General features: G+C 34.4%; 118 protein-coding genes and 18 pseudogenes (2 of these 136 running past the window's edge). 98 read left to right on the plus strand and 38 right to left on the minus strand.

Annotated elements, in window-relative coordinates:
• On the plus strand, positions 1–637 hold the end of the coding sequence (gene tnpC, locus AC3WVZ_RS02800) for an IS66 family transposase (protein ID WP_233935200.1). Its footprint begins 767 nt before the window's first position; 637 of the gene's 1,404 nt are visible here — the last part of the coding sequence; its start codon lies off the left edge, out of view; the stop codon is at positions 635–637.
• Between the two features lie 117 nt (positions 638–754).
• Positions 755–2,163: pseudogene (locus AC3WVZ_RS02805) on the plus strand (glucosaminidase domain-containing protein); the annotation flags it as partial.
• Between the two features lie 46 nt (positions 2,164–2,209).
• Here the strand turns inward: AC3WVZ_RS02805 and AC3WVZ_RS02810 are convergent.
• The gene (locus AC3WVZ_RS02810) at positions 2,210–3,604 is read right to left on the minus strand and encodes an O-antigen ligase family protein (protein ID WP_100654967.1); all 1,395 of its coding nucleotides are present in this window, start codon (positions 3,602–3,604) and stop codon (positions 2,210–2,212) included.
• 323 nt (positions 3,605–3,927) lie between these two features.
• Between AC3WVZ_RS02810 and AC3WVZ_RS02815 the strand changes: the two genes are divergently transcribed.
• From AC3WVZ_RS02815 to AC3WVZ_RS02825, 3 genes are all read left to right on the plus strand, one after another.
• A complete protein-coding gene (locus AC3WVZ_RS02815) occupies positions 3,928–4,716 on the plus strand; it encodes an enoyl-CoA hydratase (RefSeq protein ID WP_000406892.1) in 789 nt (262 codons plus the stop codon).
• Between the two features lie 109 nt (positions 4,717–4,825).
• Positions 4,826–5,143, plus strand: a complete 318-nt coding sequence (locus tag AC3WVZ_RS02820) for a YjcN family protein (RefSeq protein WP_000738198.1) — start codon at positions 4,826–4,828, stop codon at positions 5,141–5,143.
• Positions 5,144–5,160: 17 nt separating this feature from the next.
• A complete protein-coding gene (locus AC3WVZ_RS02825) occupies positions 5,161–5,487 on the plus strand; it encodes a nucleoside triphosphate pyrophosphohydrolase (RefSeq protein WP_001277350.1) in 327 nt (108 codons plus the stop codon).
• Between the two features lie 21 nt (positions 5,488–5,508).
• Here the strand turns inward: AC3WVZ_RS02825 and AC3WVZ_RS02830 are convergent, their stop codons facing one another.
• Positions 5,509–5,688, minus strand: coding sequence for a hypothetical protein (locus AC3WVZ_RS02830; protein WP_233935987.1), 180 nt, complete (start codon positions 5,686–5,688; stop codon positions 5,509–5,511).
• Positions 5,689–5,814: 126 nt separating this feature from the next.
• Here AC3WVZ_RS02830 and AC3WVZ_RS02835 point away from each other — a divergent pair, with 126 nt between their 5' ends.
• From AC3WVZ_RS02835 to AC3WVZ_RS02845, 3 genes are all read left to right on the plus strand, one after another.
• Positions 5,815–6,864 carry a M42 family metallopeptidase gene (locus tag AC3WVZ_RS02835; protein WP_233935988.1) on the plus strand — a complete coding sequence of 350 codons (1,050 nt, stop codon included), beginning with the start codon at positions 5,815–5,817 and terminating at the stop codon, positions 6,862–6,864.
• A gap of 391 nt (positions 6,865–7,255) precedes the next feature.
• Positions 7,256–8,848 carry an N-acetylmuramoyl-L-alanine amidase gene (locus AC3WVZ_RS02840; protein WP_233935990.1) on the plus strand — a complete coding sequence of 531 codons (1,593 nt, stop codon included), beginning with the start codon at positions 7,256–7,258 and terminating at the stop codon, positions 8,846–8,848.
• A gap of 153 nt (positions 8,849–9,001) precedes the next feature.
• Positions 9,002–9,955, plus strand: coding sequence for a TRM11 family SAM-dependent methyltransferase (locus AC3WVZ_RS02845; RefSeq protein WP_001059321.1), 954 nt, complete (start codon positions 9,002–9,004; stop codon positions 9,953–9,955).
• Between the two features lie 105 nt (positions 9,956–10,060).
• Here the strand turns inward: AC3WVZ_RS02845 and AC3WVZ_RS02850 are convergent, their stop codons facing one another.
• Positions 10,061–10,336, minus strand: coding sequence for a YflJ family protein (locus AC3WVZ_RS02850; RefSeq protein WP_113732248.1), 276 nt, complete (start codon positions 10,334–10,336; stop codon positions 10,061–10,063).
• A gap of 105 nt (positions 10,337–10,441) precedes the next feature.
• Here AC3WVZ_RS02850 and AC3WVZ_RS02855 point away from each other — a divergent pair, with 105 nt between their 5' ends.
• The 11 genes from AC3WVZ_RS02855 to AC3WVZ_RS02905 all read left to right on the plus strand — a co-directional run bounded on the left by AC3WVZ_RS02855 (position 10,442) and on the right by AC3WVZ_RS02905 (position 21,682).
• Positions 10,442–11,446 (plus strand): proline racemase family protein, encoded by a 1,005-nt coding sequence (locus AC3WVZ_RS02855; protein WP_000868679.1) that lies wholly within the window; start codon positions 10,442–10,444, stop codon positions 11,444–11,446.
• Between the two features lie 19 nt (positions 11,447–11,465).
• A complete protein-coding gene (locus AC3WVZ_RS02860; RefSeq protein ID WP_233935991.1) occupies positions 11,466–12,443 on the plus strand; it encodes an ornithine cyclodeaminase family protein in 978 nt (325 codons plus the stop codon).
• Positions 12,444–12,804: 361 nt separating this feature from the next.
• Positions 12,805–14,391, plus strand: coding sequence for an ABC transporter substrate-binding protein (locus AC3WVZ_RS02865; RefSeq protein WP_016125551.1), 1,587 nt, complete (start codon positions 12,805–12,807; stop codon positions 14,389–14,391).
• Positions 14,392–14,446: 55 nt separating this feature from the next.
• Positions 14,447–15,397, plus strand: a complete 951-nt coding sequence (locus tag AC3WVZ_RS02870) for an ABC transporter permease (RefSeq protein ID WP_000278778.1) — start codon at positions 14,447–14,449, stop codon at positions 15,395–15,397.
• 6 nt (positions 15,398–15,403) lie between these two features.
• Positions 15,404–16,255 (plus strand): ABC transporter permease, encoded by an 852-nt coding sequence (locus AC3WVZ_RS02875; RefSeq protein ID WP_001065285.1) that lies wholly within the window; start codon positions 15,404–15,406, stop codon positions 16,253–16,255.
• 26 nt (positions 16,256–16,281) lie between these two features.
• A complete protein-coding gene (locus AC3WVZ_RS02880) occupies positions 16,282–17,274 on the plus strand; it encodes an ABC transporter ATP-binding protein (protein WP_017674477.1) in 993 nt (330 codons plus the stop codon).
• A complete protein-coding gene (locus tag AC3WVZ_RS02885) occupies positions 17,267–18,238 on the plus strand; it encodes an ABC transporter ATP-binding protein (RefSeq protein WP_233935993.1) in 972 nt (323 codons plus the stop codon). Before AC3WVZ_RS02880 ends, AC3WVZ_RS02885 begins: the two co-directional genes overlap by 8 nt.
• Before the next feature lie 602 nt (positions 18,239–18,840).
• Positions 18,841–19,461 carry a DsbA family protein gene (locus AC3WVZ_RS02890; protein WP_000448622.1) on the plus strand — a complete coding sequence of 207 codons (621 nt, stop codon included), beginning with the start codon at positions 18,841–18,843 and terminating at the stop codon, positions 19,459–19,461.
• A 326-nt stretch (positions 19,462–19,787) separates the two neighbouring features.
• On the plus strand, positions 19,788–20,609 hold the full coding sequence (locus AC3WVZ_RS02895) for an MBL fold metallo-hydrolase (protein WP_063220033.1): 822 nt from the start codon (positions 19,788–19,790) through the stop codon (positions 20,607–20,609).
• Between the two features lie 4 nt (positions 20,610–20,613).
• Positions 20,614–21,006, plus strand: a complete 393-nt coding sequence (locus tag AC3WVZ_RS02900; protein WP_001046359.1) for a nuclear transport factor 2 family protein — start codon at positions 20,614–20,616, stop codon at positions 21,004–21,006.
• Between the two features lie 151 nt (positions 21,007–21,157).
• Positions 21,158–21,682, plus strand: coding sequence for a nuclear transport factor 2 family protein (locus tag AC3WVZ_RS02905; protein WP_000764206.1), 525 nt, complete (start codon positions 21,158–21,160; stop codon positions 21,680–21,682).
• A gap of 419 nt (positions 21,683–22,101) precedes the next feature.
• On the opposite strand, the gene AC3WVZ_RS02910 is transcribed toward AC3WVZ_RS02905, so the two are convergent.
• Complete coding sequence (locus AC3WVZ_RS02910; protein WP_063220032.1) at positions 22,102–22,386, minus strand: hypothetical protein; 285 nt, start codon at positions 22,384–22,386, stop codon at positions 22,102–22,104.
• Positions 22,386–23,480 (minus strand): response regulator aspartate phosphatase, encoded by a 1,095-nt coding sequence (locus AC3WVZ_RS02915; RefSeq protein ID WP_001265863.1) that lies wholly within the window; start codon positions 23,478–23,480, stop codon positions 22,386–22,388. Before AC3WVZ_RS02915 ends, AC3WVZ_RS02910 begins: the two co-directional genes overlap by 1 nt.
• 204 nt (positions 23,481–23,684) lie before the next feature.
• Between AC3WVZ_RS02915 and AC3WVZ_RS02920 the strand changes: the two are divergent.
• The 7 genes and pseudogenes from AC3WVZ_RS02920 to AC3WVZ_RS02950 form a co-directional block, all read left to right on the plus strand.
• Positions 23,685–23,911, plus strand: a pseudogene (locus tag AC3WVZ_RS02920) (hypothetical protein); the annotation flags it as partial.
• Between the two features lie 255 nt (positions 23,912–24,166).
• Positions 24,167–24,493: pseudogene (locus AC3WVZ_RS02925) on the plus strand (DUF5065 family protein); the annotation flags it as partial.
• A 90-nt stretch (positions 24,494–24,583) separates the two neighbouring features.
• A complete protein-coding gene (locus AC3WVZ_RS02930; protein WP_100910607.1) occupies positions 24,584–25,291 on the plus strand; it encodes an IS6 family transposase in 708 nt (235 codons plus the stop codon).
• 54 nt (positions 25,292–25,345) lie between these two features.
• Positions 25,346–26,461: pseudogene (locus AC3WVZ_RS02935) on the plus strand (LXG domain-containing protein); the annotation flags it as partial.
• A gap of 1 nt (position 26,462) precedes the next feature.
• A complete protein-coding gene (locus tag AC3WVZ_RS02940; RefSeq protein ID WP_001147556.1) occupies positions 26,463–26,654 on the plus strand; it encodes a hypothetical protein in 192 nt (63 codons plus the stop codon).
• Between the two features lie 30 nt (positions 26,655–26,684).
• Positions 26,685–26,873, plus strand: coding sequence for a hypothetical protein (locus AC3WVZ_RS02945; protein WP_001037837.1), 189 nt, complete (start codon positions 26,685–26,687; stop codon positions 26,871–26,873).
• Positions 26,874–27,122 carry a DUF4176 domain-containing protein gene (locus AC3WVZ_RS02950; protein WP_000771612.1) on the plus strand — a complete coding sequence of 83 codons (249 nt, stop codon included), beginning with the start codon at positions 26,874–26,876 and terminating at the stop codon, positions 27,120–27,122.
• A gap of 18 nt (positions 27,123–27,140) precedes the next feature.
• Here the strand turns inward: AC3WVZ_RS02950 and AC3WVZ_RS02955 are convergent.
• A pseudogene (locus tag AC3WVZ_RS02955) lies at positions 27,141–27,404 on the minus strand (tyrosine-type recombinase/integrase); the annotation flags it as partial.
• Positions 27,405–27,531: 127 nt separating this feature from the next.
• Here AC3WVZ_RS02955 and AC3WVZ_RS02960 point away from each other — a divergent pair.
• Positions 27,532–28,200: a hypothetical protein gene (locus tag AC3WVZ_RS02960; protein ID WP_000742398.1), complete on the plus strand. Its 669-nt coding sequence runs from the start codon at positions 27,532–27,534 to the stop codon at positions 28,198–28,200.
• A 269-nt stretch (positions 28,201–28,469) separates the two neighbouring features.
• Here AC3WVZ_RS02960 and tnpC (AC3WVZ_RS02965) read toward each other — a convergent pair whose 3' ends face one another.
• Positions 28,470–29,873, minus strand: coding sequence for an IS66 family transposase (tnpC, locus tag AC3WVZ_RS02965; RefSeq protein ID WP_100910632.1), 1,404 nt, complete (start codon positions 29,871–29,873; stop codon positions 28,470–28,472).
• Positions 29,874–29,924: 51 nt separating this feature from the next.
• Here tnpC (AC3WVZ_RS02965) and AC3WVZ_RS02970 point away from each other — a divergent pair, with 51 nt between their 5' ends.
• The 20 genes and pseudogenes from AC3WVZ_RS02970 to AC3WVZ_RS03065 all read left to right on the plus strand — a co-directional run bounded on the left by AC3WVZ_RS02970 (position 29,925) and on the right by AC3WVZ_RS03065 (position 39,442).
• The gene (locus AC3WVZ_RS02970) at positions 29,925–30,224 is read left to right on the plus strand and encodes a DUF4176 domain-containing protein (protein WP_233935995.1); all 300 of its coding nucleotides are present in this window, start codon (positions 29,925–29,927) and stop codon (positions 30,222–30,224) included.
• 10 nt (positions 30,225–30,234) lie between these two features.
• Positions 30,235–30,415, plus strand: a pseudogene (locus AC3WVZ_RS02975) (ornithine cyclodeaminase family protein); the annotation flags it as partial.
• 135 nt (positions 30,416–30,550) lie between these two features.
• On the plus strand, positions 30,551–30,859 hold the full coding sequence (locus AC3WVZ_RS02980) for a hypothetical protein (protein ID WP_233935996.1): 309 nt from the start codon (positions 30,551–30,553) through the stop codon (positions 30,857–30,859).
• Between the two features lies 1 nt (position 30,860).
• Complete coding sequence (locus tag AC3WVZ_RS02985) at positions 30,861–31,079, plus strand: hypothetical protein (RefSeq protein WP_000856858.1); 219 nt, start codon at positions 30,861–30,863, stop codon at positions 31,077–31,079.
• Positions 31,080–31,354: 275 nt separating this feature from the next.
• Complete coding sequence (locus tag AC3WVZ_RS02990) at positions 31,355–31,618, plus strand: hypothetical protein (protein ID WP_065211937.1); 264 nt, start codon at positions 31,355–31,357, stop codon at positions 31,616–31,618.
• A 14-nt stretch (positions 31,619–31,632) separates the two neighbouring features.
• Entirely contained in the window at positions 31,633–31,773 is a 141-nt protein-coding gene (locus AC3WVZ_RS02995) for a hypothetical protein (protein WP_170953359.1), read from the plus strand.
• Position 31,774: 1 nt separating this feature from the next.
• Positions 31,775–32,038, plus strand: coding sequence for a DUF4176 domain-containing protein (locus AC3WVZ_RS03000; RefSeq protein WP_001988756.1), 264 nt, complete (start codon positions 31,775–31,777; stop codon positions 32,036–32,038).
• An 80-nt stretch (positions 32,039–32,118) separates the two neighbouring features.
• Complete coding sequence (locus tag AC3WVZ_RS03005) at positions 32,119–32,556, plus strand: hypothetical protein (protein ID WP_233935997.1); 438 nt, start codon at positions 32,119–32,121, stop codon at positions 32,554–32,556.
• A gap of 151 nt (positions 32,557–32,707) precedes the next feature.
• Positions 32,708–32,875 (plus strand): hypothetical protein, encoded by a 168-nt coding sequence (locus AC3WVZ_RS03010; protein WP_000490949.1) that lies wholly within the window; start codon positions 32,708–32,710, stop codon positions 32,873–32,875.
• Positions 32,876–33,076: 201 nt separating this feature from the next.
• Complete coding sequence (locus tag AC3WVZ_RS03015) at positions 33,077–33,649, plus strand: imm11 family protein (RefSeq protein WP_000707085.1); 573 nt, start codon at positions 33,077–33,079, stop codon at positions 33,647–33,649.
• 140 nt (positions 33,650–33,789) lie between these two features.
• Positions 33,790–34,242 carry a YrhA family protein gene (locus AC3WVZ_RS03020; protein WP_065211936.1) on the plus strand — a complete coding sequence of 151 codons (453 nt, stop codon included), beginning with the start codon at positions 33,790–33,792 and terminating at the stop codon, positions 34,240–34,242.
• Positions 34,243–34,262: 20 nt separating this feature from the next.
• A pseudogene (locus tag AC3WVZ_RS03025) lies at positions 34,263–34,701 on the plus strand (SMI1/KNR4 family protein).
• A gap of 426 nt (positions 34,702–35,127) precedes the next feature.
• Positions 35,128–35,217: pseudogene (locus tag AC3WVZ_RS03030) on the plus strand (HNH/endonuclease VII fold putative polymorphic toxin); the annotation flags it as partial.
• Between the two features lie 11 nt (positions 35,218–35,228).
• The gene (locus AC3WVZ_RS03035) at positions 35,229–35,615 is read left to right on the plus strand and encodes an immunity 50 family protein (RefSeq protein WP_065211935.1); all 387 of its coding nucleotides are present in this window, start codon (positions 35,229–35,231) and stop codon (positions 35,613–35,615) included.
• A gap of 511 nt (positions 35,616–36,126) precedes the next feature.
• Complete coding sequence (locus AC3WVZ_RS03040; protein WP_167316766.1) at positions 36,127–36,798, plus strand: hypothetical protein; 672 nt, start codon at positions 36,127–36,129, stop codon at positions 36,796–36,798.
• Positions 36,799–37,151: 353 nt separating this feature from the next.
• Entirely contained in the window at positions 37,152–37,802 is a 651-nt protein-coding gene (locus AC3WVZ_RS03045; protein WP_233935999.1) for a Yip1 family protein, read from the plus strand.
• A gap of 33 nt (positions 37,803–37,835) precedes the next feature.
• Positions 37,836–37,949, plus strand: a pseudogene (locus AC3WVZ_RS03050) (EndoU domain-containing protein); the annotation flags it as partial.
• Between the two features lie 33 nt (positions 37,950–37,982).
• The gene (locus tag AC3WVZ_RS03055) at positions 37,983–38,336 is read left to right on the plus strand and encodes a type II toxin-antitoxin system toxin (protein ID WP_233936000.1); all 354 of its coding nucleotides are present in this window, start codon (positions 37,983–37,985) and stop codon (positions 38,334–38,336) included.
• A 440-nt stretch (positions 38,337–38,776) separates the two neighbouring features.
• A complete protein-coding gene (locus AC3WVZ_RS03060) occupies positions 38,777–38,953 on the plus strand; it encodes a hypothetical protein (RefSeq protein WP_016125567.1) in 177 nt (58 codons plus the stop codon).
• 18 nt (positions 38,954–38,971) lie between these two features.
• Positions 38,972–39,442, plus strand: coding sequence for an SMI1/KNR4 family protein (locus AC3WVZ_RS03065; RefSeq protein WP_016125568.1), 471 nt, complete (start codon positions 38,972–38,974; stop codon positions 39,440–39,442).
• A 150-nt stretch (positions 39,443–39,592) separates the two neighbouring features.
• Here the strand turns inward: AC3WVZ_RS03065 and AC3WVZ_RS03070 are convergent.
• Both AC3WVZ_RS03070 and AC3WVZ_RS03075 read right to left on the minus strand, forming a co-directional pair.
• A pseudogene (locus AC3WVZ_RS03070) lies at positions 39,593–39,735 on the minus strand (tyrosine-type recombinase/integrase); the annotation flags it as partial.
• Positions 39,736–39,819: 84 nt separating this feature from the next.
• On the minus strand, positions 39,820–41,142 hold the full coding sequence (locus tag AC3WVZ_RS03075; RefSeq protein ID WP_000079861.1) for an MFS transporter: 1,323 nt from the start codon (positions 41,140–41,142) through the stop codon (positions 39,820–39,822).
• Positions 41,143–41,367: 225 nt separating this feature from the next.
• Here AC3WVZ_RS03075 and AC3WVZ_RS03080 point away from each other — a divergent pair, with 225 nt between their 5' ends.
• The 4 genes from AC3WVZ_RS03080 to AC3WVZ_RS03095 all read left to right on the plus strand — a co-directional run bounded on the left by AC3WVZ_RS03080 (position 41,368) and on the right by AC3WVZ_RS03095 (position 46,006).
• Positions 41,368–42,957 carry an ATP-binding protein gene (locus AC3WVZ_RS03080; RefSeq protein ID WP_233936002.1) on the plus strand — a complete coding sequence of 530 codons (1,590 nt, stop codon included), beginning with the start codon at positions 41,368–41,370 and terminating at the stop codon, positions 42,955–42,957.
• Between the two features lie 19 nt (positions 42,958–42,976).
• Positions 42,977–43,654, plus strand: coding sequence for a response regulator (locus AC3WVZ_RS03085; RefSeq protein WP_078404672.1), 678 nt, complete (start codon positions 42,977–42,979; stop codon positions 43,652–43,654).
• Positions 43,651–44,577, plus strand: a complete 927-nt coding sequence (locus tag AC3WVZ_RS03090; protein WP_233936004.1) for a tripartite tricarboxylate transporter substrate binding protein — start codon at positions 43,651–43,653, stop codon at positions 44,575–44,577. Before AC3WVZ_RS03085 ends, AC3WVZ_RS03090 begins: the two co-directional genes overlap by 4 nt.
• Positions 44,578–44,800: 223 nt before the next feature.
• A complete protein-coding gene (locus AC3WVZ_RS03095) occupies positions 44,801–46,006 on the plus strand; it encodes a TerD family protein (protein WP_233936550.1) in 1,206 nt (401 codons plus the stop codon).
• 119 nt (positions 46,007–46,125) lie between these two features.
• Here the strand turns inward: AC3WVZ_RS03095 and AC3WVZ_RS03100 are convergent, their stop codons facing one another.
• On the minus strand, positions 46,126–47,517 hold the full coding sequence (locus tag AC3WVZ_RS03100; RefSeq protein ID WP_205172503.1) for a Sau3AI family type II restriction endonuclease: 1,392 nt from the start codon (positions 47,515–47,517) through the stop codon (positions 46,126–46,128).
• Between the two features lie 340 nt (positions 47,518–47,857).
• Here AC3WVZ_RS03100 and dcm point away from each other — a divergent pair, with 340 nt between their 5' ends.
• The 3 genes from dcm to AC3WVZ_RS03115 all read left to right on the plus strand — a co-directional run bounded on the left by dcm (position 47,858) and on the right by AC3WVZ_RS03115 (position 52,450).
• The gene (dcm, locus tag AC3WVZ_RS03105; protein ID WP_233936005.1) at positions 47,858–49,141 is read left to right on the plus strand and encodes a DNA (cytosine-5-)-methyltransferase; all 1,284 of its coding nucleotides are present in this window, start codon (positions 47,858–47,860) and stop codon (positions 49,139–49,141) included.
• A 258-nt stretch (positions 49,142–49,399) separates the two neighbouring features.
• Positions 49,400–51,040 (plus strand): LlaJI family restriction endonuclease, encoded by a 1,641-nt coding sequence (locus tag AC3WVZ_RS03110; protein ID WP_233936006.1) that lies wholly within the window; start codon positions 49,400–49,402, stop codon positions 51,038–51,040.
• 18 nt (positions 51,041–51,058) lie between these two features.
• Entirely contained in the window at positions 51,059–52,450 is a 1,392-nt protein-coding gene (locus AC3WVZ_RS03115; protein ID WP_233936007.1) for a DUF4357 domain-containing protein, read from the plus strand.
• Between the two features lie 233 nt (positions 52,451–52,683).
• On the opposite strand, the gene AC3WVZ_RS03120 is transcribed toward AC3WVZ_RS03115, so the two are convergent.
• Positions 52,684–53,022 (minus strand): hypothetical protein, encoded by a 339-nt coding sequence (locus AC3WVZ_RS03120; RefSeq protein WP_233936008.1) that lies wholly within the window; start codon positions 53,020–53,022, stop codon positions 52,684–52,686.
• Positions 53,023–53,191: 169 nt separating this feature from the next.
• On the opposite strand from AC3WVZ_RS03120, the pseudogene AC3WVZ_RS03125 reads away from it, so the two are divergent.
• Together AC3WVZ_RS03125 and AC3WVZ_RS03130 are read left to right on the plus strand one after the other, a co-directional pair.
• Positions 53,192–53,344, plus strand: a pseudogene (locus AC3WVZ_RS03125) (PD-(D/E)XK nuclease family protein); the annotation flags it as partial.
• A 152-nt stretch (positions 53,345–53,496) separates the two neighbouring features.
• Positions 53,497–54,851 (plus strand): IS3 family transposase gene (locus tag AC3WVZ_RS03130; RefSeq protein WP_233936009.1). Its coding sequence is split into 2 segments (ribosomal slippage): positions 53,497–53,950 and positions 53,950–54,851, totalling 1,356 coding nucleotides; the frame shifts between segments, so codons are not numbered across the junction.
• 545 nt (positions 54,852–55,396) lie between these two features.
• Here AC3WVZ_RS03130 and AC3WVZ_RS03135 read toward each other — a convergent pair.
• The 5 genes and pseudogenes from AC3WVZ_RS03135 to AC3WVZ_RS03155 all read right to left on the minus strand — a co-directional run bounded on the left by AC3WVZ_RS03135 (position 55,397) and on the right by AC3WVZ_RS03155 (position 60,429).
• A complete protein-coding gene (locus AC3WVZ_RS03135) occupies positions 55,397–56,257 on the minus strand; it encodes a hypothetical protein (protein WP_233936010.1) in 861 nt (286 codons plus the stop codon).
• Positions 56,254–57,345 (minus strand): DUF3696 domain-containing protein, encoded by a 1,092-nt coding sequence (locus AC3WVZ_RS03140; RefSeq protein ID WP_233936011.1) that lies wholly within the window; start codon positions 57,343–57,345, stop codon positions 56,254–56,256. Before AC3WVZ_RS03140 ends, AC3WVZ_RS03135 begins: the two co-directional genes overlap by 4 nt.
• Complete coding sequence (locus tag AC3WVZ_RS03145; RefSeq protein WP_233936012.1) at positions 57,335–58,528, minus strand: DUF262 domain-containing protein; 1,194 nt, start codon at positions 58,526–58,528, stop codon at positions 57,335–57,337. Before AC3WVZ_RS03145 ends, AC3WVZ_RS03140 begins: the two co-directional genes overlap by 11 nt.
• 460 nt (positions 58,529–58,988) lie before the next feature.
• Positions 58,989–59,558, minus strand: a pseudogene (locus AC3WVZ_RS03150) (Cthe_2314 family HEPN domain-containing protein); the annotation flags it as partial.
• Between the two features lie 244 nt (positions 59,559–59,802).
• Positions 59,803–60,429 carry an HNH endonuclease gene (locus AC3WVZ_RS03155; protein WP_233936014.1) on the minus strand — a complete coding sequence of 209 codons (627 nt, stop codon included), beginning with the start codon at positions 60,427–60,429 and terminating at the stop codon, positions 59,803–59,805.
• 314 nt (positions 60,430–60,743) lie between these two features.
• On the opposite strand from AC3WVZ_RS03155, the pseudogene AC3WVZ_RS03160 reads away from it, so the two are divergent.
• The 3 genes and pseudogenes from AC3WVZ_RS03160 (at position 60,744) to AC3WVZ_RS03170 (ending at position 63,092) form a co-directional block, all read left to right on the plus strand.
• Positions 60,744–61,597, plus strand: a pseudogene (locus tag AC3WVZ_RS03160) (DnaD domain-containing protein).
• A complete protein-coding gene (gene dnaB, locus AC3WVZ_RS03165) occupies positions 61,594–62,880 on the plus strand; it encodes a replicative DNA helicase (RefSeq protein ID WP_205173280.1) in 1,287 nt (428 codons plus the stop codon). Before AC3WVZ_RS03160 ends, dnaB begins: the two are co-directional and overlap by 4 nt.
• Before the next feature lie 44 nt (positions 62,881–62,924).
• Positions 62,925–63,092, plus strand: a complete 168-nt coding sequence (locus AC3WVZ_RS03170) for a hypothetical protein (RefSeq protein WP_000169783.1) — start codon at positions 62,925–62,927, stop codon at positions 63,090–63,092.
• Positions 63,093–63,231: 139 nt separating this feature from the next.
• On the opposite strand, the gene AC3WVZ_RS03175 is transcribed toward AC3WVZ_RS03170, so the two are convergent.
• A complete protein-coding gene (locus AC3WVZ_RS03175) occupies positions 63,232–64,017 on the minus strand; it encodes a TrmB family transcriptional regulator (RefSeq protein WP_059304084.1) in 786 nt (261 codons plus the stop codon).
• Between the two features lie 109 nt (positions 64,018–64,126).
• Here AC3WVZ_RS03175 and AC3WVZ_RS03180 point away from each other — a divergent pair, with 109 nt between their 5' ends.
• Together AC3WVZ_RS03180 and AC3WVZ_RS03185 are read left to right on the plus strand one after the other, a co-directional pair.
• On the plus strand, positions 64,127–64,894 hold the full coding sequence (locus AC3WVZ_RS03180; RefSeq protein ID WP_063220117.1) for a TSUP family transporter: 768 nt from the start codon (positions 64,127–64,129) through the stop codon (positions 64,892–64,894).
• 293 nt (positions 64,895–65,187) lie between these two features.
• Positions 65,188–65,340 (plus strand): hypothetical protein, encoded by a 153-nt coding sequence (locus tag AC3WVZ_RS03185; RefSeq protein WP_000394757.1) that lies wholly within the window; start codon positions 65,188–65,190, stop codon positions 65,338–65,340.
• 296 nt (positions 65,341–65,636) lie between these two features.
• Here the strand turns inward: AC3WVZ_RS03185 and AC3WVZ_RS03190 are convergent, their stop codons facing one another.
• On the minus strand, positions 65,637–66,212 hold the full coding sequence (locus AC3WVZ_RS03190; protein WP_063220116.1) for a TetR/AcrR family transcriptional regulator: 576 nt from the start codon (positions 66,210–66,212) through the stop codon (positions 65,637–65,639).
• Between the two features lie 142 nt (positions 66,213–66,354).
• On the opposite strand from AC3WVZ_RS03190, the gene AC3WVZ_RS03195 reads away from it, so the two are divergent.
• Together AC3WVZ_RS03195 and AC3WVZ_RS03200 are read left to right on the plus strand one after the other, a co-directional pair.
• A complete protein-coding gene (locus tag AC3WVZ_RS03195) occupies positions 66,355–67,830 on the plus strand; it encodes an MDR family MFS transporter (RefSeq protein ID WP_063220115.1) in 1,476 nt (491 codons plus the stop codon).
• Between the two features lie 349 nt (positions 67,831–68,179).
• Positions 68,180–68,740 carry a PRK06770 family protein gene (locus AC3WVZ_RS03200; protein WP_063220114.1) on the plus strand — a complete coding sequence of 187 codons (561 nt, stop codon included), beginning with the start codon at positions 68,180–68,182 and terminating at the stop codon, positions 68,738–68,740.
• 92 nt (positions 68,741–68,832) lie between these two features.
• On the opposite strand, the gene AC3WVZ_RS03205 is transcribed toward AC3WVZ_RS03200, so the two are convergent.
• Complete coding sequence (locus AC3WVZ_RS03205) at positions 68,833–68,967, minus strand: hypothetical protein (RefSeq protein WP_001198456.1); 135 nt, start codon at positions 68,965–68,967, stop codon at positions 68,833–68,835.
• Positions 68,968–69,181: 214 nt separating this feature from the next.
• On the opposite strand from AC3WVZ_RS03205, the gene AC3WVZ_RS03210 reads away from it, so the two are divergent.
• The 7 genes and pseudogenes from AC3WVZ_RS03210 to AC3WVZ_RS03240 all read left to right on the plus strand — a co-directional run bounded on the left by AC3WVZ_RS03210 (position 69,182) and on the right by AC3WVZ_RS03240 (position 73,203).
• Positions 69,182–69,289, plus strand: a complete 108-nt coding sequence (locus AC3WVZ_RS03210; protein WP_000540375.1) for a YjcZ family sporulation protein — start codon at positions 69,182–69,184, stop codon at positions 69,287–69,289.
• A gap of 138 nt (positions 69,290–69,427) precedes the next feature.
• Positions 69,428–70,797: pseudogene (locus tag AC3WVZ_RS03215) on the plus strand (IS1182-like element ISBth7 family transposase); the annotation flags it as partial.
• A gap of 217 nt (positions 70,798–71,014) precedes the next feature.
• The gene (locus AC3WVZ_RS03220; RefSeq protein WP_063220113.1) at positions 71,015–71,560 is read left to right on the plus strand and encodes a GNAT family N-acetyltransferase; all 546 of its coding nucleotides are present in this window, start codon (positions 71,015–71,017) and stop codon (positions 71,558–71,560) included.
• Positions 71,561–71,655: 95 nt separating this feature from the next.
• A pseudogene (locus tag AC3WVZ_RS03225) lies at positions 71,656–71,987 on the plus strand (hypothetical protein); the annotation flags it as partial.
• 46 nt (positions 71,988–72,033) lie between these two features.
• Positions 72,034–72,357: a hypothetical protein gene (locus tag AC3WVZ_RS03230; RefSeq protein ID WP_000351757.1), complete on the plus strand. Its 324-nt coding sequence runs from the start codon at positions 72,034–72,036 to the stop codon at positions 72,355–72,357.
• Positions 72,358–72,635: 278 nt separating this feature from the next.
• A pseudogene (locus AC3WVZ_RS03235) lies at positions 72,636–72,833 on the plus strand (GNAT family N-acetyltransferase); the annotation flags it as partial.
• Complete coding sequence (locus AC3WVZ_RS03240; protein WP_233936015.1) at positions 72,817–73,203, plus strand: hypothetical protein; 387 nt, start codon at positions 72,817–72,819, stop codon at positions 73,201–73,203. The pseudogene AC3WVZ_RS03235 and the gene AC3WVZ_RS03240, both read left to right, overlap by 17 nt.
• Positions 73,204–73,282: 79 nt before the next feature.
• Here the strand turns inward: AC3WVZ_RS03240 and AC3WVZ_RS03245 are convergent, their stop codons facing one another.
• Together AC3WVZ_RS03245 and AC3WVZ_RS03250 are read right to left on the minus strand one after the other, a co-directional pair.
• The gene (locus AC3WVZ_RS03245) at positions 73,283–74,665 is read right to left on the minus strand and encodes an alpha/beta hydrolase (RefSeq protein ID WP_233936016.1); all 1,383 of its coding nucleotides are present in this window, start codon (positions 74,663–74,665) and stop codon (positions 73,283–73,285) included.
• A gap of 761 nt (positions 74,666–75,426) precedes the next feature.
• Entirely contained in the window at positions 75,427–75,552 is a 126-nt protein-coding gene (locus AC3WVZ_RS03250) for a YjcZ family sporulation protein (RefSeq protein WP_000540377.1), read from the minus strand.
• Positions 75,553–75,749: 197 nt separating this feature from the next.
• Between AC3WVZ_RS03250 and AC3WVZ_RS03255 the strand changes: the two genes are divergently transcribed.
• Complete coding sequence (locus tag AC3WVZ_RS03255) at positions 75,750–76,007, plus strand: hypothetical protein (protein WP_000013700.1); 258 nt, start codon at positions 75,750–75,752, stop codon at positions 76,005–76,007.
• Positions 76,008–76,110: 103 nt separating this feature from the next.
• Here the strand turns inward: AC3WVZ_RS03255 and AC3WVZ_RS03260 are convergent, their stop codons facing one another.
• A complete protein-coding gene (locus AC3WVZ_RS03260; protein ID WP_065211911.1) occupies positions 76,111–76,650 on the minus strand; it encodes a DUF4352 domain-containing protein in 540 nt (179 codons plus the stop codon).
• Between the two features lie 419 nt (positions 76,651–77,069).
• On the opposite strand from AC3WVZ_RS03260, the gene AC3WVZ_RS03265 reads away from it, so the two are divergent.
• Complete coding sequence (locus AC3WVZ_RS03265) at positions 77,070–77,654, plus strand: CGNR zinc finger domain-containing protein (protein ID WP_001158435.1); 585 nt, start codon at positions 77,070–77,072, stop codon at positions 77,652–77,654.
• Between the two features lie 119 nt (positions 77,655–77,773).
• On the opposite strand, the pseudogene AC3WVZ_RS03270 reads toward AC3WVZ_RS03265, so the two are convergent.
• Positions 77,774–79,143, minus strand: a pseudogene (locus AC3WVZ_RS03270) (IS1182-like element ISBth7 family transposase); the annotation flags it as partial.
• Positions 79,144–79,358: 215 nt separating this feature from the next.
• On the opposite strand from AC3WVZ_RS03270, the gene AC3WVZ_RS03275 reads away from it, so the two are divergent.
• A complete protein-coding gene (locus AC3WVZ_RS03275) occupies positions 79,359–79,913 on the plus strand; it encodes an HPP family protein (RefSeq protein WP_000368844.1) in 555 nt (184 codons plus the stop codon).
• A gap of 178 nt (positions 79,914–80,091) precedes the next feature.
• On the opposite strand, the gene AC3WVZ_RS03280 is transcribed toward AC3WVZ_RS03275, so the two are convergent.
• Entirely contained in the window at positions 80,092–80,358 is a 267-nt protein-coding gene (locus tag AC3WVZ_RS03280) for a YmzC family protein (protein WP_000400965.1), read from the minus strand.
• A gap of 440 nt (positions 80,359–80,798) precedes the next feature.
• Here AC3WVZ_RS03280 and AC3WVZ_RS03285 point away from each other — a divergent pair, with 440 nt between their 5' ends.
• The 4 genes from AC3WVZ_RS03285 to AC3WVZ_RS03300 all read left to right on the plus strand — a co-directional run bounded on the left by AC3WVZ_RS03285 (position 80,799) and on the right by AC3WVZ_RS03300 (position 83,193).
• A complete protein-coding gene (locus AC3WVZ_RS03285) occupies positions 80,799–81,257 on the plus strand; it encodes a MarR family winged helix-turn-helix transcriptional regulator (protein WP_000198939.1) in 459 nt (152 codons plus the stop codon).
• Between the two features lie 43 nt (positions 81,258–81,300).
• Positions 81,301–81,834, plus strand: a complete 534-nt coding sequence (pssA, locus tag AC3WVZ_RS03290; RefSeq protein ID WP_000008335.1) for a CDP-diacylglycerol--serine O-phosphatidyltransferase — start codon at positions 81,301–81,303, stop codon at positions 81,832–81,834.
• Positions 81,835–81,873: 39 nt separating this feature from the next.
• Complete coding sequence (locus tag AC3WVZ_RS03295; protein ID WP_233936017.1) at positions 81,874–82,245, plus strand: ATP synthase subunit I; 372 nt, start codon at positions 81,874–81,876, stop codon at positions 82,243–82,245.
• A gap of 312 nt (positions 82,246–82,557) precedes the next feature.
• Positions 82,558–83,193, plus strand: coding sequence for a VanZ family protein (locus AC3WVZ_RS03300; RefSeq protein WP_000556724.1), 636 nt, complete (start codon positions 82,558–82,560; stop codon positions 83,191–83,193).
• Positions 83,194–83,292: 99 nt separating this feature from the next.
• On the opposite strand, the gene dhaQ is transcribed toward AC3WVZ_RS03300, so the two are convergent.
• Together dhaQ and dhaS are read right to left on the minus strand one after the other, a co-directional pair.
• A complete protein-coding gene (gene dhaQ / locus AC3WVZ_RS03305; RefSeq protein WP_233936018.1) occupies positions 83,293–84,291 on the minus strand; it encodes a DhaKLM operon coactivator DhaQ in 999 nt (332 codons plus the stop codon).
• 19 nt (positions 84,292–84,310) lie between these two features.
• Positions 84,311–84,877, minus strand: a complete 567-nt coding sequence (dhaS, locus tag AC3WVZ_RS03310; RefSeq protein ID WP_000204220.1) for a dihydroxyacetone kinase transcriptional activator DhaS — start codon at positions 84,875–84,877, stop codon at positions 84,311–84,313.
• Between the two features lie 178 nt (positions 84,878–85,055).
• On the opposite strand from dhaS, the gene dhaK reads away from it, so the two are divergent.
• Complete coding sequence (gene dhaK / locus AC3WVZ_RS03315; protein ID WP_000720737.1) at positions 85,056–86,807, plus strand: dihydroxyacetone kinase subunit DhaK; 1,752 nt, start codon at positions 85,056–85,058, stop codon at positions 86,805–86,807.
• Between the two features lie 229 nt (positions 86,808–87,036).
• On the plus strand, positions 87,037–87,387 hold the full coding sequence (locus AC3WVZ_RS03320; RefSeq protein ID WP_000946193.1) for an SH3 domain-containing protein: 351 nt from the start codon (positions 87,037–87,039) through the stop codon (positions 87,385–87,387).
• A 192-nt stretch (positions 87,388–87,579) separates the two neighbouring features.
• Here AC3WVZ_RS03320 and AC3WVZ_RS03325 read toward each other — a convergent pair whose 3' ends face one another.
• A complete protein-coding gene (locus tag AC3WVZ_RS03325) occupies positions 87,580–88,131 on the minus strand; it encodes a DUF4352 domain-containing protein (RefSeq protein ID WP_001228902.1) in 552 nt (183 codons plus the stop codon).
• Between the two features lie 292 nt (positions 88,132–88,423).
• Between AC3WVZ_RS03325 and AC3WVZ_RS03330 the strand changes: the two genes are divergently transcribed.
• Complete coding sequence (locus AC3WVZ_RS03330) at positions 88,424–88,813, plus strand: hypothetical protein (RefSeq protein WP_000940664.1); 390 nt, start codon at positions 88,424–88,426, stop codon at positions 88,811–88,813.
• A 76-nt stretch (positions 88,814–88,889) separates the two neighbouring features.
• On the plus strand, positions 88,890–89,009 hold the full coding sequence (locus tag AC3WVZ_RS03335) for a DAK2 domain-containing protein (RefSeq protein WP_071740898.1): 120 nt from the start codon (positions 88,890–88,892) through the stop codon (positions 89,007–89,009).
• A gap of 380 nt (positions 89,010–89,389) precedes the next feature.
• Here AC3WVZ_RS03335 and AC3WVZ_RS03340 read toward each other — a convergent pair whose 3' ends face one another.
• Entirely contained in the window at positions 89,390–90,283 is an 894-nt protein-coding gene (locus tag AC3WVZ_RS03340) for a helix-turn-helix domain-containing protein (RefSeq protein ID WP_000395468.1), read from the minus strand.
• 368 nt (positions 90,284–90,651) lie between these two features.
• On the opposite strand from AC3WVZ_RS03340, the gene AC3WVZ_RS03345 reads away from it, so the two are divergent.
• From AC3WVZ_RS03345 to AC3WVZ_RS03355, 3 genes are all read left to right on the plus strand, one after another.
• Positions 90,652–90,933 carry an LCI fold-containing protein gene (locus AC3WVZ_RS03345; RefSeq protein ID WP_233936019.1) on the plus strand — a complete coding sequence of 94 codons (282 nt, stop codon included), beginning with the start codon at positions 90,652–90,654 and terminating at the stop codon, positions 90,931–90,933.
• A gap of 1,129 nt (positions 90,934–92,062) precedes the next feature.
• Positions 92,063–93,796, plus strand: coding sequence for an S-layer homology domain-containing protein (locus tag AC3WVZ_RS03350; RefSeq protein WP_233936020.1), 1,734 nt, complete (start codon positions 92,063–92,065; stop codon positions 93,794–93,796).
• 151 nt (positions 93,797–93,947) lie between these two features.
• Positions 93,948–94,565, plus strand: a complete 618-nt coding sequence (locus AC3WVZ_RS03355) for a DUF6241 domain-containing protein (RefSeq protein ID WP_001080424.1) — start codon at positions 93,948–93,950, stop codon at positions 94,563–94,565.
• Positions 94,566–95,201: 636 nt separating this feature from the next.
• On the opposite strand, the gene AC3WVZ_RS03360 is transcribed toward AC3WVZ_RS03355, so the two are convergent.
• Complete coding sequence (locus tag AC3WVZ_RS03360; protein ID WP_000650420.1) at positions 95,202–96,179, minus strand: DUF4179 domain-containing protein; 978 nt, start codon at positions 96,177–96,179, stop codon at positions 95,202–95,204.
• Between the two features lie 3 nt (positions 96,180–96,182).
• Entirely contained in the window at positions 96,183–96,713 is a 531-nt protein-coding gene (locus AC3WVZ_RS03365; RefSeq protein ID WP_000955512.1) for an RNA polymerase sigma factor SigX, read from the minus strand.
• Between the two features lie 494 nt (positions 96,714–97,207).
• Here AC3WVZ_RS03365 and AC3WVZ_RS03370 point away from each other — a divergent pair, with 494 nt between their 5' ends.
• A complete protein-coding gene (locus AC3WVZ_RS03370; RefSeq protein WP_016125601.1) occupies positions 97,208–98,116 on the plus strand; it encodes an alpha/beta fold hydrolase in 909 nt (302 codons plus the stop codon).
• A 331-nt stretch (positions 98,117–98,447) separates the two neighbouring features.
• Here the strand turns inward: AC3WVZ_RS03370 and AC3WVZ_RS03375 are convergent, their stop codons facing one another.
• Positions 98,448–98,687: a DUF2798 domain-containing protein gene (locus AC3WVZ_RS03375; RefSeq protein WP_000700223.1), complete on the minus strand. Its 240-nt coding sequence runs from the start codon at positions 98,685–98,687 to the stop codon at positions 98,448–98,450.
• Between the two features lie 414 nt (positions 98,688–99,101).
• A pseudogene (locus AC3WVZ_RS03380) lies at positions 99,102–99,450 on the minus strand (IS4 family transposase); the annotation flags it as partial.
• A 96-nt stretch (positions 99,451–99,546) separates the two neighbouring features.
• On the opposite strand from AC3WVZ_RS03380, the gene AC3WVZ_RS03385 reads away from it, so the two are divergent.
• Both AC3WVZ_RS03385 and AC3WVZ_RS03390 read left to right on the plus strand, forming a co-directional pair.
• Positions 99,547–100,119, plus strand: a complete 573-nt coding sequence (locus tag AC3WVZ_RS03385) for a histidine phosphatase family protein (RefSeq protein ID WP_016125602.1) — start codon at positions 99,547–99,549, stop codon at positions 100,117–100,119.
• A 188-nt stretch (positions 100,120–100,307) separates the two neighbouring features.
• On the plus strand, positions 100,308–100,691 hold the full coding sequence (locus AC3WVZ_RS03390; RefSeq protein ID WP_016125603.1) for a hypothetical protein: 384 nt from the start codon (positions 100,308–100,310) through the stop codon (positions 100,689–100,691).
• A gap of 316 nt (positions 100,692–101,007) precedes the next feature.
• Here AC3WVZ_RS03390 and AC3WVZ_RS03395 read toward each other — a convergent pair whose 3' ends face one another.
• Both AC3WVZ_RS03395 and tnpC (AC3WVZ_RS03400) read right to left on the minus strand, forming a co-directional pair.
• A complete protein-coding gene (locus AC3WVZ_RS03395; protein WP_000505670.1) occupies positions 101,008–101,115 on the minus strand; it encodes a YjcZ family sporulation protein in 108 nt (35 codons plus the stop codon).
• 379 nt (positions 101,116–101,494) lie between these two features.
• Positions 101,495–102,898, minus strand: a complete 1,404-nt coding sequence (gene tnpC / locus AC3WVZ_RS03400; protein WP_233935200.1) for an IS66 family transposase — start codon at positions 102,896–102,898, stop codon at positions 101,495–101,497.
• Between the two features lie 125 nt (positions 102,899–103,023).
• On the opposite strand from tnpC (AC3WVZ_RS03400), the gene AC3WVZ_RS03405 reads away from it, so the two are divergent.
• The 6 genes from AC3WVZ_RS03405 to AC3WVZ_RS03430 all read left to right on the plus strand — a co-directional run bounded on the left by AC3WVZ_RS03405 (position 103,024) and on the right by AC3WVZ_RS03430 (position 105,983).
• A protein-coding gene (locus tag AC3WVZ_RS03405) for an IS5 family transposase (protein WP_425594293.1) occupies positions 103,024–103,796 on the plus strand; the annotation gives its coding sequence in 2 pieces (ribosomal slippage) (positions 103,024–103,354 and positions 103,354–103,796; 774 coding nt in all).
• Positions 103,797–104,010: 214 nt separating this feature from the next.
• Complete coding sequence (locus AC3WVZ_RS03410; protein ID WP_001004571.1) at positions 104,011–104,151, plus strand: hypothetical protein; 141 nt, start codon at positions 104,011–104,013, stop codon at positions 104,149–104,151.
• Between the two features lie 36 nt (positions 104,152–104,187).
• The gene (locus tag AC3WVZ_RS03415) at positions 104,188–104,700 is read left to right on the plus strand and encodes a general stress protein (protein ID WP_233936021.1); all 513 of its coding nucleotides are present in this window, start codon (positions 104,188–104,190) and stop codon (positions 104,698–104,700) included.
• A 139-nt stretch (positions 104,701–104,839) separates the two neighbouring features.
• Positions 104,840–105,043 (plus strand): DUF4028 family protein, encoded by a 204-nt coding sequence (locus AC3WVZ_RS03420; RefSeq protein ID WP_031312203.1) that lies wholly within the window; start codon positions 104,840–104,842, stop codon positions 105,041–105,043.
• Positions 105,044–105,185: 142 nt separating this feature from the next.
• A complete protein-coding gene (locus tag AC3WVZ_RS03425; protein ID WP_000637511.1) occupies positions 105,186–105,497 on the plus strand; it encodes a YbjQ family protein in 312 nt (103 codons plus the stop codon).
• 339 nt (positions 105,498–105,836) lie between these two features.
• Positions 105,837–105,983, plus strand: coding sequence for a hypothetical protein (locus tag AC3WVZ_RS03430; protein ID WP_492310903.1), 147 nt, complete (start codon positions 105,837–105,839; stop codon positions 105,981–105,983).
• A gap of 95 nt (positions 105,984–106,078) precedes the next feature.
• Here the strand turns inward: AC3WVZ_RS03430 and AC3WVZ_RS03435 are convergent, their stop codons facing one another.
• Positions 106,079–106,384, minus strand: coding sequence for a hypothetical protein (locus AC3WVZ_RS03435; RefSeq protein WP_063535809.1), 306 nt, complete (start codon positions 106,382–106,384; stop codon positions 106,079–106,081).
• A gap of 91 nt (positions 106,385–106,475) precedes the next feature.
• Entirely contained in the window at positions 106,476–107,468 is a 993-nt protein-coding gene (locus tag AC3WVZ_RS03440) for a zinc-dependent alcohol dehydrogenase family protein (RefSeq protein WP_074555666.1), read from the minus strand.
• A gap of 175 nt (positions 107,469–107,643) precedes the next feature.
• Between AC3WVZ_RS03440 and bsh the strand changes: the two genes are divergently transcribed.
• Positions 107,644–108,630 carry a choloylglycine hydrolase gene (gene bsh / locus AC3WVZ_RS03445; protein ID WP_000337598.1) on the plus strand — a complete coding sequence of 329 codons (987 nt, stop codon included), beginning with the start codon at positions 107,644–107,646 and terminating at the stop codon, positions 108,628–108,630.
• Between the two features lie 121 nt (positions 108,631–108,751).
• Here bsh and AC3WVZ_RS03450 read toward each other — a convergent pair whose 3' ends face one another.
• Positions 108,752–108,892, minus strand: coding sequence for a YflJ family protein (locus AC3WVZ_RS03450; protein WP_000273537.1), 141 nt, complete (start codon positions 108,890–108,892; stop codon positions 108,752–108,754).
• A 154-nt stretch (positions 108,893–109,046) separates the two neighbouring features.
• On the opposite strand from AC3WVZ_RS03450, the gene AC3WVZ_RS03455 reads away from it, so the two are divergent.
• Positions 109,047–109,409, plus strand: a complete 363-nt coding sequence (locus AC3WVZ_RS03455; RefSeq protein WP_000582785.1) for a hypothetical protein — start codon at positions 109,047–109,049, stop codon at positions 109,407–109,409.
• A 27-nt stretch (positions 109,410–109,436) separates the two neighbouring features.
• On the opposite strand, the gene AC3WVZ_RS03460 is transcribed toward AC3WVZ_RS03455, so the two are convergent.
• Positions 109,437–109,622 (minus strand): YhzD family protein, encoded by a 186-nt coding sequence (locus AC3WVZ_RS03460; protein ID WP_000539552.1) that lies wholly within the window; start codon positions 109,620–109,622, stop codon positions 109,437–109,439.
• Between the two features lie 208 nt (positions 109,623–109,830).
• Here AC3WVZ_RS03460 and AC3WVZ_RS03465 point away from each other — a divergent pair, with 208 nt between their 5' ends.
• The 3 genes in view from AC3WVZ_RS03465 to yhaM are tightly spaced (at most 41 nt apart) and all read left to right on the plus strand, a layout consistent with a single transcriptional unit that may run on beyond the window.
• Entirely contained in the window at positions 109,831–111,072 is a 1,242-nt protein-coding gene (locus AC3WVZ_RS03465; RefSeq protein ID WP_233936023.1) for a metallophosphoesterase family protein, read from the plus strand.
• Complete coding sequence (locus tag AC3WVZ_RS03470) at positions 111,069–113,993, plus strand: ATP-binding protein (protein WP_233936024.1); 2,925 nt, start codon at positions 111,069–111,071, stop codon at positions 113,991–113,993. Before AC3WVZ_RS03465 ends, AC3WVZ_RS03470 begins: the two co-directional genes overlap by 4 nt.
• A 41-nt stretch (positions 113,994–114,034) precedes the next feature.
• Positions 114,035–114,788 carry the 5' portion of a 3'-5' exoribonuclease YhaM gene (gene yhaM, locus AC3WVZ_RS03475; protein WP_000726636.1) on the plus strand. 203 nt of this gene lie beyond the right edge of the window, so the window shows 754 of its 957 coding nt (coding positions 1–754); the start codon lies at positions 114,035–114,037; the stop codon falls past the right edge of the window.

Raw genomic sequence — 114,788 nt, forward strand, 5'->3', positions numbered from 1 at the left:
TATTCATCAAAAACGTGGAAAAGAAGCAATGGATGCTGGAGAAATCTTGCCATCTTTTTCTGGAATTGCGATGCATGATGGTTGGAAATCGTATGATGCGTATACAGATTGTCGTCACGTTTTATGTAATGCCCATCTCTTACGAGATTTACAAGGAATTATAGATAGTACTGGAGAACAATGGGCACAACAGATGCAGAAATTTCTAACGCAAGCGTTGACGATGAAAAAGCAATCCGAAGGTACCATGCCAAAAGCGACGCAAAAGAATCTGTTTATTATGTATCAATCCATATTGAAAGAACAACAGATTCTTTCCACGAAACAAAAGAAGAAAGGAAAGCAGACGCCTTCTCAAAATTTATGGAATCGCTTCGTCAAGTATTCTGACAGAATTCTAGGGTTTTTAGAACATCCAGCCATTCCATTTGATAACAATCAAGCAGAACGGGATATTCGGATGACGAAAGTAAAACAGAAAGTGTCTGGGACTTTCCGAAGTAAGAAAGGCGCAGAATCTTTTTGTCAGATACGAAGCTTTATGAGTACCATGAAAAAACAAAAACAATCGGTCTTACAAGCGATAAACCAAGTCATAGAAACTAGAACGGTTCCTTGGAATAACACGACTTCATAAGAGAATTTCTCTATTTGGCATAGATTCTTTCTCTGATTGGAGTATTTTCTTTTCATGTTTTCGAATCGGAAACATGTATTTGGCCTGTTTTTTTATTTGAAGAAGCTGAGTAGTTACGATAGTATTAACTATAAAGAGCATGTGCAAGTTATGGTGCTACTCAAATTATTAAAGGGTATCCAGAAGATAATACATTTAGACCACATTTATCAGCTACAAGAGGGATGGCTTCAGCTATGTTGGATCGCATGCTTCAGACGATTGAAAAAAACGGAAATAGCAATCCTGTAGAAACTAAGAAATATGTCGTGACAAATGTAAGAGAAAACGGAACAGAGCAAGAAGTAGAGCGCTATAATACGTATAAAGAAGCGGTTACCGCTGCTCAAAATAAAGGTATGAATGCGGTAAAATACGAGAACGAATTTTTATGGATTAAAGATGGTTTTGCAAGTGCGAAAAGAATAACTGGGCAAAACATCATTAATATTTATGATGAGAATTTAGCAACAGTATATACGTATATTCAGTATGGAACAGAATTGAAAGTGTTAGAAGTTGGCGAAGAGCGTGTGAAAGTTCAACTTTCTGGTTTGACAGGTTATGTGAAGAAGAATGAAATCACTTTAATTCCTACAAATGAAATGAAACAGTCGTCTTATTATGTGAAATCAGATGGATATTTATACCATAAATATTATACATATAATACAAGTTCACCTGGATATACAGAATTTAGATATGGTGTGGCACCTTCTTTCATGAAGCAAGGACAGCAAATGTATAGTGTAGATGGAAAGACATTCGGAGACGAAACTTTCTATCAATATTTCAATTATTTATCATTACGTTCGAAAACAGATTATACAGCTGAACAACTAGATAGTTATGTGAAATCGATTAAGCCAGACTCTCCATTAATTGGTTTAGGAAAGAAATTTAAAGAAGTAGAAAGCAAGTATAATGTAAATGCATTATTCTTATATTCATTAGCAATTCATGAAAGTTATTATGGAACAAGCGCTCTTGCAAAAGACAAAAATAATTTATTTGGTTTAAAAGCAACAGACGATAGCCCATATGGTAACGGGGAAGCATTTAATTCAAAAGAAGATTGTATTGAACACGCAGCAAAATTATACATGAATGAAGGATATTTAAATCCAGGACATTGGCGTTATACAGCAACATATACAGGTGATAAAGCTGCTGGTTTAAATGCGAAATATGCATCTGATGCGAACTGGGGTAAAAAAGTAGCGGGGCATATGAACCGTTTTGATTCTTATTTAGGTAAAAAAGAATACAACAAGTACAAACTTGCACGTGTGATGAATAACGTGGAAGTGAAAAAGAATCCTAGTATATCAAATGAGCGACTGTATCGTTTAAATACAAATGTAGTTGTCACAGTTACTGGTGAAGAAATAATAAATGGAAAAGCGTGGGTTAAAGTTATTTCAGATAATCCTACTGTAACAGAAGCGTATATTGCAAAAGAAAGCTTAGAATACGTAAAACATTAATTAAATAAAAAAGAAGGTGCTACTAATATTTCGTAGCACCTTCTTTCTATTCAATTTCAAAATCAACAATGATATAAGCGAGTATAACAACGAAGAAAATGCTAACGGCTGGCGCTGTTAATACGTGGCCAGACATAAAGCCAATGCCAAGTGATAGAATGAGTGTGCTCGCTAATAGCATATACTTTACGGTCATGATTTTCTTAAAGTTTGTGATCATGCGGATGAATAATGTAATACCAAAGTATAGAAGTGGTATTAAGTAAATAAGGAAACCGACAATTCCAAATGCGAAAAATAGGTCATGGAAGTCCATTTCAATTAATTTAATTTTATCTGTGTAGTTACCAGCGTAACCCATTCCGAATAGTTTTTGTGAAAGCGGTGCGTCTTTATAGTACTGTTTGTATGTTTTTAAGAATTTGTCGCGATCGCTGTAAATTAAACTTTTTACTTCAGAATCTGTAAGTTCACCTTTTGCATGTTTTTTTGCATCTTCTGGATCTTCTTTAATTACTTTTCCTTCTTTTCGATCTTTCTCTTCTTGTACTGATTTTTTGTATTCGTATATTTGCATGTGAATGCCCATATTTTTTGCGATAGGAGTATGTGGTGTAAGAGCAATTAAACCTCCTAGTATAACAGCGGCAACAACGGTATTTACAATATGTGTGAATCCTTTTCCTTCTTTTTTACGATTTATCATATATTCAATGAATGAGAAGAAAAGTGCTACGCCTAATGTAATAACAATTGCGCCATATCCGACTTTCGTTCCGACCATAATACTTGCATACATCGCAAGTATTGTTGGAATCCAGTAATATATTTTTGAGAAAGAAGTTGTTTTATGAATCGAATATAAGACAATGATTGGGAACATAATGGCGAAAAGAGAACTTAAATCATTTCCAGCGAAGAACCAACCTCTTGAACCGATTTTTGAGTGAGGATAGCTTGGGAAATCCGTTCCAGTTTGCATTGCGACAATCATTGTGATGCTTAAAATTAAAGTTGCATATAAGAAATATGTAATGATTTTATGAAATACATACTCTTTATTTTTTAGCTCTTTAAAGGCGATAATATATCCAAACAGTAGCACAATTGGATATACGCTCTTTAAGATAAATTTAACTTCTTCTCCAAATGAAATTGGAGATTTAACCATCATATTATTTACAAGACCGATTGCGAGTGCGATTCCGAGTAAACATAAATAGAGGATGTACTTTTTCGCATCTTGTTGTTTGTGATGAAGAAGTAGGTATCCTAATGCAAGAAGCATAAAGGCGAAACGGACTACAACTCCAACTGTTGCGCTCATGTGTAGTATATAGATTGAAAAAGATGTTAATAAATCTAAAATTGGTTGAAACACAATGAATAGCAATAGGAAATGTGGGAAGTAGTTATCCGTTTGTTTCAACTTATTAACCATATGTTCCTCCAGTTCTTCATTCCTTTATTACAACACCCAAAAGATGGGTATAAAGCCTTTTTTACATAGTAAGGCGAATGAATTTCAATATTTGTTTTTTTATCAAACTTAAGAATACACCATTTCATTGTAATGGTAAATAGATGAAAAGCATGGATAAACCGACTTTAATTTCTATATTTTTCAACGGAATTGTATGTTTTATACGGTATATGTACAAATTGCGAGATTATTAGACAGAAAATTGAGAAAAAAGAAGGATTTTTCAGTGGTTTTCTATAATTATATAAGTATAATCTTTATGGAGAAAAGAGGGGTATATAATGGAAATAACAAGTAAAACAGAATCTGTCGTTGTGAAATATGAAGGCCACGTTGCAACGGTTATGGTCAATCGCCCAGAGGTGTTAAATGCGTTGGATGAGCCGACCTTAAAAGAGTTATTACAAAAGTTGAAAGAAGTAGCGGAAAGTTCTGCGCATATCGTTGTGTTATGCGGGAACGGCCGTGGTTTTTCTGCGGGTGGGGATATTAAATCGATGCTTTCAAGTAATGATGAAAGTAAGTTTGATGGTATTATGAATACCATTTCTGAAGTTGTCGTGACATTATATACGATGCCAAAGCTTGTTATTAGTGCAATTCATGGACCAACTGCAGGTCTTGGATTAAGTATTGCGTTAACAGCTGATTATGTAATGGCGGATATATCATCTGTTATTGCAATGAACTTTATTGGAATCGCTTTAATTCCAGATGGAGGCGGTCATTTCTTCCTTCAAAAGCGTGTCGGTGAAAATATGACGAAGCAAATTATTTGGGAAGGTAAGAAATTATCAGCGACAGAAGCGCTTGATATCGGCTTAATTGATGAAGTAATCGGCGAAGATTTCCAAACGGCTGTGAAGCAGAAGATTAATGAATGGTCACAAAAGCCGATTAAAGCAATGATTCAAACGAAGCAAATTTTATGTGAAGTAAATCGTTCTAATTTAGAGCAAACATTGCAATTAGAAAAGCGTGGTCAATATGCAATGAGACAAACAGCGGATCATAAAGAAGGTATTGCTGCGTTTTTAGAGAAACGTTTACCAGCATTTAAAGGGGAATAAAGTTTGTCCATTCCTCACTGATTATTAGCTCGTTAATTCGGGATAAAGGGGAGAAAGTGCTAACACATTTTAGTATAATTGTGTTAGCACTTTTTTTTAGGAGTAATACATGAAGAAAATGATCGGTGTTATCACTATTATTTTGCTTACATATTCTGCTTTGCATAGTACACCATCTTTGGCAGTTCGGACTGCGTTATTTTTTGAGGGACATCCAAGTGTTGCATTTTCTGACGGGGTGACGAAAGAAAAAGATGTGAAAAAAGAAGCGATTCCAGATGAGTATCAAACTCTATATGGTAAGGACGAAGACTTAGAGCACTATTTCTTTCCACATGTAAGAGCACATGGATCAGGAATTGATATGTTAAGTGCATGCGTGAAGAAAAAATGGTTTTTCTATAAAGCAGAGCTCGGATGTTATTAAATATAGGAGGATGAATGATGTCAGCATATAACAAGTTAGTAAGAGATCGTGTTCCAGAGAAGATTTTAATGTCTGGAAAAACATATACAGCACAAAAATTAACAGGTCAAGCCTACATACAAGCTTTAGCGAAAATTGGAACGGAAGAAATTCGTGAATTTGCTTCTATGAAAGAACGCGAACATGCACTAGATTCTCTTGCAGATGCGCTAGAGGTTATCATTTCATTAGCACGTGCAGAAGGTGCATCGATTGAAGATGTGGAACGCCTTCGTAAGCAAAAAGAGATAGAGCGCGGTGGATTTGAAAGAGGGATTTATTTATTAGACGTTTCAGAAGAATAGTTTTATAGGAAAAGCATAGCGTTAATGAGTAACGCTATGCTTTTTTGTTGCAATGAAGCTAATAATGAAGAAGATAGCTGTTAATATCCAGCCGATTGTAATAGAAGAAGTAGTATGAATGGCATAAGAGATTTGTAAACAAAATAATGATGCTAAAAACCAAATGAGTGCAATGTGTATATATTTTTTTGATATATTCATATTTCAGGACTCCTTTTGTATACTAAAAAGAATTTTACTACAATTTAGAAAATTAAACTATATAAGTAGAGGTTTTCTGGTGAATTTTGTATACTGAATAGTAGAGAAAATGAGGAGGAAACGACAATGGCACATCATGCGAAAGAAACGATGGAACTGATTAAGGAGCTTGTCTCTATTCCGAGTCCGTCTGGAAATACAGCAAAAATTATTAATTTCATTGAAAACTATGTCAGTGAGTGGAACGTAGAAACGAAACGTAATAATAAGGGAGCTCTTATTTTAACGGTAAAAGGGAAGAATGATGCGCAACACCGCTTATTAACGGCACACGTTGATACGTTAGGTGCGATGGTGAAAGAAATTAAGCCTGATGGTCGCCTGAGTCTTTCTATGATTGGTGGATTTCGCTGGAACTCTGTAGAAGGGGAATATTGCGAAATTGAAACAGCAAGTGGCAAGACATATACAGGAACGATTTTAATGCATCAAACATCTGTACATGTATATAAAGATGCAGGTGAAGCAAAACGCGATGAGAAAAATATTGAAGTTCGTATTGATGAGCGCGTATTTTCAGCTGATGAAGTACGCGAATTAGGAATTGAAGTAGGAGACTTCGTTTCATTTGATCCGCGTGTTCAAATTACAGAGAGTGGATACATAAAATCCCGTCATTTAGATGACAAAGTAAGTGTTGCGATTTTATTAAAATTAATTAAAAGATTACAAGATGAAAACGTAACATTACCATATACGACGCATTTCTTAATTTCTAATAATGAAGAGATTGGATACGGTGGTAATTCTAACATTCCTGAAGAAACTGTTGAATACTTAGCAGTTGATATGGGAGCGTTAGGTGATGGACAAGCATCTGATGAATATACAGTATCTATTTGTGCAAAAGACTCTAGCGGCCCGTATCATTACGCACTGCGTAAACATTTAGTAGAGCTTGCGAAAACGAATCATATTGAATATAAAGTAGATATTTATCCATACTACGGATCTGATGCATCAGCTGCGATTCGCGCGGGATTTGATGTGAAACATGCTTTAATTGGAGCGGGTATTGATTCTTCTCACGCATTTGAACGTACACATGAAAGTTCTATTGCGCATACAGAAGCATTAGTGTATGCATATGTAATGTCTAATTTAATTGAAGAATAATTTCATAGATAATAGAGAGCTGATTAAAGATATTATTTTTAATCAGCTTTTTATTTGGCGAAGCGATTAGGAGACATGTTCTAATCGCTTTTTTATCCCGCTATTTGCCGAGTAGTAAGACCCCTACCTCAAAATTCAGCGAAAGCAAAAAAGTTAGATGGGGACCGGGCTGCCCGTAAAAGCCCGATTGGTGAGGGCTGATTAAAGTTTTTTTATATACATTCATTATAAGTTATATATATGCGATTTTTGTTATAAGGCCGGAAACGTATTTACTATAGATATATAATGTTATACACTATGAAAGGAATTAATTAATAGTTAATATTTTTTAGTTAGCTTGATTAAAAAAATGTATGAATATGAAGTTTTGAGAGGAGATTTATTTTTCATGAAGTACAAAGCAATAGCCGCAGGTTTATTAGCAGCAAATTTACTAGCACATCCAATTAGTAGTTTAGCAGAAACGAAGAAATTTCCTGATGTTTCAGATAGTGCGTGGTCGAAAGACGCAATTTATTATTTAGTAGAGAGAAATGTAATTAACGGTATGCCAGATGGTAACTTTATGCCATACGGAAATTTAACACGTGCCCAGGCAGCAAAGATTATCGCAACAGCAATTGGTGCTAAAGTAGATCCAAATGCAAAGCCGTCTTATAATGATGCAAAAAATAGTTGGGCAGCTTCATTTATTGCAGCCATGGAAAAAGAGAATATTATTAAAGGGCGAGAACCAGGAGTATTTGATCCTGAAGGAAAAGTAACTCGTGCTGAAATGGCAGCTATGCTTGTAAGAGCATATAATCTGAAAAGCAAAGTAACAGGACCAGTTCCTACAAAATTCGCTGATTTAGAGAATCATTGGGGTAAAGAAGAAGTTAATATTTTAGTAGAATTAAAACTTTCTTTAGGTACAGAGAATGGCTGGAAACCGAATGATTCTATTACGCGTGAACAAGCAGCTCAGCTTACTGCGCAAACAGATAAATTTAGCAAGAATAGTGATCGTCCAGTAGAAACAAAGAAAATGTACATAGATAGAAAATTCATTACATATCACGCACCATCATTAAGTTCTGGGATTAGTGCGAATCAGCATAATCCACAAACGGTAGAAATTAAAGAAGAACGAGATGGATGGATCAAAATTGCAACAAGTAACGGTGATAAATGGACACCTTTAGTAGAGAAAACAGAAGTTATTAATGAAGGATTCACTACTTATGCAGAAGCTTCTTCTTCGTCAAAAGTAATGGGAACACATAACGCACAGCAAGTAACTGTTATTGAAGAGAACGGCAGCTGGATTCGTATCCGCATGGGCGCTGGTTTCCAATGGGTTAATAAAAATCAATTAAATCCAGTGAAGCAAGGGAATTTCTTAGAAGGAAAAGCGATTATCATTGATCCAGGTCATGGTGGAGTTGATCCAGGGCATTCTGGTGTGAAAATGGATGAAAGTGCTATTGTATTAGATACATCTTTACGTGTACAAAAACTATTTGAACAAAAGACACCATTTACTGTTTTATTAACACGTAATGATGATACGCGTCCGGGAAATACTCCTGGTGAATCTTTGAAAAAACGTGTAGAATTTGCACAAGAAAATAAAGGTGATATTTCCGTAAGTATTCATGCAAACGGGTTTAATGAACAAGTAGAAGGAACAGAAACGTTCTACTACAGATCGGCAACAAATCCAAACTCAGAAGAAAGCCGTGTACTAGCAGAAAAAGTACAAAAACGTTTAGTACAAGCACTTCAATCAAATGATAGAGGTGTAAAGACAGAAAACTTCTATGTAGTGAAATACAATACAATGCCTGCTATTTTAGCTGAACTAGGTTTCATCGATGCTAAAGGTGAAGGTGAAAAACTAGCTACTGAAGAATGGAGACAACGTGCAGCGGAAGCGATTTATCAAGGCATTTTAGATTACTATGAAGAAATGGGTAACAACGTGTCTTCTTTCCGTTAATAAATAATAAGAGATTGCCATTGGCAGTCTCTTTTATTTATTAACGTTTCTCTTTATTTCCGGCATATGATATCATTTAATTTTATATACAAAAGAAAAGTATTTGAGTAATTGTAATCATAACAATTTTAAACGATAGAGGATGATAATAGATTGAATAATCATAGTAAAACACCTGCCTGTATATATACGTATGCATTTCGTGAGGAGGAGCGTGCTTTATGTTACTTGGAAATGCGCTCGTTCTTTGGAATGGAGTCCCACGTTAATATTTTAAAAAGTGATGTCAAGATTGACCCGAGTAGAAGTGCGTTTATGAAAGAGCGCGTTGAGGTTATGTATGAAGGGGACGACTTAGAAAGCATTTTAAAACAAGTGGAACAAATTGATTTGGCGGGAGCGACATTTAAAGTTATCTTCGTTAAAATCAATGACCTCGTTGGGGAGAATAAAATTGAATATGGAGAAAGACGTCTTATTGAACGAGACCTTGGCATGCATATTGAAGGAGAAGCGGATGTTCGTAATCCAGAGCGTGTATTCGGGATTGTTCCTCTTGGAGGACGCTGGTACTTCGGGCACTATGTAGAAAGCGAACCAGTTTGGTATCATCACATAAAAAAACCGCATAGTTATTCGACATCTCTTAGCACACGTGTTGCGAGATCAGTTGCAAATATCGCTGTACCAAATCCAGAAGGAGTACGAGCAATTGACCCGTGCTGCGGTATTGGAACAGTAGTAGTAGAAGCACTTTCTATGGGGATTAATATCGTTGGTAGAGATATAAATCCACTTGTAGTTCTTGGAACAAGAAAAAACATCGCACATTTCGGATTTGAAGGAACAGTAACAAAAGGACCAATCGAGGAAATTACTGAGAACTACGACGTTGCCATTATCGATATGCCGTACGACCTATTTACGCATGCCACACCAGAAGACCAGCTCTCCATTCTTTCAAGTGCGCGCCGCATCGCTAAAAAGGTAGTCGTTGTAACGATGGAGACAATGGACGACATGATCCATGAAGCAGGGTTTGAAATTACAGATCGCTGTATTACCAGAAAAGGATCATTTACTAGACAAATTCTTGTTTGTGAATAAGAAAGGAAGGTCACCCGTTTGGGTGACCTTTTTAGTGTAGTTTGATGTGTGATTGATTGGCAGTTTGTAGGCGGCGATAAGTTGATATTGTGATAGGAGAATCTATTACTGTTCTTTTAATTTCTCTTGTTGTGCGATTAATAAATTGCGTAATACGTGTCCGCGGTAACTTTCTAATTTTCGTCCTTCATGATAGCGTACGCCTAATTTTTTTAGTTCAGCTACGTACCAGCCCTTTGTTCCGTAGTACATTGGATCACTTCCTTTTTGCTTTTGAACAGTATATGTTGGGGAGCGAAGTAACTTTACATTGAAAATAATAAGACTGGTTGTATCAAGGGGGCCCCCATAACATAGACTCTGGACAGTGTATAAAAAAATAGACAGTAGTGTATGTTTTTCTAAAAATGCATACAAATTTATACCCTATGCGTTGGCATGATATTTGCAATGAAAAGAGTATCAACGTATAGGGGAGAGATCGAAATGAAGGTTAGTAAAATATATACAACGATTGATGCACACGTAGCTGGGGAGCCGCTTCGAATTATTACGGGCGGAGTGCCAGAAATAAAAGGAGAAACGCAGCTGGAAAGACGCGCCTACTGCATGGAACATTTGGATTACCTTCGTGAAATTCTGATGTATGAACCGAGAGGGCATCACGGAATGTACGGTTGTATCATTACACCGCCAGCAAGTGCCCACGCTGATTTTGGTGTTTTATTTATGCACAATGAAGGATGGAGTACGATGTGTGGTCATGGCATTATCGCTGTTATTACAGTTGGAATTGAAACAGGCATGTTGGAAGTAAAGGGTGAAAAACAAAAGTTCATTATTGATAGCCCAGCCGGAGAAGTTATTGCGTATGCAAAATATAACGGGAGTGAAGTAGAATCTGTATCATTTGAAAATGTTCCTTCATTTGTATACAAAAAAGACGTTCCTATTAAAATAGATAACTATGAATTTCAAGTAGATATCGCGTTTGGAGGAGCATTTTACGCTGTTGTAGACTGTAAAGAATTTGGTTTGAAAGTTGATTTCAAAGATTTATCTGCTATTCAAATGTGGGGCGGTAAAATTAAACATTATATAGAGAGCAAAATGGAAGTGAAACATCCACTTGAAGAAGGATTGAAAGGAATATACGGCGTTATCTTTTCAGATGAACCGAAAGACAAAGGTGCTACGCTACGAAATGTAACGATTTTTGCTGATGGGCAAGTAGACCGTTCTCCTTGCGGTACAGGAACTTCAGCGAGAATCGCAACTCTTTTTGAAAAAGCTACCTTGCAAAAAGGAGAAGTATTCATCCATGAATGCATTACTGATGGGAAATTCCAGGGAGAAGTATTATCCGTAACCGCAGTAGATACATATGAAGCTGTCGTTCCGAAAGTAACGGGGAATGCCTTTATTACAGGATTTCATCAGTTCGTTGTAGATCCGAGAGATGATTTGAATCGAGGATTTTTGTTAGGATAAGAGGAGGGGGTGGAAAGATATGCTTGTCATAAGCGCGAACGAACAAAGAAACTTAGTAAATATGAATGAAGTTATTGAATACGCGGCGCTTGCTTTAAAAGAATTTTCCGCAGAAAGAACGATTACACCAATAAGAGGCTCATTACCATTTGCGAACGAGCAAAATACGGCATTAATTATGCCTTCAGTAGCGGAAGGACTTGAGGCACTTGGAGTAAAAATAGTAACGGTAGCCCCGCAAAATAAACAGATAGGAAAGAAAACGATCAATGGGATTGTGATGCTATCAGACTTTCAAACGGGAGAACCGCTCGCACTTCTAGAAGGATCGTACTTAACGATGATCCGAACGGGCGCCTTATCAGGAGTAGCGACAAAATATTTAGCTCGTCATAACGCAAAAACTTTATGCATTATCGGCACGGGTGAACAAGCGAAAGGAATTGCCGAAGCAATATTTGCGGTTAGAGATATCGAAAAAGTCATCTTATACAATCGCACAGAAGAAAAAGCGTATGCATTTGCGCAATATATACAAGAGAAATTTGGTAAACCTGCTTACGTTTACAAGGATCCAAATGAAGCAGTACGTGAAGCAGACATCATCGTCACAACTACGAACGCAACCACACCAGTCTTCTCAGAAATCTTGCAAAAAGGCGTCCACGTAAACGCCGTCGGCTCATTCAGACCGAGCATGCAAGAACTACCCTCACATGCCATAGCTAAAGCAAACAAAGTAGTAGTCGAATCAAAAGAAGCAGCACTAGACGAAACAGGAGACCTTCAAGTTCCGATAAAAGAAGGTCTATTCAAAGCAAACGCCATTCACGCTGAACTTGGTCAAATTATAAGCGGAGAAAAAGCTGGGCGCGAAAATGATGAAGAGATTACTATTTTCAAATCAGTTGGTTTGGCGGTAGTAGATATTATCGTTGCGAAGTATTTGTATGAGAGAGCGTTGGAGCAAGGGGTAGGGAATAAGATTGAGTTTTGAGACTGCCTTTTGGTGGTCTTTTTTTCAATTCATCAAATGTCATGATAACCTCCTAAATGTGTTTTTTGTCTTTAATCCCATTCTACATTTTCGATCATATAAAACAATCATTTTAGAGGGATTTTCTGTAAGTTGATAGTTTTTTACCTCATTTTATGAGGCTACTTATTCGTGGTCTTTTTATTTTCTCCTCCGCATAAATATAGTTTATCGCAAGAATGCATTAATAGATTACAAACTTTCTACCTTTGCGAAAAAGTTTGACAATACATACGGGTAGTGGTAATTTAAAACCTATAAGAAAACTCGGTATTAATTCCGAGTTTTCTTATAGGTGTAAATAGTCGAGAGGGGTCGAAATATGAAGAAGAAGTTGTTTGTATTACCATTTGTCCTACTATTATTTATTGCATTAGCTGCTTGTTCAGGGGAAAAAGATTCGAAGCAAGCGGGCACTAGTAAATCAGGGACTCCGAAAGATGGAGGAACGTTAACGATTGGTGTTAGCGATAATCCAGATACGATGAATCCGCTTTATGCGAATGATCGTGTGTCATTAACTGTGCAGCAAGCTTTATATGCGCCGCTATATCATATGGAAAACGGTAAGAAAAAGTTTGTTCTTGCTGAGAGCTTTACGCCTTCAGAAGATCAATTAACGTGGACATTGAAATTAAAAGATAATTTGAAATGGCATGATGGTAAGAAAATTACATCAGACGATATAGCATTTACATTCCAATCTATTTTGGATGAGAAGCAAAATAGCTCAAGTCGTGAAAACTTTATTTTTAAAGGAAAGCCGCTTGAGGTGAAAAAGGTAGATGAGTTAACAACTCAATTCGTTTTACCACAAGTAAGCGCATCTTTCGAAGGTGTGATGAATGATTTCTTCCCAATTCCGAAACATGTATTTGAAGGGGAAGCAGATTTAGCGAAGAGTAAGAAAAACTTACAGCCTGTAGGTTCAGGACCGTTTAAGTTTAAAGAGTATAAATCAGATGAGTACGTTGCATTAGATCGATTTGATGATTATGTAGGTGGGAAAGCTAAATTAGACTCTATCGTATACCGCGTTGTAAAAGACCGTAATACAGCAAATGTTTCACTGCAAAATGGTCAAATCAACATGAAGATGATTGAGCCACAAGACTTTAAGAAATTAGATAGCACTGGGAACTTCTCAATGGTGACATTCCCTGAAGGTAGATTATTCTACTTATCTTATAACATGAATACGGAGCTTATGAAGAAAAAAGAAGTGCGCCAAGCAATTGCACATGCGTTAGATAAGAAAGAAATGATTAACTCAGCATTCGTTTCAGGTGAATTTGCAGAACCAGCAAATTCAATCTTAACGCCAGACGCTATGTATTATGCGAAAGATATTAAAGACTATAAGTATGATAAAAAAGAAGCGAAAGATTTATTAGCAAAAGCTGGCGTGAAAGATAAAGAAAAAGTACGTGTGATGTATGTAACGAATAATAAAATTATGGAAAGCTTAGCGCTTTATACACAACAAAAATTAAAAGAAGTTGGCTTAGAAGTTGAACTAAATGCATTAGATGCTAGTGCAGCAAGTGAAAAAGGCTTAGATAAAGAGAATAAAGAATATGACATTACATTTGGTGGTTACATAATGGGACCTGAGCCAGATTCATATAAGAGCTTATTCTTAAGTAATGCTGAATACAATTATGCACGATATAAAAACGCTGATTTCGATAAGTTATGGGAAGAAGCTGCAGTTGAAACAGATAAAACAAAACGCGCAGAGCTATACCATAAAATTCAAGAGACAGCTAGAGAAGACGTACCTTATCTACCAATCGCGTATCCGAAAGCAGTTATTGCAGTAGATAAAAAGTTTGATGGATTAAAAGAAGCGAAAGCAATTCCTGTCACAATGTTTGAAGATCTATCTAAGATTTATGAAGTGAAATAAGAAACAATAAAGAAGCTGGTGGAAATCAGCTTCTTTAGCTTGAGGGGGGAAGTTTGTGTATAAAGTAATTGCGAAGAGGCTTTTAAATGCAATTCCGCTTTTATTTGTTATTTCTATTATTTCTTTTCTATTAATAAAGCTAGCGCCGGGGGATCCCGTTCGAAACTTTGTAACGCCAAACATGAGTCCAATTGATGTGGAGCGTATTCGCAAAAGTTTAGGACTAGATCAACCAATTTACGTGCAGTATTTTTTATGGTTAAAAAACATTTTAACAGGAAATTTTGGTTACTCACTTCAAAATCATCGTCCTGTTTTGGAACTTATCACAGAAAGATTACCTGCAACAATTGGGTTAATGGGATCATCTTTACTCGTCTCATTCGTAATCGCAATACCACTTGGACTATTTACAGGTGTGAAAAAGAATTCATTCTTTGACCGCATTGTAAACTTTATTTCATACGTTGGTATTTCTATGCCGGTTTTCTGGTTTGCACTACTATTAGTCTACTTATTCTCTTTAAAATTGAACCTACTTCCGAGTATGGGTATGCGCACCGTAGGTAAAGACTCTGTCTGGGATATTGTGCAACACGGCATTTTACCTTGCATGGTGCTTGCGTTCCAAAACGTATCTGTTTATATGAGATATATTCGTTCAAGTACGATTCAGCAATTAGAAGAAGAATATGTACAAATTCAATATGCGTATGGTGCTTCAAAGAAAACAGTGTTATTTAATCACGTACTTCGAAATGTATTAATACCGATCATTACAATTTTCGGATTATCGATTCCAAGTTTAGTAGGCGGAGCGTTCATTACGGAAACAGTATTTTCATGGCCGGGTCTTGGTTCACTGGGGGTAAATGCTATTTTTAGATTTGATTATCCGATTATCATGGCAATTACATTACTATCATCATTCATGTTAATTCTCGGTAACTTAATTGCTGATATTTTATATGGCGTAGTAGATCCGCGCATTCGAATGAGGGGGTGATTTGGAATGAATAATAGGAGATTTCAAACGATAAAACATAGCTTTACGAAAAATAAGTTTGTTGCAATGGGAGTTATTATACTTGCGGTTTTAACGGTCGCATCAATTTTCGCATTCGTATCGCCGTACGATCCTAGCAAAATGTCGATTCCAGATCGCTTACAAGAACCGAGTATGAGTCATCCTTTCGGAACGGATGATTACGGAAGGGATTACTTAACGAGAGCGTTATATGGCGGACGAGTTTCGCTTGCGGTCGGTTTCCTTGCGATGGTTGTTTCTATTACAATCGGTACTGCAGTTGGAACAATTAGCGGGTATTTTGGCGGAAAGTTAGACAACTTTTTAATGCGAGTTGTTGAAGTGCTTATGTCAATTCCATCATTCTTTTTAATGCTACTATTAAATGCGTATTTAAAACCAGGAATTACGACGCTAGTTCTTATTATCGGATTACTAACATGGATGGACACCGCCCGTATTGTAAGGGCAGAAACGTTATCTGTAAAAGAGCGTGAGTACGTTTTATACGCAAAAGTATCAGGACAAAAGTCACTTATGATTATTGTAAGACATATCATTCCTAACATTTTATCAACCATTATTATCGCCGCGACATTAACGATTGCGACATCAATTTTAATGGAATCATCACTTAGTTTCCTAGGTTTAGGCATTAGAGAACCAGATTCTTCTTGGGGCAGCATGCTAAACAATGCGCAAGGATATATTGGTGAAGCTTGGTATTTAACGCTCTTCCCAGGATTTCTTATCCTTTTAACGGTACTTAGTTTTAACGTAATTGGTGAAGCATTGAAGAAAGCTTTCGCACCAAAAGGAGCCGGACATGAAAACTAAAGTGTTAAGTGAAAGGAGTGAGAAGCGTGTCTGAAAAACTACTAGAAGTGAAAAATTTAAAGACTTCTTTTTTCATAGAAAGTGGCGAAGTTGAAGCGGTTCGCGGCGTTACATTTCGCTTAAATAAAGGAGAAGTAGTCGGTATCGTTGGGGAATCTGGAAGCGGAAAGAGTGTAATGGCGAAGTCTGTTATGTCTCTCGTTATGTCACCAGGAAAAGTGAAAGAAGGGGAAATCCTTTTTCATAATGAAAACATACTTTCTAAATCTGAAAAAGAATTACGTTCTATTAGAGGAAATCAAATTTCACTTATCTCTCAAGACCCAATGTCAGCGCTGAATCCGGTCGTGAAAATTGGGAAACAAATGATGGAAGTAATTATACGTCATCAAAAAGTGAAAAAGAAAGAAGCAGAGCAAATCGCGATTAACTTGTTAAAACAAGTCGGCCTTTCGTCGCCAGAAGAAAGGGTAAAACAATATCCGCATGAACTAAGCGGTGGTATGAAGCAGCGAGTTATGATCGCAATGGCGATGTCTTGCAACCCTGACCTTCTTATTGCGGACGAGCCGACGACTGCACTTGATGTAACGATACAAGCACAAATACTAGATTTAATGAAAAACTTAAAGAACGAAACGAATATGGCGTTACTTCTTATTACGCATGACTTAGGAATCGTCGCGCAAAACTGTACGCGCGTTATCGTTATGTACGGCGGGCTTATTATGGAAGAAGGACCTGTACTTGATATTTTCCAATCGCCGAATCATCCATATACGAAAGGGCTATTAAACTCTTTGCCAAAAATAGCGAACGGCGTAAAAGAAAGACTCGCTCCTATTCAAGGTGTAACGCCAAACTTATTAAACCCGCCACAAGGTTGCCCATTCGCAGAGCGTTGCCCGCATGCGATGGACATTTGTGAAAAAGAACGTCCGCCATATTTTGAAATTGGAGACGGAAGGCGTTCCATGTGCTGGTTAAATGATAGGGCGGTAGGTGATTCCCATGCATGAAGAAAACTTAATTGAAGTTCGGAACTTAAAAAAGTATTTTCCTATTAAAAAAGGACTATTCGGTAGAAAAACAGAGCAATTAAAAGCAGTCGATGACTTAAGCTTCACTATTAAAAAGGGTGAAACATTCGGGTTAGTAGGAGAATCTGGCTGCGGAAAATCAACGACAGGAAGAAGTATCATTCGCTTACACGATGTCACTTCAGGTAACGTTTTATTTGACGGAAAAGATATCGCAAGTTTAAAGGAAAGTGAACTAAAAGAATATCGAAAAAGAATGCAAATCATTTTCCAAGATCCATACGCATCATTAAACCCGGCAATGAACGTATTCCAAATTATTAGTGAGCCAATGAACATTCATGGATCTTATGAAAAAGAAGAACAAAAAGAAATCATATTAGACCTGCTCAAAAAGGTAGGCTTAAAAGAAGAACATTTATATCGCTACCCGCACGAATTTAGCGGGGGCCAGCGCCAGCGCATTAGCATCGCGCGCGCACTATCTGTAAAACCAGACTTTATCCTATGTGACGAACCAATCTCAGCACTAGATGTCTCAGTCCAAGCGCAAGTCGTAAACATGCTGCAAGACATTCAAGAAGAAGCAGGAGTCACATACTTATTCATCGCACATGACCTATCGATGGTAAGGCACATATCAGACCGCATCGGAGTCATGTACTTAGGAAACATAGTAGAAATTGCCGACAGCGAAGACTTATACACAAAACCGGCACATCCATACACACAAGCACTACTCTCATCTATGCCAGAACTAGATCCAACAAACACTGGCAAAGAAAGAATCATCCTAGAGGGAGAAGTACCAAGCCCACTCAACTCACCATCCGGCTGCAAATTTAGAACGCGCTGCAAATTCGCCACTGAAAAATGCGCACAGGAAGTACCGAAGATGGTTGAGATTGCGAAAGGGCATGAAGTGGCTTGTCATTTGTTTTAGAGGGAGAGCACTAGGGGGACCTGGTGCTTTTTTCTTTTGCGTTGGGGTGTGGGATTGGTTGTTAGTTTAGGAGATAACGCGCTCGAAATTTGTCGGTAAATCGATATGTTGTGTCGAAACGTTGATATATTCGGAGTTACGATCGATATAATCGAATAATCGTTGATATATTTTTTTAAAGAGTGGGATTGGTTGTAGATTAATGTAGAAATTTAATGTTTTCGAAAAAAAGAATTGACTTCTATATTAGTTGTAACTAAAATAGTTACATAAAGATGTAATCAATTTAGTTACAACTAATATCTGCTAAAAATATGATTTATATATTTAATTAAGGATGGTGGTCCATACGTTGCCACCCGATGTAGAAAGTTACTAACACATTCAAATCAATGCATATTCTAAGCTTTAGTATTTTCTGTTACGGGGCAATAAGGTGCAATGTTATCTTTTGTAAAAAACCTTGGTGGATCTTTCTTTGGAAATATTAGTTTTGGGGAAATATAGTAAGGTATCTAAAAAAGAACAAGGTATAAAAAGATGTACTTATATAAACCAAAAATTTAGTTGAGCTGGATAATAAAAAAAGGTAGGAGATTTAAATGGAGACGAAACAAGATAACCTTATTTACGTATGGGATGCATATTGTGGATGGTGCTATGGTTTTTCAGAAAGTATTAAAGGATTTTACAAAAACCACACTGAAGTGCCATTAACGGTTTTATGTGGAGGGTTATTTTTAGATAATTTACCAATGAAAAACTTTTCATATATAGAAGAAGGAAATAAAAGAATTAATCAACTTACAGGTGCTGAATTTGGTCCTTCCTATCAAAAATTGGTGGAGGAAGGGACTTTTAAAATGAATTCGAAAGATGCTGCAATTGGTTTTTCAGCTTTACGCTCATTAGCGCCAGACCGTTTATTAGAATTCACTTCGGCTATGCAAAAAGCGTTTTATTATGAGGGCCAAAGTCTGAGTGATCCAGAAACATATCGCAAAATTGCAATCGAGCATGGTTTGGACCCTGAACAAGTATTAGAACGTTTAAACGCTCAAGAAACAATAATAGATGTCCAAAATGATTTCAATAAAGTTCGACAGCTTGGTGTTAATAGCTATCCTTCCTTACTTTTACAAAAGGATAATCAAATTATTCCTATTGGTGGTGGCGTAATGACGCCGGATAAAATTGAAGCGCGTTTTAAAAATTTATATTAAGAAAATTTAGGATATAGTAGCAAACATGTTATCTTAAGCCACCTGACATTTATCTCCGGAATATTCGCCAGTACTATTACACTTTCAGATAAATGGGAGTGGGAGATTTTATCCCGCTTTAACGGGCAGTAAGACCCCCACCTCAAAATTCAGTGGAAGCAAAGAAGTTAGGTGGGGGATCAACTGTCCGTAAAAGTCCGATTGGTGTGGGCTAATAATCAGTGGGGGATGAACAAAACCCCCACTGATTAAAGTTTCACTTTATCGGAACAAGATAAAAATATGATAATTAGTTAATAACTTTAACAAAAGGAGAATAACATACTATGTTTACAACAATCGATACAAATCAAAAAGATGTGAAATTAACGGTGTTTAGTTCGGACGAAAAAAGCTTTATGGTCACAGCAACATTAGTTGAGAAAGCAGGACATGCATTTTTAATAAACTCAAAATTTACTCAGTCTGATTCGAAAGAAATTGTTGAGTATCTGAAAAAAAATAACTTATCTTTAGATAAAATCTTTATTATTCATGGGGATCCAGACTACTACTTTGGATTAGAGAGCATTAAAGCCGTTTACCCAGAAGCTATAGCGTATGCAACAGAGTCTACTGTTGAACATATCGTTCATTCTGTCTTAGGGAAATTAAAAGTTTGGAAAGACGCCCTTGGAGAAAATGCACCAAGTAACGTGGTATTACCTCAAGTATTTAAAGAAAAAGTGATTGATTTTCAGGGGTTAACATTTGAACTAGTAGGCTTAGATCATTACAGAACTAGCCTATTTAATAAAGAACTAAAAGTATTAATTGGTGGTATCGATGTATTTAACGAAATACATGTATTCTTAGCGGATACTAGCTCAAAAGCGGCTATGGAGGCATGGATTGAGAACTTGAAAGTATTACAAGCATTACATGCTGACATAATTGTACCAAGCCATGGATCAATCGAAAAATCTCTAAATAATCAAGCACTTACTGCGACAATGGATTATCTAAGAACGGCGGTTCAAGCTTCTGAGGAAAGTGGAACTTCAAAAGATTTTGTGGCAAAACTTGAAGCAGCATATCCAGACTATGCAAATAAAGGTGTATTAGAATTAAGTGCAAAAGTTGTAACAAAAGAAATGCCTTGGGGTTAATGATATGAATAAATATCAAAAACTATTACATGAAACGTATGTGTTAACTGGCGAAGGGAAATTGGATGCGTTCAAAACATATTTAAGTGAAAATGTATCTTGGACAGAAGCTGCTGGGTTTCCATATGCAGGTACTTATATAGGTCCAGATGAAGTAGTGAAAAACGTACATGAACGTCTTGGCACAGAATGGGATGACTATAGCGCTAAAGATGAAATTTATGCTTTTAATAACAATACTGTTATCGTGTATGGAAAATATAGTGGGACATATAAAGCTACAGGGAAATCGTTCATAGCAGATTTTTGTCACCTTTATAAGTTTGATGAGAACGATAAGGTTAAGAAGTTTATTCAAATTGTGGACAGTGCAACTGTTAATGAGGTATTAAGTTAGAATGAATCGTTTTTAATATGCCTTGTATAGGGGGAGGTTAGGATAAATGAAATTTCTAACATTACCCCTGACATTACATTTTGGGGAAGGTTTCTCCTTCTTCAAGCTTTTTATAGAAGAAAACTTATTTAAGTAGAAGAGGTAGGTATATATGAAATTAGAGAAAAGTTTAATCATAACAATTATTTCTGTATTTATTTTAGGAGTAGTTTCGACTTTGGTATATCAAGCTTCCGCTGGTAATAACAAAGGGAACTCAATTAAGAGCGAAAATGTCGCTTCTGCATCAAAAGAAGTAAAAGAAAATGAAAAGAATAAAAAGATGGTAGTTGATTTCTATAATGAAGTTTTTAACAAACATAATATCGATATTATCCCTAAATATGTTAGCGAAGATTATAAGCAACATAATCCTTTTGTTGCTGATGGACGAAAAGCCTTCATGGATTTCTTTAAGGAGGATTTTGTTAAAAATCCTAATTCCTCTGCAGAGATTAAACGTGTAGTAGCTGAAGGGGATACAGTTGCTCTTCATGTACATTCTCGTACTAATTCTCAAGATAAGGGAGTTGCTATAGTGGATATATTTCGTATCAAGGATGGAAAGATTGTCGAACACTGGGATGTAATTCAAGAGATTCCAAGTGAAGCAGCTAATGATAATACGATGTTTTAGATAGAAGATATATTTAATAATTGTTTAATTGATAGTGCTTTGTAGAATTTAGATAAGTAAAGGAGATGTCCTAGTACCATGCCTGGGACATCTCCTTTTTGTTTTAACGATATTTAATTTATTGTTATTTGTATTTTTTATGTACTACTATTCAAGTACATATCATTTCAGGCGGTTTTCTTTTATCCCGCATTAACGGGCAGTAAGATCCCCACCTCAAAATTCAGCGAAAGCAAAGAAATTAGGTGGGGGCGGGCTGCCCGTAAAAGCCCAATTGGTGAGGGCAAAGTTTCACTTTATGCTTCTATACCTTTTCCCTCTTCTACACTAGCAAAAGCAAATCAGATAAAAATGTAGAGCTTAAGTAACTAAAATAAAGAAAAAGCCATACAAGTAGTATGACTTTCTTTGCGGAACAATTAAGCTTGTGGTGTAGGCGGTCTTCCATGATCGTAAGTAGGTGCACCAGTATCACCATCAGCTATACCCAAAGGCTCCCCGTGTGTGTAAGATGAAGACCACCCTTCTCCATGTGTATATTCTGGAGAAGTACCGATATGCCCATTACTAAATGCTAAATCAGGTCTTTGTGGTGCAGGTGTGTCACCTTTGTTTAATGCCGAAAATTCTAAGTTGTTACTTATACCAAAAGTCATAATTCCAGCTAACGTTAAACCTGCTATTGTTAATCCAAACTTTTTCATTACTTTAACGCCCCTTTAGCTAATAGTTTTTTCTTTGCTTCATTACTCATATAAAAATATTTACTAGCCTTCACATGATGTTCCTCTGCATAAAATTTATTCGCTAATCGTTCTGCATATTCTTCAATGCAATCCCATAACTCTTCTTTTTTAAAGTATGAAACTCCTGCTAATACAACAGCTTCTAATTCTGTAGTGTTAGACGTGTTGTTCAATTTTTCTAAGATTTTAAAGCGATATTGATATTCTTTATTTGCTAATTCATTGCAAATGTTTAAGCCCTTTTCGATGAGTTGAGATGCTACTGCCGTTTCGCCTAATTTTAAATTTTCATCTGCTTGTAAATATAGGGCTTTAAAGTGATTTGGTATATTTTCTGTAACCTCTGATAAGTGACGAATTGCTAAAGAGGATAGATTTTGATTTGCATATAATAGTCCGATGTTATTTCTAACACGTAGTAACAATGTTCTTTCATTTTTACTTTTTAGAATATCTATGGCAGTGTTAAAACTTTCTTCGGCTTGTTCAAATTGCCTTAAATCTATACAAGCTAATCCAAAAACATTGTCACATAATGCTACATTAATTTTATAGCCTGTGTGTTTAGAGAAAATATCTTTAGCTATTCGTATGTAATCAATAGCTAAAAGCGGTTTATAGATTTGATAATAAAATGAAGCTAAACGGTAATTAAATTCAGCTTCTTCTACTTCATTCATTGCGTACATTAAAAGTTTTTTCGCCTTCTCAAAATATTCTTTTGCTTCATTATAGTCTGCAAGAATTGTGCTGTGAATAGCTTTGAAGAAGTGATAATAATAGGATAAAAAACTACTATCAGGTATATCAAAGGAGTTAATTTCATTAAAGCTATCTTTTGTAATGTTAAGTCCATCGGTTAGTACTTTATATCTAAAGTCTAATAATGAATAGTATAATAATAAATTTTTATCTTCTTTTATACTGGAAAGCTTATCTTCAACTTCTTGTTTTAAGTTTGTTGCTTGTACATTTTGATGTTGTAGTATAGCTTGATACCAGTCATTAAATAATTTTGAAATCTGTTCATTCCCCTTCACTGGAACACGCATATAATCCCTTCCTTTTCTGAATAGTCTTACATTAAATAATAGCAAGTATAGAATATAATGGAAATTGAAATTTGTTATTTCTCAACATTTGTTTAACAATTTTATTTTCAATTATATAAATAATCGTATTCATTCTAACTGTTTAGTAAATTCAAATATTTGGTACAGTGAAATAATTCTACACGGTACAATTTTTTTATAAATGCTATGAATGCCGTTAAAGAAAAAACAAAGAAAGACTTCCAAGATGATTACATGACACAGAATTACGTAGCAGATGAACCATCTAAGGTATTTGATTATATAAATGGTATTGAACTCAAATCTCAGGAAGAACTAAACGTTATGAAGAAAGTGATCAACGACTTCCCTAATGACTTCATGACTACTGAATATGTTTATAACAGATAAAAGCTATGAACAAGCAGTAATAAGATATTATGCTTTTCATTTTTTCGCAAACAAAATATGGATAAATACGTTAAAACAATATTCGGATGGGAGTCCAATACATATTATTAAAATTAAAGTGGTTCAAGTCGGAGAAAGGCCCCTTTTGGTGTCTTTCTTTTGTATTTATAACTTTTTTTAGAAAATATTTGAAATATTATACAGTGAATTATATTATTATGTGTGTATGATTTCTGGTTTTAAAAATTACAAAAATTAATAGGGGGGAAACAATAATGAAGTTAGGAAAATTAGCATTAATTGGGGTGTTAACTTTTAGCGGTTTTACTGCAATAGAAATGAGTAAGCCTACCTCACAAGCAGCTGCAGCTTACTCAGATCCACTTAATGATGATTGGGGATTTAAAACCATTGTGGATTTACAAAATTCAGAGGAAAGTACATATCAACCAGATTGGAAGATTGGGAATTTAATAACTGGTGATACATTTTACTTAGCACAGCACTTTGGTAGAGAACATTTTGGTGCGCAAATGAAAATTTTTAAAATCCACACAAATGGTACCCTAGAACGATTCCAAACAATAGAACCAGAATTTATGGTTCTGGTGCAAAAAAGCGAAATGATTTGAAAATGCTCTTTCAAACTTGGCAATACTGGTGCTATTACTAAAAAAAGGTGTGTGATCAGTATGGAAAAAGAAAATATATTCAAATGGAAACAGTATCAGCCTGATATCATTGTATTAACCGTACGTTGGTACCTGCGGTACAACTTAAGTCTTCGTGATTTAGTGGAAATGATGGAGGAAAGAGGATTATTCTTAGTACATACAACAATTATGCGATGGGTGCATCAATATGGACCAGAATTAAATGAGCGTATTCGAAAACATTTGAAACCAACCAATGATTCTTGGCGTGTGGATGAAACATACATCAAAATCAAAGGAGAGAAAATGTACTTATATCGCGCGATTGATTCTGAAGGAAACACGATTGATTTTTATTTAAGTCGTAAAAGAGATGCGAAGGCTGCCAAACGTTTTCTAAAGAAAGCCTTGGCTTCTGTTCATGCCACAAAACCTCGTTCGATAACTGCTGATGGCGATAAAGCCTATCCTGTTGCAGTACGTGAACTAAAGGAAGAAAAGTGTATACCACACGGTATACCACTTCGTGTAAAAAAATACTTAAACAATATCATTGAGCAAGATCATCGGTTTATCAAAAAACGGATTCGGAATATGCTAGGATTGAAATCATTCCCTACAGCTATAAAAATGATTACTGGAATAGAAGCTATGCATATGATCAAAAAAGGACAAACTCTCCAAGGGGAGAAGTCTGTCCAAAAGCAGATATATCTTATCAATGAACTCTTTGGTTTAACAGCATAAAGTTCCATTCCGTTAGGAATCTTCTATTCTTTTTTCACATTCCACTATTGTTGCACCAGAACCCCTTTGGCACAAGGAATCATTTATTTGTGTGAAGAATTAATCCGTCAGAATGATGCTTTTCCAAGTCAATTTCAATCACAAGTCGCTTCCACAGATGTAATTGAACAAGAGATATTAGAACAAATTCGGGAAATTGACCGAATGAAAACAAGTATGGAAGCTGTCAATCAGGCTATGCCAATGCCGGGTATGGATGCCATGGTAAATCTTTTTATTGTTATGAGGCAAAAACTGCAAGAAAAGCTGGATCATTTGTATCAATTCAATCAGAACTCTAGTAATAATTATAGTACAGCACTTCAATTAGCAACTAGTATTGCTGCAGGTCTTGCGGAAGTTCAAAGTGGGAAGGGATTTAGTGTTGTCAGCGGTACATTTAGTACGCAAGTATTGAACATGGGATGGACAACATCTATTCAAAAAATTACAGAAAAGAGAACTCATGAAGCTGATAAAATAGCACAGGCAGGAACTAAAAAAGATGATAAGGATAACATTAAATATTTTACAGGTAAAGCAGAATGGAAAGATGGAGATCGTGTTGGAGGAGTTTTAGAAGGTTCTGTGATTGATGGTAAGGAGCCTCTTGGTAATAACAGCGAGTGGAACATGAAAGCTTTATCTGGAAAAATAGATGTAAATGTGCCTTTTTCTTTTGATGCTGCTAAAGATGATTTAATGGCTGGAAATATTATTGGAGCAAAAATAGAGGGATCTGCTTTAGAAAACTCCTTTAAAATAAAAAAAATAAAGGTTCCAATTACTACTTTTATTGGGCCCATTGGACCTATTAGGTTTACTCCGCAAGAGTTAACCATTACTCAAAAGTTTGGCGAAGCAAACTTTACAACAGGTGTGGATCAATATACATTAAAAATTGCATCGGAACTTACTGCTAACAAATATGAAGCAGAGTTAAATCTTTTTCATATCCCAGATTTCGTTCCATTTATAGGAGACCATGATGTAATAGCAAAAGGGGAATTAGGATTAGGTACATTCGGTTATAAAGTAAAGCTTGGAGCTGAAACCGGGGGATACTTCGGGGAAGAGTTTGGCCTTGGAGGATTTATCAAATTTGAAAAACCAAAGAAAGAGGAAAGCTGATATGCAAGCATTTAAAGTTGGAAAATTAGTCACATTCGTTGCAATTATAATACTTCTTGTAGTTGCTATTTTATCTCCTTACAGTTTATTTAAAAAGATTTATTTTATTATTGGGGTTCTTATTATTGGTGCAATTTCACTTGGTGCAAATAAATTTTTTGAACTGGTACACAGTAAATTTAACAAGAAATGATATTACCTATGTGATAGGGGAATTCAAAATATGAATAAATTGTTAAGGATTCTTACCATTGTTGGGGTACTTATTCCCCTTGTAGTAATATGGAATTTACCTGAAGCTTCTTCAAAAGAAAAAATCCTTTTTACAGTCATTCAATTATCTATTGGATTTGCTTTTATAATTATTTTAGAATTTATATTCAGATATAAAAAGAAAAAGGAGAGCAAATAAATGAAACTATTACCTATTGGCTCAGTTGTTAAACTAGAAGGTGTAGAACCAATCATTATGATTATCGGAAGAATGGTTATTTCAGCAGATAAACGTGATTTTGACTATGTAGGTGTTCCTTATCCAGTTGGTTATTTAGGTGATGAAAAAGTATTATGCTTTAATTGCGATAAGATTGTAGAAGAATTACACAGAGGTTACATGACTGAAAATGAATTGATATTACGTGAGAAATTGTTGGAAATATAGTTTTTTATTACAATTGAATTAAATACAAAATGTATTTAGTACATTATCTTTCTCTTCTTTATTGATTCCGATATAAGTCAATGTGATTTGCGGTGTACTGTGATTAAGTATTTCTTGCAACATAGCAACATCTTTTGTTTGTTTATAGAACCAATAGCCGAAGGTTTTGCGCATGGTGTGGGTCCCAATAGATTCTACACTGGCAAAATCTCCGGCTTTTTGCAATTTTCGATAAGCCTAGATCTTATTAATGGATTGATCTTCTTTTCGAGAAGGGAATAATATTTCAAAGAAGGTGTAAAATGGGATGCTGATTTAGATGGTGATGGTGAAGATGATAGTATTAAGGATATGGTGAAAACGAGCGCGAAAAAAACTTGGTCAACAGTAGCAGGGTGGTTTAATTAACATGAAAAAAAATACAGATTTTAATAAAAAAGTTTTTGAATATTATATGGCTCTTTATGCTGTAAATGATATAAGATCGACTATAATTACTCTTGTGATTGGGATAGCAGATATATTTGTGCTTTTACCTGCTTTTGCGAATCCTGTTCAACCGATATATATGTACATAATAGTTCCACCAGTTGCTTTTTTAAATGTATGGGCAATATGGATTGTTATAAATCCTAGGAAGCGGCAATTACAATACACTCTATTTCGTGGGGTATTTGGCATCGTATGTTCAGTAGGATTATTAGTTATAACCCAAAAGTTTGCATATGGAATGTTAGGATTACAAACTCCCATCTATTTTATTTTTTCGGTTGGTTTGTATATTTTTGCTTTGAATTATTATTATAAAAATCATATTAAAAAACTTCAGGAACCAATCAAAAAATCAAAATCATCGAAAAAAAACTCTGGTTTCGGAGTAGTGGCGTTTATAGGATTGGGTCAACTCGTTGCTAATATCAGTCTTGGTTTTGCAACACAAAAGATGGTAGCAATTGTATTAATGTGTGTATACTCCATGCTTTCGTTTATTTTGTTTCATTTCATTATGGAACTCCATAGGTACTATTATTTAAGGAAGCATATAGAAGATGGGGGTAGAACACATGAAACCTTTTAAAGAGTCTGTATTGAATATTAAGTATATAATCGCAGTTCTCTTATAGTCAGTAAAGACTACGGAAAAGAAAAGGGAGAAGCAACATCATGAATATAGAATTACATTTAGATAAAGGAAGGATGGGGAGTTATGCCATTTTCTAAAGAAAAGTTGTAACTACTCAGCTTCTTCAAATAAAAAAACAGGCCAAATACATGTTTCCGATTCGAAAACATGAAAAGAAAATACTCCAATCAGAGAAAGAATCTATGCCAAATAGAGAAATTCTCTTATGAAGTCGTGTTATTCCAAGGAACCGTTCTAGTTTCTATGACTTGGTTTATCGCTTGTAAGACCGATTGTTTTTGTTTTTTCATGGTACTCATAAAGCTTCGTATCTGACAAAAAGATTCTGCGCCTTTCTTACTTCGGAAAGTCCCAGACACTTTCTGTTTTACTTTCGTCATCCGAATATCCCGTTCTGCTTGATTGTTATCAAATGGAATGGCTGGATGTTCTAAAAACGCTAGAATTCTGTCAGAATACTTGACGAAGCGATTCCATAAATTTTGAGAAGGCGTCTGCTTTCCTTTCTTCTTTTGTTTCGTGGAAAGAATCTGTTGTTCTTTCAATATGGATTGATACATAATAAACAGATTCTTTTGCGTCGCTTTTGGCATGGTACCTTCGGATTGCTTTTTCATCGTCAACGCTTGCGTTAGAAATTTCTGCATCTGTTGTGCCCATTGTTCTCCAGTACTATCTATAATTCCTTGTAAATCTCGTAAGAGATGGGCATTACATAAAACGTGACGACAATCTGTATACGCATCATACGATTTCCAACCATCATGCATCGCAATTCCAGAAAAAGATGGCAAGATTTCTCCAGCATCCATTGCTTCTTTTCCACGTTTTTGATGAATATGTTGCAATGTCACCTCCGGTGTACTGGCAGTATGTAACCATTGTGTTTTGTTTTCTACACGCATACCAGTTTCATCAAAATGGACAACAGGAGACTGCAGAATCTTTTCCTTTACTTCTTTTATGAATGGCTGCAATTGAGAAGCGAAAGCCTGTGTATGATTTACCAGGGTTCCTTCGCTTATAGAATGTCCAAAACAATCCTGAAAGAATTCTTTTGTTCGCTTCAAAGAAATGCATTGATAATGCGTTAAATAGGGAATCAGTCTTTTTATATTTGGACCATATTGAACAGGACGAGATACTGTCGAAGGAAATTGGGCTTCTTGGATAGAATGGCAATGTGGGCATTCTTTCTGTTCTACTTTATGTTCTGTCACTTCGATCTGAATAGGTGGTAAGTCATACACTTGGCGAATGCGATACCCTTTTACAGGCTCGTGGTTCAAGGAAGTATGACAACAAGTACAATATGTAGGAGAATGTGTAATCGTATGATCTGGAGTCGCTGTCAAACCAAGAGTATGTCCCTTGTGGCCCAACTGGCCACCCGTTTGACGATGAGACGGTTTGCGCAAACTTTTTGTAACGGGCTTACCCAAACCATCTGTAGAAGGTGGCTTATGACTATTTTTGGAGTTTTTTTTTGAAGCATTTTCTAGTTCTTGTATACGTTTTTCTAACTTAGAAAATGTTTCTTCAAATAAAGAAATAACAGCTTCAGGTCCTTTTTTATATGTATCTAAAATAATTTTTCGATCGACCATAAGATTCACCTCCCCTGTTTGATATACTCAGTATTTACAAATGGGAGGCATATGAAACTAGTAAAATTTAAAAAAGACACCGAAAGGTGGCTGAGTAGTTACGAAAAGTTTTTACCAAATGGTTCTATTGTTCTATTAAAAGGTGGGACGAAGAAAATTGTGATTTATGGAAGAAAACAAAAACTTATGGTTAAAGAACCTGTGATGTATGATTATATTGGCTGTTTTTATCCAGAAGGATACATTAATCCTGAGTATACATTTGTATTTAATCATGAGGATATCGAAGAAATTATATTTGTAGGTTTTATAGATGAGGAAGAAGAGACATTTGTAGGATTGCTTAATTGAATATGATCTAGAAACAGATGATCTTCAAATTCCGATAAAACTAGTAATCTCCACGCCGAACTTGAACAAATCTTAAGCGGTGGAAAAACTGACGCGAAAATGATGAAGAGATTACTATTTTCAAATCAGTTGGTTTGGCAGTAGTAGATATTATCGCTGCGAAGTATTTGTATGAGAAAGCGGTGGAGTGAGGGATGGTGAATAGGATTGAGTTTTGAGACTGCCTTTTGGTGGTCTTTTTTGCATAAAATCTTGTAAAGCAAGTAAAAGTAGAATATTCAATAGAAAGATAAAGTGTTTAAAAGTTCGGAATAATATATTACAATGTGTTTGGTGAAATTAACCAATATATATTTTGCTCATTAGAAGTTATAGCAGGTATTGACGATTACTCCTTAAAAGCAGCATCGGAAGCTTCTACACTTAAGTATGAAGTAGAAGTAAGTATGCTACATTTTCCAGATTTGTTTCCAATTATTGGAGATACAGACCTGAAAATTAAAGGTGATTTGGGATTGGGCGCAATAGGTTTGAAAGGTAGCGTTGGAAAAGAAACTGGTATAACAGTTCCTGTTTTAGAGGGGGTTACTGTGGGAAGTAGTTTTAAATTTGAAAAACATGAGGAGAAAAAATGATATGAAAACACCATCGTATAAACCATTATATATTTTAGTTTATGTCGTAATATCCGTATCTATTATAGGGTTAATGATTACTCCATTCAACAATTGGTGGGAAAAATTATTAGGAACTATCGTTCTCATCATTTTGGGAGCAGGTTTAATATGTTTTTTAAAATTCGGACGGTGGGCGCAAGAGAAATTTTATGATAAATTTACAAAAAAACGGGATTAATATAAGACTGGAGTAATTAAGGTATGCGTACAATAAATAGAATTCTGAATTTTACTGTATGTATTATGTTTATGTTGTTAATTGGGCTTCTTCTACTATACGGTTAGAAGATAAACTTTTACTTATAGGTTTGCTGCTAATTTGCAATGTTATTGCATACTTTACAGTAGAGTATATCTATAAACGTATAGACAATAAGAAAAAACAGTAGATTTATAATTCGAAAAATTCATTTAATATTTAGGGGGTAAAAGTATCAATGAAACTATTACCAAATGGTTAGTTTTACAGTAGCTCAAGCTGGAATAGAACAAGAGGATATTGTTTTTGGAGCTGAAGCTACTCTGGTAAAATATGAGAGTGCTATAAAAATTCCTATTCCATTTATGGATAAAAAGTTACAAACTGGGGGATCAGCATCGCTTGGAATACTCGGGGGATCTTTTGAAGCTGGAAAAAATGGATTCAAATTCCATGCACCATTTGGTCCTGATGGAGGTTTATGGGGATTTGGTTTAGAAGTTAATGTTAAGGAATAAAGGAGATAAGTAGTATGAATAAAAAAGTGAAACAATTTAAATATTTTATGATTATATTAGCTTGTATTGCAATTTTTGGTACAATTGGTACTTGTTTGTTGTTTTCTATCACTTATTTCCTTATAAAAAAGGCTATTTTAAGAAGGGGAAACTAAGATGGTACAAAATTTAGAGTTAGAACTACTTCCAATAGGTTCGGTTGTGAAATTTAAAACATGGGAGCAACCTTTGATGATATATGGTAGAAAACAGGAAGATTCAAAAACTAAGGAAACTTGGGATTATGTGGCTTGTTATTATCCTATTGGAAATGTTTCAACTGAATATAATATGTTTTTTAACCATGAATACATATCAGAAGTTATTTTTACTGGTTACATAAATGAGGATGAAATTAAGTTGCGTGAAGATTCGAAATAATAATTCAGAATTTATAACTATAATAAAAATATATATCTTAATGGATATAATTTTTTATTATAGTTATTTTTATAAGTTTAATGGTGAAAATTTTATTGGGAGTAGAAGGGGTAATGATAGTGAAAATTTTTGAAAATACAATTTTATTTGTTTTGTGTGTAGTAATTCTTAGTGGTTGTTTTACAAGAGAGGGAACTATTGTGGGTGGTAAAGTTCATGGTTCTTCAGATAGTGTATCAGGTAGTATATCTGGAGATTATAGAAAATTTACTGGATCTGCAACTCAAGATAGGAAAGTTAAAAAAGGTGAGAATTGGATTTTTTCTTTTGATGATAAAACTAAACAAGGAACTATAATTGCTTATGTTGTGGATTCAAATGATAATACAATACTAGAGTTTAATAGTGGCGAAGGCGAAAAAAATATTAAAGTGCCTAAGGATGATACATATAAGGTTAAAATTAAAACGGAAGAACATGGTGGGGAATTTCGAATATCATGGAAAAAAGAAAAATAGTTTTTGGATTGAAAAAGGCATCTAAAGAATACAATGTATTTTTTAATCATAATTAAATCGATAGTTTATTTTTTAAAGGTTTTGAAACAGTTGAAGAGCTAGAGTTAAGAAATAAACTCGCGAAATTTTAATGAAAAGGTAGATTAATTATATGTTTTCAGGATTTCAATGGTTTCCTAAAAAATGGGGAAAAAGAAAAGTTTCAGAAAAGTTTCATCAATCAAAGTTTGCTGATGAAGGTAAAGGTATTTTGATTACTATTTATGCTATAGATTTGTATTTTATATCTATTCCTTTAAAGGTAAAAAAATATAATTAGTTTTAATCATACATATATTCTTTATTTGAAGGTTGAGGTAGAACACAGGAAACCTTTTAAAGAGTCTGTATTGAATATTAAGTATATAATCGCGGTTCTCCTATAGTCAGTAAAGACTATGGAAAAGAGAGAAGCAACATCATGAATATAGAATTACATTTAGATAAAGGAAGGATAGAAAAATAACAAAGGAGAGTAAAAATGAAGATTTGGGAATTAAAGAGTTCATTTGATGACTATGAATCCTTTCAACTATTGAACTTAGAAGAAGATTCTAAAAAGTATTTTGAAGGGAAAATTGACTCGGCAGTAAAAGCATCTGATTCATGGGGAGAAATACGTATTAAATGTGTAGAAGAAGGAAATCAAAGTGATTTGCCTCATTTTTGGGGAGAAGTTGGTACGCCAATGGTTAGTGGGAAAGCTAAAAAATTTTTAGAGTCTATACTTGGTGATAATGTAGAATTTCTTCCCCTAATTCATGATGTGACGGGAGAAGTGTATTATATAATTAACGTTTTAAATGCACTAGATGCTATTAACTATGAGAAAGCTATACTAAAGAAACTACGTTCTGGCTTAGTAATAGATTTCAAAAAATACGCATTCTTACCTAATATGGTTAAGAACCAAACAATATTTAAAGTTTACTTAAATGAAATATTACATATTCCTTCCGTTTTTGTATCAGATGAATTTAGAAATACAGTGTTAGAAAGTGATTTAAAAGGTTTTGAATTTATCGAGGTATGGGATTCAGAAGCAAACATGTAAAAGAAAGTCCTAAAATAATTGATAGGAGTTAGTGACATGGATGTAAAGGATTTAAAAATTCTAAGAATGTTAAACAATTATGAGGGAAATGAAAAAGAAATTTTTGAACTGATTCAAGCTGAAGCAATGGTGAAATTTATATGTGGAAAAATATGATTTTGGAAATTGGAGATATATTGAAAAGTGTTAATTATAAGCTGAATACACCCGCAACGGATACTGAAGTTCAAAGATTAAGAGAACATGTAAAAGAGAAATTTAATGTTGATTTACCGAGGGAATACGAAGAGTTTCTTAAAAATGTAAATGGTTTAGACTTTGATGGACTGGTACTTTACGGAGTTGATTCTTCTTTACTAGAAACAAAAAAAGATGAACATATTTGCGGCTTTATAGACACGAATAAGATTTGGTATGAAAATGAATTTCAAAAAGAGTATCTTTTCTTTGGCGATTCAAATATTGCGTGGTTTTGTAAGAGCTTATCAGACGGTACTTATTTAGAACTTGATAAACCATCAGGTACGGTAATGAACACATATAATGATTTTAATACAATGCTTGAGGAAGCGTTAAAAATAACCCTTCTTTAATAGGGGGGGTATTAAAAATTATGTTTAATTTTTTAAAAGAATATGTTGTAGCAGACAGAAGTGTCCGTTCTAAACAAAAACCTATTTTCTATCCTATATATCAAGATGAGATAGATGAGGCAGAAAGCTTATTACAAATGGAACTTCCAAAAGAACTGAAACGCTTTTATCAAGAAATAGGTTGTGGTTTTTTAAAGTCTGATACAAGAACGTTTTTCAACAGATTTATGGACCCAATTTCAGTTGCAGATTTCCGTTTAAGGCAAGATATTTATGAATATAATCCAAACCTAGATGATGATTCATTAGTGTTTTTTGAAGTAACAGAACTTAACTTTTTAACTTAAAGAGGAAAATGAATTAGGTCAATGTCCTACTTACTCTGAAGATGAGAAAATAGCGGATTCTTTAGAAGAATTTTTAATTAAAATGGATGAAAATCCTGACTATTATATTTAATAGATATCAATTCTCTTTTTTAGAGTGGTGCATTATTGGTTCATTATTTTAAGAAATGTTTTCTAGCTTATGTGATTGCGAAGACAAATAATAATTAATTATGAGTAACAAAAGTAAGACTTATGTAAATTACGCATAAGTCTTTTTAATATTATCTCAAAGTTAAGAAGATTGAGGGGGAAAATTCTCATGAATCTAGGGGAGCTAGTTTAAAAGAAATTAAAAGGCAATTAAATATATCTAGATTTCAACACCCGACTAGTCAAAAAATGGTACCATTAACAGATAGTAATGGTAAAAGGATATTAAATGATAATAAACAGCCTATTATGACTCGAGAATTTACATATGAAGTAAAAGGTCAATCAAGATCATTCAGAGGGTCATAAGTTTGGAGAAGGTGGAGTTGGAGATCATCCACCGCATCATAATGTAAGACCTGAATACAATACAAGAACAGGACAGGTAGATGGTATGGAGGATCATTATTATTTTGAGAAGAGAAATAATGAATAGGGAGTATAAAAATGATTGATCAATTTAAATTTTTAAATCCACAAGCGTTAATTAGTATTTTTGGGAAAATACCAAAGTTGAAAGAATCAGAGTTATTAGAGGTGCGTCTTAAAAGAGATGGTCCGACTTTAGTTATTCAATTGATGACAAAGGAAAATGTTGAAAACAAGCCAAAGCGATGGAATAAGTGGGATGTAATTTATGTAGAGATATCTTTCTTTACTATTCATAATTTAACAATAAAAGGTTTAGGGACAGAAAATATAATTGATTATTTTGAAATAAATACGATAGAAGAAGAGGGTTTATTAAAAATTAAGTGTAAGAATCAAATGTTAGTTGAGTGCTCGTTTGAATGGGCAAAGGTAGAAGGGGTAACCCCAGGTTTAATAGGATGACCATAATTTTGATGGGAAGTAGATAGTTAATTTTTATAATATTCATATTTTAATATTTTTGGGTTAAATAAGGAATGTATAAAGGACGTTTGAAACGTTGATAGTATTGCAAACATATGAAGCGGAAATTACTAAAATTAAGATACGTGATTATATACCTGTATTAGATGATTATGATAGAAGTGTCAAAGGTGAGATTGTAATAGGTGGGTATAGTTATAGATTCCGCAGGAGTTTCATTTAAGTTTGAGAAGGAAGCGAGATAATAGAATGCGAAAATTTTCAAAAATAGTTATATGTGTTGGTGCGTTAATAATGATTATACTAGGCATGATTGTATATGATATATGGAAGGATAGGATTTATTTTTCTTTAGCTGTACTTTTTGTTACCGTACTTTCTTTACTATGGAATATAGTTGCTCATAATATTATGGATAAATTTAGGGGGAGAGAATGAATAGTTATGAAACTTTTGCTGATTGGAACAGTAGTGGGGTGGTTTAATTAACATGAAAAAAAATATGGATTTTAATAAGAACGCTTTTGCACATTATATGGCTCTTTATCCTGTAGATGGAATAAAGCTCCAAGTAATTGTCCTTGTCCTTTTGGGGGCAGACGTGTTTGTTCTTTTGCCTGCGTTTGCGAATCCTTTTCGATTACTCTATGTATATATAGTAACTCCTCCAGTTGTTTTTTTAAATTTGTGGGCGATATGGATTGCTATCAATCCTCGGAAACGACAGTTACAATACACTCTATTTCGAGGAGTATATGGCGCCATATGTTCAGTCGGATTATTGGTTATAACTCAAAAATATGCTTATGAAGTGTTACAATTACAAACTCCCATCTATTTTATTCTTTCATTTGGTTTGTATGGTTTTGCTTTGTATTATTTTTATAAAAATCATATTGAAAAACTTCAGGAACCAAGAAAAAAATCAAAATCATCGAAAGGAACTGGTGGTGTAAAAGTAGCAGCTATTGCAGCGGGATCGGGGCAGTTAATTGCTAATATAATTCTTAGCATTGCAACACAACAGATGGGGGCAATTGTATTTATGTCTGCATGCACAGTGTTTTCGTTTGTTTTGTTTTATATGATTATAGAACTCCATAAGTATTATTATTTACGGAAGCATATAGAAGATGGAGGGAAAATACGTATAGGCTTTTAAAGAGGATTTGTTGCATTTCAAGTATATAATCGCATTCTTCTTATGGAAGCCATTTACGAGACTTATAGCAATAAAAGATGTATAAAATGATAAAATTATAACTGTTTATACAATGTATTAAAGAATGCGAGGTACTCAAAAATGAAAGTAACTACTCAGCCCATAGTTAAAAATGCAAGGCAATATGGAGGGAATTGTTAAGGAGCACTCCCCCTAAGTTTCAGATGAAATTAAATGATTGAATATTTACATTTAAATAATCGACTATTTATGCTTTAATATTTCTATATAGATAACTGGGATAATTAGGGATTTATATTTAATATGTTTTAAGAAAGGGGAATGTTTTTTATATGGAAACTCCAGAAAATCAATTTAAACGTGCACTTAATCCTTGGTTCTCCATTTGGACAAAACCACGTGATACAATGAAAGAAATTTTTATATCCAAACCTAAGAATGTGTTTTTACTCATTTTATTAGGCTCATTCGTACAGACTTTAGATCGAGCATCTTTTAAAAATGTGGGGGATTCAATAAGTAGTCCAGTTTCAATAATCTCAATGGTTATATTCGGTACCTTCGTTGCTTTCTTAATTTATTATTTTTTGCTACCAGCGTTATTTAATTGGGTAGCAAAAAAACTTGGTGGACAAGGTACCTTTGAAAAAACACGTTACGCAGTTGCCTATTCTTATATCCCTTACGTTTATTCTCTTATATTAGTTTGGTTGCCTTCATTTTTCTTGTTTGGGATAGAAAACTTTACGAGTGAGACACCGAAAATGGATAGTAGCATAACTTTAACGATTTTGTTTATTATTTTTGCCATAATTGATATAGTTATTGCAATTTGGACAATCATTATTTCCTTAAAATGTTTAGGAGAAGCACACCAATTTTCAGCATGGAAAGCATTATTAACAATAATAATATCCTTTATGATTATCATTCTTCCTTTAGTAATAATAGTATTTCTTATAGTAGGGGTTACAATCTTTTAATCATTTATTTGCTTCTTATGAACTTAGAGATTTAATAGAACGTATGAATTTGGTAACACATATTCTGGAATAGGTTCAGAGGGGATAAGGATTAGCATGTATATAGATGGGAATGGGAAAATTATCTCTGCTTTCCCATCCGAATAAATTTTATCTTTAGTATAAAGGAGTACAATAGTAATGAAATACCCATATAGATTTGAAGTACTTACCAATGGAAAACTAGTTATGAGGCTTTCTCAAGAAATTAAACTTATTGAGACTTTTTTAGGCGTTGAAGTTTCTACGTTTGGAGATTGGATTTTAGAAGAAATACATAGTGTTTTAAATGGGAAAGAAAATTACGTAGTAGTAAATGGAAACATTTGCGGTTTAGAAATTCGGAAAGATACAACTACTGTCCTAGACAATTTGGCTGAAGATGGTAAGGAAGATTTTTGTGAGATAGAAACGATTGAATTAGTAGATTTAATTCATATTTGGCTAGATAAACAAAAAGAATTTAAAAAAGGAAAAAATAAAGAATTGAAATAATAGATAGAGCTGACTTCTTGTAGAAGTCAGCTCTATCTATTATTTCATATTTCTCTCATTATCTCAGGTTTTAAAGACTTTTTTCCTAGATAATTATCAGCAATAGTCATTGCAAAAGAATCTAAAGGTATTTAGATATGATGATGGGTGGAGAGATAGTTCACATGAATTTTGGTGTGCTCCATTTAGTGGATTAAGAATTCGTCTACAGGGAGAGATTGCTATTGTATCTGATTGCATAGAAAATTTATATGAAGTGGATGAATATATATAGATTTTAGACGATGCTGTAGAGGGAAAATATCTCAATTTTGAATTAGAATAGAAGGCTGCAGTAGTAAATTCTAATAGTCCGTGGCAATGGAGAAAAATTAACAGCTCCCCAAAAAGCTATTATTAAGCAGGTTGCTATTGAGAAAGGTTTAATACCTGATGTTCCTATGAAATTAGGTACACAATATCCTGATTTTAAGAAAGCTGGTTTAATTATTAAATCGGATGAGTTACCAGAGGAAATGTGGTTGGCAAGTGACGAACAACAATTTAAATGGTTAGATGATAGAATACCAGGTGGACGGAGTGAAGGGCATTGGTCTTATAGATCTAAAGGTAGGTAAAGAAATGGAGGAATTAAAATGAAGATTAAAAATGGTAGTGAACTTCAATCACCAAATGATGAATTAATTGAATCATTTGAGGAATATTGTGAGATAAAATTACCAACTGATTTTATAGATTTTTTGAAAAAATATAATGGCTCTATTCCAATTACTAATGTTTTTTCACATGGAAAAAACGAACTTTTAATTGAACGTTTCTTATGTTTGTTGGAGGACTCAGAAGATGATGATGAAAATGGTTGGTATGATATAGAGGTTGTATTATCTGATATTGACACTCGTCTAACGGATGATGAAGATTTAACAGGGATAAATGTTATTCCGTTTGCTGTTTTATTCGCAGGTGATTTTCTTTGTTTAGATTTTAGAGAAAAAGAAATACCATCTGTTGTGGTATGGTATCATGAAGAGTCAGAAGAGTTGAATCCGGTAACTAGTGAAGTTGCAGATAATTTTAGTGAGTTTTTAAGTATGTTAAAAGAATAATGTAAGAAAAGTAATTAAATTTTATTTATGGGTTTGAATTTGTATTAAAGTTTTTTGTTTTAATATTTTAATTAAAAAAGAAGACTAATATTTGCTTTTTAGTCTTCTTTTATTTGTTTTTTAATAGGTTGATATATATTTTAAAAGAAATTAAAGGAGAAATGTATTAAGGATATTATCCTTTTCTTCTTTATTAATACCAATGTATTTAAGTGTAATTTGTGGTGTATGATGATTAAGGATTTCTTGCAACATCGCCACATCTTTTGTTCATAGAACCAATATCCGAAGGTTTTTAAATTATATCTTAATGAATTATGCCTCCTTAGATAAAACAAATCGAGTTCAGATAAACGAAGAACATAGAATACATAATTTTAACTAGACTTATTATTAGCTAGTGTATCCCCACCACCAAGCTCTGCCTCAATCTGCGAAGTTTTCGATGACTCATCCATACGCCAATACGTAATAAAGCTGATCGCGATACATCCAGCTACGTAGAAGTAGAAGAGTGATTCCATTCCGATACTTTTTAGCCATAATGCGATGAACTCAGCTGTTCCGCCGAATATCGCGACTGTTAGTGCATATGGTAAACCTACGCCGAGTGCGCGAATTTCAGTTGGGAAGAGTTCTGCTTTTACAATTGCATTAATTGATGTGTAACCAGTAACGATAATGAGACCGACCATCATGAGTAAAAATGCTACGATTGGTTCTGTCGTTTTTTCCATGAAGAAGAAGATCGGTGCTGTTAGTAATGTTCCGAGAATACCGAATGCCATTAATAATGGGCGGCGTCCAATTTTATCGGATAATAGCCCTGCAATTGGCTGAAGTACGACGAATATAAGTAGTGCGACAAAGTTAATCCAGCTTACAACTTCTTTCGGAAGGCCGACTGTGTTTACCATGAACTTTTGTAAATATGTTGTGTACGTATAAAATGCAACAGTGCCTCCTAATGTTAGGCCGACTACTGTTAATACTGCTTTCGGGTGTTTCATAAGAGCGCGAATGGTTCCTGCGCTTTCGCGTTTTTGTGATTTTATGTTTGAGAACTGCTCCGACTCATCCATCGTGCGGCGAAGCCATAATACAGCTACTGCGCCCATCGCTCCAATAATGAATGGAATACGCCATCCCCAAGCTTTCATATCTGGTTCGCTTAGTAATTGCTGAAGAACAATTTGAACACCTAACGCAACCATTTGTCCAGCAACGAGGGTTACATATTGGAAACTTGAATAAAAACCACGGCGTCCACTACTAGCCATTTCAGATAAATACGTTGCGGAAGTTCCATACTCTCCGCCGAGTGATAATCCTTGTAGTAAACGGGCAAGAACTAAAATAATTGGTGCCATAATCCCAATGCTTTCGTAACTAGGTGTACAGGCGATAATTAAAGAACCACCCGCCATAACCGTAATCGAAAGCGTTAATGCTGCCCGGCGTCCGTGCCGATCCGCATAACGTCCCATTAATAAACTTCCGATAGGGCGCATTAAAAATCCAACTGCGAAAATAGCTGCTGTGTTCAGTAACTGACTCGTTGGATCTCCTTTAGGAAAGAACTCTGCTGAAAAATAAACGGCGAAAGCAGAGTAAACGTACCAGTCGTACCATTCAATTAAATTACCGACAGAACCTTTGAAAATATTGCCGGCGACTCGATTAGATTTTACTTGAGCCATACTAATTCCTCCTCTTGCTTATAAATAAAATGATAATTATGAAAGCGTGTTCATTGTAGTTGAATTGTACTGTCCTTTAAATAAAATCTCAATATTATGACAATTTTATTCTTTTTGTACTTTATGTACATGGAGAGTTTTTATAGTTGCTTCATTTTCAGTTTTGTCATAATAATAGAAAAAGGAGATTGATAGTTTTGAATATTTTATCAAAGGATATGAAGCATGAAAAAATCACGCAAAGTGTCATTACAAACGAAAATAGTAAGCTTAATTATCGCGTTAATTTTATTTGTCGTTCTCCTATTAACGGGAATATTTGTTTACATTCAGTCCGTTGATACGAAGCGCCAAGTGGAGCAGCTAGCACTGCAAACAGCTAAATCTCTATCTTTTATGCCAGCTATAAAAGAAGCTTTTCAAAATAATGAGCATAAAAGTACGATCCAATCCATTGCGGAACAAGTTCGTGAGCAAGCTGGTGCAGATTACGTCATTATAGAAGATCGCTTTGGGGTTATGTATTCCCATTCTAATTCGGATTTAATTGGCATAAAGAGTAACAATCCATATAACTATGAAGCACTCACTTTTGGCGGATACTATACGCTTGAAGGAAATGGTGAAAGTGGTCCGGCTTTAATGGCGAAAGCTCCCATTATTGTTCATAACGGAGACTATGATCAAGTAGTAGGTGTTGTGACAGTAGAGTTTTTAATAAAAGGTATCGAATCTAACATATTAAGCAGAACGAAAGAAATTATCCTCTTTTCCTTAGCTGTATTACTAGCTGGAATTGTTGGTGGCATTCTTTTAGCACGTAGTATTCGTAAAGATACACTCGGCTTAGAGCCGAATGAAATCGCAGCGCTATACCGGGAACGAAGCGCGATACTACTATCTATAAAAGAAGGGATCATCGCCATTGATCAAAATGCTTTTATTACGATGATGAACACCTCAGCAGAAGAAATGCTTCATGTAAATGATGATTATATGCAGCAACACATTTCAAAAGTTTTACCGAATTTTAATATGGAAAGAGTGCTAGAAACTGATCAAGAAATCGCGTTTCAAGATAAAGTGTTTATTTTAAACATGACGCCGATACTCGAAAATAACAGTACGGTAGGTGTTGTATGTAGTTTTAGAGATAAAACAGAACTGCAAAACTTAGTGAATACGATATCTGAGGTAAGAAAGTATTCTGAGGACTTACGCGCTCAAACACATGAATTTACAAATAAGCTCTTCGTCTTATCAGGATTACTTCAGTTAGGGCATTATAAAGAAGCAATTGAATTCATTCAGCAAGAATCTAACATTCATCAAAGCCAAAACCATATCTTATTCCATCAAATTCATGATGCGAAAGTACAAGCTATTTTATTAGGTAAAATCGGAACAGCATCTGAAAAGAAAATTGATTTTCATATTGAAGGAGATAGCGCACTTCATCCGTTACCGGGCCATATAAAAGTTTCGCATCTTATTACGATTCTTGGAAACATAATTGATAATGCATTTGATGCGGTGAATGAACGAGAGGAAAAGAGAGTTTCCTTCTTTGTTACGGATATTGGACGCGATATTGTGTTTGAAGTGATAGATAGCGGGATAGGAATACCGGCAGAAAAAATAAGCACCATTTTTCAAAAAGGGTTTTCAACGAAAGGAACTGATCGTGGTTACGGACTAGCAAACGTGAAAGAAATGGTAGATCTACTAGGGGGAACAATTGAAATTCAAAACGAGAAAAATGGGGGAGCGATTTTTACAATTTACCTTCCGAAAACATTGAGAGAAAGTACATAACAAACAGGGGGATGGGTATATGTTGAAGGTTGCAATTGCAGAAGATGATTTCCGCGTCGCGCAAGTTCAGGAAGAGTTTTTATTAAAAATAAAGGATGTAAAAGTGATCGGAAAAGCATTAAACGCAAAAGAAACGATGGAACTACTACAAAGGGAAGAAATCGATTTGCTTCTATTAGATAATTACTTACCAGATGGAATTGGAACAGACTTATTGCCAAAAATTCATGCTGACTTTCCAAGCGTTGACGTCATTATGGTAACGGCGGCGAATGAAAACTATATGCTAGAAAAAGCAATTCGAAATGGCGTAAGCAACTATCTTATAAAACCGGTCACGTTAGAAAAATTTGTTCGCACAATTGAAGACTATAAAAGAAAGAAGCAACTATTACATAGTAACAATGAAGTAAATCAAGCACTCATCGATAACTTCTTCGGGACTTCGCAAACACAAGACATAAAAAACTTACCGACTGGTGTTGATCCGTTAACATTGCAAAAAGTGAAAGGAATTATAAAAGGATTCGACGAGGGCATTACAATAGAAGAAATGGGAGAACAAATGGGGGCCTCCAGAACAACCGCAAGAAGATATTTAGAATACTTAGTAGCGACAAACGAATGCACAGTAGAGTACACATACGGCATTATCGGACGACCAGAACGAAAGTACCGAATAGGACGAGGACTATGAAAAAAAGGTTATTACTATGTATATGGATCATGACAGGAGTAATAGCTGGTTGTTCCTCGGAAACATCCCATACGAATAAAGTGAACATCGACAAAGTAGAAATCGTTGCGCCAAACGTTCAAGGCGCAGGCTGGGACTTAACAGCGCGAGCGATGCAAAAAACGCTAACAGAAGAAAAAATCTTCACAAAACCAATCACAGTCACAAACAAAGTAGGTGGTAGCGGTGATGTCGGATGGAAATATACGAAACAAAAAGGCGGTCATATACTGGCGATTAACTCAAGCTTACTCATAACGAACAACCTACTAGGCCACAGTAAACTAACATATAAAGACTTCACCCCGCTCGCAACACTCGCATCGGACTGGGAAGTCGTTGTCGTATCAAAAGACAGCACCATAGATAACGCAAACGAACTAATGAAACAACTAAAACAAGACAAGAAAAACTTCAAAATCGGCGTTGCCCCAGGCCTAGGAAATGACGATCACCTATCCTTCGTACAAGTAAGCAAAGAAAAAATCATAAACGCCCTAACGAACAAACAAATAGGCGCCGCAACCATGACCCTATCCGAAGCCGAAAAACAATACAAAGCCGGCAAAATAAAAATACTAGCCGTATCCGCACCAAAACGGATAGACCGACTACCACAAATCCCAACATGGAAAGAACAAGGAATCGACGTCATATTCCAGCACTGGAAAGGCATTATGGGCCCGAAGGATATGACGGAGGAAGAGGTTGCTTATTGGGATGGTGTGATTAAGAGGATGGTGGAGAGTGATAGTTGGAAGGGGGTTTTGAGGGAGCGAGGTTGGAATTCTTATTATAAGGATAGTGGGGAGAGTAGGGGGTTTTTGGAGGAGAGTAGTAGGTGGTATGGGGGGATGGTTGGTGGAGCTAGAGTTGATAAGTAATTTTAGCCACCTGTACTCATGAAATATTGACATCATTCTTAGTATATTTATTTAGAATTTTAAATAGAGATTAGTTGATTCAATAAGTTTTTATATAGATTTTTCTTTTTATAATGATAATTCATTATTATGGTTTCATATTTAAGATAGAAAGGAAAATCTAAAGGGGAGTATAATTGGACTGAATGATAGAACATTAAAGGTATAGGACGGGGGAATTATGATGATACATACTTTAGTAAGGGGACAAAAGATAGACGTCACTAATAATCATCCGGAGATTAGAGGTTTACTGGTAGATTTAACTTGGAATGCCCCGATGAATATGGATGTAGATGCATCAGCTTTTTTAGTAGGGTTTAATGGGAAAATTACTAAGGAAGAAGATTTCGTTTTCTATGGACAACCTTATTCTAGTTGTCGATCTGTTCAATTGAATCAAAATGAAACAAATGGAAGTAAACAAAGATTTTCGATAGATTTTACTCATATAAAAGATGAGGTACAAAAGATTGTCTTTTCGATTACAATTCATAATGCGGAAGAGAAGAAACAGGCGTTACGAGATGTTTCCCATATTCAATTGAAAATAAGTAACGCACAATCAGGTTTAGAAATTATTCATTTTCCTATTACATATCCATTTACAGATGAAAGTGCCATTATTGTTGGAGAGCTATATCGACATGGAGGAGGATGGAAGTTCAATCCTATTGGAGCTGGCTATTTTGGTGAGTTAGCTGCATTGTGTACAAATTTTGGAATAGAAATCGCAGAAGATGAAAAACAATTTACTCCTCCTGTAGAGAAGAAAATAGTTCCTACTAAGCCTCCAGTACAAAAAGCTATTAATGCAGTGAAGGTTGAATTGAAGAAAAAACAATCTATAAATATACAAAAATCTAAAATGGTAACAGCTACTTTAGAGTGGGAAACAAATAAAGATTTAGACTTATATTGTTTTTACGTAACAACGAATGGAGAGATAGGAAAAGTTTATTATAAAAATCTAGGTTCGTCTAAAGTATCGCCGTATATTGTATTGGACGGTGATTCGCAAGAACCAGGAAAAGAAACAATTCGTATTTACCGACCAGAAGCTTTAAAATATGTTTTATTTGCTGCATATAGTGCTGTCGGAAATGGAATAGGTAGTTTCTATTCTATGAAGGCTAAAGCTGTTGTTGATAATCATATGGGAAGCGTTGTAACAGCACCATTATTAGAAATAAATGACCACGCTTATTGGGTCTGCATTGCTCATATTGATTTCACCAATTCAAATGAGATGAAAATTTCACATGTAGAAAGTTACTCAAAAGACCATTCAGAGGCTTCACCATTATTGTACGAGAATGGAAAATTCCGAATGGATGTTGGGCCGATTGAATTTAAAAATGAAGAGGATTATCAGAAGTATTTTCAATGATAATGAAGGCATAGATAATTTTAATGATTTGCGTATATGAAATGGATTATAGCTGGATAAGTTATATATCATCTAGCTATAATCCATTTTTATTAATGAAAAAGATTAGGAATGAATAGTTATTTATCCATCTTGTTAATAATTTGAGCAATATAAGAATTATTCAACCAATAACACTGCTTTGTAATATATTGGCCATCAGGTAAAGCTACTTTATCGGCACCGTTGCGAGCTTTTGGTCTAATATGCGCAACGCCATTGAAATTTATTTTTGGTAGGTTATTCGCTTCGACGACTTTATCTCCACGTTTTTTATATTCAATTTGAATACCTTCATTTATAACCTTATTAACTTCTTCCCATAGTTCACGTATTTCTTTTTCTATTGTAGGGACAGGCATGTTCCAAAGTTTAATGCCTTTAAAGTAGAGTTTACGGTTTGGATTTTCTTTTTTTGTTTGGTTAAATTCGAAAATTACAAACAGAAACTTGGTTTGATAGAAGCGTTCTCGAATTTCGCTTTCTTCCCATGAGTCATTTGTCCATTGATGAAAATCAATTGTTTCAAATGACATGCTTTGTTCTGGCTTTCCGTTGGGCTCTAAACGAATTGTTTTAAATTCTATATTAGCTTTTGTAAATTCTTCAATTTTGTCGAGTCGAGTTCCTTTAATACCAAGTAGAGAGCTTACAAGTAATGGAACAAAGCTCTTGGTTGTAGGTTTGTACTCGATAGATAATTCTTGAGCGATTTCTTGATCGGTTAAGCCTATGTAATTCTCAAATTTTGAGTAAAGGATTTCTTCTAAAGATTTTTCTTTTAGTTCATTTGTTGTTGTAAAACTTACTAGTTCTTCGTTTAGGTGATATCTACGAACTAGTGCTGTCATATAAGAAGGCTTTAATGAAAAAGCTCTTTGCATGGCTTGAATTTCAGAATACGGTTGTGAACGAAGTGAATTTTTATTGGAGCCTTTTGTGCAAGCTCCTAAATAGTTTGTATCACCTTCAGATAATTCATGTGCTTTTCCGGCACGAATTTTATTTACGATGGTTTCCCAGTCTTGCTTAATTATTTCTAAATCAGCTTCAGGATAGGTGAACAGACGACTTTTTGTAATATGAAAATCTTTACGGTCTACGCCAGGTACCCATTCGTAGAACATTAGTAGTAGCTTTTCGTTTTTCTTCCAGAAGCTTGATGTCTCAAAGTGTGTATGAACTTCTTCCATATAGTTGATAATATTTAAGACTAGCCGTTCTTTGGCTGATAATGAACCGTTTTTATTTTGTTTAAATGGAGTTACTTTGAGTTCAATACCAAGGTGTTTAAAGTCAGCTTCTGCGTTTGAATTTATTTCATATCCAAAAAAGCTTTCCTCGATTACTTGTCCTAGTCCACCTTTTGACTTTGCATTTGCAAGTCGGTCAGTTGTATCGATTTCACCAAATGTTTTTCCTTCAGCTTCATGTGCTTTTTTCATTAGTTCTTCTATTGTAGTGTAGTCCATAATAATCTCCTTTCTGTATCCAGTGCTGCGTTGATGATTTTAAACAATACATATTAAAGTTATGCTATAATAAAAAGCTGTTTCAAATTTATATAAGTAAAAATTTATAAGAGGGAAAAGACAGTTTATATTATTAGATAACAGTCATATTGAATTTATTCAATATGAGTTATGTCCTTTATAATATTGATAAAGTGCGAACAGTCTTCTTAATTGGTACAAGCCAAACAAGGAAATACAAAAAAGTACGGTTCTTGAAATGTTATAGTTGATCTTTTCCTCACTTTTTATTATAATGAAGCATAGATAAATAAAATACCGAAAGGATGTTCGTGTATTTATGGTGAAAGTAGTAGAACTTTTCGCGGGAGTAGGAGGTTTTAGATTAGGACTAGAAGCAAACGAAAACTTTGAAGTTCTTTGGGGAAACCAGTGGGAACCCTCAACTAAAGCACAACATGCATTTAATTGTTATGCAACTCGCTTTGAAAATAAAGGAATACATGTAAATAGAGATATAGCTGAAGCTTGGCCGGAAATACCTGAGCATGATTTATTAGTAGGAGGCTTTCCTTGCCAAGACTATTCTGTAGCACGTACTTTATCAAATGAAAAAGGAATACAAGGGAAAAAAGGTGTTCTTTTTTGGGAGATAATGAACATAGTTAATTCTCGCAAGCCAAGATTTGTTTTGTTAGAGAATGTAGATAGATTATTGAAGTCACCAGCAAAACAAAGAGGTCGTGATTTTTCTATTATGCTGGCTAGCTTTAGAGATGCAGGTTATGTAGTGGAATGGAGAGTCATTAACGCTGCGGATTATGGGAATTCACAAAGAAGACGAAGAGTATTTATTTTTGCATACTTAAAAGAATCTCATTTCACATCTGTTCAAAGTAAAATGAAGCCGTTAGAGATATTGTGTAAAAATGGATTTTTCGCTCCGATTTTTAAAGTGCATGAAGCGCCTGAGGAAAACAAAAAAAGAGGGCAATTTGAGTTGCCGGTCGATATTATTGAGGTTTCTGATACATTTAAAGCTGAATACTATAATTCTGGCGTAATGATGGATGGGCAAGTTTATACTGAAGAAGTAGTTCCGGTAACTGAAAATCCAGAGACTTTAGGTGAAGTTGTTCAAAAAGTATATGATAAATTTGGTCCTGCAGATGAATCATATTATTTGAAAATGGATAAGGTTAACAAAAAGGGCAGAACGGAATTTGAGGAACTTAAGTATCTTAAAGGTCCTAAAAAAGAAGAAAGAGTATCAAAGGCGACAGGTCATAAATATTTCTACTCTGAGGGAGGAATGGCTTTCCCTGATGATTTAGATAAGCCTGGGCGTACAATGTTAACAAGTGAAGGAACATGTAATAGAAGTTCGCATGTTATTGAAGACCCTTATACAAAAAGGCTAAGATATTTAATGCCAGTTGAATGTGAGTTGTTAAATGGTTTCCCAATGGACTGGACGAATACTGGAATGCCACAAAGAAACAGATACTTTTGTATGGGAAATGCCTTAGTGGTTGATTTGGTGGAGCGAATGGGTCAAAGGATTTTAGAGATTAACAAAGAAGAAGAGAAGATGGATAGTATTGTGCAGTTGAGTTTATTTTAATAAATGAGGGAAGGAGTATAGTGAATGAGTTCACTATACTTTTTTTCTTGTAAAGAATAACTGCACAAAGTGGATAAACAGAAGGTTATTTGTATTTTGAGTTAAATTTTAACAATGATATTTACATTAAAAGGTTTTAGAGGAATAATAATTTTATATTAGATTACCAAAAGTGAGAATTTGAAATTTAAGTAGGGAAAATAAAATTATGCTAATCTCGATAGAGGATGCTAAGAGTGGAACATAGAGGTGTAAAGTTTGAGAATATTTGTTGAACAGTATAGATATGAGAAAGAATTATTGTATGAATTGTTTCAGTCAAAATTTATAAAAGATGTGGATGAGCATCATGCAGTACTGCAATGTGTAGGTTTTTATACAAATGGTGCACAAGAAATTTATATAGTTTTACCCAAATTATTTGAGAAAGATGGCAAATTGTTTAATGATATAGATGTAGAGAAGTTTGCGCAACAGAACTATAGAAATGTGCTAAAAGGGAATAAAGAAAAAATAGCCTTTGTTCATGATTTTACAATACTTCTTTTTCAAACTTTAATGAAATATCAACGGGAAAATCAAAATGAGCATCCAAATGAGCATCCAAATGAGTTATCTATTTTATCAAATATGGAAGATCGGAAATTGTCCATGATCGAAACAATCTTTTCTGTAATCAAGTTTCATAAACAAAATCAACACCTGTATATTAAGGAAAAGGGTATTGATAAAAAGAAGACAAATAAAATTCATTGGAATAAAACAATAAAAAAGAATATGCCAGTTATGTATGATGAAAATGTACATTATTTTCATTTCAAATACTCGAATTCAAGACTTAGTCAGAATGATATTGTTTTAATGGTATTTTATTCACTCTTAAATAAGATAAAGTGCACTTATAATATAAATATATCTTTAGATAGTCACTTACCAATTATGCCATTAAGAGAATTTATAAAATTTGAAAGGAAACTTCCAAAGATTTTAAAGAGTATACGGAGCCTTTATATTAGGGATGATATGAAACAGCTGGTTAAATTATTAAATGCATATTATCAATATGAATCTATTAGTGCGAAAAAAGATAGTGTTGGATATATAGTAGTTTTCAATTTTAATTTGTTATTTGAAGATATGGTCAATGAGATTTTATCGGATAAAGAGCATCTAGCAGTTTTAAAAGTACAAAAGGATGGGAAAATTATTGATCATATTTTTAGCGGGAAATCTTTTGTCACAGGAAGTAAAATCTTCTTTATTGGAGATTCGAAATATTATAAAGGGGAAATTGTACATACAAACTCTATATTTAAACAATTTACATACTCAAGAAATATCATTCAGGAATTCGAAAAAAATCGCGGTTATTTTGATAAACATAATATTCTCCTGCGTGAAGATTTTTCTAGGGGGTATGATGCGATACCTAACTTTTTTGTATTTGGAGATATAAATCATGAAGAATATAAAAAAATCCCGGAAATACCGATAGTTCCTTTTAACCAACCATTAATAACAAAACAATTTGAAAATGTTTTTTTCGATAGAGATACTTTTCATGTTTTTTACTTTAAGATAAATCTGTTATTTTTGATGAAAGCATATACGATTAAAACTCAAAAAATAAAACAACAATATCAATCATTGTTTAGAAAAATAGTAAGAACAAGAATTGCTGATTATTATAATCATGTGTATGACATGTTTATATTGCAGGAAGAAACCCTCAAAAATTTTATAAAGAGTAATTACTACATATTTTGGGGGAAGGTGTTTTTTATAGGAGAAGATAGGGCAGTTTTAGTGTTAGAAAAAAACAAGGAAGATTCAAATTTAGTAAAAGAATGTGTTAAGTCCAATAGTAATATTTTAATAAATTCCATTGTTTTCAAATAAAGATAAGAGGTGTTTTTTATGTTACCGAATCTATCACATCAAATAATATTTTATGGACCACCAGGAACAGGAAAGTCCTATACTATTAAGCAAATAATGGAGCAATTTGGTATACCGGAAGATAATGTATTCCGAACTGTATTTCATCCAGAATATGATTATAGTGATTTTGTAGGAACCTATCGACCTATTATGGAAAGATTAGAAAATAAAGAAGAACGACTGAATTATAAATTCATACCTGGAATATTGTTGCGTTCCTATGTAGAAGCATGTATAAAGGGTGACCCGGTTATTTTAGTAATTGATGAAATTAACCGAGGGAATTGCAGTGCCATTTTTGGTGATTTTTTTCAGTTGTTAGATAGAAATTCAATGACGGGTGAATCACAGTATAGTATTAATGTTCCTTTAGAAATGAGTGAGTTCATAAAAGAACGGTTGTTATCAGAGGAAGATGAGGAACATTTAAAGTTAGCGTTCCCAAGTAATTTTTATATCTTTGCTACAATGAATACATCGGATCAATCTGTATTTCCAGTGGATTCTGCATTTATTAGAAGATGGTCTTGGCGATATCAAGGGATTAATTATCAAGATGCAGCAAATTTTTATATTAAAGTTATGGAAGAATATTATTCGTGGGAAGACTTTCTAAGGAAGATAAACGCCAAAATTTATTCTATTACAGAAAGTGAAGATAAACAGTTAGGAAATCGTTTTATTATGCCAGCCGGGAATAGTGCAGTAATCCATACCAAAAGTTTTGTAGAAAAAGTATTATTTTATTTGTGGAATGAAATATACAAGCATGAAGATTCGTCTAATGAGGATTATATTTTTAAATATACAAACCATATAAATGAACTTGAAAAGGAAGAAGTTGAATTTACATTTAGTCAATTATTTGGTGAGGATTTTGAGGGGATTTTAAAAGGATTTATGGAATATAATGAGGTTTCAATGGTGGATGTAGAGGAAGAAGATTTAGAAATTGAAGAAGGATTCACTGAAGGAGTATTATTTGGCTATCAACAAAAAATTGAAAAAGAGATTCCTATAGATACTATACTTTATTTTACTTCTTATGATATTAAGGCCATAGGTTTGTACAAAGGTAAGGCAGAGGAAAAAAGAAATAAACATACAATTTTAGTTCGAAAAGGTTCTCAAATGGTTCTAAATGTAAAAAAAGGAATGCAAGAAGGGAATTATAAAATTAGAGAAAGATTAATAGCAGAAGGGATAGTGGAACGAAAAGAGGATTGTTACGAATTTGTACAAGATACACTGTTTGACACACCTAGTGAAGCAGCAGGAGTTATTGGTGGAAGTAGAGTGACAGGAACTACAGCGTGGAAATCAGGGGATGGAAGAAATTTTAATGAGTTAATGGGGAAGAAAAAATAGAATAAATATTATTAGTAGTATTTGTTGGTTTATTTAAGTGGCATAATTGTTGTAATTTGAAGAGGTAGTTAAACTATCTCTTCAAATTTATTAGGTACAATGTCTTTTTGGATTTTTTGTGTTAATTTTGATATTAAAAAGAATTTAGGCTCTTAAATATAATAATCTTAGAAAGATGACAATAATTGTTAGATCTAGTATGTATTTCATAAAAAGAGTATAACTTTTTTATTTTAAGATAATAGATGGCCCTCAATGCCGTAAAACCCAAACATATACTCATCTTTTTTATCCATAAAGTATATGTTAAATTTGCTATCTGAAAGATCTTGAAAGCAATTAAGTAAACTTTTTTCATCAATTGCTTTCGTAATAATCGTATCATTCTCTAAATACTTGAAATTATCATTTGGAAAACTTATTTCAATTCCATTTTCACAATAAAGATGAAGTAATTTATCACCTAATTCATAGGCGTATAGTGTTGTATTTGGAATAGTTATTCGGTCAGTTACAATTTTAAAAGATATCTTTTTACTTATTAAATGTTCAAGTAAGATTGTATAGAACATTTGTATTCCTCCTTTATTGTCCGTTATTAATTTTTATGAGCAGGAAAAAGGAAATATGTAACCTTGAATGAAATTATCTTTTATATTAGGGGATATGATTAATCTGCATAAGAGATAATGAATGTTAAATTTCATTAAATAGCTAGAAATGAATAAATTTATTTTGAAGGAAAAGCCTATGATTGAAAATGGGCAATATATGACTGTTGCTGTGGTGAGGGATTATAGAGTGGCGAATGGAAAAGGGAGAATTGATATTCTTGGAACGATGGGAGTTTTGGGAGAAGTAGAGAAATTGTTGGAAATGATGGATGTTCAATAGTTGATGCTATTAAATTATAGATACAATTATTAAATATATTAAATAAAGATTAGTCGGATAAAATATAGTGTTAGGTAGGAGAAGAAGAGTATAAGAGTGAACTGCACCCCGATTGTTAGACACAGTCTAACAATTGGAGGTGCAGTTTTTCTATGGCTAAATTTACAGCTGATGAAAAAATACAAATCGTTCTACGTTATTTGAACGGGAATGAAAGTTATCGAGAAATCGGTAAAGCAATTAGTATAAGTAGCACAATCATTTTGAATTGGGTAAACCAATATAAACAGAATGGTGTGGAAGCTTTTCTAAAACGGTGTACAAATTACACACAACAATTTAAACTAGACGTACTAAACTCTATGATTGAAAACGGTATGTCCTTATTTGAGACGGCAGCTATCTTTAGCATTCCTGCCCCTTCAACGGTTTCTGTTTGGAAAAAACAGTTCGAAACACAAGGAATTGATGCCCTTCAATCTAAGAAAAAGGGGCGTCCATCCATGAAAAAAGATTCAAATAAACAATTAAAACAACCTTTAGCTGAAGGGTCAGTTGAGGCACTTGAAGCACGTATTCAACAGCTTGAAATGGAAAATGAGTACTTAAAAAAGTTGAATGCCTTAGTTCAAAACAAGGAAAAATCACAAAACAAGACAAAGCACAAGTAGTCTATGAGTTAAGGCATAAATATTCGGTGAAGGCACTCGTGGAGCTAGCGGGCATTCTGCGGAGTACGTATTATGATTTAGTAAAAAAAATGAATCGTCCGGATCAAGATGCCGATTTGAAAGCTGAAATTAAAGCGATTTATGAGGAAAATGAAGGTCGTTATGGCTACCGTCGCATTCGTGATGAATTAATGAATCGCGGTCAGAAAGTGAATCACAAGAAGATTCAGCGCATTATGAAAGAGCTTGGATTAAAGTGTGTTGTGCGTATGAAGAAATATAAATCCTATAAAGGAAAAGTCGGTAAAATTGCACCTGATATTTTAGAGCGTAATTTCTGCACAGATGCCCCGAATCAAAAATGGGTAACGGACATCACAGAGTTTAAATTGTTTGGAGAAAAACTGTATGTATCACCTGTATTAGATCTGTATAATGGTGAAATTATTACCTATACAATTGGTTCTAGACCGACGTATTCACTTGTTTCAGAGATGTTAGAGAAGGCATTAGAACGTTTACCTGAAAACCATCAACTACTGATGCATTCGGATCAAGGGTGGCACTATCAAATGAGACAATACGTCCGTACACTTGAATCAAGAGCGATTGTCCAGAGTATGTCTCGAAAAGGTAACTGTTACGACAACGCAGTCATAGAGAATTTCTTTGGGGTTATGAAGTCGGAGTTCCTCTACATAAAAGAATTTGAAAATGTAGAGCACTTTAAAATAGAATTAGAAAAATATATAGATTGTTATAATACGAAACGGATTAAGGCAAAATTAAAAATGAGCCCGGTACAATACCGGACTCATTTTTATCAAGCTGCCTAATGAAATAACCGTGTCTAATTTTTAGGGGTCACTTCAAAGTGTGTATTTTTAAATGATGATATCCACCCTGTCAAGATAAGAAACACATATTTCACGTTTCGGGGATATCGAGTGAAAAGATAGTTGTATCAAGGGTTTATAGGGTATTGTACATTTTTTATGCAGATCCTGTAACGTAGAAAAATGAAATTTATTGACTAGAATGTTGACCGGCTTTTAACTAGTTTTCTGTGAGTCTAAAGAAAGGTTTGTACTAAGAGAGTTCGAATATTTACGCTGAATACTATTAAATGTGAAGCAAAATAAGCCGACAATTTATTGGAGTAAGATTAGTTAATTTAAATGTCAGAGTTAGGTGTTTAATCAAAAGGCGATTAGGTATAACTACGGTAGTATTAGTTTATGATACGGTGAAAGTATTTAATAAGAGAAAATAAGTTATAAATAAAGTAAGCCAGTTAGACGAAGACGGTAAATCATAGTCTAACTGGCTTGAATTTTGGTACATCAAGGAGTGCTATTATTTTGGGTTTTTGAAGTGGAACTTAGTCTTTCCAATGATTTCCTATATGACCAACTAATATTTTTCCGTTTTCAATACTCTCTCGTCCCCAATTAAAGTATATTCTAAAATCAGAATGAGCATTATAAAGTTTAGTATGAGGATTACATCTTATACTTTCGATTTTATTATCTATAGTATGAAATTGACATTGGAATTTATCTAGCCCTTCATTTGAGCCTCTTCCAGATGCAATTATATTGAATTCACTCTTTAATCTTTCATATATTTCATCAGAAGCGCTACCAATGGTTATATATATATTCTTTGCCGAATCATTAAGCACTGATAAATGTCTAATCAATTCATCTGAATGTTGAATAATATTGTTAAATGCATTTAAAGTATGTTTAACCCTATCGTGAAAAAACAAATTTGGAAAACAGCCTTGAAAATCTTGTTTGAAGCAGTTAAGTGATTTTAATTGACCTAAATAGAATCGGTGTGGAAAAAGAATTCTGTTTTTACTGTTAATGTATAAACGGTCTTCATTAATATATTTATTATCATGCATTCCAACTAAAGCCTTGTAACTTGTGTTATCTTTTTCATCTAATAGAACGTATAAGTTGTGATAATTGATATCATCAGATTTGTATTCTCTTATATTTTCAAAAAGTAAATCTCTAAAATCGCTAGCATACTTTGGAGAAAATAAATATTCATCTAAGGTGATATTATCGTCAATTATGCTCTCATAAAACTGATTAGGTATAATTATTTGATCATCGTTTTGGGTAATACCGTTAAGTAAATCAATGAATTCAACAATCTTCTTTTCAAATTCGATAACTGAAGAATTATCGTCTATTAATGAAGAGATATAGAAAGATATTTTTGTCATAGGCGTAATCCTAATAGTTCTCTAAGATCAGTTTTATTCTGATCAAAGAAGCCTTTTGGCCATTTCTCTAATTCTCCGTAGGGGGTAATTTTAATCTTTTCTATATCAATTTTATTATCAATTAAATTAAAAAAGTTAACTATCATTCTGTCAGTTTTTTTCATCTTTGTTAATTGCAAGCGTGCACCATTTATTACATGCTCACTATGAGTTTCGACGATAACTTGTACTCCGCAAGTAGAAAGCATGGCCAAAAATTGTCCTATTTTTGACTGTCCATATGGATGGAGGTGAGCCTCTGGGTTCTCAATTATTAAGAAAGAGTCTTTATATGAAGAGAATAATAATCCTGACACAATAATAGGTAAGACATAGGTCAATCCAAATCCTGTAGCTGTAGGAACATACTCATCGGATGATGTTTTTGTATTTTTAAATTTTATGGTGACTTTATTTAATTCTTCATGTAAAGAGACATTTAGCTGTGTTCCAGGAATTATTATATCTAACCAACCTTCACAGTTTGCGGAAAACTTAGCAAGCTTGCTTGCACGCATAGAATCATGTATTTCATGTTTCAGTAAATCAGCCTTATTAATAATATGATTTGTATATTCACCCTTATTTCCTACATTTAAAACTGAATTACTACTAATATCTGAAGTAATTCTAGGCCCAACCCTTTCTGCATTTAGATATTGGAAATGTTTGAAGGGATCATTTTTTTCTTTTAATAAATCTTCTTGGTTTTCTATTATTAAAGATAGTGGATTTATAATTTCATTACCAATAGTTAGCCCAACTTCATTACTGGTACTATTATTAAAGGTGCTTTTTAGAATGATTTTTTCAAAAGATTTATCTTTTGAAATAATGTCTTTAGGAAGTCCTAGATTTATTCCGTTGACATCACTTGATAAGATTTCTCCACTATGTACATTTTCATAAGCTTTTTTCATAAGAAGAAGACTTTGAACAACACTGGATTTTCCAACTGCATTTCCCCCGGCTAATATTGTAAGGGGACTAAAATCTATCTCTTTTTGTACCCAACATTTGTAATTTTCGATATTAAGTTTAGAAATCAAATCCCATTACCTCCGACAGTATCATATTTGCCTTATGAAAACTATATTGGACCGATTTTGTACTATTTGTTCCCTGTGTTAAGTAAGAATCATAAGGTATATCTGCTGTTAATTCTTGTGCTAACCTTTGCAAAACTTCAGTTCCTAGTTTTGTAAAATCAAAGTTAATAAATTTTGGGTTTGATAAAATTACTGCCCAAGATGTATATAAAGCCTTATTAATAATGTCCATATTACTATAGATACGATTATTTTCATTAATATAACATTTCCTAAAGGTATATTCTCTAAAAAGTATATTTGAAATATTCATTGCTCTTTTAAAATCTTCTTTAAATACAGCCAATTCATCGTTCTTAGCTTCATTAAGGTCAAGTAAGGCATTATCTAAAAAAACTGCAATATTCCCTGATGTATAATTTAATTGGCGATTTTTGTGATTATAGGATTTATAGAATGCAAAGAAACGTAATATAAATTCTTGTCCATCCATTCTATCGTCTTTAATTCGATTTCTTGTGGCGATTTGAAATTCATCACTTTTATAAAGGGTTTTTAATAAGTCTCTTGTACTATTCTTTGAAATAGCATTTCTAATCTCTTGTGGTTTTAGGCTAACTCCTCCAGTATTTACTCTTCTAAATATGTCAAATACAACATTAGAAGGTGATCTAGCATCTAGAATATTAACGGCTAGTTGCGTCCTAAAAATCCTTTGTTGATACTTTATATCTAATTCTGAAAAGGTTTTACCTCCACAGTAATTTTCAAGATATTCTAATCCAAATAGTTTAAATTTATCATTGATAAAATCATTTATTGTAGATAATCGTTGTAATCCATCGATTACAATAAATTTAGAATCCTCATTTTCATAAAAATAAAAGGCTGGGATTGGGATTCTTAACATCAAAGATTCTATGAGTAAAGATTTTCGTTTTCTTTCAGTCCAAACCCTATTCCTTTGAAACCCTGGATTAAGGATAATTTGTTTTTCATTCATTAATTCTGTTAAATATTTAAGTGATAGCATTTGTTGATCTATCCTAATTTTATCAGCATCAAAAGGATGTTCATAATCTTCTTCATGCTCATCCAATTCGTATTCCTCATATTCAAATCCATAAAATTCATCGATGGATTCTTCTATAGTTTCTTTTGGATTTTTGGAGTATTTATCCATTAAAATCACCTGCTTAATTATTTAATAATTTGTATCTCTTATATTGTAAGTCATCTGTTTATTCTTTACATCTATCGGAAAAAAACACCATTTCATTTATAATGCTTACTGTAATATTAACTAAAAAGATTATTATTATCTATATTAAAATTAAAACTAAGATAGCCAAGAGACAATACTAATAAAGATTAAAAGGTTTAGGATCTATTTAAAATGTAAATTAAAGAAGGATAACCATAGCATTAATCATAAACAATAATTGTATAAATGAAAAATAATTAATGCCCTAACGATAATACGACAGCTACTTAATAAAGTGTGTAAATATATTTTGTAATATAAATTGGAAAAAAACAGTTGTTACATTCTTTCTTGATACATATGAGTATCAAGGAGGGGAAATTAAAGATAATTGCAAATTAATTTAAGAAGCTAGTTACCTAAGCTAACTAGCTATTGATTATTTCTTTGGATATATTTTTTCTATATATTTAATAATAATTAGAGTAATTTCTTTTATGGATTTTAAGAGACTATACATATTTTCTTTTAATTCTTTTGAGGGCATATAATGAATCCTTGAGGTAATTATCCCATCATGGGTTTCATCGTAATTATAAATCCTGTAAGGAGGCTTATTATGAATAATGTTATTTCTAATTCGAGAAGCTTGTTGAAAACTATTCTTATATTTAACCTTACAGAGCCTTCTATTTAGTTTTATATCTTTTCCTTGATTCTTTAAACTACGAAGAGCAGTATTAAATGTTATGTCTTTTAATCTACCATCTCTATACTTTTCTTGTTCTAAATCAAAATAGTTAAATAATAGATGCCCTAGTATATCAAGGGTGGTAAAAGCTTTTTGGAAAAATGTATCTGTATGATGTTCAAAATGTATTTTGTTAGTCCAATGCAGCTCTTTAAAATGAGGGAAGTATATCATATTACCATTAGGGCTTACTCTGCACCATTCATCATCTGGGATTCCACGATTAAAATAATATAATACATATGCGTAACTTAAGTTTAATTGAGAATTATTTCTTTTTAATTAGAGGAAGTCTACGTAAATCGGACTCTTTTGTTCTTTGTGATTTATTAAAAATTTTATATGGGATAAGCCAGAGATTTTTAATGATAATAGATAAAACTTGTATAATAATTTTGTTTAGGGAAAAAATGTGAATTTTTATTTGAGTGAAAATAGTACTTGTTTAATAGAAAGAAGGTTCTGGATGTAGAACCTTCTTTTATGTTTAGTAGAAAGTTGGTTATTTGTTTGTCTTGTTAAATATTTCATTATTGTGATAGTCGATAAACTCTTTAGATATGTTATGAACCTTAACGTTTTTTAACATCGAATAATTTAATGGGATTGCTCCGTAATCACATAGAGCATGATGATTAGGGCACAAAACAATAATGTTTTCACTTATATCTGGACCATTATGAGGACTACCTAATGGCTTAATATGATGAGCTTCAGAGTAATGTTTATCTGTAGATAATTCAAGTCTTTCACCACAGATTTGACATGTGTGATTATGTAATCTTTTTAAATCGCGGGTTAAACTTGTATCTCTTAGAATTCTATATACTTCAGTTTTAATTTTTTCAGGTGGAGTTGTAATATCGGTAGCTTCAATTAAGCCTTCTTCATTTCGAAGTGCCCAAGTACCTTCTCCTAATCCATTTACTGAGTAAAATAAATCTTTTTTTTCATTAAAGATTTTAGAATGGGATGAATGTGTTTCGATAGTATTTCTTATAATGCTTCTCCAGGAGTTTGGTAATGGTTCAGTTCTAATTCTTTTTACTTCTTCATAAAGTTCTTCATAATGGCTGACACCATCTAAATTATTAAAAGCTGTTACAATGTCTTCTAACCAAGTTGTCATAATGCATCTCCTATTCTTTTGAAAATATATTAATATAATTTATATATTCTTCCTATTATTGGAATATCCTCTTTTTAGAATGGAAAATTAAAAAATAAATTGGATTTAATTATAACTAGCCCCTCATAAGCCCCTTACAAGCCCCTACCAAGTAATAAATCACTAAGAAAAAACATAACAAAACAAAAACAACTACAAACACCGTAGTAGTAGTCAAAAAAAATTTTGAAATAACACGCCAAAAACCCGGCCCTCCCGCCTATATATATTACAAAGGGGCTTTTACATTTTGAATGGGGACGGGAGGAACTTTGATGGCGGTCTATCGTAATGTGCAGGTGAATTTTTGGCAGGATGATTTTGTTTTGGATTTGACGCCGGAGGAGCGGTATTTTTATGTGTATTTGTTAACTTGTTCGAAGACGACGCAGTGCGGGATTTTTCCTTTTCCGAAGCGATTAGCTGAGATGGAGACGGGTTATAATCGGGAGACTGTTGATAAGCTTGTGCAGCGCTTTGTTGATTATGGAAAGATTCTTTATGATGCGGATACGCGGGAGTTATTCGTTTTAAATTGGCTTCGTTATAATCCGGTGACGAATACGAATGTGGAGAAGTGTGTGCTTCGTGAGCTGAAGAGTGTGAAGAATAAGGAGTTTGTACATATGTTTCTCCAGAAGTGTGCGGAGGAGGAGCTGAATGTTCCGATGCTTTTAGCACATTTTGGTATGCCTGATGATTTGGCTGTGGATGATGTTGAGCCGGTTTGCGAGGAGGCAGAGGAAGAAGAGGTTATAGAGGAAGAAACGGGAAGTCGTGTGTTTTCTTTTTATGAGCAACATTTCGGTAGTTTGTCTCCTTTTGCGGTGGAGGAACTGAGTGCGTGGATGGAAGATTTGTCAGAGGAGCTTGTGTTGAAGGCGCTTCAAATTGCGTTTGAGAATAATAAGCGGACGGTTGCTTATGTGAAGGGCATTTTGAGAGGCTGGCACGGGAAAGGGTTTACGAAAGTGTGTGAGGTTGAGGCAGATACGGCTAAGTTTCGGAAGAAGGAGTCGTCTGTTAGTACGGGGGAGACGGAGGAGTTTTTGGTGAGGAGTGGGAGAAGAATGCGCCATCTGAGGAAGAGTTGCAGCGCTTTTTAGCGGAGCGCGGGTGGCGGCCATGAGTATTCAAAATGTGGAGGCGGAAAAGACGGTGTTAGGTTCTCTACTACTTGATGGAGAGCTTATTAAGGAGTGCCGTTTGACGGAGCAGTATTTTTCGATGCCGGTGCATAAGTCTATATTTCAGTTAATGAGAAAGATGGAAGGAGAGGGGCAACCGATTGACCTTGTGACGTTCACTTCTAGAGTGGATCCGAATTTTTTGAAGGGGATCGGGGGAATGGAGTATTTTATAGGGTTAATGGATGGTGTGCCTACTACTAGCAACTTCTCATATTATGAGGGGCTTGTTCGAGGTGCGTGGAAAATGTATCAGGCTGGTGTTCTCGGGCACAAGATGGGAGAGCGTCTTATTGCGGAGAAGAGTGAGAAAGTTATCGGTGAGACGATTACGGCACTTTGTGAGTTAGAGGAGAAAGACTCTGTATGTGAGTTTGATTTGAAGGATGCGTTAGTTGGTTTGTATGAGGAGCTTCATCAAGATGTGAAAGAGATTACTGGTATTGAGACTGGTTATACATCGTTAAATAAGATGACGTGCGGATTGCAGGAAGGTGATTTTGTCGTTCTTGGTGCGCGCCCTTCTATGGGGAAGACTGCGTTTGCGCTAAATGTTGGATTGCATGCGGCGAAGTCTGGAGCGGCGATTGGATTGTTTTCGTTAGAGATGAGTAGTAAGCAATTGTTAAAAAGGATGGCTTCTTGCATAGGTGAAGTGTCAGGAGGTAGGCTGAAAAATCCGAAGCATCGTTTTGCGATGGAAGATTGGGAGAAGGTAAGTAAGGCGTTTGCGGAGATTGGTGAGTTGCCATTTGAGATTTACGATAATGCAGGCGTTACGGTACAAGATATTTGGATGCAAACTCGTAAGTTAAAGAGGAAGCACGGTGATAAAAAGATTTTAATTATTGTAGATTACTTGCAGCTTATTACGGGTGATCCGAAGCATAAGGGCAATCGATTTCAAGAGATTAGTGAAATTTCTCGTAAACTTAAGGTATTAGCACGTGAATTAAATGTTTGTGTAGTGGCGTTGTCGCAATTATCTCGTTCTGTAGAAGCACGTCAAGATAAGCGACCTCTTTTATCTGATTTAAGAGAGACGGGACAAATTGAGCAAGATGCGGATGTCATTATGCTTATGTATCGAGAGGATTATTATGATAAGGAAACGGTGCAGAAAGAGATGACGGAGATTCATGTGGCGAAGCACCGGAATGGGCCTGTGGGGAGTTTTAAGCTGAGGTTTTTGAAGGAGTTTGGGCGGTTTGTGGAGATTGGATGATAAAATAGAAGAAGGCATATAAAAAGGTAAAGGAGTGGTTACGGATGACAAAAGTAGGTCGTTTATATGAGCAAGAGAAGCAAGAAGAAATTGATAAAGCACTTTCGGCAGCTGGAATGCTCTTTAAAGGAATGAGTGTAGAAGAAATAGCTAAAAAATTAGATGTAACAATTGAAAAGGTAAAAGAGTGGGAGAAGCGTTTATCTCATTAATCGCTGGGGTAATGGCAGCGTCTGTATAAATTTATACAAAAATAGCCGAATATTTACTATATAATAGTCGGCTATTTTTGTACGGAGAAGTTGTTAGGTTTAATACGCAAAATTTTTTATTTGCTCTTGAATATGTTCCTCATTTCCCCATAAAGAAAGACTTTCTCTCTGCAGTAATCCATTGCTGCAAGTCATCTTGGCTACGTCGGACAAGTCGATTTACTAACACATCATGCCATACATAATCCTCTAATAAGTATATATGAACGGGGTCATCTGTATAAAAAGCAATATTACGCTCTTCAAGTGATGGTCCATAAATCATCTCTTTAGAATCTATCGATACAATAAACCAATGTTCTGTAGACAAGGTTTCTGTATAAGGTGTTATGCGATGGGCTTCTAGATTTTTAATGGGATTTTCAACATGTAGGGTAATACCTTGTATTGTAACTTTATCAGCTACTTCAGATAGATCTTCTTTTAACGCTTCATACATCTCATCCCACATTGAAATGACAATACGTCGTTCTGCTTTTTTTATTAATGCCTGACAATAGCTAATGATTGTTTGATTGTCTTTTAAAGTAATCACTCGATTATCTGTTTTTTCCTCGGAAGTTTCTAGTGTTTTTAATGAATCACTTATTCCTTCATATGTAGACTGCCATTCTGATTGCGCCTTCTGTAAAAAGATTTCAACAGGTAGAGGTGAATAGCGAGTGGTGTCATTTATTTCTTCTTTCATGACAATTCCTTTTTCTACAAGGTTACCTAAAATCTCATAAATTCGCGCTCTTGGGACACCCGAATCCTTACTCACTTGATAGGCTGTGACAGGCCCCTGTTTCACAAGAGATACATAAGATTTAGCTTCATATTCATTAAAACCAATTTTTTTAAGCTGTTGTACTATGTAGTCCACTTTTTCGTCCTCCGATGCTTGCTGTTATATTTCAACGTTACAATAACTCTTTACATTTAGCAAATTGGTAGTTACTATTACAATAGTGACTAAAGGGGAGGCTACTAGTATGGATTTGTATTTAGACCCATCTATATTAATTATTTTGATTGTTTTTGGATTTGTAGCTGCATTTATTGATTCAGTTGTAGGCGGTGGTGGACTCATTGCTTTACCAGCTTTATTATTTACAGGACTGAATCCAGCAAGTGCAGTAGCTACGAATAAACTAGCATCGACAATGGGAAGTGCAACTAGTAATATTGTGTTTTATCGTTCTGGTAATCTTGATTTGAAATCGGCGTTTAAATTAGTTCCGCTCACTTTCATAGGTTCCATAATAGGGGCATGGACCGTTCATTTAATGAATCCAGAAGTACTGAAGCCGTTGATGCTGATTATGCTTGGTGTGGTCGCTATTTATACGATATTCAAGAAGGATTGGGGAAGTATTTCCACTCATAAAAAATTGTCGGGTCGACACGTCATTATTTTTACTTTCTTTGTTTTTGCTATTGGTTTTTATGATGGATTTCTAGGTCCTGGAACAGGTTCATTTTTAATGTTTTCTCTTTTATTTATTGGGTATGACTTTTTAAAAGCAGCAGGTAATGCGAAGCTTCTTAATTTAGGAAGTAATGTTGGTGCATTGTTAATGTTTATGTATGTAGGGCAAGTCAACTATGCATATGGTTTTATCATGGGGATTGCTCAAATTGCTGGAGGGATTGTTGGCTCCAAATTTGCTATAAAAAAAGGAAGCGGGTATGTTCGTGCTCTTTTCATTACAGTAACTTGTTTATTGTTAGCGAAAAATCTGTATGACTATATTCAGTAAGTAATTAAAGAACGTAGAAAAGGTCAAAGATGCCTACATAGAATATAAGAAGATACCAGGAAAAAATTCCTTTTAACATTTTTTAGATGCTACCTTATTTGAAGATAGCATCTAAAAAGAAAATCTAAGTGAAGAGAATGAAAAAAATATAAACTCATATTTTTCCATATGAAATTTCATTTGTTTTATTTACATAATATCTTTACAATCATTTGATAAAATAAAGTCAACTGCATATTGTGAGGGTGGGTGGTTATCCCTTCTTTCCATTTGGAAGGAAAGGGGGTGATAATATGGAGTTTTTGTTTGACCTTGTAAAAGAATTTGTAAAAGCGACTGTGCGCGAAGTTTCAGCGTATTTTTTGCGGAAGCAACTTCTGGGTAAAGACAACAAAAAACCCACTCCGCGCCGTAGGAAGCAAAAGGGTGGGTTTCGTAAAAAATAATAACATATAATAACCACCACCCTATACGGTAGCAGTTAAGGAAGAGATGTTAGCGCATCTCTTCCTTTTATTATATGCCAATTTATTCGCTGTTACACTTATATAGTATTCTACGGAAAATATATCATATTCCTATTTTGTGGTCAATTTGATCCCGCTTTAACGGGCAGTAAGACCCCCACCTCAAAATTCAGTGGAAGCAAAGAAGTTAGGTGGGGGTCGGGCTGTCCGTAAAAGTCCGATTGGTGAGGGCTGATTAAAGTTTCACTTTATTGCATGATTGAAAAGATGTAGTCTTATTCCTCTTCAAACTGAAAAATATCCCGATTAATGAGTTGGTGGAGGTACCTATCCATTTCAGGAGCAGAAACGCTTTTTTTATTTTTAAACCACCATGTGCTTAATGAGGTGATTGCCCCTGAATAAAACTCAATGATTAAATCATTTGGTATCGTATGATTTTTGCAAAGTTGATTTAATGCTTCTATTTCTTGTTTTCTCGTTTCGTGACTTAAATAATGTGTACGGGTAATGAATTGTTCATCAGACATTTGCGTTTCTAATATTTTACCGAGTTCTTCATGATGTAGGAATTGTTCCATTACTTGAAATGGTTTACTTAATCGATCTGAAACCGGTATTTCAGCAATCATCTTACCGTATCGTTTAAATCCAAATGTTAATAAAGCATCTTTATCTTCAAAGTGTTTATAAAAGGTTGTTCGGTGTACCATAGCGCGGTCACATATTTGGTTAATCGTGATCGTACTATATTTCTGTTTTGATTGCGTCATTAATTCAAATAAGGAATCCCACAGTAATTTATGTGTACGTCTAATACGTAAATCAAGTTGTTTTTCATTATCATTCATCTACAATTCTCCTTTTTTGTAGATTAAATATACAGTAGCTGAAAATTGATTCTCCCTTTTTAATCTACATATGTATATTATATTACATATGTTCTGGTGTATTTAAAGTTTTTTAAGTAAGAAACAGGAGGAGAATCTGTAAATGAATATGACAACTAAGAGCCCTGCAAGTGGCAAAGTTGATACTTCTAATTTGAAACATACCCCCATTTTAATTGCATTACTTTTAGGTGCAATGGTTGCATTATTAAATGAAACATTACTTGGAAATGCGTTAACGGTATTAATGAAAGAATTTGACGTAACGGCTTCAACGATTCAATGGCTTTCTACAGCATACATGTTAGTAGTTGGGGTTTTAGTTCCAATTACAGCATTACTTCAGCAATGGCTCACAACGAGACAAATGTTTTTGATCGCTATGGTAACGTTTTTAGTCGGTACATTAATTGCGGGATTCGCACCGACATTTTCCGTTTTATTAATTGGCCGTATCGTCCAAGCTGTAGCGACGGGGTTAATTACACCGTTATTAATGAATACGATTTTAATCATTTGTCCACCTGAAAAACGTGGTGCGACAATGGGATTAATCGCACTCGTGATGATGGCAGCTCCGGCAATTGGCCCTACATTATCTGGAGTAATTGTGGATTCATTAAATTGGCGCTGGTTATTCTATATTGTTATTCCTATCGTGATCATTTCCATTATGATTGGGATGAAGTACATTCAAAATGTTTCAGAGTTAACAAGGCCAAAAGTAGATTACCCATCTATCCTTTTATCGACATTAGGATTTGGCGGATTTGTGTATAGCTTTAGTGCATCAGGTGATTTAGGATGGTCCGATGCGAAAGTATATGGCACTTTAATTGTTGGGCTTATCTCATTATGTATTTTTGCCGTTCGACAATTGAAAATTGAGAATCCAATTTTAGAATTACGAGCATTTAAAGTTCCGATGTTTACATTATCAGTTGGATTAATTGTCATTGTGATGATGTCGTTATTTTCAACGATGACTTTATTACCGATGTTCTTGCAAACCGTTTTACTCGTTACAGCTTTTAAATCAGGAATTATCATGCTTCCGGGAAGTGTTATTAGCGCCATAATGGGACCAATCGCAGGTAAACTATTTGATAAATTTAGTCCGAAAGTTATTATCGTTCCCGGCATTGTGTTAGTAGGGGTTGCAATGTTCTTATTTAAAGACATTACTCCTGATACATCAATGGTACAAATTATTATTATGCATAGCGTATTAATGGTTGGACTCATGTTTGTCATGACAGCACAAACATACGGTTTAAATCAATTAACACCAGATTTATATCCGCACGGAACAGCACTATTTAGTACGTTGCAACAAGTAGCTGGTGCAATTGGTACAGCTATCTTTATTTCGAAAATGTCTTCAGGAACAACTAAGTATATGGAAAGCTCCGCAAATCCACTGGATCCAGTAGAGAAGTTAAACGGTTTAACATCAGGGTTCCAAGGTGCATTTGCACTTGGGTTAATCTTTATTATTGTTGCATTTATCGTATCGTTATTCTTAAAAGAAGAGAAAGAAGGAGTAAAGGCAGCGAGGGTTCTACAGAACGAACATTAAGGTTTATATAAAAAAGACATCTTTCCCTAGAAAAGATGTCTTTTTTATATTTTTTTGTAACACTTGTTTTGGGTGTCTTCATACATAAGAATTGGTATGTACAATAATTATCCTTTTTGAGAATAACGATGCAAAGCCGTACTAATAACTAATAGTTCACCAGATGATTTAGTGACATCGTATATAGATTCTGTTATGAGAATAGGTATAGCAATTATTATAAATTTATTATATTTTAATTAAAAGATTTATACGTTTTTTATAGTAAAAATTAGAGCCTCTTCAATAAAAAGGAATTAAATATTGTATTCTTAGTTAATATATTTAAACGAAGACAGGGGAAATGAAGATGGACAAGAAGCTAACGTATTGGCTAGCATCTATTATAGGGGGAGTAGTACTTGCAACTGGTATGACTTATGGAATGTTACAGTTTGCTGAAGTCCCGCTTAAGAGTGAGGACCATGTTTTTGCAGAGGTTAATAAAGAAGACATACTATCGAATGAAGCAGAAGTGAAAGGTTCAAATGCACAACTTCACATTACAGTAACTTCTACTGAAGAAGAAGTGATTTCAGCTATACATAGCATGACTCATCAAAAAGTAAAAGCGTGTGAAGGAAAGGGAGCAACCCCTATGTCCAAAAAGAATGCAGAGAAAGTAAGAAACATTCTAAACGGAAACAATTTCAAGAATAAAGAAGAGCTATTAGCAATTACTGAAAGATGGGCAAATAGAGATTTTAGTAAAATTTTAGAAGAACATAACTATTTTATTAAACTTCAAGGTGGCAAGATAGGTGAAGCTACAGTAATGGATAAGGTAGACGAGCAAGTATTCTGTTTCAATACTTTCGGTGATGATGTAACGGCCGCATTATTTAAATCAGGAGATCTTCAAGCGCTGTAAGGTGTTTTTTCTTTGATATAAAGAAAGCCTCAAGTATTCATATACTTGAGGCTTTTCCAATGGAAAGATAGGAATGATCCGAATTCCTTACATTAAGAACAAAGTGGAATTACTCCTAAACCAATTAATAAAGCTGCAGCAACTGCTGGAATTGGTACAGGAATTTGAATACCTTCTACAAACAAGAAATACTGACCACTCACTATTTTAAAACAAACTACTTGCATGGCTATTCCTCCCTTCTTTTAGAATTAATACATTATATTAATTAATCTGTTTATTGATATAGTTAAATTATTCATTTTTAAAAATATAGTTAATATGTGAATAGTTTTCGAAAGGACCTGCTCAATCAATGCGGAAAAACATAAGATGAAACGAATCCATTAAAATACATGAGTGAACCTTAGTTTTCCCCTCTTATCTAAAGGAGGAACTATTATGGGTTATGGTGGTAGTTGTGGCGGTTGTGGCTTCTCGGGAGGCTTTGCTTTATTAGTTGTGTTATTCATTTTATTAATCATCGTTGGAGCTTCTTGCTTCTGCTAAAAACTATTGGAAAAGACACTCATATAGAGTGTCTTTTCTTCAGGCTGTGGAGAAAGTCTTCTCCACAGCCTGTTTTTGTGTCTGAACCTCTTTTTATGTGTCAACACTGATAAAAAAGAGGAAAAGGAGAGATTTTTTATGATGGGTGCTTTAAAAAATCATCGTGATGAGCGTGTATCTGTTTCTGTAGAAGAGTTGGTTCCACAAGATCATTTCCTTCGTGCAATTGAAGCGACAATTAGTTTTGATTTTATTGAAGAGAAGTTACGCCCTTATTACTGTGAAAACAATGGACGCCCGTCCATTCATCCTATTGTTTTATTTAAGATGATGTTTATTGGATATTTTTACGGTATTCGTTCTGAGCGTCAATTGGAAAAGGAAATTAAAACGAATATTGCCTACCGTTGGTTTTTAGGGTTTTCTCTATCGGATACTATTCCGGATCACTCTACAATCAGTTGGAATCGTCGTACTCGTTTTATTCATACAAATATTTTCGAAGAAATTTTTGATGAGATTGTGAGACAAGCGACGGAGCACCGGATGGTAGGAGGACGTGCACTGATGACAGATTCTACACATATTAAGGCCAATGCCAATAAAAATAAATTTGTACATAAATATAAAAAAGAAAAAGCAAAGTTTTATATAGACGAGCTAGAAGCTGCGGTAATCGAAGATCGTGAGGTACATGGAAAAAAGAATTAAAACCTAGAAAGGAAAGTGATACCCCTACCAAAAAAACTCGTATAAGTACAACGGATCCAGATAGTGGATTTTTAATGAGAGATGGAAAACCAAATGGTTTTCATTTCTTGGATCATCGTACGACTGATGCGAAGTACAATATTATTACAGATACCTATGTAACGGCTGGAAATATGGCAGATTCCGAGCCGTATTTAGCACGCCTCCAAGCTCAGATTGATAAATTCGACTTCAAAGTAGAAGCTGTTGCCCTTGATGCTGGCTATTTTACAGGATATATCTGTAAGAAACTATCAGAACGGAATATATTTATGGTGATGGGGTATCGCCGATTTGGAAAACGGAATAAAGAAGTACCGAAAAGCCAATTTAAATATGTAGAAGAAATGAATGTTTTCGCTTGTCCGATGGGATGTATTCTAGAATATGTAACAACTGATCGTGAAGGATACCGTCAATACAAATCGAATCCAGAAGACTGCGCTGTTTGTCCGTTACGTGAGGTGTGCTTTTCAAAGAAACAAAAACAAAAAGTTATCACTCATCATGTGTGGGAGAAATATAAGGATATTGCTAGAAAAAACAAGCTAACAGCTACAGGGAAAAGGTTGTATAAAGTACGCTGTTCCACTATAGAGCGAAGCTTTGCAGACGCCAAAGAACTACATGGCTACCGCTATGCCCGGTTTCGAGGGCTGAAGTCTGTCCAAATGCAAGCTTATCTCACCGCAGCTTGTCAAAACATGAAAAAAATAGCCCTCCACCTGACCAAAAAGGGTCAGGTGGAGGGCTATTTTTTAAAATTCTATTATTTTATGTTGTTTTTATTCGCTAAAATCAAAAAAGATTCCAGAGTGTTGGGAACCCTAAAGGGTTTCCCAACACTCTGTGGAAAAGACACTCATATAGAGTGTCTTTTCTTTCGTGCAAAATGCTTCCTGATATTATCCAACTGTATATAGTATACGGTATACTTTTTCCTCATTAGACATATAAAAAGGTTGGAGGGATGTTATGAAACTAGTAGGGAAGCACATTTATATTCGGCTTTATAAAACTGATGATGCTAACGAGTTAGCTAACTTACATATTAGAAATCGCGAATTTTTTCAGCGAGTTTGTCCATTGCTCCCAGAAGTTTTTTATACAGAAGAACATCAAAAAATACGTCTTGAACAAGCGTTAAAAAAGACAGCTGAAGGGCAAGTATATCCTTTTGGAATCTTTTTAAGAGAAAATGATAAACTTATCGGAGACATTTCATTAACTCAAATTGTTAGGGGAGACCTCCAAAGTTGTTATACGGGTTTTACTTTGGATAAGGAGCATAATACAAAGGGCTATACAACAGAGGCTCTTCAACTTGTTGTAGATTTTGCTTTTAGGGAATTAAAGCTACATAGAATTGAAGCAGGAGCGATGCTTGATAATATAGCATCTATTCGTGTATTAGAAAAAGTGGGGTTTAAAAAAGAAGGTATAGCGAAAGAAAATATAAGGATTAATGGCAAATGGACAGATCATCAAATATTAGCTATTATCAACAGTTTGGATGTGTAAGCTTATTTTGATTCCAATAACGATAATTATGTAAAGGGCTGTCTATATTGACAGCTTATTATATTTTTTGCTTAGCGTGATTTTTTCGGAATGTTGGCGGCGTCATTGATGGACGTAAGTACTCTGAACATGCACTTGAAAGAATGGTACCTGATACCGTTCAAGTTCGAGCGGAGCTTACAAAACGAGCACGTGAGCGAGCTGAAAGAAAAGGGTATGCATTCGGATCAGATAAATACATGGAAGAATTAAAAAAGTTGATCCTCGGGGAATGACTCCAAATGTAGTTGAAGATATTATAAAAACAGGCACTCGCAAACCAGGAGACACTCCTGGTACTTGGAAATACGTTAGAGACGAAGGCTACGTAGTTATAAATGATAAAGGTGATGTTATCACAGTTGTTCCCGCAAAGAAAAAAGAATAGAATGAATAGCATAGTAAGTAATCTATGAAAAAAAGGTTGAGGAATATTGGATATTAAACATGATAAGTATGAGTTACTAGAAATTTTCGAAAGCGAACCAGAAGATTACTATATTCCAGGTGCAGGTGCGTATCGATATAGTAAAATTGATAAACTTGGATTTGAACTGGTTATGAATATGTTCTATTATGATGCAACAGTTGAATTAATAATGCTATACGAAGACAAACGTATCATAGAAACCAAGATGGAATCAGTGAAAGAAATATATACTCGTAATGATTCACTATACATTCTAGGTACAGAAGAAAAGAAAAAAATCGAAGTAAAATTCAAACCACATTTTACAGTTACAATAAATGAGTTTTAAAAACTCGAAATTAATGATCGTAAATATTCTGCGTATGCTTTAGAAAGAATGGCTCCGGATACAATACAAGTTCGAGCTGAATTAGAGGCACATGCCAAAAGTAGAGGGCTTGTACGTAGTACACAGAAATTTAAAGAATTTGTTAATCCTAGAGGTATCACAACTTCTGTAGTAGATTTTCTGTGCCTTTCCATCGTGGATACCACTACAAAGTAAGAGCCTTGTTTCATTATATTTGTTCATACAGTTTTCCTTGTAGTCTTCTGTTTTCATCCTTCAATCGCTTATTCTTTATCAATTTTTCGAACAGGTTGCTCCCAAAAGTTTTTTATACAAAATAACATCAAAAAATACGTCTTGAACAAGCGTTAAAAAAGAAAGCTGAAGGGCAAGTATACCCTTTTGGAATCTTTTTAAGAGAAAATGATAAAATGAAGATAATATTAGGGAATTGTGAGGATGATTACGTTGCTTACTTTGATAAAATTTGTAGTTAGTTATGCTGCAAGTCTGTTTGCTTTTATTTTTGGATGGTTCTTAATTTCATATATTTTTAATCCTAGCTTTATTCACCCGGACGTTTTACATGGATTCATAAAAACTATCGTCACTTATGGTAGTATACCAGCTCTTATAGCTTGTCTAATTGGGGAAGTTTTATATAGGAAAATTAAACGATGTCGAGAGTTTCAATTTGGAATTCCTTTATTTATAGGACTAGCAGTTATCTATACACTTATACCATTTCTTTTTCTTTTTACTTTTTCTTTTTCACATTTCTTTTATTTCGTAGCACCTGTTATGATGGGGGCCTTAGCTTTTTATGTAGTGCGTAGAAAAATATAATTATAATAGATATGTCTAAATCACCAGTTTCAAAAAGCCTTCACGCAATAATGATTGCATGAAGGCTTTTGATGTTTTCTTATTTTTTTGTCTCGTTAACCCATGTAATAATGTCCTGGATGACGTATTCGGGAACGTTAGCAGGGATTTCGTATTCACTAGGAAGACTTAATTCCCCGTCACCCTCCGTGAAGAAATGATTCAATTTCGGGTATTTTTTGAACTGAACATTCCTGCGGTTTGCAAGCCCTTCTTGCCATTTTGTATATTCATTTTTTACTGTTACTTGATAATCACGTGCTCCTTGCAGAATGAGTAAAGGCTCTTTTCGTGATTTTGCCTCTTCAACTGGACGCCACCTAGAAACATCATACATAAAATGAGGTGACCCAAAATTGTAGCCAGCTGGAGGATGGTCAGGATTGAAAGTAGGGTCCTGAATAAAAGCAGCCTGTCTTTTTAGTTCATCGATTTCTTCCTTTGATGCCCCAAGGTATTCATACTGATCAATGGCAATGTCAGTCAAAGGGCGTGCAGGTGGTGCGAGTAAGATACTTCCTCGAACAAGTGAGGAAGGCGCTTTGCTCAGTATACGCGGCATTGTGCCAGCTCCTTGGCTATGTCCGAGAATGAAAATATTATTTGGATCAATGCCTTCCTGCTGCGCTGCTGACTTTGCTGCATATATGGCATCATCTGTAGTATCACGGTCTAATGTAACAGGTTCTGCACTCATCTTTAATGCATGTTCTAAGGTACGTTTTTCATAGCGCAACACTGCAATTCCGTTGGATGAAAGGCCCACCGCAAGGTCTCGTAAGATTTTTGTTCCCAAATAGGTAGCATCGCGATCATGGATGCCAGCACCATGCACAAGAACAACGACGGGTACCTTTTCACCACGCTGATGCTTCGGAACTGTTAATGTCGCTGGTAACGGATAGGTAGAATTTCCAATGATGATTTCACGTTCTTGATAGGAGTCAGGTTGATCATAGCTAGGATGTGGGATGGTATAAGATTCTTCGGGTGGCCTTTCTCCAATTTCATCTACTTTCCCGCCAGGTGTGAATTTAAGGAGTAGCGATATGGTAGTTCCTTCGGTAGCTGCTGGAATTTCTACCGTCTGATGGACCAAGTTTCGTTCTTTTATCACGGGGGTTCCCATGCTTTTTATCCCGCTCCAGCCACTTTGTGTCCACCAGTTTTGTAATGTGGTTGCTGTAAACTTGGATTGAAAAGCAGTAGACGTCAACTGTAGTGCCTCTGTATACTTACCTTGCTGGAGATATTCAAAAAATAATGATGTACGCTCCGTTAAAGAGACTAGTTTCTTTTCAGCAGATTGTTCTTCGCGTGTATCTGCGTGAATAGTTGTTGTAAGCGGGAAAGATGAAACGCCTAAAGAAAAGAGTAGGGTAAAGGTAAGTACTGATCTTTGTATTTTCTTTTTTTTATTCATGTTTTAACCTCCAATATGTGATGGTACAAAACAGGTATGGTAATTAGAATTCTGGTGCGAAAACTTCAAAATATTTGCAAGCAATCTCCAAAACTTGGACATACTCATATTATTATTCTAAAAAAACGTAGCTTTCTTCTCTTGTCACATGCATATTAATCCCAGAAATAATCTTTCTTCCTTCACTTTATATTTTGATTATACGAAACAAAGCTCTCGTTTTTCTTACTTGATACTTACAAATTCCTTAAGTAGGGGATATTTTAAAAATGAATTTGTGGCGGTACTCCTATGTTAAGAGATAGCTTAAGGACCGAGGATTATATTGTTTTTATAAAGGGTTGATGTTATGTTTGTTTTGTAACATATGGTGTTTTATGCATGTAGGAGGATTTATTGAAGAAATTATTAATATTGTTTTTATTAGCTACATTTTGTCTACAGATTACAGGATGTTCTAATAATATGGGTACACTAAGGGAGAAGTCTAAAACTTCAACAACTGTGAAGTCTAAACGTATCACCCTTTGTTGATGATAGAAGTCATAAAGAAAAGACACCCTAAGGTGCCTTCCTTCGACTTGAACCATCTTAATTTTAATAATATATTGGACTCCCATCCAACTATTATTTTACCATGTTAAATTGTTTTATTCATTGAGAAATATGCTTTAAATATATATTTTTAAAAAATATATAGATTTGAACAATATGTATACGAGCCACATATCAAAAAAAGACACTCTCAAGAGTGCCTCTCCTTAGCAGCCGAATCCGCCGCCCCAACAGCTAGCGCCAACGATGATTAATAAGATGAAGAGCACAACAAGTAAGGCAAATCCGCCGCCGAAACCACAGCCTCCACCACAACTACCTCCATAGCCCATATTAACTCCTCCTTCCATAAAGACCATTTATTAATGGATTTAATTTAATTTATGTTTTTAAGGGTGAATGGAGCAGGTCCTTAAAAAAATAAAAGGATTTTGGAAGTTAAAAAGAGTTGACGATCTTATTTTTGTCACCGGAATTTTGTCTTCTACATATTGTATTTTATTCTGTGTATTGGGGGAAGGAGGATCTTATGGCTAATTCTGAGATGATTTTACGTTTACTTACGGATTTAAAGATTGAACAACAATTGTTGAAAGAACAGTTAGAGAAAATGCAAACAACTGTGACTATTCTTGAAGAAAAATCAGTGACGCTTAAAGAAAAACCAGCGACTCTTAAAGAAAAAACAATGACTCCTGAAGAAAAACCATCTGTTACAAAGCAAAGAGCTTTTTCTGGACGCCCAACATCTTTTCGTGATTGGAGAGCATCTAGTCAAAAAAATTAGGGAATGTTATGTGAAATGATAAATAAAAAAGTACAGTCTGCTGTAGAAAAGACTGTACTTTTTTATGTCAGTAGAGAATGTTAAGGGAGACGCATTTATTGGCCTATTCCACTTTTAATTGGAGTTCTTTATCTAACTTATCATTATTAATTTTTAAAGTTAATCCTTGCGTGTTTTTCGGTACATCAAATACAATGTTTCCTTCCGAACTTTCATTAGGATTAACAATATTAAATTTGAATGTGGAGATATTTGCAGCTTTAAGTACTGACTGATATTCATTGGAAATGTGATATTCTCTTCCAAATCCATCAATTAATTTAAAGTTGTTAATATCTAGTGTAATGGGTTCTTCTTTACGATTATAAACGGCGATGTCTAATACTTTAAAGACACCTTGTGCTTTAACTTCTCCAGTCCCTAGAACATCTAATGACTCGGCAGATCTCATTGACATGTATACATCAGAGGAATCTACATTGGTAGGAAGTTCTTTTTGCGGATCCTTGCTGCTAAGTTTGTCATTCTCTGTTTTTTTAGAAGTCGCCTGCTCATTTTTCGCAGGCGTATCATGTGAACTGCAAGCTGATACTCCAAACAAGAATGTGCTACATAATAATGATGCTAATAACTTTTTGTTCATCGTTTGTTTCTTCCTTCCAAAATAGAAGCACTTTTAATGAGTGCTATATATATTTGTCTTTATATGTATTACATTTTATATCTTATTATATTGATTTTGGAAGGAAAAGGGAAAGATTTGTGCGTTTCTCTGATTCGAATTATTTATCTGTCTAAAAGTTGAAATTAAAATGAGCCCCATAAATGATAAACCATTCCACTAACAAAAAACACTAATCCTAAAAATAAAACAATTAAAGCAAGCACTCCATTTTTATTATGTTCCATAAAATTAGCTCCTTTTTCATTTACTTACATACCAAAAGCCTTTAGTCGTAATTATGGCTAAAGGCCTTAATCTTCATACTTTGTAGTTTATAAAAAAGTTGTACTTCTGTATTAATTTGGAATATGATTATTTAAAGAGAAGGTGATGAGTACATGCAGGAAACAAAACAATTCCCGCTTATATCGGGAAATCTCTCATTAGATTTAGTAAATACAGAGTTAGTTAGGCGTGGACAACGTTATGATTTATTAATAACAGATGAAGATGTATTAGAATGGCTACATGTAATAAAGGTTAATCTTCCTTTTTGGAATGAAAAAACACTTATAGGAATTCAGAAGCGAATGGATCAAGTTACATCTAGCATATTAGAGGTAAGAGAAGTATTGAGAAAACAGTTTGAGGCAATTGCTGATCAGCAAGAAATTTCTAATGATTTTATTACGTATTTAGAAAAACAAATTGAGAAGGCACCATTTACATATAAAATCATTGAACAGCAGCTAGTATCTATCCCAGTTGGAGAAATCGAGGATGTACTCGCATCGTTAATTGCATTTGACGCTTTAACGTTAATAGCAGAAAATAAGCTTATTTCCCTTAAAAGGTGTTCAAATCCTGACTGTGTTTTATTATTTATAGATAAGAGTGGAAAACGAAAATGGTGTTCTATGAAAATATGTGGGAACCGGAAAAAGGTAGCAAAATTTCAGGATCGAAAATTTGAGGAAGTTTAGAGAATCAACTTATAACAGTTGATTCTTCAGAGTGTTGGGAAACCCTTTAGGGTTCCCAACACTCTGGAATCTTTTTTGATTTTAGCGAATAAAAACAACATAAAATAATAGAATTTTAAAAAATAGCCCTCCACCTGACCCTTTTTGGTCAGGTGGAGGGCTATTTTTTTCATGTTTTGACAAGCTGCGGTGAGATAAGCTTGCATTTGGACAGACTTCAGCCCTCGAAACCGGGCATAGCGGTAGCCATGTAGTTCTTTGGCGTCTGCAAAGCTTCGCTCTATAGTGGAACAGCGTACTTTATACAACCTTTTCCCTGTAGCTGTTAGCTTGTTTTTTCTAGCAATATCCTTATATTTCTCCCACACATGATGAGTGATAACTTTTTGTTTTTGTTTCTTTGAAAAGCACACCTCACGTAACGGACAAACAGCGCAGTCTTCTGGATTCGATTTGTATTGACGGTATCCTTCACGATCAGTTGTTACATATTCTAGAATACATCCCATCGGACAAGCGAAAACATTCATTTCTTCTACATATTTAAATTGGCTTTTCGGTACTTCTTTATTCCGTTTTCCAAATCGGCGATACCCCATCACCATAAATATATTCCGTTCTGATAGTTTCTTACAGATATATCCTGTAAAATAGCCAGCATCAAGGGCAACAGCTTCTACTTTGAAGTCGAATTTATCAATCTGAGCTTGGAGGCGTGCTAAATACGGCTCGGAATCTGCCATATTTCCAGCCGTTACATAGGTATCTGTAATAATATTGTACTTCGCATCAGTCGTACGATGATCCAAGAAATGAAAACCATTTGGTTTTCCATCTCTCATTAAAAATCCACTATCTGGATCCGTTGTACTTATACGAGTTTTTTTGGTAGGGGTATCACTTTCCTTTCTAGGTTTTAATTCTTTTTTCCATGTACCTCACGATCTTCGATTACCGCAGCTTCTAGCTCGTCTATATAAAACTTTGCTTTTTCTTTTTTATATTTATGTACAAATTTATTTTTATTGGCATTGGCCTTAATATGTGTAGAATCTGTCATCAGTGCACGTCCTCCTACCATCCGGTGCTCCGTCGCTTGTCTCACAATCTCATCAAAAATTTCTTCGAAAATATTTGTATGAATAAAACGAGTACGACGATTCCAACTGATTGTAGAGTGATCCGGAATAGTATCCGATAGAGAAAACCCTAAAAACCAACGGTAGGCAATATTCGTTTTAATTTCCTTTTCCAATTGACGCTCAGAACGAATACCGTAAAAATATCCAATAAACATCATCTTAAATAAAACAATAGGATGAATGGACGGGCGTCCATTGTTTTCACAGTAATAAGGGCGTAACTTCTCTTCAATAAAATCAAAACTAATTGTCGCTTCAATTGCACGAAGGAAATGATCTTGTGGAACCAACTCTTCTACAGAAACAGATACACGCTCATCACGATGATTTTTTAAAGCACCCATCATAAAAAATCTCTCCTTTTCCTCTTTTTTATCAGTGTTGACACATAAAAAGAGGTTCAGACACAAAAACAGGCTGTGGAGAAGACTTTCTCCACAGCCTGGAGAATCAACTTATAACAGTTGATTCTTTTTTTTTATTTTAAAACTAACCCCTTAAATTAATATTTACAGGTTAGTTATGTCGGGTTATAATTGTTGGTAAATAAAGGAGGAGAACGATGGATAATATAACAGCAACTAAGCAGAAAGATCCTCAACCAATAAGTGTACGATATTTTACAAAAATGAAAGGGAAAGGAAGAAGCCCATTACAAGTAAATGTAAAGGACTCTTTAACGGGACTACTAGGGGGATTTTTAACAATTCTTACCTTAACATATTTAACGAGCATAACCTCTACAGAATTATTAATGGCTCCATTTGGTGCGAGTTGTGTATTAGCGTTTGGAGTTTGGAATGCGCCATTATCTCAGCCGCGTAATATTATTGGAGGACATTTGATTTCAACTTTCATTGGTCTATCAATATATCATTTGTTTGGGAATGAATATTGGACAATTGCTTTAGCGGTGGGGATGGCAATAGCCGTTATGATGTTAACGAGAACGACGCACCCTCCGGCAGGCGCCGATCCGATTATCGTAATTTTAGGGGCAAATAGTTGGAGTTATTTAGTAACACCAGTTTTAATTGGCTCCGTTGTTATTGTAGTTATTGCTTTATTCATTAATAATATGAGTAGTAAAAGAAGTTATCCAACTTTTTGGATGTAGTTTGTGAAGGGAAAAATAATTTAATTGAGTATTCTATTCTTACTATGTTTTATTTTTTATATAGTAAAAGCCTTAGTCGTAATTGTAGCTAATGGCTTGGGTCCTCATACTTTGTAGTTCATAAAGAAAAGACACTTTAAAGTGTCTTCTACAGATTTGAATTATTTAATTCATGTAATTAATATTCGTTAGCATAAAACTCTTTTATTAATTTTATTTCATTTGTATCTGGATTAAACTTAAATATTTTAATTTGATTCGATTCATCTTTGTATGCAAATGTATTCTCACCAACTTGGGTCATATTGCTGGTGTTTAAGATAGGGTCGCTACCGTGATCAGTAATTTCCACAGTTTTCTCACGATCCCAGAATGCAATGACAATAATCAAAATGATAAGACATACCCGTATAAAACGTAATTCTCTTGCAACAGGATGTTCCATCTGTTTGTCTCCTTTACTGTTTGATAGAGTCTGTTTATAAAAGAGATGATTCCTAGGAATATAAATAAAAAAGACACCGTAAAGTGTCTTTTTTATTTTAGTTATGCGCATTACTTAATAAGACGCTAGTTCCTCAGTCTGGCTATGAGTAACTATGTAGGGTAATTCCATTATAACATTTTAACCAGTAATGGGTCTATATGGAATTTAATTGATTTTCTTTTTGATTATTCAGAACGATTAATCGGGTATTTGGATGAAGGAAGCGGTGAGGAAGAAGGGACTTAACTTGTTTTAGAAGAGTGTCTTCTTTTTTGTATCATTGTGAGTAAAGTGTAGAGTTATATTTCCCTTTACACGAACATAACGGTATAATATAGTTAAGTTAAGTAAACTTAACTATTAAACAAAACGAAATAAAAGCATGGAGGAATAACGCTATGACTAGAACGTATAAAGAAGTAATTAATGAAATGAACCGAGCTTATAATGAATTCTACATTTTACTATTCCAGGAGTTAAAAGATGAATTCGGTCTTACAGGACAGCAAGAGAGCATGCTATTTCATATTAATTTAAATGAAAACACGACAGCAAATCACATTGCGACTACTTTTAATATATCAAAAAGTGCCGTTAGCCAAGTTTTATCTAAATTGGAGAAACAGAAGATGATTTCAAAACAAGTAAACCCTAATAATAAACGGGAGTATTTTCTTACACTTGGTCCAAACGGTAGTAAGTATATAGAGCGGTTGTCGGAGTTAGATGATGTATTAATTGAGAAATATTTTTCTAAAATCGATATAAACGCCCTAGAGCAAATGACAGATACGTTAACGAAAATAAATAAAGTCATATTGGAAGAAAAACAGAAAGATCTTGATTGTAATGAGTAAGAACGTAGATGAAGCAATTAGTAGAAAGGAGGAGAAGTGTATTATGAGTTTCATACCAAATATGATTACGATAGCAAATTTTGTATGTGGGCTTTTAGCTATTTACGCTGTTTTCGTTCACGATATTTATTTGGGAGCAGTTTTTATTATTACAGGTATGTTGTTTGACTTTTTAGATGGTATGGTCGCTCGGAAACTTGATTCTGTTTCGGAAATTGGTGGAGAGTTGGACTCATTTGCGGATTTAGTTACTTTTGGTGTGGCACCGTCTATTCTGGCATATAGTGCCTCGTTAAAAGATTTGCAGTCTATCGGGATGATATGCGCGCTTGCTTACAGTATTTGCGGCATGCTTCGGCTTGCAAGATTTAACACAAAGCAAAGCAAACTCCCAACCTTTATCGGCATGCCGATTCCATTTGCGGCAATGTGTCTCCTCATTTTATGTTTTTTAAAGAATCCAGTTTCCGTGGCGTTTGGTACATGCGTACTCGCTTATTTAATGGTAAGCAAAATCAAATTCCCTCATTTTAAAAAAGATATAGCTGAAAGCTTGAAGCCTGGAAGATTGGATTGATGATACGGGATTACAATGAGAAAGATAAAGGAGAATAACATGATTCGTATGGCATTAAGATCATTCAACATACAAATGTATTGTTTGCTAGGCATAATGTTATTGGGATGGCTTGTGACACCTTTTTCAGCAAAGTTCGTAGGGATAAGCATTGGCCTTTTGGTGAGTATGTACTGCGCCTGGATTTTAGGAAGGCGTATTGAAAAGTTCGGAGATAGCATTGTAAAAAAAGCAAAAGCACCGATGCTTGGAATGATAAATCGGTTCGCAGCCGCAATACTCGGCGCGATTATTATGTATGAAATTGAACACCATGAATTCATGTGGACATTCGCTGCTGGAATTATGGGTGGGTATTTCTTGGTTATTATTAATTTAGGGTATTACAGTATGAGGGATGAGAAGGGATAAAGTGAAACCTAAGTTTAAGCATACTGTTGCCTAACAACGAATAGCGGATTAGTAATTAGAGTAATAATAAAATCTAACATAAAATTTAAGAAAAATTTTATATTTCCCCCACTTTTTATTTTAAAAGTTTTTCCTATCCTATAAACAAGTTACATCAAGGAGGAGACTGAAAATGAAGAAGTGGGGATTTTATATTTTTAATATATTCCCTATATTCGAAGACAAAGTAAAAGATTAAATATATGAACAAAGTACTGGTTCTTAAACTATGTTCTAAATAATAGATGAAAATGTAAAGTTAGGGGATTCCACATGCATACAGAAGTTTTGATGAGTTATTTGTATACGTATTTTTTTACAATTATGTTTTGTATTGTATTTCAAATTGGATGTTATTTTAAAGTGAAAAACAATATATCTATTCGGCATTTTCTATGGGTGTATGTTTTTCTATTTTACCTTTCGCTTGTGTATAAGGTGACGCAAATCGCGACTGTATGGGATATAAGTAGATACGAAACGTGGATTCGTGTAAATCAAATCAACTTGACTCTATTTGATACGGCAGGTAGTACTACGTATCTTTTGAACATCGTACTGTTTATGCCGCTCGGTTTTTTATTACCGATGATTTGGCCGTATTTTAGAAAAATAAAAAACACGGTATGTGCAGGATTCTTTTTTTCATTGGCAATTGAGTTAAATCAATTGTTAAATAATAGAATTACAGATATTGATGATTTATTTACGAACACCCTCGGGGCGATTATTGGGTATTTATTATATAGAGCTTTAAAAATGATATTTAAAAGAGAGGGGGAAAAGCTTGATACCAGCTCTTCTCTAGTTATAAAATACGAGGCTATTTTTTGTTTAGTATGTTCATTTGTAGGAGCGATGTTAATTTATCATCCAGCTTTATTTGGAAGACCTGTCATCATTCAGTGAGGCAATTACGAATTTCTTGTTAATGCCCGTACGATATTTCAATTTGCAAAAAGCCTTTAACTTGTTATAGTTAAAGGCTTTTATCATCATAATTTTTACTTACCAATTACCCACTCTAACATCCGCCTTCAACCACTTCACCCAATCAAAATCCTCTACCTTAAGCAAACTAAGCGAAACACCCTTCATATCTAAAGAAGTTAACAGTGTACCAACCTTTACGAATGTCACTTGCAATCCTTCAAGTTCACACAAACGGCGAATGTCGTTTGCGAAAATGTATTGTTCCATTAATGGAGTTGCGCCGAGTCCATTAATGAGGATAGCGAAGTTGTCTCCTTTTCTCCAGCGATAAATGCTTTTTAGTTTGTTCATTAGTTCGATCGCTAATATTTCAGAAGAGGATAGTGCTTCTTTACGGTAACCTTTTTCTCCGTGAATGCCTACGCCATAAAACACTTCATCGTCATTTAATGTGAATGAAGCTTTTCCTTTTACTGGATCGTTGACAGGGGAAAGAGCAACTCCTAATGTGTGTAAGTTTTTAGTGATAGAGCGGCCAAGTGTTGTTAGTTCTTCTAGAGAATGGCCTTCAAGAGCGGCCGCACCAAGTATTTTTTGAATGAAAACAGTACCAGCGACGCCGCGTCTTCTTTTATTAAAAGAAGCATCATCTTCAATTGAAACGTCGTCATTTACGATGATGTGGTCAATTTCTCTTCCTTCTTCTTTAGCGATCTGCTTTGCCGCAAGAAAGTTCTCAACGTCATCTTTAAAGTTTTTAATAATGAATAGTATACTTTTATCTTTTGGCATAAGGCGAGTTGCCGCCGCAATTTGTTCCACTGTAGGCGGAGTGAAGATGCTTCCGTTTACTGCCGCTGTAAGCATACCTTTTCCTACATAGCCAATATCAGCAGGTTCATGTCCGCTACCACCGCCACTTATAATAGCGACGTCTTGCTTCATTTTTTCGATATCTTTTACATAAATGATGTTATTCGTTTCATCGTAATTTACTTTGTCGTTATGTTCAAAATAAAAGCCGTGCAGCATATCTTGAACGATATTTTGTACATCATTCATAATCTTTTTCATTGCTTTTGCCACCCTTTAATTACTTTGCTGATTGCTCCAGTAATAGTAGTAATTGATTGTTTATCATATTTTTCATAAGAGAAGACATAATGGAAGGATCTACTTCGCACTTACTTTCAATCCAATCTTTTATTGTTCCAACGAAGCCGTGACTATAAAAGGAGGCAATCGTATTTTTTGTCTCATCAGAAAGGCTGAATCCGCAGCTCACAGATAGTTCATCGATAATCTTCATATATAAGTTTTTCGTATGCTCAAATAAATAGTGATTAAACGAGTTTTGCTCAATGACTTTAAAAGCATTTCGGTAAAATTTTTGATTTTCATAAAAGTAATCAAATAATAAATCGAAAATGTTTTCCCACGTTTCATAATCGAGAAAGTCGATAATGTTTTCCTTCGTTTCTTCTCTATAAATCCAGCTTAATAGTTCAAATTTATCTTTAAAATGATAATAAAAAGTTTGCCTACGCATTTGACAGTGTAACATAATATCGCTCACTGATATTTTATGAAACGACTCTGTTTCCATTAAATACTTCAATGAGTTCGCGATTATCTTTTTAGAAATTATAGAAGAGGTCATCTGAATCATCCCTAGAATGTTATTAATATGAAAATCCTATCTATAAATGAGAGCGGTGTCTTTAGACAGATTGTCCATTTTGTCCGTTTACTATAAAACGCTTTCATTTTAACATGGTTAGTAAGAAGAAGATTTCAAATATATCACAATATATTAAAGGAATTGAGGGAGAACTACAATGAAAAAGATTATAAACAAACCAGAAACATTAGTAATGGAAATGTGCAACGGAATGGTTATGGCTCATCCAGAGCTTGAGCTTTTGAAAAAATATAAAGTGATTAAGAAGAAAGAAATGAACGAAAATAAAGTAACGTTAATTAGTGGAGGCGGTAGTGGTCACGAGCCGGCACATGCAGGATTAGTCGGAAAAGGAATGTTAGATGCGGCAGTGTGCGGAGATGTGTTTGCGTCACCTTCACAAATTCAGGTATACCAAGCGATTAAAGAGACAGCTAGTAAAAAAGGTACGTTATTAATTATTAAAAATTATAGCGGCGATATTATGAATTTCAAAAACGGTGCGCATTTAGCGACGGAAGATGGAATTGAAGTCGACTACGTAAAGGTGGACGATGATATTGCGGTAGAAGATAGCCTGTACACAGTAGGACGCCGCGGCGTTGCGGGCGTTATTTTAGTTCATAAAATTGCCGGCGCAGCAGCGGAAGCAGGTATGGATTTAGGAGCGGTGAAAGCTGTAGCAGAAAAAGCAGCGGCTAACGTGCGCACAATCGGTTTAGCATTAACGTCTTGTACAGTTCCAGCGAGTGGATCACCTACTTTCACACTTGCGGAAGATGAAATGGAATACGGTGTAGGTATTCACGGCGAACCAGGAATTAAGCGTGAAAAAATGCTGTCAGCAGATGAACTAGCGAACCGTATGACAAATGACCTTGTAAAAGATTTAGGAGTAAAAGATGGCGAGGAAATCGCAATTCTAGTTAACGGTTTTGGCGGAACACCACTGCAAGAACTTTACTTATTTAACAACGCAGTTACGAGAGAACTAGCTGCAAGAAACATTAAAATTAATAGAGTATTCGTCGGTAACTATATGACAAGTATTGATATGGCTGGTATGTCTTTAACGGTAATGAAGTTAGATGAAGAGCTAAAAACATTACTATCAAAAGAATGTAATACACCAGCGTTTAAAGTAGACGGTCCAGTTGAAAGTGTAGAGTACGTAAATGTACTTGAAGAGACAGAAGAGAAGGAAGTTTCATTTGAACTAGAAACTGCGGAAGAGCACGCTGTTATTAAAGATAATGTTATTACATTAAACAACATGATTTATCTCGTTGATAAAATGAGCGATATTATTATTAAAAATGAAGTACCGTTCTGTGAGCTAGATACGCATGCTGGTGATGGCGACTTCGGAATGAGTGTGGCAAAAGGATTTAAGCAATTAAAACGTGAGTGGCACTCTATTGTAGAACAAGAAAACGTAACGATCGGATCATTCCTTGATGGCTGTTCGATGATTATTATGGAACATTGCGGCGGCGCATCTGGTCCAATTTGGGGCGGTGCATTCCGCGCTGCTAGTAAAGCTGCGGGCGAAAAACGTGAGTTAACAGTGAAAGAATTCGCTGAAATGCTGCAAGCAGCATTGCAAGGCATACAATCGATCGGTGAAAGATCATTCGGCAGAGGAGCAGTAGTTGGTGACAAAACACTTGTTGACGCACTTGCTCCATGTGTAGACTCTTGGTTAGATAGCGCCTCAAACGAAGTAGACGTAAAAACTGCCTTTGAAAAAGGAGCAGAAGCAGCGGTCAAAGGAGCAGAGTACACGAAAGAAATCGTAGCTCGCATGGGCCGCGCTGGTACAGTTGGCGAAAGAAGCTTAGGATATCCAGATGCAGGTGCACATGCACTTGGGGTTATCTTTACGGAGATTGCAGGTAGTTTGAAATAGTAATTGGAAAGTCCCTCTGCCTTAAGGTGGAGGGATTTTTATATAGTTGATATGTAGAAGACTTCTTTCGGTTCTTTCTCAGTAAAATATGAGTTTGTTACTATTTTTGATAAAATCTTATTTCAAAAATACAACTAATATTTCTCAACATTAATATATTGAAAATAGTTAGAATATTTAAGATAATCATTTGTGAAGAAGTAAATTATAAAAAAAGGGGGAATTTATTTTGTTACGTCGTTTATCTATTTGTACAGTACTAACAGCTTTTATATTTACTTTATTTACATTTAACGGCTCTGCTTTCGCGGCTACGAATGCTACTGAAAATCAAAATGTAGTAGCAGCTTGTGCAAAGGGAGGTACGGTAGGTGTATATGGTGCAAAGATGCGCAGTGGTTATACTGTCGATTCACCTGTCTTACATACATTTAATGATGGTACGAAAATTACTGGAACATGGGTAACTGGTGAATATGTTCAAGGTCATTACAGTAATTCTAAACAGTGGTTAAAAGTTACATATAAAGGGATGACAGGTTATGTATCCCATACAACATTATATAACGTTTGCTCATAAAACTATGTACCATAATAGCTTTGGATATATTGAGCTAATCTCTTCTCGAGATTAGTTCTTTTTTATCTCTTAGTTTTTAATGGGGCATTTTTTGAAAAAGACCAACGATTCATTAAATCGATGGTCTTACGTTTATATAGTATTCATTTGTATCTATATTAAATTTTTCATTGTTTTTTGCTTATTTTAGACTTAGTTTGTTTGTGATTGCAGCTTATCAATTTTCCAGTATGTTTGTAGAGGGTCTAAAGAGCTTTCAATATAAAACATATATTCATCTGCGGTACGTGGTACTTCAAAAGCTATTTTCAATTCTACCGTTTCATTTGGTTTAACTTGTATATCAGAAGGGTTTTGATCAAGCACCTTTCCTTTATAGATCTTTCCGTCTTTTTCATCTTTTAAGTTATATTTTAATTCTGATAGTCCAATCGTTTGACCTCGTACATTTTTTACAGAGACATTAACAACTACGGAATCGTTGCTAGCATTTAAATAGGCACTTTGAACAGCGGTCAAGTAATAGCCTCCCTTAACACTCTCACCAACTAATAAAATACCTTGTTCCAAGCGGCTCATATCTTCTTTTTCTTCAAAATTTATTAATTCTTCATTTTCATTTTTTGCGGTTGGTTCTTCTATTGGACCATTTTCAACGGCACTATCTGTTTTATCTTGTGTGCAAGCAGCCGTAACACTGACTAATACTAGAATGAAAGTAAGTAATATAGATAATTTTCTCATAAAATTTATCTGTCTCCTTAAGTTTCTCAATTTTGTGCAACTATACATATAAGATTAACATAATGTCTCATTATTGGCTCAAAATAGGGGGTCTTTTAGACAACTTATTCTTTTTACTTTTAATATACATTCGATTGGTTCTCGCGATATTTGTTAATCTTTTAAAACATTGGCTTAGTAATACCGAGGGTTATTATAGATATATTAATCATGTAATTTGTCCATATCAAAATGAACGTTTTTTGCATTTAATATATTGTAAATATATTTTATTTTGGAAGGATGTGATTATATGGCTCATAAATCTACTGGAGTGTTTCGAGTTCCAGTTTCTGAAAATGGGATTATTCCAACTGCTCTCAACATTATGTTAAACAATGATTCACGCTGTCATACTAGTAATGTAACGGTAACTGTTAAGAGAAGTCGAAACACCTTTTTCCCAACTCAAAATGAATTAGTTGAAATCTCTCGTACTTTTGTTTCTTTAGAACCAAATAGAACAACTAAGATTGTGTTGTTTACTCCAGAATTCCAAGTAGAAGATTTCCTTGATGTCATCATTAGTGGAAATAGAGAGGATGTTAAGGATGTTCTTGTATATTCTTTCTTAGCAGATTCAGTAGGTCATAATCTGCCATCTACTGTTTTCAGAAATGCAGAATACACTTTTGCTTGCTGACACTGTGATAATGTATTCTTTACTGTCGTATATCTGAATTGAAATGTTGCAAACAGCACTTCAAGGCATATAATCTATCGTTGAAAGATCATTCGGCAGAGGAGCGGTAGTTGGTGAAAGAAGTTTAGGATATCCAGATGCAGGTGCACATATGCTTGGGGTTATCTTTACAGAAATTTTAGGTAGTTTGAAATAGAAATTAAAAGATCCCTTCTACCTTAAGGTGAAGGGTTTTTTTAATATGTTTTTTGATATATATTGCTAAATATGTTCCCATAATTCATTCTATTGTATTGAGAATAATGTCATCTACATCAAAACAAACGGCTTATAAAAGGAACTAGTATTTGAGGTGGATTTATTAACGAATTTTATATAGCATGACTGAAAATGAGATAAATAAAAACAATATTCCCTATTATGTTTTTAAAAATTAATTGAGCAGGTCCTTGTAAAAATAAAGAAAAGACACCAAAAGGTGCCTTTCGCCGACTTAAATTAATTTTAATATTATCGATCTAAGTTTAAAAGCTATAAGAATTTTTTCTGTAGGATTTGTAAGTAGTTTTTACGAAATTATGAGTGTTTTTTATTTTGTAATTCAATAAGTTCATCTGGTAGCATTTTTGTATAATATTCTTTTTCTGTTAGTTCAAATATAAATAATGCTTTTTTCCAGTTATAAATAACATCTTCTACATTATGTTGTTTCATTTTTAATAAACACTGACCTTTTAAATAGAATAGTTCACCTAGTAAGTATAAAGTATTTAGATTAATTGCTAATTTGATACCCTTATCAATATACTTTATTGCCTCTTCATGTTGATATGTGAAGTCGAAACATTTTGCTAAATTTAACATGAGTTTTAATTTAATTTCTTTATCTCTAGGAAAATCTAATTTATTAAAATTAGTTAAACATCTTTTGAATATATTAATACTTTTTTCATATTCTTTATTTTCTGCATAAAATATAGCCATTGTTTGCATAATATCTATTTCTCTTTCTGATAAAAAATCAGAATTAGTTAAAGTCAGTTTTAATGCATTATTTAAAAAATCTAAAGCAGTTTTTATTGATTTATCCACCATAAATATAGCAATTGCTTCATGCCACATTAGAAATTGTTTCTCATCTTTTGTTTGAAAATTATTTAAGTTTTTCTCTTTTTTTACTATTTCATAAAGTTCTTTATATTGTTTTTGCTTTAAGCAATCTTTTATTACGTATTTTACGTTTTCTACATATTTTAATCTTTTGTTTTGAGTTAGTGCAAATATGTTATTCGGATCAATACCAAGTCTTTCTGATAATTGATATAACAATATACTAGATGGATAAATCATACCTTTTTCAATCTTGCTAATTTGACTTTGTGAACATATTCCATGACATAATTCGGATTGTGATATATTTTTTTTAATTCTAAGTTCTTTAATGGTAATACCCAAATCGTTAAATTCCATTTTGCCACCTACTATTTAGCACTTTATTAATATAAGAACATTCTCTAACCTTAATGTAATGTAAAATTAATATAGTTGCAATTATTGTTTTAAAGGGCTTATCGTTTCTATAAGATGGTGAGATTTTTTTATGTACAAAAAAGACACCCTAAGGTGCCTTACGCCGACTTGGACCACATTCGTTTAATATAAACCTATCTGTATTTTCACATGCTTCTCTAATTCCTCTATTTTCCATTTGATAAAATAAAATCCTAATATTACTAATAATTAAATAAATATTTCTACATATTCAAGATATTTACATAAATTACAAAAGTGATACATTTAAGTTGTAATCTATAAAAACTATTAAAGGGGGATTTATTATGTTCAAGAAATTAGTAGTAGGAGCGTTAGCAACAGGTATTGCATTAACAGGAGGAATTGGTGCAGCTTCAGCTGATACACAAAAAGCTGTGAGCTCTCCGAAGCAAGCCACATGCTCAATTCCTTATGAGTATTCTAATGGTAAATTCAAAAGAACTCTTTATTACTCAAATGGAGTATATGCTAATAGTTTTAATGAAAATGTTTGTAGCGGGACGATTACGTGGTACTTAAAACATGTTCAAAATGGAGTTGCTTTTTACGAAGGTAATTTAAAATAGTAGATTTTTTGAACCTCATTTATTGAGGTTCTTTTATTTGTAGTTTTTAAACCGATTCTCTATAAAAAAGACACCCTAAGGTGCCTTCTTGCGATTTGCTCCATTGTAATATGGTATTGGATGCCAGTCCAATTATTATTTTACCACCTTAAGTAGTTTCGGTTATTGAGAAAAAATACAACTCATTGTTTGAATGCAAAAAGCCCTAGGGGGACTAGGACTTTTTGCTAGAATGAATAAGATTTAAAAAAGGACTTATATAACGTAACATATGAATGTTTCGTAAATGTATCAAAAAAGTGAACAAAATAGTTACTTTAAATAAAAAAAGCTCCGCGATAAAAGCTGCGGAGCTTCATAAGGTCGAGTTATGTCGTACTCACAAGGGATTTTAACATGGATGTTGTGGTAAAAATACTGGTAAATTTATCCTATAACCCCGCTGATTAGAGTTTCACTTCATTCGAAGGAATTCATGTTTTATAAATTAGATTATGATAGTTGATATTCTCCATATTGACCAGAAAAGAACTAGAAATTCTAGTGAAATTCCAAGTGTTCGTTTCCTAGTTTTTTGAAATTCTTTTATTAAATAGCCAACAGCACTAATTGCTATAAGAATGAAAAGAATAAGTTCGAGTGTAACTGGCATTTTATCTACCCCTAATACATTAATTTGTTATATAAAAATTATAAGATATTTTTGTGATTAGTAGTGAAAAATTCAATAGAATTATCTCTAAATGGAGTAAATGTTTCAACGGACCAATCAAAGGTCAATACAACAAGTGTTATACAATATACGCATGGAGAGCCGTGGGGCTGAAGAAATATTGAAGTATAAAGAGTTGTTAGATCGAAGGATGATTACCGAAAAAGAGTTCTAAGTGAAGAAAAAGTAACTAATAAGTATATAGATGAAACGCTCAGATGAGCGTTTTTTTATTTATATATTCGCAAGTAAAATAACATAATATCACTATGAATCCTTATAACAATATGAATTTTTGCATATTTTAAAATTCAATATATCCCTCAAAAACTTTTAATTGTATAATATATTTTGTCATATTTTTAGATTTTTCGACATAAACCAACAAAAATAGAGAACGTATTGGGAGAAGACATTATGTATACAAAACTATTAAAATCAATTACATCATTATCACTGATTGGTGGTGCGTTGTTATATACAAATGGCAGCGATGTGAAAGCTGCTGAAGTGGGTATTTTTTCTGATGTGCCGACATCACATTGGTCATATCCTGCGATTAAAGATTTAGCCAGTAAGAATATTATTTCCGGTTATGGGAATGGGATATTTGGTTTTGGAGATGTTGCGACAAGGGAGCAAGTTGCGGCTTTAATTTATCGAGTGTTAGTACCGAATAAACAAGGCGGTTCGTTTAGTAATGATGGAACTCGTTACGTATTAAAGGATGGTTCTACGTTTAAAAATCCTTACGGTGATATTAATCAAAGTTCTACAATGTTTCCAGAAGAGGTATTAACTTTAACGAATTTAGGAGTTTTTAAAGGTGATGAAAATGGCCAATTTAGACCGAAAGCTTCTGTGAGTCGTGCGGAAATGGCACAAATTCTTACAAATGCTTTCCATCTTGCGGCAAAACAAAAACATACCTTTAAGGATGTTCCAAATCCATTTTGGGCAGAAAACGCAATTAGTGCAGTGCAGTCAAATGGAATCGCGGATGGCACAGGGAACGGGAATTTTGAACCGTATGGCACAGTAACACGTGAACAGTATGCGCAGTTTTTATATAAAACTTTAAAATATAAAAATGCCGATGTGAAAGATACAGGAGATGCTGCATTATTAACAGCGTTTAAAGAGGAAGTACAAAAGCGTATTAATACATACGAGACAAATATTACACTTCCATATAAAACGAAAAACAATAATACAAACGAAGTGATGAATACACTTTTTAACGCATATAAAGAAGTTGCAAGTAAAAATGAGTATACAAATAATAATAGATCGAATGTTTCATATGGACTTTCTGGATCACCTGGAAATTATACATTTACGCTTAAGATTACATATCGTGAAACGAAAGAACAGACGGAATATGTCATGAAACAAGCGAAAGCAATCGTTTCTTCTATTACTCAAGTTGGAATGGATGATCACGAAAAAGTGAAGGCGATTCATGATTACGTAGTAAAACATGTTTCTTATGATACGTCTTATAAAGCTTACACAGCATATGAAGCACTTGTAAATCGTTCTGCGGTTTGCCAAGGTTACGCACTATTAACGTATCAATTATTAAAAGAAGCAGAAATTGAAAATCATTTCGTGACAGGAACTGGGGACGGACAACCTCATGCTTGGAATTTAGTGAAAATCGAAAACAAATGGTATCATCTTGATACAACATTTGATGATCCGGTTCCAGATGAGCAGGGCCGCGTAACGTATTCGTATTTCAATTTATCAGATGAACAAATCGCAAGAAATCATGAGTGGAACCGCGGAGACTACCCGCAAGCTACAACGAATTATTATAGTACACTGACAAACAAAATTGCGGCAGGTAGTACGAAAACGCCTGCATATCAACAAATATTAAAAGATACAAAGTTAAACTATTTAGGAAATGAATATATCGCAAATAACTATACCGAATTAAAAAATAAAATGCAGCAACGCTATAGTGCAAAACCAGAGAAAATTGAAGTGCTATACAAGCAATCAATGAATGGTGCACTGCAAGATGTGAAAAAGGCAATTGGTGAAATCGATTATCCGCAAGGGGCAAATCGAGTTTCTTATAAAGCGGAGCCTTACAATGCGAAAGAAGGGTATTCTTTAGTGACGATTACGTTTACGTATTAAAAGCAACCTAGATCCTATGGGATCTAGGTTGCTTTTTTATTATTCTTCGACAAAACATGACAATATATAGATACATTCTTTGCTACTATGAGATGAGAAATCTTACATTAAAAAACTGTTTAAAATAACTAATGCAGATAGGCGGAAAAAAATGAACCGAAAGTTACTAATGGCTTTAACATGCGGTACATTGCTTATGGGAATGGCTGCTTGTAGCTCAAATGAGAAGACTACAACTGAATCAAAACCTAAACAAGAAGAAAAGGTTCAGGAAAAACCGAAAGTTCAAACCATTCAAAAGCAGCAAAAAGATAGTTATGTAGTAAGTGAAGATGAGCTCTCTAAAGCGGCACAGTCGATTGGTGAAATCCAAAACGAGCAAACTATAAATGATATGATGATACATATGTCTTTACAAAAACTCACATTCAATGGGAATAATCTTCATGTTTCCGGTACCCGTGATGTAGGGCGATTTCAAATGACGAAAGAAAACATTCAATACTTAAAAAACAACTTAAATGTTATTAATAATGATGAAAGACCAAAATATGAATCTATTCTGAACAAATGGTATGATGGAGAGTTCGAATCTGTAGTTAAAGACTTTGAAGAAATTCATTATTTAAGTTCAGGAAAAAAGCAAAGTATGGAGGGATCTAAACTAGCTAAAAAAATTGATAGTGATGAAAAAGAATTTATTCTCCATTTCTTTGGTCAAGAAGGATTAGATATCCATAATAAAGAGTGGAAACAGGGCGAGTTATAGAAGTAAAACTGAATTTCTCTTCACTAGGAAGTACAATGTTTTACGGAACAAAAAAATAATGAAATTTCCTTAAATATAGTCCCATCGGGAGGTTGTCTATACTGAGATTCAATAGATACACAGTAATGCTTATTTTTCTAGCCATTGGCACAAATGCTGCATTATCTATGTGGATTAAGCAGGGACTTTTAGGTGTCATCAATGCTATTATTTTCTTGTTAACCGCTGCACGGACTACAAAATGAACTAATACAGAAGATTAGCATAAATAAAACATTGTATTTCTCAATAAACAAAACAACTTAACGTGGTAAAATAATAGTTGGACGGGAGTCCAATACATATTATTAAAATTAAGATGGTTCAAGTCGGAGGAAGGCACCTTAGGGTGTCTATTCTTTTTTATAAAAAGAAATTTGTACGTTTAGACGCATTTTAAATACAAAATAACCGATTCCTTATACGTTAAGAAACCGGTTATTTATTTTCCTACTTTTTTAGAGGGCTTTTTCTTATAATGGTCTTAAATCATAAATAAAAGATAGAGTAAAAACTATATACGAAATAAATGTAACGAAAACAAGAAAACATATAAACTGAGAATTAGATACATATTGTTCTATTCTTTTTTTCATGTTAATTCGTATTATTTTTCAAATGTGAAGTATCAATTGGAATTTGAGCTTTCCAAGATCCATTTACTTTTCCAATTCTAGTTATATTTACGTCTAAAGTAAGAGGCTGTTTAAAAACGTCTTTTTCTTCATTAGTTATAACAAATGTAGCAACACCTTCGGGTCTATCATTATCACGGATGCCTATTTTATCTAACTTTTGACCTGCTGCCACAAGTTCAAAAGGAAGACGATCATCTGCATCATGGATAAATGATAGTCTCCCATCATGTTTAATCTCAGGGTTTTCCTCTTGTTGTCCATTAATTATACCATCACTTTGGAGATCTAATCCTGATGTATCAAATTCAAATGGTACTAAACTTCCGTCAGCTTTTTCCATTCTATAATGAACTGATATACGTGAATCTGCGATAAATAATTCTTTGAGATGTACAGTAATACCTTGATCTGTAATTTTTTCATCAATAGGAATATATTTACCATTCTTCATCATATCTTGTGTGATACCATTTTCATCTTTTATTCCTTCATTTACAACTTTATCATTTGTAATTGCATCAGAAAAATATGAAGCGACATTTGTAGCCGCCACTTGTACTTGTGGAATCATTGCTGTTGTGAAAAGTGCAGCTGCAGCTACTGCTGTATAAATGAAACATTTTGATTTTTTACTCATGTTTGTAAAGATGCCTTTCTTTTGTTGTTTTTTGTAATTTATATTAGAAACGTTGTCTAACTTGGAACGACTTTCAAATGTTTTCCATGCTTGTTCTATATCAATTTTGATTTCTTGTGGTGAATTTGCAGATTCTTCATCTAGCATTACGTTTTCCCATTGATTTAATTTACTAATTTCTACTAATAAATCTTGGCATGCTTCACATGTATCTAGGTGCTTTGTAAATTCCTTTCTTATATCATGAGAAAGTTCTCCATCAATATATGTTTGAATAAACCCGATATCATAACATTTCATTTGTTATGCCTCCTCTATTTGTTTATAAATCTTGCGGAATTTCATTTTGGCTCGGACTAATAATGTTCCTATAGAAGATATTTCAATTTGAAGTACTTCTGCAATTTCTTTATATTGAAAACCAGAGAATTTCATTAGTAAAAGGGTTCGTTCTCGATCATTCATTTTATTTAGTGTCGTTTGGACCTTTGTAATTTCTTCTTTTCTTATCCAATCATCGTCTAATGATGATACATTTTGTACTTCATGGTATTGTATTTCCTTATCAATCTTCGCTTGCTGCCTTTTTTCAAATCGAAAATGGTTATAAGCTACATAAGTAGAAGATTTAATCAACCATCCAGGTATATTTTTAATTCCTTTCCAATCGCTACGATATAATTGTAAAAATACTTCTTGTGCTAACTCTTCAGCGATAGATTGATCTTTAACAATCCATATAATCTGTTTCACAGCATAAGCATAGTACTGCTTAAATAAATCTTCAAAGGTCATATTAGAAGCATGACTTTCTTCATTTTCTATGGTTAACATGTTCGTTTAAACCTCACTTTCAATTTGATACCTGTATTATAGAGAAACCAGAAAAACGGATTTTGTGACAGTTTTTCTGGATATTTTTTTATATTTTTTATCTCGCATTAACGGGTAGTAAGACCCCCACCTCAAAATTCAGCGGAAGCAAAGAAGTTAGGTGGGGGGCGGGCTGACCGTAAAAGCCCGATTGGTGTGAGCTAATAATCAGTGGTCGATGAACCCCCCACTGATTAAAGTTTCACTTTATTATGTACTAAAAAAGCATTCATCTGATTAAAAAGATAAATGAAAACATAAAAACTATAATTCTTGCAGTAGTTGTCTATTAATGTACAAAAAACAGTTAGTTTGTTGCCAAATTGTATCTAAACGTACGATTTTCTTTTTTCTAAATGAGAGTCTTGCCTTAAAGAAGATAAAAATTCAATGGATAATTACCATGAATATATAGATAAAGTTCATCCATATATTTGTAGAAAGGAGGCATTCAAATGAAGAGACATGATAATAAGGTTGGTCACTTTACATCTGAAAAAGGAAAGGAAGACTTTCAAATTGCCTACGATGAATCAATGGCACTCCTTCCAAAACCTAACGATACGAAAAATATAAAAACGAAATATGGCACAATTCGTGCTTATTATTTTACTAAAGAGGAAAACAAACATAAGGAACCAATACTCTTACTCCCTGGACGTGGTGCATCTACTCCAATGTGGGTACCTAATTTAGAAGGTCTAAGAGAAAAAAGGCCTGTTTATACGATAGATTTACTAGGTGAACCTGGGATGAGTGTGCAAACGAAGGTGATTGAAAATCAAAAACAACAAGCAGAATGGTTAAATGAAGTAATTGAAGGATTAGGTTTAGAAAGAGTGCATATCGTAGGTGTCTCCATTGGAGGGTGGACAACAATGAACTTGGCCAGATATAATCCTGAGCATATTGCTACGGCTAGTTTATTAGATCCAGTCTTTGTATTTGCGCAAATATCCATAAAAATGATTCTGGCATCTATTCCAGCTTCTGTTCCTATTGTCCCTAAGTTTTTAAGAGAAAAGATGTTAAGCTATGTTTCTGGAGGAGCAGAAGCAAGTGACGATGAGCCTATCGCTAAGTTAATCGAGTCGGGTATGCGTAACTATAAACTGAAAACGCCAGCGCCTGATTTATTTAGTAAAGAAGACTTAAAAAATATTGATATTCCAGTGCTTGCACTTATAGCTGAAAAAAGTACAATGCACAATTCGGTAAAAGCAGTTGAAACTGGAAAAAAATACGTTAAAGATATTGATATAGTTAATTGGAAAAATGCATCTCACGCAATCAATGGTGAGTTCTCTAACGAAGTTAATGCTAGGATCCTTGATTTTTTAGAAAAACATTCTAATGATAACTAAGTTGAAAGTGGAAAATATGTTGTCATAACAACTTCATCTCTATATAGCTATTTAGGGGGTTTAGCTCATTTTTTATTTTGGCATATTTTAATTCTGCTATTTTCATGAATATGTATAATTACATAAAATTTCAGTGAAAAAGAGAGTATACTTTCATATTGTGTAATAAAGGTAAAGCCCGCCTACGGAAATAGGCGGGCTTTTTTTACTTATAAAGAAAAGACAACCTTTAAGGTGTCTTCCTTCGATTTGAAACATTTTACTAGGTTAAGTTTTTGTGATAATAAACTCTTTTAATTGGAATGAACCTACGCAGTACATCACTTTATTCTTAAGCATCATTCTCAACAAAAGTGAAGATTTTCATTATCTTTTTAACTACAAAGGGTAATAATTTAGAAGCTAAAAATGCAAGTATGAAAGCAATTCCCCATGTTTTTATCCATGATTTGAGAAATAAAGCTGTATATCCAACATTCATTGAAACCATGACGAAAGAGATAATGCTAGATATGCCTAAAATCATAAAGATATTAAAAATTAATGGTTCAAATTTTTTATTGATTTTCAACATTAACACCTATTTTCTATATATGCTTTGCTGCCCGATTTCACTAACATCTAATCTTACAGTTTGAAATCTAGGTTGTCCAGTTTGTTTTACTTTGCTGCAATAGCAATTATTGAGATGTTTATTAGTTTGTCTGGAATAGGATCTCCTGTTATTGCTATCCAGCTAAGATTTTAAGTCCGTACCTAAATGAACACTTTATATTTTTTATAGTATCGAAGTTCATTTTGGGGGCGAATGTAATACTACATCATTAAAGTATTAGTTACAATTGAATCTCTGCGCACATAACCATCAAATTAAGCTTAAAAATAAAATAAACTTGCATTTACATAAACGAAGAAATTCTTAAAATATGTGTTTTCATTAAAAATAAGCATACGAAATAGACCCTAGCGGGTTTCATTTTTTTACTTATGCAGCTTTCTTTTGCTTTCTCAATCCACTATTTTCATAGATAACACCCATGATATCTAAGACAGTCTTCTTCTCATATCGATGAGATTTCCGCCCGTTGTTCTGTAGAAGGTATAACAAGCGAATCAGCAGATTTGTAATCTCTAGGAGTCCTTTTTGTATGACTTGATATAAGAGAAATGGATGATCTTGTATCATACCTATCGCTTTATATTCAATTAGTTTTTTTTAGAATTTGGCGCATTTTAAACATTGTAGAGGAACATAGGTAAATAGTGATTATATTTCTATATAGTTGGCACTCTAATCGCTCCTGTTTTACATTACGATAATGGTCTGTTTCGAATTTGTAGTTTTCTGTTATTTTTTGGGAGACTGTATTGGATATATATGCTAATATAAGTTGGTGATTATACAGAAAACTGAAAAAATGGAGGTAATTATGAAAACTTTCATATATATGGTGAGACACGGGGATTCACCAAAGTTTGGAAAAGAAAAAACAAGAGGATTAACTGAAAAAGGAAAATTAGATGTTCAACGAATAACGGATGCATTACAAGGTGAGGGAATCGACGTTGTTATCTCAAGTCCATACAATCGTTCAATTCTAACTGTTCAGCAGTTAGCAAAGCAAATAGGACAAGAAGTTTTAGTATTTGAGGACTTAAAAGAGAGGATTTTTATTGCTGAAGAGGAACGAATTTCGGATAAAGAATTATTCCCTTTGATAAAAAAGTCATTCTTAGCCCCCGACTTTGCTTTAATGGGGGGAGAGTCTAATGTCGACTGTCAGAAACGTGCTATAAAAGTCTTAAAAGAATTATTAAACACCTATCGAGGACAGAAAGTAGTCTTAGGCACTCATGGAGCTATAATGACTTTGATGATGGGGTATTATGACAGTAAGTATGACTTGAATTTTTTACTACAGACATCAAAACCAGATATATATAGGATGGAATTCAATGGACAGGAATTGGTGGAGGTTAAAAGATTGTGGGAAATTTCATAGATTGAATTTATTCATCTATTGCTTCTCCCAATGACGTGTATTATAAAAAATAGGGTTACTGCGGTAACTCTTTTTCTTATGGAACTAATGGGGGATTGAGTTCAACAATCTAAAAATTTCGGTTCCTTAGCGCACAAAATTCCCGTTTTGTTCTTGCTATCCCGAGATGAAATGGGAGGGAATGTTTTTTGGGCAAGATACTTTTAAAGTTATTTTTTAAATCAATCTTATTTTTTTTCTTATGCAGTATTGTTGTTTATTCTATATTTCAGATTATTTTTGTCTTGAGTGTTTCGACAGGATTAGGGAGGGATGATATAGTCGGATTTTCTGATAATAAGTATGTAATTGGCCGTCCACCTGTTAGCTATAATTTATATAAAAAAGATAGTGGAAAAACTATATTAGATAATGTTATTGGTTATAAAAAGGGGAAAACCAAAAGCTATGTTCGGAATGAAGTTGAATTTGTAGTGATAGATGAGATAAAGGGTAGCTATGAACTGTATAAAATACAAAATGCTTCAGAAAAGGATATAGAACGGCTGAAGGAAATGAAGAAATTAGAATAATAGAGACTATCTGAAAGGTAAAGAAGCACACTTGCTATTGTTAGATCTAAAAAATGGTTTAGACTGATAACTGAGTTTTGTTTCATGAAAAGAGTCATTATTAAAATAAAGTATTAGGGGTTCAGTCCCATTGTCATCAAGCTAAAATTTTATCGTACCTCCAGAACGAAATTTTGTGCTAACTTATAATAAAAAAGCTCATTTTCTCGTTTTGGGGTAATTCTGAATTCTTAAGTTGATAAGCATGGCCTCTGCACATTGCATGGGGCTTTTTCATGAAGAAAGGACACTCACGTGAGTGTCCTTTCGATAGTTTTTAGCAGAAGCAAGCAGCTCCAACGATGATTAATAAAATGAACAATACAACTAATAAAGCAAATCCTCCAGCGAAGCCACAGCCACCACAACTACCACCAAAGCCCATAACAGTTCCTCCTTTTAATAGGAAGGGAAAACCAAGGGGTCACTCATGTGTTTTAACGGATTCCATTTACTTTATGCTTTTACGAATGAATGGAGCGGGTCCTTTTCAAAATAGATTTATCCCGCTATTTGTCGGGGAGTAAGACCTCGATTGATGAGGGCAGAATAAAGTTGCACTTTATTCTTAGAAGGAATTCAAAGGCAAAATAGGAGAGTCTATATCATTCTTTAAAAGCGAATAAATGAAAAATAAAATATCTAATGTAACTACTCAGCTTCTTCAAATAAAAAAACAGGCCAAATACATGTTTCCGATTCGAAAACATGAAAAGAAAATACTCCAATCAGAGAAAGAATCTATGCCAAATAGAGAAATTCTCTTATGAAGTCGTGTTATTCCAAGGAACCGTTCTAGTTTCTATGACTTGGTTTATCGCTTGTAAGACCGATTGTTTTTGTTTTTTCATGGTACTCATAAAGCTTCGTATCTGACAAAAAGATTCTGCGCCTTTCTTACTTCGGAAAGTCCCAGACACTTTCTGTTTTACTTTCGTCATCCGAATATCCCGTTCTGCTTGATTGTTATCAAATGGAATGGCTGGATGTTCTAAAAACCCTAGAATTCTGTCAGAATACTTGACGAAGCGATTCCATAAATTTTGAGAAGGCGTCTGCTTTCCTTTCTTCTTTTGTTTCGTGGAAAGAATCTGTTGTTCTTTCAATATGGATTGATACATAATAAACAGATTCTTTTGCGTCGCTTTTGGCATGGTACCTTCGGATTGCTTTTTCATCGTCAACGCTTGCGTTAGAAATTTCTGCATCTGTTGTGCCCATTGTTCTCCAGTACTATCTATAATTCCTTGTAAATCTCGTAAGAGATGGGCATTACATAAAACGTGACGACAATCTGTATACGCATCATACGATTTCCAACCATCATGCATCGCAATTCCAGAAAAAGATGGCAAGATTTCTCCAGCATCCATTGCTTCTTTTCCACGTTTTTGATGAATATGTTGCAATGTCACCTCCGGTGTACTGGCAGTATGTAACCATTGTGTTTTGTTTTCTACACGCATACCAGTTTCATCAAAATGGACAACAGGAGACTGCAGAATCTTTTCCTTTACTTCTTTTATGAATGGCTGCAATTGAGAAGCGAAAGCCTGTGTATGATTTACCAGGGTTCCTTCGCTTATAGAATGTCCAAAACAATCCTGAAAGAATTCTTTTGTTCGCTTCAAAGAAATGCATTGATAATGCGTTAAATAGGGAATCAGTCTTTTTATATTTGGACCATATTGAACAGGACGAGATACTGTCGAAGGAAATTGGGCTTCTTGGATAGAATGGCAATGTGGGCATTCTTTCTGTTCTACTTTATGTTCTGTCACTTCGATCTGAATAGGTGGTAAGTCATACACTTGGCGAATGCGATACCCTTTTACAGGCTCGTGGTTCAAGGAAGTATGACAACAAGTACAATATGTAGGAGAATGTGTAATCGTATGATCTGGAGTCGCTGTCAAACCAAGAGTATGTCCCTTGTGGCCCAACTGGCCACCCGTTTGACGATGAGACGGTTTGCGCAAACTTTTTGTAACGGGCTTACCCAAACCATCTGTAGAAGGTGGCTTATGACTATTTTTGGAGTTTTTTTTTGAAGCATTTTCTAGTTCTTGTATACGTTTTTCTAACTTAGAAAATGTTTCTTCAAATAAAGAAATAACAGCTTCAGGTCCTTTTTTATATGTATCTAAAATAATTTTTCGATCGACCATAAGATTCACCTCCCCTGTTTGATATACTCAGTATTTACAAATGGGAGGCATATGAAACTAGGGTGTGTCTAAAAACTATTTCTATGGTAGGATTACCTCAAACCATTTAGAGAGAGGTATTTTCTATGACGCCACGCCGCTACGAACTTACAAATGAACAATGGGAACAAATCAAAGACTTTTTCCCACCGTATTCTACTGGTCGTCCGCCTAAAAGAAGTAATCGTGAAATGTTCAATGCTATTTTATGGATAGCTAGGAGCGGCGCTCCCTGGCGTGATTTGCCGGACCATTACGGCTTATGGAAAACCGTGTATGCTCGCTTCTGCAAATGGCGTGATGAAGGTGTCCTACTGACCATTTTTCAAGAATTAAATGCTGAACCGGATTTTGAAAATCTCAGCATAGATTCAACCAGTATCAAAGCGCATCAACATAGTGCTGGTGCAAAAAAAAGGCCATAAATCATGAGTTTCATCAGCATATTGGCATGAGTCGCGGTGGAAAAACTACCAAAATCCATACAATTGTTGATGGTTTAGGCAACCCCATTTTATTTCATTTGACTGGCGGAAATATTTTTGATAGCACTCCAGTTTGCGAGCTTTTGGATGAAATACCAATTAAGGGCAGCAATATTCTTGGTGACAAAGCCTATGGTTCTCATACGATTCGTAACTATATTACCAATCATGAAGCAACCTATACCATTCCACCCAGATCAAATGCGAAAGCTCCTTGGAATGTGGATTGGTATTTATATAAAGAACGCCATTTAGTGGAGTGTTTTTTCAATAAAATCAAGCATTTCCGTAGAATCGCAACACGGTATGATAAGCTGGCATCTTCTTTTTTAGCCTTTGTGTATATCGCTGCCATTTTTCGATTAACACAATGAACAACAGTTTTTAGACACACCCTAGTAAAATTTAAAAAAGACACCGAAAGGTGGCTGAGTAGTTACTTATAGTTTTTTACGTTTAGAAAAGGTTAGGAAGGGTATACATATACTACAAAGAGATTAACTGAAGATGAATTGTAAGATGTCTATGTTTAGTAGATTAGTCTATCAAAATATACTTTTACTTTAAATAAAAAGGAGCCTGGTATACATGAATGAAATGATGATTAATATTACATTTGATTTAATTTACTTGTTAAGTAGTTCACTTGTAGTGCTTTTACTATTCGCTTTTTTCGTAAATGGTTATGTTAATAAGAAGATTAGTGTATACAGAAATGAAGAAAAATAAAGATACATTATATAAAACTTTAGGAGGTTAATAGTTATGAATATAGATAGAAAAATAGTAGGTGTTTTTAGAACAATTGATGATGCGGCACTCGTTATTAATGAATTAAATGAAAAAGGATACTCAGCAGATAACATTTCAGCTATTGCGAAAGATCAAAAGGAAATTGAACATCTGGAAGAAAAATCGGGTGAAAAAGTGAATAGCGAAACTGCACATAAAGCAGATATCTTTTCAGCGACAGGGCTTGTAGCTGGAGGAGTAGCAGGCGGACTCGGTGGTTTATTAACAGGTCTTGGTATACTTGCCGTTTCTGGAATGGGTCCAATCGTAGCAGCGGGACCGATCGCAGCAGCTATTGGAGGAGCTGGAAGTTTAATAGGAGCATTTATAGGATTAGGAATTCCAGAAGAACATGCTAAAAAGTATGAAGAATATATTTACGATGGAAATATATTAATTTTAGTAGATGCAAAATTAGATAATAAGTTAGAAATCTATAAAATCTTTGATAAGCATCATGCTTATAACTCTGATTTCTTTAAATAAAATGTAAACAAAGTAAATATCGTTTTTTGATCTTACAAATTTGGCGCGGCCGAGGAGTCGTATGACTATAAGAGAGGAAGGGCTTATAGTAAAAGATCAAGTTCTATCATGCTATTTAAAAGGGAAGAGGTGTCTTTTCGTGATTGTAAAAATATTAAAGGATAGCAGTAATAGTTTCCTTTGTACAGTTCAAAATAAAAATGGAGACCAGTATGTGAAGAAGTGGTTTCGTAAACATGAAAATAACAAAGAATTAGGGCGACCAACTTTCAAAGAAGTAGAAAAGGACTGGAAAGAAAATAAAGAGTCGTTTATGTATCCTAATTTTAAAGCGCTTTATTAAAATGAAACATAATGCGCGTTTCATTCTTACAAAACTGTCACATTCCTGTAAGGTAATTCAATAGATTAGTTGTTTGTTCCGTGTCATAATAAAGACATAAGAAAGCTAATTAAAACTACAACTTATTAGGAGAGTGTCAGTCATGATTGTAACAACAACGTCTGGAATTCAAGGTAAAGAAATTATTGAGTATATCGATATTGTAAATGGTGAAGCTATTATGGGTGCAAATATTGTCCGCGATTTATTCGCTTCTGTTCGTGATGTTGTCGGTGGTCGTGCTGGTTCTTATGAAAGTAAGCTAAAAGAAGCTCGTGATATCGCAATGGACGAAATGAAAGAACTTGCAAAACAAAAAGGTGCGAACGCTATCGTTGGTGTTGACGTAGATTACGAAGTAGTTCGTGATGGAATGTTAATGGTTGCTGTAAGTGGTACAGCTGTACGTATATAAGTAAATAAAAAACAGGCTCACCCCTTGAAGTTTATGCTTTGAGGGGGTTTTTTATTTTTCTTTTGTTCATGACTAAAGTTAAAATAGAGAAGGGCCGATGTACTAGCTCGCTTATTTCAAATGTAGTATATTATTTCTTAAGAAAAAGCAAGTAAATGGAAGTTTTTGTATTTAAAGAAGGTGTTAATTTTATGACAAATAATAAAATTGCTATTTGAGGTACGAAGAGAATGAGTGGTATGAATAATTTTAGAAAGTGTATAGTTAATAGAAATAAACGATGGAGTATGTAAAGAGTTATATTACATAAAATTTATTATGAATGGAGGCGGTTACACTATGTTTTGGTTAGGATGTTTTTTAGGATACATTGTAGGTTCTATTATTACATGTGCGCTACTTTACTTTGGATATAGATCCAATGAAAATAAAAAAACGGATATGCAAAAAGGGGAGGAGAGAAAAATCAATAAAAGAGGTGTATAGTAGGCGAAAGGTAAGGTGATAGTGTTGATACAAAAATAAAGGACAGTACATATTTTATATGACTACTATGTACTGTTCCGCTTATTCTTTTTGGATTATGAGAGGTTGTTTCCTGTCTTGCTATAAATTTCATAGGCGAAAAACCCCAATAAATAGCCGATTCCAGATCCTAAACTCACTGCAAGAAGTGAATAATCTGGGAAAAACATGCCGAAAATTAAACCGATTATACAGCCAACAAGCATTCCCATAGGTATTAAACTGTCTAATAAAATTTGAGCGTTTTTTGATTTTTTCTTACCTAAGTTACCGTTGTTATATTTATGTTTAAGGCTACCAATCACATATACTACAATTCCCCCGACTATTAAAACAGGCGCAATTGCCGTGAGTAACCACATGTTAGAATCTCCTTTCGCTTTTTTAATTAAATTACATAAGCTACTTAAAATTCTATGCTACTAAATGGATTGATAGTTGAATGTACTCAATTTAATAATTCGTTAAAAAAACTTTCCCTTTCGTTTTCTCCGCAGATTGCACAACATCAACCGCCGTTTTCACATCCGCTAAGTCATATGTAGAATGTACTTTCATAAAACGTAATTGCTTATTTTCTACTAAGTGAATTAAATGACGAAACGTCTCTTGCCATTTATATGGTGACACTTCTTTATTCCAATGTCGTAAATGAAATATGTTCGCGTGCACTTTTGCTTTCGTGACAATCTCTGCCCAGTTAACTTGTACACCTGATAGAAGCCCGATCGTTAAAAAGTGCCCGTTTGGACGTAAGGAGAAAGCTAATTCATTTCCATCCGGTCCCCCGATAGAATCAATCGCAGCATCCGCGCCGATCCCGTTTGTTAATGTCATAACGGTTTCATAAAGCGGGGCAGTGGAAGTATCAATTACATATGTAGCACCAAGGCGCAGTAACTCTTCTGTATGCTTATTATTTCTTGTAACAGCAATGAGTCGGAAGTTTAAAATTTGTGATAACTGCGCAAAAAGATGACCAATTGCGGATCCACAAGCATTCACTAATAAAACATCATTACGTTGTAAGTTTAGCGTTTCTGTACATGTAACCCACGCCGTAAGAGGATTAATATACATTTGTGCCGCTGTGAAATCATCGATGGAATCAGGAATAGGAACTACAAAGTCAGCTGATGTTTTCACATATTCTTGCCAAGTACCTTCCCCGCGTAACGGTAACACACGTTTACCGATAAGCTCTCTAGAAACAAAAGCTCCTACATCTTCTACAATACCAACACCTTCATAACCAGGTATGTTAGGTAACGGAATTCTATGAGCGTACGCTCCGGTTATTGGAATTAAGTCAGATGGATTAATCGGTCTAACTAGCATACGGACGAAAACTTCATTATCTTTCAGTGGTTCTATATTTTTATATTCAACTTGTAATACGTCTTTTGGATTGCCAAACTTATGAAATTGAATGTGTTTTCCACGCAAGATAGATGTTCCCCCTTAGTTTGATTGAGTTTATTATAGCATTTTTGGTTTGGTTGGTTATTTTGTTAATGATAAATAGGGTTTGTACAATGGTAAGTAAAATAGATTTTAATTTACGTATTTATCGGAATTTTATAAAATATGTATATAACTATGAAATGGGGGGGATTTCTTCATGTGTACTAGTTTGACGTTACAAACTAAAAATTTCCAACATCTTTTTGCGAGAACAATGGATTTCACATTAGATATGAATCAGGAAGTAATAATCATTCCTCGGCGTTATCAGTGGAACAATATAACTGGTGAAACAATCCGAACGAAAAAGGCTGTTGTCGGAATGGGAATTAATTTTGGAGGAAGGGTCATGATGGCAGACGGAGTAAATGAAGCTGGTATGACATGTGCAACTCTCTATTTCCCAGGATTCGCTACTTATAGTAGTCATGTAGATAGCAATAAAACGAATGTAGCACCATTTGATTTTGTGACTTGGAGCCTCACGCAGTTCAATTCTGTTGAAGAATTAAGAAAATCTATTGATAGCATTGCCTTTATAGATGTGCCATTACCAATTTTAGGGGTTACTCCACCGCTACATTGGATTTTAGCAGATAAATCGGGAGAATGTATTGTACTTGAGCCGACAGCTGATGGAATAAAAGTGTATGACAATCCAATAGGAGTAATGACTAATAGTCCGGAGTTTAGTTGGCATTTACAAAATTTAAGACAATATATTGGTCTTAAATCGCAGCCATTTGCGCCAACGGAGTGGGGCGATGTACCATTAAGTGCTTTTGGCCAAGGTTCAGGATCAATGGGACTTCCTGGAGATTTCACACCGCCATCAAGATTTGTACGGGCAGCGTATGGCAAACAAAACATTCAAGGTATAGAGAACGAAGAAGAGGGGATATCGGCTATTTTTCATATTTTATCGAATTGTGAGGTTCCTAAGGGGGCAGTAATAACAGAAGACGGTATATTAGATAATACGATCTATACAAGTGCAATGTGTATGGAGTCTGGAACATATTATTACCATACTTACGATTGTAGACAAATTATAGCCATTCATTTATTCAATGAAGATTTAGATACAGCTGAGATTAAAACGTATCCGTTTCAGCGGAAACAAAAAATATTTTATGAAAACTGAAGCGCCCCTGAAAAAGTGAGACTAATAAAAACACCTCCATTTAATTTGCATACTTAGTATGCGAATTTAGGAGGTGTTTTTTATCATTTACCAATATTCAGGTTTACTTCTTGCTATTCTATTAAGCCGAAGCTCTCTTCATTCTCTCAAGTAAACTAGACAACACATGCGTACGATAAGATTCTAGTTTTTTACCTTCATAAGTACGGATACCTAATTTTTTAAGTTCTTTTACATACCAACCTTTGCTTCCGAAATACATGTGATCGCTCCCCTTCAACTTTGTTTTTATTTATCCTGATTGCATATGGAGGTACAGGAATTATAATGAAGGAAATGAATTTCGCGCGAAAATGGTTAACTTTGTTGCAAAAGACATATATACTAAAGATAGTATACAACGAGGTGGACAAGACGTGATTATAGAGAAGCACGAAATTCAAATTGACCAAATTACTAGCGGTAAAGTGAATATCTTTACTTTCTATAGAAATAGAAAGCAAATTGATGATCATTTTTTACGATTGCAAGAACCATCGCTTACAGCAAACTACTTCTTCCATTTTCATTTTGATGCAGAGAGCTTGCATCTACTGCAGAAAGAGTTTCCGAGCGTATATCCGTACGACGGTAGTGAAACGATTCACGACTGGACGGAAAAGATGAAAGCTGAATTGCAACATCAGATCCAAACAGGAAAATGGAATAAACGCGTACGTATCGGTAATCGCATTCTAGATGTGGTGTTTACGTGGTGTGACGAAGATATAGTAGAGTGAAAAAGAAGCGGATGACGCTTCTTTTTTTTAGCGCTGGAATAAAACGAGCTTACCTGCAGTAGATGTACAGCGATGTGTTTTTTCATACAATCCTTTTTCTTGTAAGATAGATTCACCTTTTGCTTTTGCTTCTTTTTCAGTTGCCGCCTCGAATGATTCGTCTAATGCTTTTGAACCATCTTTTTCAAAGACTGTTAGAACGTATACTCCCATGAAAATTCCCTCCAATAATTAAAATCAGAATCTTATAATTATTTTGACATAAAACGCTACAATATGCAAAGAAATATATGACATTGCGTGGTAAAATAGAATGAAACTTTACTCATCGAGAATATTTTTATTCTCGATGAGTATTAGTTTTCAGCAATTTTAATTTTAATAAAATGAAACTTTTGAAAGATAGAAAGGATCGTTATTTGTGAAACAAGTAAAGTTTATACATGCGGCTGATTTACATTTGGATAGTCCGTTTAAAGGGATGGAGATGAATGTTGGGCAGTCTGTTTGGGAGAGAATGAAGCAAAGTACGTTTGAATCATTTGAGCGTATTGTTGATAAAGCGATTCAAGAGCGCGTTGATTTCGTATTACTAGCTGGGGATTTGTATGATGCGGAGACGAGAAGTTTGAGGGCGCAAGTGTTTGTGCGTGAGCAAATGAAGAGACTTTCGCAGTACGATATCCCTGTTTTTATTATTCACGGTAACCATGATCATTTAGGGGGAAGCTGGGCAGCAATTGAGTTTCCGGAAAATGTTCATGTATTTACTGAGCCTTATGTAGAAGAGAAATCATTTTATAAAAATGGTGAGCTATTAGCTTCTATTTATGGTTTTAGTTATTTGCAGCAAGCGGTAACGGATAATATGACAGCGCAGTATACGAAAATGAGTGATGCGCCTTTTCATATTGGCATGCTTCACGGAAGTGTGGAAGGAGATGCAGAGCATAATCGCTATGCACCGTTTCAAATTCGTGAGTTGAAAGAAAAACAGTTTGATTATTGGGCTCTTGGCCATATACATAAACGTGAAATTTTATCAGAAGAGCCGTATATGATTTATCCAGGGAACATACAAGGTCGTCATCGTAAGGAAACAGGCGAGAAGGGTGCGTACCTTATTGAACTTACGAAACAAGGAACGCAGTGTTCATTTTTCCATACGGCAGATGTTGTATGGGATGAAATCGAAGTTTGTATTGATAGACTTGAAACTGTTGATGAACTTATGACGAGCCTATCTACTGCGATGAATGAATGCCGAAGAGAAGAGGAAGGTACGCTATTAATTGTCGTATTCACAGGACAAGGTCCACTTTCACCTTATTTGCGTGACGAAAAGCGCGTGGAAGAGATTTTTCACATTTTAGCATCTGGCGAAGAGCGAAAAGATTTTGTATATGCGATGAAGTGGAAAAATGAGACGGTTTCTTTTGCGGAAATCGAACGTTTGAAAGCGGAAAATCATTTCGTCGGTAGTGTGCTAAAGGAGTTAGAAGCTTTTAGCAATATGGACGGCGTATTGCGCACCATTTGGACATCTCCTGTAGCGCGTAATAGTATTGAATCTTTTACAGAAGAAGAGAAGAAAGAGATTCAAAAGGAAGCAGAAAATATTATTTTAGAGCAATTATTCCAGCAAGAGAGGGATAAAAAATGAGAATTGAAAAACTCCATATTTATGGGTACGGAAAATTAGAAAATGTGGAAATGGATCTTTCATTGCTGATGGTGTTATACGGTGAAAATGAAGCGGGGAAATCGACAATTCGCTCATTTATGAAAAGTATTTTATTCGGTTTTCCGACGAGAGGACAGCGCCGTTATGAGCCGAAAGAAGGCGGGAAGTATGGCGGCGCGATGACTGTGCAAACAGAGCAGTACGGTCGTTTGAAAATTGAGCGATTGCCAAAGACGGCAGCTGGCGAGGTGACCGTTTATTTTGAAGACGGGAAAACGGGCGGAGAAGAAATTTTAAACGATATATTAAGCGGGATGAATGAAAGTTTATTTGAATCTGTCTTTTCATTTGATATGCATGGTCTTCAAAATATTCATCAGCTAGGCGAAGCGGATATTGGCAATTATTTATTTTCGGCAAGTGCAGTCGGAAGTGATGCGCTATTGCAGTTAGATAAAAAGCTAGAAAAAGAAATGGATCAGCGCTTTAAGCCGAGCGGGCGTAAACCAGAAATTAACGTGTCACTGCAAGAGATGAAGAAACTTGAAGAGAAGATGAAAGAGTGGCAAGGAAAAATTGGCACGTATGAAAAACAAGTAGAGCAGTTAAAAGAAAGTGAAGAGAAGCTTGCTTCTGTTCGCGTGGAGAAAGAGAGTGCAGAAAAGCGAAAGCAAGATTATGAAATATTAGCAGCGCTTGAGCCACTCGTTATTGAAAAACATGCGCATGAGAAAGTGTTAGAGAACGAGAGCGGGCAGTTTCCGGTAAACGGAATGGCGCGTTATGAAGCAATGAAGGCGAAGATGGAGCCGCTTCAATTACAAGTTGATTCGCTCCACAAGAAAATTGAGACAGTGCAATCGGAAATTGCCTCGATTCAAATAGATGAAGAGTTTTTACAAAAAGAAAGTTATGTAGAAGAACTTCGTATGCAGCATATGTCTTACGAAAATGCACGCCAAGAAATGCGTGATATGAGCGGGAATATTACGAATATAAAAGAAGAAATCGCAGAACTAGAACAACAAATTGGTACTACTTTTGAAAAGGAAACAGTTCTTTCATTTGATATGAGTTTGGCAACGAAAGAGTTAATTACGCAAACAGTGCAAAAGGCGCGCGAATTAGAAACGCAAAAAGCACAGCTCGATGATCGTTTTAAAGTAGCGCAAGAGCAATTAGAAGAACAAGAAGAAAATATAAGACAGATTAAGAAACAAATGTTAGTGGATGAAGAGAGAAATGAGTTAGTTGAGAAAGAGAAAGCGTTCCAAGATGCGGCGTTTATCGGTATGGGCGCAGAGAGAATGAAGCGCAAGTATGAGGAAAAAGCAGGAGTAGCTAAGCAAAAGAAAAAGCAGTGGCAAAGAGTTTGTCTTCTGTTACTTCTTATTAACACAGTCGTTTTATTCACGAGCTTATTTATAGACAATCGCCCGCTCTTATTTATTAGTGTCATTATTTTTGTAGGGATTGTTCTTGCCCTCATTTTATATAAAGATCCGTCAAGTGGATTACAAGAAGAGCTCCTTACACTTCAGCAAAGTGCCGGCGGGAGACAAAGTGAAGAAGCGATGTCTGTTCGCTATCAGTTAGAAAAAGATGAAGAGATACGTAAATTATTTGAGCGCGAGTCTTATAAGTTACAGCAGTTGGAACGAGCGTATGATAAAGTCGTTTCATCGTATGAGGAATGGGAGAGAGAAACGTTCCAGGCGGGAGAACAAGTCGATGCATATAAAGCGCGCTATATGTTTCCTGAATTTTATACGTATGCACACATATTGTCGGCGTTTGAGCGTATTGAAAAAATGCAGCAATTATATCGTGAATTAGAGAAACAAGGCACGCGAAAATCTTCATTATATGAAATGATTTCGCAATTTGAACATAAACTAGAAACTGTTATCGGTAGTGCGGAGTATAGTAAGCTACACGAGGCACAAAGCCGTATGCAAAATGAGAAAGAGAAGCGCCAAAATTGTAAGCAGTTAAAAGAAAAACTGGCGGAATGGCAAGAAGAATATGAGTTTATGCAAGAACAATTAAAGCAATTACTAATAGAACGAGATGGTTTATGGCATATTGCAGCGTCTACAGATGAAGAGATGTTTTTAGAAGCGGGTAAACTAGCGGAAAAACGTGAAGATGCAGAGAAACAAGTGGGGCGTTTATTACCGCAAATTGATCTGTTAGAACAGCGTTTAACGAGTTTATCATTAGCTGAACATTACGAAGCTGACGGTTATGACGGAAAATTAAAGCAAGAACTAACAGTCGTGCAAAACTGTCTGGCACAAGAGAAAGAACTGACAGAGCGTATTGCGAAACATCGTATGGAAATTGCGAATTTAGAAGAAGGTAGTACGTACGGCGATTTAATGCATGAATGGGAAATGAAAAAAGCGCAAGTGCGTGAACAAGTGAAGAAGTGGGCTGCTTATGCGGCCGCAAAAACGGTGTTAACGAAAACGAAGCAATATTATCATGAAGTACATCTTCCTCGTATTTTACAAAAGTCAGAAGAGTATTTCGTCTATTTAACAGGCGGACGATATAGTAAAATCTTTTCACCGTCAGAGTCAGAGCCGTTTATTGTAGAGCGTAACGATGGTATGCGTTTTTACAGTCATGAACTAAGCCAAGCGACAGCGGAGCAGTTATATTTATCGCTGAGATTTGCACTAGCAAAAACATTTGAGCATGATTACCCATTTATTATTGATGATAGTTTCGTGCACTTTGATGCGGTAAGGACGAATCGAACGATTGAACTTATAAAGGAAATTGCAAAGGATAGACAAGTCATATTCTTTACATGTCATGCGCATTTACTCGCTTATTTTACAGAAAAACAGATTATAAAATTAACACATATGCGTAAAGAAAATGAGTTGTAGTGTGCTATACTAAAAGTAACTGATTTGGTGGAGGAATTCGAATGAAAAAGAAAATTGCAGAGTATGAAGTTGGTGAACAAGTCGATATTTTCTTGTTAATTAAAACAGCGACAAAAGGTATCGCAAGCAATGGAAAGCCATTTTTAACAGTAATCTTACAAGATCCAAGTGGAGATATTGAAGCAAAATTGTGGGACGTATCACCAGAAGTTGAGAAACAATATGTAGCGGAAACAATCGTGAAAGTAGCTGGAGATATTTTAAACTACAAAGGACGTATTCAATTACGTGTGAAACAAATCCGTGTTGCGAATGAAAATGAAGTAACAGACATCTCAGACTTCGTAGAAAAAGCACCAGTGAAAAAAGAAGATATGGTTGAGAAAATTACGCAATACATATTTGAAATGAGAAACCCGAACATTCAACGTCTAACAAGACATTTATTAAATAAGCATCAAAACGAATTTTTAGACTATCCAGCAGCGACAAAGAACCATCACGAGTTCGTATCTGGACTAGCTTATCACGTCGTATCGATGCTTGATTTAGCGAAAGCTATCTCAAATCTATACCCATCGTTAGATAAAGACTTACTGTATGCAGGCGTTATTTTACATGACCTTGGTAAAGTAATCGAATTATCTGGCCCAATTTCTACAACGTATACGTTAGAAGGAAATTTACTAGGTCACATTTCTATTATGGTGAACGAAATTGGTAAAGCGGCAGACGAATTGCAAATCGATGCAGAAGAAGTATTAATTCTTCAACACATCGTCCTTTCTCACCACG

The organism is Bacillus sp. CPT56D-587-MTF (assembly GCF_058792335.1).

Bases quoted from the DNA above. Each gene is read 5' to 3' on its own strand.
- AC3WVZ_RS03265 (WP_001158435.1), top strand. From the start codon at position 77,070: ATGCAGGAAACAAAACAATTCCCGCTTATATCGGGAAATCTCTCATTA.
- dcm (WP_233936005.1), top strand. From the start codon at position 47,858: ATGGTGAAAGTAGTAGAACTTTTCGCGGGAGTAGGAGGTTTTAGATTA.
- AC3WVZ_RS03080 (WP_233936002.1), top strand. From the start codon at position 41,368: ATGAAAAAATCACGCAAAGTGTCATTACAAACGAAAATAGTAAGCTTA.
- AC3WVZ_RS03415 (WP_233936021.1), top strand. From the start codon at position 104,188: ATGAATATAGATAGAAAAATAGTAGGTGTTTTTAGAACAATTGATGAT.
- AC3WVZ_RS03370 (WP_016125601.1), top strand. From the start codon at position 97,208: ATGAAGAGACATGATAATAAGGTTGGTCACTTTACATCTGAAAAAGGA.
- AC3WVZ_RS03275 (WP_000368844.1), top strand. From the start codon at position 79,359: ATGGATAATATAACAGCAACTAAGCAGAAAGATCCTCAACCAATAAGT.
- bsh (WP_000337598.1), top strand. From the start codon at position 107,644: ATGTGTACTAGTTTGACGTTACAAACTAAAAATTTCCAACATCTTTTT.
- AC3WVZ_RS03155 (WP_233936014.1), bottom strand. From the start codon at position 60,429: ATGACAACTTGGTTAGAAGACATTGTAACAGCTTTTAATAATTTAGAT.
- dnaB (WP_205173280.1), top strand. From the start codon at position 61,594: ATGAGTATTCAAAATGTGGAGGCGGAAAAGACGGTGTTAGGTTCTCTA.
- AC3WVZ_RS03435 (WP_063535809.1), bottom strand. From the start codon at position 106,384: ATGTGGTTACTCACGGCAATTGCGCCTGTTTTAATAGTCGGGGGAATT.
- AC3WVZ_RS03395 (WP_000505670.1), bottom strand. From the start codon at position 101,115: ATGGGCTTTGGTGGTAGTTGTGGTGGCTGTGGCTTCGCTGGAGGATTT.
- AC3WVZ_RS03250 (WP_000540377.1), bottom strand. From the start codon at position 75,552: ATGGGCTATGGAGGTAGTTGTGGTGGAGGCTGTGGTTTCGGCGGCGGA.
- AC3WVZ_RS02820 (WP_000738198.1), top strand. From the start codon at position 4,826: ATGAAGAAAATGATCGGTGTTATCACTATTATTTTGCTTACATATTCT.
- AC3WVZ_RS03005 (WP_233935997.1), top strand. From the start codon at position 32,119: ATGGTGAAAATTTTATTGGGAGTAGAAGGGGTAATGATAGTGAAAATT.
- AC3WVZ_RS03095 (WP_233936550.1), top strand. From the start codon at position 44,801: ATGATACATACTTTAGTAAGGGGACAAAAGATAGACGTCACTAATAAT.
- AC3WVZ_RS02860 (WP_233935991.1), top strand. From the start codon at position 11,466: ATGCTTGTCATAAGCGCGAACGAACAAAGAAACTTAGTAAATATGAAT.
- AC3WVZ_RS03410 (WP_001004571.1), top strand. From the start codon at position 104,011: ATGAATGAAATGATGATTAATATTACATTTGATTTAATTTACTTGTTA.
- AC3WVZ_RS03295 (WP_233936017.1), top strand. From the start codon at position 81,874: ATGATTCGTATGGCATTAAGATCATTCAACATACAAATGTATTGTTTG.
- AC3WVZ_RS02985 (WP_000856858.1), top strand. From the start codon at position 30,861: ATGAAAACACCATCGTATAAACCATTATATATTTTAGTTTATGTCGTA.
- AC3WVZ_RS03090 (WP_233936004.1), top strand. From the start codon at position 43,651: ATGAAAAAAAGGTTATTACTATGTATATGGATCATGACAGGAGTAATA.
- AC3WVZ_RS03220 (WP_063220113.1), top strand. From the start codon at position 71,015: ATGAAACTAGTAGGGAAGCACATTTATATTCGGCTTTATAAAACTGAT.
- AC3WVZ_RS03060 (WP_016125567.1), top strand. From the start codon at position 38,777: ATGAAATTAGGTACACAATATCCTGATTTTAAGAAAGCTGGTTTAATT.
- AC3WVZ_RS02890 (WP_000448622.1), top strand. From the start codon at position 18,841: ATGGAGACGAAACAAGATAACCTTATTTACGTATGGGATGCATATTGT.
- AC3WVZ_RS03000 (WP_001988756.1), top strand. From the start codon at position 31,775: ATGGTACAAAATTTAGAGTTAGAACTACTTCCAATAGGTTCGGTTGTG.
- AC3WVZ_RS03135 (WP_233936010.1), bottom strand. From the start codon at position 56,257: ATGACAAAAATATCTTTCTATATCTCTTCATTAATAGACGATAATTCT.
- AC3WVZ_RS02895 (WP_063220033.1), top strand. From the start codon at position 19,788: ATGTTTACAACAATCGATACAAATCAAAAAGATGTGAAATTAACGGTG.
- AC3WVZ_RS02950 (WP_000771612.1), top strand. From the start codon at position 26,874: ATGAAACTATTACCTATTGGCTCAGTTGTTAAACTAGAAGGTGTAGAA.
- AC3WVZ_RS02815 (WP_000406892.1), top strand. From the start codon at position 3,928: ATGGAAATAACAAGTAAAACAGAATCTGTCGTTGTGAAATATGAAGGC.
- AC3WVZ_RS02945 (WP_001037837.1), top strand. From the start codon at position 26,685: ATGAATAAATTGTTAAGGATTCTTACCATTGTTGGGGTACTTATTCCC.
- AC3WVZ_RS03195 (WP_063220115.1), top strand. From the start codon at position 66,355: ATGAATATGACAACTAAGAGCCCTGCAAGTGGCAAAGTTGATACTTCT.
- AC3WVZ_RS03085 (WP_078404672.1), top strand. From the start codon at position 42,977: ATGTTGAAGGTTGCAATTGCAGAAGATGATTTCCGCGTCGCGCAAGTT.
- AC3WVZ_RS02810 (WP_100654967.1), bottom strand. From the start codon at position 3,604: ATGGTTAATAAGTTGAAACAAACGGATAACTACTTCCCACATTTCCTA.
- AC3WVZ_RS02840 (WP_233935990.1), top strand. From the start codon at position 7,256: ATGAAGTACAAAGCAATAGCCGCAGGTTTATTAGCAGCAAATTTACTA.
- AC3WVZ_RS02915 (WP_001265863.1), bottom strand. From the start codon at position 23,480: ATGCGTGTTCCAGTGAAGGGGAATGAACAGATTTCAAAATTATTTAAT.
- AC3WVZ_RS03245 (WP_233936016.1), bottom strand. From the start codon at position 74,665: ATGAATAAAAAAAAGAAAATACAAAGATCAGTACTTACCTTTACCCTA.
- AC3WVZ_RS03035 (WP_065211935.1), top strand. From the start codon at position 35,229: ATGATTGATCAATTTAAATTTTTAAATCCACAAGCGTTAATTAGTATT.
- AC3WVZ_RS03075 (WP_000079861.1), bottom strand. From the start codon at position 41,142: ATGGCTCAAGTAAAATCTAATCGAGTCGCCGGCAATATTTTCAAAGGT.
- dhaK (WP_000720737.1), top strand. From the start codon at position 85,056: ATGAAAAAGATTATAAACAAACCAGAAACATTAGTAATGGAAATGTGC.
- AC3WVZ_RS03180 (WP_063220117.1), top strand. From the start codon at position 64,127: ATGGATTTGTATTTAGACCCATCTATATTAATTATTTTGATTGTTTTT.
- AC3WVZ_RS03255 (WP_000013700.1), top strand. From the start codon at position 75,750: ATGGCTAATTCTGAGATGATTTTACGTTTACTTACGGATTTAAAGATT.
- AC3WVZ_RS03425 (WP_000637511.1), top strand. From the start codon at position 105,186: ATGATTGTAACAACAACGTCTGGAATTCAAGGTAAAGAAATTATTGAG.
- AC3WVZ_RS02835 (WP_233935988.1), top strand. From the start codon at position 5,815: ATGGCACATCATGCGAAAGAAACGATGGAACTGATTAAGGAGCTTGTC.
- AC3WVZ_RS03010 (WP_000490949.1), top strand. From the start codon at position 32,708: ATGTTTTCAGGATTTCAATGGTTTCCTAAAAAATGGGGAAAAAGAAAA.
- AC3WVZ_RS02885 (WP_233935993.1), top strand. From the start codon at position 17,267: ATGCATGAAGAAAACTTAATTGAAGTTCGGAACTTAAAAAAGTATTTT.
- AC3WVZ_RS03145 (WP_233936012.1), bottom strand. From the start codon at position 58,528: ATGGATAAATACTCCAAAAATCCAAAAGAAACTATAGAAGAATCCATC.
- AC3WVZ_RS02900 (WP_001046359.1), top strand. From the start codon at position 20,614: ATGAATAAATATCAAAAACTATTACATGAAACGTATGTGTTAACTGGC.
- AC3WVZ_RS03205 (WP_001198456.1), bottom strand. From the start codon at position 68,967: ATGCAAGTAGTTTGTTTTAAAATAGTGAGTGGTCAGTATTTCTTGTTT.
- AC3WVZ_RS02905 (WP_000764206.1), top strand. From the start codon at position 21,158: ATGAAATTAGAGAAAAGTTTAATCATAACAATTATTTCTGTATTTATT.
- AC3WVZ_RS03470 (WP_233936024.1), top strand. From the start codon at position 111,069: ATGAGAATTGAAAAACTCCATATTTATGGGTACGGAAAATTAGAAAAT.
- AC3WVZ_RS02855 (WP_000868679.1), top strand. From the start codon at position 10,442: ATGAAGGTTAGTAAAATATATACAACGATTGATGCACACGTAGCTGGG.
- pssA (WP_000008335.1), top strand. From the start codon at position 81,301: ATGAGTTTCATACCAAATATGATTACGATAGCAAATTTTGTATGTGGG.
- AC3WVZ_RS03045 (WP_233935999.1), top strand. From the start codon at position 37,152: ATGGAAACTCCAGAAAATCAATTTAAACGTGCACTTAATCCTTGGTTC.
- AC3WVZ_RS02995 (WP_170953359.1), top strand. From the start codon at position 31,633: ATGAATAAAAAAGTGAAACAATTTAAATATTTTATGATTATATTAGCT.
- AC3WVZ_RS02990 (WP_065211937.1), top strand. From the start codon at position 31,355: ATGGTTAGTTTTACAGTAGCTCAAGCTGGAATAGAACAAGAGGATATT.
- AC3WVZ_RS03350 (WP_233936020.1), top strand. From the start codon at position 92,063: ATGTATACAAAACTATTAAAATCAATTACATCATTATCACTGATTGGT.
- AC3WVZ_RS03360 (WP_000650420.1), bottom strand. From the start codon at position 96,179: ATGAAATGTTATGATATCGGGTTTATTCAAACATATATTGATGGAGAA.
- AC3WVZ_RS03280 (WP_000400965.1), bottom strand. From the start codon at position 80,358: ATGGAACATCCTGTTGCAAGAGAATTACGTTTTATACGGGTATGTCTT.
- AC3WVZ_RS03345 (WP_233936019.1), top strand. From the start codon at position 90,652: ATGTTCAAGAAATTAGTAGTAGGAGCGTTAGCAACAGGTATTGCATTA.
- AC3WVZ_RS03340 (WP_000395468.1), bottom strand. From the start codon at position 90,283: ATGGAATTTAACGATTTGGGTATTACCATTAAAGAACTTAGAATTAAA.
- AC3WVZ_RS03330 (WP_000940664.1), top strand. From the start codon at position 88,424: ATGGCTCATAAATCTACTGGAGTGTTTCGAGTTCCAGTTTCTGAAAAT.
- dhaS (WP_000204220.1), bottom strand. From the start codon at position 84,877: ATGACCTCTTCTATAATTTCTAAAAAGATAATCGCGAACTCATTGAAG.
- AC3WVZ_RS03210 (WP_000540375.1), top strand. From the start codon at position 69,182: ATGGGTTATGGTGGTAGTTGTGGCGGTTGTGGCTTCTCGGGAGGCTTT.
- AC3WVZ_RS03170 (WP_000169783.1), top strand. From the start codon at position 62,925: ATGACAAAAGTAGGTCGTTTATATGAGCAAGAGAAGCAAGAAGAAATT.
- AC3WVZ_RS02825 (WP_001277350.1), top strand. From the start codon at position 5,161: ATGTCAGCATATAACAAGTTAGTAAGAGATCGTGTTCCAGAGAAGATT.
- dhaQ (WP_233936018.1), bottom strand. From the start codon at position 84,291: ATGAAAAAGATTATGAATGATGTACAAAATATCGTTCAAGATATGCTG.
- AC3WVZ_RS03115 (WP_233936007.1), top strand. From the start codon at position 51,059: ATGTTACCGAATCTATCACATCAAATAATATTTTATGGACCACCAGGA.
- AC3WVZ_RS02930 (WP_100910607.1), top strand. From the start codon at position 24,584: ATGGAAAAAGAAAATATATTCAAATGGAAACAGTATCAGCCTGATATC.
- AC3WVZ_RS02875 (WP_001065285.1), top strand. From the start codon at position 15,404: ATGAATAATAGGAGATTTCAAACGATAAAACATAGCTTTACGAAAAAT.
- tnpC (WP_100910632.1), bottom strand. From the start codon at position 29,873: ATGGTCGATCGAAAAATTATTTTAGATACATATAAAAAAGGACCTGAA.
- AC3WVZ_RS03365 (WP_000955512.1), bottom strand. From the start codon at position 96,713: ATGTTAACCATAGAAAATGAAGAAAGTCATGCTTCTAATATGACCTTT.
- AC3WVZ_RS03460 (WP_000539552.1), bottom strand. From the start codon at position 109,622: ATGGGAGTATACGTTCTAACAGTCTTTGAAAAAGATGGTTCAAAAGCA.
- AC3WVZ_RS03355 (WP_001080424.1), top strand. From the start codon at position 93,948: ATGAACCGAAAGTTACTAATGGCTTTAACATGCGGTACATTGCTTATG.
- AC3WVZ_RS03385 (WP_016125602.1), top strand. From the start codon at position 99,547: ATGAAAACTTTCATATATATGGTGAGACACGGGGATTCACCAAAGTTT.
- AC3WVZ_RS02960 (WP_000742398.1), top strand. From the start codon at position 27,532: ATGAAAAAAAATACAGATTTTAATAAAAAAGTTTTTGAATATTATATG.
- AC3WVZ_RS03300 (WP_000556724.1), top strand. From the start codon at position 82,558: ATGCATACAGAAGTTTTGATGAGTTATTTGTATACGTATTTTTTTACA.
- AC3WVZ_RS03325 (WP_001228902.1), bottom strand. From the start codon at position 88,131: ATGAGAAAATTATCTATATTACTTACTTTCATTCTAGTATTAGTCAGT.
- AC3WVZ_RS03100 (WP_205172503.1), bottom strand. From the start codon at position 47,517: ATGGACTACACTACAATAGAAGAACTAATGAAAAAAGCACATGAAGCT.
- AC3WVZ_RS03190 (WP_063220116.1), bottom strand. From the start codon at position 66,212: ATGAATGATAATGAAAAACAACTTGATTTACGTATTAGACGTACACAT.
- AC3WVZ_RS02940 (WP_001147556.1), top strand. From the start codon at position 26,463: ATGCAAGCATTTAAAGTTGGAAAATTAGTCACATTCGTTGCAATTATA.
- tnpC (WP_233935200.1), bottom strand. From the start codon at position 102,898: ATGGTCGATCGAAAAATTATTTTAGATACATATAAAAAAGGACCTGAA.
- AC3WVZ_RS03055 (WP_233936000.1), top strand. From the start codon at position 37,983: ATGAAATACCCATATAGATTTGAAGTACTTACCAATGGAAAACTAGTT.
- AC3WVZ_RS03020 (WP_065211936.1), top strand. From the start codon at position 33,790: ATGTGGAAAAATATGATTTTGGAAATTGGAGATATATTGAAAAGTGTT.
- AC3WVZ_RS02970 (WP_233935995.1), top strand. From the start codon at position 29,925: ATGAAACTAGTAAAATTTAAAAAAGACACCGAAAGGTGGCTGAGTAGT.
- AC3WVZ_RS03285 (WP_000198939.1), top strand. From the start codon at position 80,799: ATGACTAGAACGTATAAAGAAGTAATTAATGAAATGAACCGAGCTTAT.
- AC3WVZ_RS03040 (WP_167316766.1), top strand. From the start codon at position 36,127: ATGAAAAAAAATATGGATTTTAATAAGAACGCTTTTGCACATTATATG.
- AC3WVZ_RS03430 (WP_492310903.1), top strand. From the start codon at position 105,837: ATGTTTTGGTTAGGATGTTTTTTAGGATACATTGTAGGTTCTATTATT.
- AC3WVZ_RS03200 (WP_063220114.1), top strand. From the start codon at position 68,180: ATGGACAAGAAGCTAACGTATTGGCTAGCATCTATTATAGGGGGAGTA.
- AC3WVZ_RS03065 (WP_016125568.1), top strand. From the start codon at position 38,972: ATGAAGATTAAAAATGGTAGTGAACTTCAATCACCAAATGATGAATTA.
- AC3WVZ_RS03450 (WP_000273537.1), bottom strand. From the start codon at position 108,892: ATGTATTTCGGAAGCAAAGGTTGGTATGTAAAAGAACTTAAAAAATTA.
- AC3WVZ_RS02830 (WP_233935987.1), bottom strand. From the start codon at position 5,688: ATGAATATATCAAAAAAATATATACACATTGCACTCATTTGGTTTTTA.
- AC3WVZ_RS02865 (WP_016125551.1), top strand. From the start codon at position 12,805: ATGAAGAAGAAGTTGTTTGTATTACCATTTGTCCTACTATTATTTATT.
- AC3WVZ_RS03260 (WP_065211911.1), bottom strand. From the start codon at position 76,650: ATGAACAAAAAGTTATTAGCATCATTATTATGTAGCACATTCTTGTTT.
- AC3WVZ_RS03015 (WP_000707085.1), top strand. From the start codon at position 33,077: ATGAAGATTTGGGAATTAAAGAGTTCATTTGATGACTATGAATCCTTT.
- AC3WVZ_RS03120 (WP_233936008.1), bottom strand. From the start codon at position 53,022: ATGTTCTATACAATCTTACTTGAACATTTAATAAGTAAAAAGATATCT.
- AC3WVZ_RS02910 (WP_063220032.1), bottom strand. From the start codon at position 22,386: ATGAAAAAGTTTGGATTAACAATAGCAGGTTTAACGTTAGCTGGAATT.
- AC3WVZ_RS03185 (WP_000394757.1), top strand. From the start codon at position 65,188: ATGGAGTTTTTGTTTGACCTTGTAAAAGAATTTGTAAAAGCGACTGTG.
- AC3WVZ_RS03240 (WP_233936015.1), top strand. From the start codon at position 72,817: ATGATTACGTTGCTTACTTTGATAAAATTTGTAGTTAGTTATGCTGCA.